General features: G+C 68.4%; 115 protein-coding genes, 1 tRNA gene and 1 pseudogene (1 of these 117 running past the window's edge). 72 read left to right on the top strand and 45 right to left on the bottom strand.

The features are described from left to right. The 6 genes from M8A51_RS18495 to M8A51_RS18470 form a co-directional block, all read left to right on the top strand. Nucleotides 1–591 carry the 3' end of a RelA/SpoT family protein gene (locus tag M8A51_RS18495; RefSeq protein WP_251780000.1) on the top strand. Its footprint begins 1,662 nt before the window's first position, so only the last 591 of its 2,253 coding nucleotides appear in the window; its start codon lies beyond the left edge, outside the window; the stop codon is at nt 589–591. 48 nt (nt 592–639) lie between these two features. Then, nucleotides 640–716, top strand: a tRNA-Val gene (locus M8A51_RS18490). A 306-nt stretch (nt 717–1,022) separates the two neighbouring features. Next, nucleotides 1,023–1,964: a spermidine synthase gene (locus M8A51_RS18485; RefSeq protein WP_251779999.1), complete on the top strand. Its 942-nt coding sequence runs from the start codon at nt 1,023–1,025 to the stop codon at nt 1,962–1,964. Nucleotides 1,965–2,168: 204 nt separating this feature from the next. Further along, a complete protein-coding gene (locus M8A51_RS18480) occupies nt 2,169–2,897 on the top strand; it encodes a winged helix-turn-helix domain-containing protein (RefSeq protein ID WP_251779998.1) in 729 nt (242 codons plus the stop codon). A 353-nt stretch (nt 2,898–3,250) separates the two neighbouring features. Continuing rightward, complete coding sequence (locus M8A51_RS18475; RefSeq protein ID WP_251779997.1) at nt 3,251–4,051, top strand: winged helix-turn-helix transcriptional regulator; 801 nt, start codon at nt 3,251–3,253, stop codon at nt 4,049–4,051. Between the two features lie 396 nt (nt 4,052–4,447). Continuing rightward, nucleotides 4,448–5,482, top strand: a complete 1,035-nt coding sequence (locus M8A51_RS18470) for a hypothetical protein (protein ID WP_251779996.1) — start codon at nt 4,448–4,450, stop codon at nt 5,480–5,482. A 128-nt stretch (nt 5,483–5,610) separates the two neighbouring features. On the opposite strand, the gene M8A51_RS18465 is transcribed toward M8A51_RS18470, so the two are convergent. After that, a complete protein-coding gene (locus M8A51_RS18465; protein ID WP_251779995.1) occupies nt 5,611–6,066 on the bottom strand; it encodes a hypothetical protein in 456 nt (151 codons plus the stop codon). 176 nt (nt 6,067–6,242) lie between these two features. On the opposite strand from M8A51_RS18465, the gene M8A51_RS18460 reads away from it, so the two are divergent. The 9 genes from M8A51_RS18460 (at nt 6,243) to M8A51_RS18420 (ending at nt 16,043) form a co-directional block, all read left to right on the top strand. Next, the gene (locus M8A51_RS18460; protein WP_251779994.1) at nt 6,243–7,505 is read left to right on the top strand and encodes a hypothetical protein; all 1,263 of its coding nucleotides are present in this window, start codon (nt 6,243–6,245) and stop codon (nt 7,503–7,505) included. A gap of 165 nt (nt 7,506–7,670) precedes the next feature. After that, nucleotides 7,671–8,975, top strand: coding sequence for a sensor histidine kinase (locus M8A51_RS18455; protein WP_251779993.1), 1,305 nt, complete (start codon nt 7,671–7,673; stop codon nt 8,973–8,975). After that, nucleotides 8,972–9,610: a response regulator gene (locus M8A51_RS18450; RefSeq protein ID WP_251779992.1), complete on the top strand. Its 639-nt coding sequence runs from the start codon at nt 8,972–8,974 to the stop codon at nt 9,608–9,610. The genes M8A51_RS18455 and M8A51_RS18450 overlap by 4 nt, the downstream gene beginning before the upstream one ends. Before the next feature lie 62 nt (nt 9,611–9,672). Next, nucleotides 9,673–10,419, top strand: a complete 747-nt coding sequence (locus M8A51_RS18445; RefSeq protein ID WP_251779991.1) for a GspH/FimT family pseudopilin — start codon at nt 9,673–9,675, stop codon at nt 10,417–10,419. Next, nucleotides 10,416–10,964 carry a type IV pilus modification protein PilV gene (gene pilV, locus M8A51_RS18440; RefSeq protein WP_251779990.1) on the top strand — a complete coding sequence of 183 codons (549 nt, stop codon included), beginning with the start codon at nt 10,416–10,418 and terminating at the stop codon, nt 10,962–10,964. Before M8A51_RS18445 ends, pilV begins: the two co-directional genes overlap by 4 nt. Before the next feature lies 1 nt (nt 10,965). Then, complete coding sequence (locus M8A51_RS18435) at nt 10,966–11,694, top strand: PilW family protein (protein ID WP_251779989.1); 729 nt, start codon at nt 10,966–10,968, stop codon at nt 11,692–11,694. A gap of 2 nt (nt 11,695–11,696) precedes the next feature. Then, nucleotides 11,697–12,278 carry a pilus assembly PilX family protein gene (locus M8A51_RS18430; protein WP_251779988.1) on the top strand — a complete coding sequence of 194 codons (582 nt, stop codon included), beginning with the start codon at nt 11,697–11,699 and terminating at the stop codon, nt 12,276–12,278. Nucleotides 12,279–12,291: 13 nt separating this feature from the next. After that, nucleotides 12,292–15,597 carry a pilus assembly protein gene (locus M8A51_RS18425; RefSeq protein ID WP_251779987.1) on the top strand — a complete coding sequence of 1,102 codons (3,306 nt, stop codon included), beginning with the start codon at nt 12,292–12,294 and terminating at the stop codon, nt 15,595–15,597. 2 nt (nt 15,598–15,599) lie between these two features. After that, nucleotides 15,600–16,043 (top strand): type IV pilin protein, encoded by a 444-nt coding sequence (locus M8A51_RS18420; protein ID WP_280926094.1) that lies wholly within the window; start codon nt 15,600–15,602, stop codon nt 16,041–16,043. 66 nt (nt 16,044–16,109) lie between these two features. Here M8A51_RS18420 and M8A51_RS18415 read toward each other — a convergent pair whose 3' ends face one another. Next, entirely contained in the window at nt 16,110–16,760 is a 651-nt protein-coding gene (locus M8A51_RS18415) for a hypothetical protein (protein WP_251779986.1), read from the bottom strand. Nucleotides 16,761–16,786: 26 nt separating this feature from the next. Continuing rightward, a complete protein-coding gene (locus tag M8A51_RS18410; protein WP_251779985.1) occupies nt 16,787–16,996 on the bottom strand; it encodes a hypothetical protein in 210 nt (69 codons plus the stop codon). 218 nt (nt 16,997–17,214) lie between these two features. Here M8A51_RS18410 and M8A51_RS18405 point away from each other — a divergent pair, with 218 nt between their 5' ends. Continuing rightward, nucleotides 17,215–17,748, top strand: a complete 534-nt coding sequence (locus M8A51_RS18405; RefSeq protein ID WP_251779984.1) for a class I SAM-dependent methyltransferase — start codon at nt 17,215–17,217, stop codon at nt 17,746–17,748. Nucleotides 17,749–17,755: 7 nt separating this feature from the next. Here the strand turns inward: M8A51_RS18405 and M8A51_RS18400 are convergent, their stop codons facing one another. The 10 genes from M8A51_RS18400 to M8A51_RS18355 all read right to left on the bottom strand — a co-directional run bounded on the left by M8A51_RS18400 (nt 17,756) and on the right by M8A51_RS18355 (nt 27,282). Further along, nucleotides 17,756–18,694 (bottom strand): hypothetical protein, encoded by a 939-nt coding sequence (locus M8A51_RS18400; RefSeq protein ID WP_251779983.1) that lies wholly within the window; start codon nt 18,692–18,694, stop codon nt 17,756–17,758. A gap of 333 nt (nt 18,695–19,027) precedes the next feature. Beyond that, the gene (locus M8A51_RS18395) at nt 19,028–19,642 is read right to left on the bottom strand and encodes a hypothetical protein (protein ID WP_251779982.1); all 615 of its coding nucleotides are present in this window, start codon (nt 19,640–19,642) and stop codon (nt 19,028–19,030) included. Next, nucleotides 19,639–20,214 (bottom strand): hypothetical protein, encoded by a 576-nt coding sequence (locus M8A51_RS18390; protein ID WP_251779981.1) that lies wholly within the window; start codon nt 20,212–20,214, stop codon nt 19,639–19,641. The genes M8A51_RS18395 and M8A51_RS18390 overlap by 4 nt, the downstream gene beginning before the upstream one ends. Before the next feature lie 60 nt (nt 20,215–20,274). After that, on the bottom strand, nt 20,275–21,225 hold the full coding sequence (locus M8A51_RS18385) for a hypothetical protein (protein ID WP_251779980.1): 951 nt from the start codon (nt 21,223–21,225) through the stop codon (nt 20,275–20,277). Between the two features lie 3 nt (nt 21,226–21,228). Continuing rightward, nucleotides 21,229–21,837: a response regulator gene (locus M8A51_RS18380; RefSeq protein WP_251779979.1), complete on the bottom strand. Its 609-nt coding sequence runs from the start codon at nt 21,835–21,837 to the stop codon at nt 21,229–21,231. A gap of 140 nt (nt 21,838–21,977) precedes the next feature. Continuing rightward, on the bottom strand, nt 21,978–22,613 hold the full coding sequence (locus M8A51_RS18375) for a hypothetical protein (protein ID WP_251779978.1): 636 nt from the start codon (nt 22,611–22,613) through the stop codon (nt 21,978–21,980). 68 nt (nt 22,614–22,681) lie between these two features. Then, on the bottom strand, nt 22,682–24,145 hold the full coding sequence (locus M8A51_RS18370; protein WP_251779977.1) for a helix-turn-helix transcriptional regulator: 1,464 nt from the start codon (nt 24,143–24,145) through the stop codon (nt 22,682–22,684). Nucleotides 24,146–24,222: 77 nt separating this feature from the next. Then, complete coding sequence (locus tag M8A51_RS18365) at nt 24,223–24,633, bottom strand: hypothetical protein (protein WP_251779976.1); 411 nt, start codon at nt 24,631–24,633, stop codon at nt 24,223–24,225. A 598-nt stretch (nt 24,634–25,231) separates the two neighbouring features. After that, the gene (locus M8A51_RS18360) at nt 25,232–26,452 is read right to left on the bottom strand and encodes a hypothetical protein (protein ID WP_251779975.1); all 1,221 of its coding nucleotides are present in this window, start codon (nt 26,450–26,452) and stop codon (nt 25,232–25,234) included. Between the two features lie 233 nt (nt 26,453–26,685). Further along, nucleotides 26,686–27,282, bottom strand: a complete 597-nt coding sequence (locus tag M8A51_RS18355) for a hypothetical protein (protein ID WP_251779974.1) — start codon at nt 27,280–27,282, stop codon at nt 26,686–26,688. A gap of 229 nt (nt 27,283–27,511) precedes the next feature. Here M8A51_RS18355 and M8A51_RS18350 point away from each other — a divergent pair, with 229 nt between their 5' ends. From M8A51_RS18350 to M8A51_RS18295, 12 genes and pseudogenes are all read left to right on the top strand, one after another. Continuing rightward, nucleotides 27,512–27,703, top strand: coding sequence for a hypothetical protein (locus M8A51_RS18350; RefSeq protein ID WP_251779973.1), 192 nt, complete (start codon nt 27,512–27,514; stop codon nt 27,701–27,703). Between the two features lie 72 nt (nt 27,704–27,775). Beyond that, a complete protein-coding gene (sctU, locus tag M8A51_RS18345; protein ID WP_251779972.1) occupies nt 27,776–28,891 on the top strand; it encodes a type III secretion system export apparatus subunit SctU in 1,116 nt (371 codons plus the stop codon). After that, the gene (sctV, locus tag M8A51_RS18340; RefSeq protein ID WP_251779971.1) at nt 28,888–30,942 is read left to right on the top strand and encodes a type III secretion system export apparatus subunit SctV; all 2,055 of its coding nucleotides are present in this window, start codon (nt 28,888–28,890) and stop codon (nt 30,940–30,942) included. Before sctU ends, sctV begins: the two co-directional genes overlap by 4 nt. A gap of 23 nt (nt 30,943–30,965) precedes the next feature. Then, the gene (locus M8A51_RS18335) at nt 30,966–31,634 is read left to right on the top strand and encodes a type III secretion HpaP family protein (RefSeq protein ID WP_251779970.1); all 669 of its coding nucleotides are present in this window, start codon (nt 30,966–30,968) and stop codon (nt 31,632–31,634) included. Beyond that, nucleotides 31,631–32,650: a FliM/FliN family flagellar motor switch protein gene (locus M8A51_RS18330; RefSeq protein WP_251779969.1), complete on the top strand. Its 1,020-nt coding sequence runs from the start codon at nt 31,631–31,633 to the stop codon at nt 32,648–32,650. Before M8A51_RS18335 ends, M8A51_RS18330 begins: the two co-directional genes overlap by 4 nt. Continuing rightward, nucleotides 32,628–33,293, top strand: coding sequence for a type III secretion system export apparatus subunit SctR (gene sctR / locus M8A51_RS18325; protein WP_251779968.1), 666 nt, complete (start codon nt 32,628–32,630; stop codon nt 33,291–33,293). Before M8A51_RS18330 ends, sctR begins: the two co-directional genes overlap by 23 nt. Before the next feature lie 13 nt (nt 33,294–33,306). Next, the gene (sctS, locus tag M8A51_RS18320; protein ID WP_251779967.1) at nt 33,307–33,567 is read left to right on the top strand and encodes a type III secretion system export apparatus subunit SctS; all 261 of its coding nucleotides are present in this window, start codon (nt 33,307–33,309) and stop codon (nt 33,565–33,567) included. Further along, nucleotides 33,564–34,415, top strand: a complete 852-nt coding sequence (locus M8A51_RS18315) for a hypothetical protein (protein WP_251779966.1) — start codon at nt 33,564–33,566, stop codon at nt 34,413–34,415. Before sctS ends, M8A51_RS18315 begins: the two co-directional genes overlap by 4 nt. A gap of 1 nt (nt 34,416) precedes the next feature. Beyond that, nucleotides 34,417–34,872 carry a CesT family type III secretion system chaperone gene (locus M8A51_RS18310; RefSeq protein ID WP_251779965.1) on the top strand — a complete coding sequence of 152 codons (456 nt, stop codon included), beginning with the start codon at nt 34,417–34,419 and terminating at the stop codon, nt 34,870–34,872. A gap of 630 nt (nt 34,873–35,502) precedes the next feature. Beyond that, nucleotides 35,503–39,102 (top strand): hypothetical protein, encoded by a 3,600-nt coding sequence (locus tag M8A51_RS18305; RefSeq protein WP_251779964.1) that lies wholly within the window; start codon nt 35,503–35,505, stop codon nt 39,100–39,102. Nucleotides 39,103–39,715: 613 nt separating this feature from the next. Next, a complete protein-coding gene (locus tag M8A51_RS18300) occupies nt 39,716–43,972 on the top strand; it encodes a hypothetical protein (RefSeq protein WP_251779963.1) in 4,257 nt (1,418 codons plus the stop codon). 459 nt (nt 43,973–44,431) lie between these two features. After that, nucleotides 44,432–44,679, top strand: a pseudogene (locus tag M8A51_RS18295) (transposase domain-containing protein); the annotation flags it as partial. Between the two features lie 38 nt (nt 44,680–44,717). Here the strand turns inward: M8A51_RS18295 and M8A51_RS18290 are convergent. Further along, nucleotides 44,718–45,869: a transglycosylase SLT domain-containing protein gene (locus M8A51_RS18290; protein WP_251779962.1), complete on the bottom strand. Its 1,152-nt coding sequence runs from the start codon at nt 45,867–45,869 to the stop codon at nt 44,718–44,720. A 249-nt stretch (nt 45,870–46,118) separates the two neighbouring features. Here M8A51_RS18290 and M8A51_RS18285 point away from each other — a divergent pair, with 249 nt between their 5' ends. Together M8A51_RS18285 and M8A51_RS18280 are read left to right on the top strand one after the other, a co-directional pair. Next, nucleotides 46,119–46,430, top strand: a complete 312-nt coding sequence (locus tag M8A51_RS18285; RefSeq protein ID WP_251779961.1) for a hypothetical protein — start codon at nt 46,119–46,121, stop codon at nt 46,428–46,430. Between the two features lie 45 nt (nt 46,431–46,475). Then, nucleotides 46,476–46,778 carry a hypothetical protein gene (locus tag M8A51_RS18280; protein WP_251779960.1) on the top strand — a complete coding sequence of 101 codons (303 nt, stop codon included), beginning with the start codon at nt 46,476–46,478 and terminating at the stop codon, nt 46,776–46,778. A gap of 97 nt (nt 46,779–46,875) precedes the next feature. Here the strand turns inward: M8A51_RS18280 and M8A51_RS18275 are convergent, their stop codons facing one another. Further along, on the bottom strand, nt 46,876–47,946 hold the full coding sequence (locus M8A51_RS18275) for a hypothetical protein (protein WP_251779959.1): 1,071 nt from the start codon (nt 47,944–47,946) through the stop codon (nt 46,876–46,878). A 242-nt stretch (nt 47,947–48,188) separates the two neighbouring features. Between M8A51_RS18275 and M8A51_RS18270 the strand changes: the two genes are divergently transcribed. The 14 genes from M8A51_RS18270 (at nt 48,189) to M8A51_RS18205 (ending at nt 57,390) form a co-directional block, all read left to right on the top strand. Beyond that, nucleotides 48,189–48,449: a hypothetical protein gene (locus M8A51_RS18270; protein WP_251779958.1), complete on the top strand. Its 261-nt coding sequence runs from the start codon at nt 48,189–48,191 to the stop codon at nt 48,447–48,449. Further along, nucleotides 48,446–50,224: a type III secretion system outer membrane ring subunit SctC gene (gene sctC, locus M8A51_RS18265; protein ID WP_251779957.1), complete on the top strand. Its 1,779-nt coding sequence runs from the start codon at nt 48,446–48,448 to the stop codon at nt 50,222–50,224. Before M8A51_RS18270 ends, sctC begins: the two co-directional genes overlap by 4 nt. Nucleotides 50,225–50,254: 30 nt before the next feature. Beyond that, nucleotides 50,255–51,247 carry an HrpD5 family protein gene (gene hrpD5, locus M8A51_RS18260; RefSeq protein ID WP_251779956.1) on the top strand — a complete coding sequence of 331 codons (993 nt, stop codon included), beginning with the start codon at nt 50,255–50,257 and terminating at the stop codon, nt 51,245–51,247. A gap of 23 nt (nt 51,248–51,270) precedes the next feature. Beyond that, nucleotides 51,271–51,534: a hypothetical protein gene (locus M8A51_RS18255; protein WP_251779955.1), complete on the top strand. Its 264-nt coding sequence runs from the start codon at nt 51,271–51,273 to the stop codon at nt 51,532–51,534. Between the two features lie 12 nt (nt 51,535–51,546). Then, nucleotides 51,547–51,960 carry a hypothetical protein gene (locus tag M8A51_RS18250; protein WP_251779954.1) on the top strand — a complete coding sequence of 138 codons (414 nt, stop codon included), beginning with the start codon at nt 51,547–51,549 and terminating at the stop codon, nt 51,958–51,960. A gap of 105 nt (nt 51,961–52,065) precedes the next feature. Then, nucleotides 52,066–52,296 carry a hypothetical protein gene (locus M8A51_RS18245; protein WP_251779953.1) on the top strand — a complete coding sequence of 77 codons (231 nt, stop codon included), beginning with the start codon at nt 52,066–52,068 and terminating at the stop codon, nt 52,294–52,296. Between the two features lie 104 nt (nt 52,297–52,400). Beyond that, the gene (locus tag M8A51_RS18240) at nt 52,401–52,931 is read left to right on the top strand and encodes a hypothetical protein (RefSeq protein WP_251779952.1); all 531 of its coding nucleotides are present in this window, start codon (nt 52,401–52,403) and stop codon (nt 52,929–52,931) included. Between the two features lie 32 nt (nt 52,932–52,963). Next, a complete protein-coding gene (locus M8A51_RS18235) occupies nt 52,964–53,608 on the top strand; it encodes a hypothetical protein (protein WP_251779951.1) in 645 nt (214 codons plus the stop codon). A gap of 101 nt (nt 53,609–53,709) precedes the next feature. After that, nucleotides 53,710–54,186: an HrpB1 family type III secretion system apparatus protein gene (locus M8A51_RS18230; RefSeq protein WP_251779950.1), complete on the top strand. Its 477-nt coding sequence runs from the start codon at nt 53,710–53,712 to the stop codon at nt 54,184–54,186. 241 nt (nt 54,187–54,427) lie between these two features. Continuing rightward, a complete protein-coding gene (locus M8A51_RS18225) occupies nt 54,428–55,195 on the top strand; it encodes a hypothetical protein (protein ID WP_251779949.1) in 768 nt (255 codons plus the stop codon). A 102-nt stretch (nt 55,196–55,297) separates the two neighbouring features. Continuing rightward, nucleotides 55,298–55,783: an HrpB1 family type III secretion system apparatus protein gene (locus M8A51_RS18220; protein WP_251779948.1), complete on the top strand. Its 486-nt coding sequence runs from the start codon at nt 55,298–55,300 to the stop codon at nt 55,781–55,783. 19 nt (nt 55,784–55,802) lie between these two features. Then, nucleotides 55,803–56,201, top strand: coding sequence for a hypothetical protein (locus M8A51_RS18215; protein ID WP_251779947.1), 399 nt, complete (start codon nt 55,803–55,805; stop codon nt 56,199–56,201). A gap of 249 nt (nt 56,202–56,450) precedes the next feature. Next, nucleotides 56,451–56,894 (top strand): type IV pilin protein, encoded by a 444-nt coding sequence (locus M8A51_RS26380; protein WP_280926093.1) that lies wholly within the window; start codon nt 56,451–56,453, stop codon nt 56,892–56,894. A 91-nt stretch (nt 56,895–56,985) separates the two neighbouring features. Continuing rightward, the gene (locus tag M8A51_RS18205; protein WP_251779946.1) at nt 56,986–57,390 is read left to right on the top strand and encodes a hypothetical protein; all 405 of its coding nucleotides are present in this window, start codon (nt 56,986–56,988) and stop codon (nt 57,388–57,390) included. Nucleotides 57,391–57,435: 45 nt separating this feature from the next. Here M8A51_RS18205 and M8A51_RS18200 read toward each other — a convergent pair whose 3' ends face one another. The 7 genes from M8A51_RS18200 to M8A51_RS18170 form a co-directional block, all read right to left on the bottom strand. Beyond that, nucleotides 57,436–57,789, bottom strand: coding sequence for a hypothetical protein (locus tag M8A51_RS18200; RefSeq protein ID WP_251779945.1), 354 nt, complete (start codon nt 57,787–57,789; stop codon nt 57,436–57,438). 8 nt (nt 57,790–57,797) lie between these two features. Further along, complete coding sequence (locus M8A51_RS18195) at nt 57,798–58,106, bottom strand: hypothetical protein (protein ID WP_251779944.1); 309 nt, start codon at nt 58,104–58,106, stop codon at nt 57,798–57,800. A 73-nt stretch (nt 58,107–58,179) separates the two neighbouring features. Continuing rightward, nucleotides 58,180–59,211: an SET domain-containing protein gene (locus tag M8A51_RS18190; RefSeq protein ID WP_251779943.1), complete on the bottom strand. Its 1,032-nt coding sequence runs from the start codon at nt 59,209–59,211 to the stop codon at nt 58,180–58,182. Nucleotides 59,212–59,217: 6 nt separating this feature from the next. Then, the gene (locus tag M8A51_RS18185; protein ID WP_251779942.1) at nt 59,218–60,267 is read right to left on the bottom strand and encodes an SET domain-containing protein; all 1,050 of its coding nucleotides are present in this window, start codon (nt 60,265–60,267) and stop codon (nt 59,218–59,220) included. A 95-nt stretch (nt 60,268–60,362) separates the two neighbouring features. Further along, nucleotides 60,363–60,827 carry a hypothetical protein gene (locus M8A51_RS18180; protein ID WP_251779941.1) on the bottom strand — a complete coding sequence of 155 codons (465 nt, stop codon included), beginning with the start codon at nt 60,825–60,827 and terminating at the stop codon, nt 60,363–60,365. 135 nt (nt 60,828–60,962) lie between these two features. Beyond that, nucleotides 60,963–64,214 (bottom strand): response regulator, encoded by a 3,252-nt coding sequence (locus M8A51_RS18175; protein WP_251779940.1) that lies wholly within the window; start codon nt 64,212–64,214, stop codon nt 60,963–60,965. 6 nt (nt 64,215–64,220) lie between these two features. Then, nucleotides 64,221–65,606, bottom strand: coding sequence for an ABC transporter substrate-binding protein (locus tag M8A51_RS18170; protein WP_251779939.1), 1,386 nt, complete (start codon nt 65,604–65,606; stop codon nt 64,221–64,223). Here M8A51_RS18170 and M8A51_RS18165 point away from each other — a divergent pair. Together M8A51_RS18165 and M8A51_RS18160 are read left to right on the top strand one after the other, a co-directional pair. After that, a complete protein-coding gene (locus M8A51_RS18165) occupies nt 65,584–65,832 on the top strand; it encodes a hypothetical protein (RefSeq protein WP_251779938.1) in 249 nt (82 codons plus the stop codon). The genes M8A51_RS18170 and M8A51_RS18165 overlap by 23 nt on opposite strands. Before the next feature lie 91 nt (nt 65,833–65,923). After that, complete coding sequence (locus tag M8A51_RS18160; protein WP_251779937.1) at nt 65,924–66,115, top strand: hypothetical protein; 192 nt, start codon at nt 65,924–65,926, stop codon at nt 66,113–66,115. A gap of 6 nt (nt 66,116–66,121) precedes the next feature. Here the strand turns inward: M8A51_RS18160 and M8A51_RS18155 are convergent, their stop codons facing one another. Together M8A51_RS18155 and M8A51_RS18150 are read right to left on the bottom strand one after the other, a co-directional pair. Further along, a complete protein-coding gene (locus tag M8A51_RS18155; protein ID WP_251779936.1) occupies nt 66,122–66,751 on the bottom strand; it encodes a lytic transglycosylase domain-containing protein in 630 nt (209 codons plus the stop codon). Between the two features lie 132 nt (nt 66,752–66,883). Then, nucleotides 66,884–67,315: a hypothetical protein gene (locus M8A51_RS18150; protein WP_251779935.1), complete on the bottom strand. Its 432-nt coding sequence runs from the start codon at nt 67,313–67,315 to the stop codon at nt 66,884–66,886. A 301-nt stretch (nt 67,316–67,616) separates the two neighbouring features. Here M8A51_RS18150 and sctJ point away from each other — a divergent pair, with 301 nt between their 5' ends. Genes sctJ through sctT form a run of 6 tightly spaced genes read left to right on the top strand, consistent with a single transcriptional unit; the run spans nt 67,617 to nt 72,495 of the window. After that, nucleotides 67,617–68,342, top strand: a complete 726-nt coding sequence (gene sctJ / locus M8A51_RS18145) for a type III secretion system inner membrane ring lipoprotein SctJ (RefSeq protein WP_407062252.1) — start codon at nt 67,617–67,619, stop codon at nt 68,340–68,342. Between the two features lie 53 nt (nt 68,343–68,395). Further along, a complete protein-coding gene (locus M8A51_RS18140) occupies nt 68,396–69,007 on the top strand; it encodes a type III secretion protein HrpB4 (protein ID WP_251779934.1) in 612 nt (203 codons plus the stop codon). Then, the gene (sctL, locus tag M8A51_RS18135; protein WP_251779933.1) at nt 68,995–69,822 is read left to right on the top strand and encodes a type III secretion system stator protein SctL; all 828 of its coding nucleotides are present in this window, start codon (nt 68,995–68,997) and stop codon (nt 69,820–69,822) included. Before M8A51_RS18140 ends, sctL begins: the two co-directional genes overlap by 13 nt. Then, nucleotides 69,819–71,138, top strand: coding sequence for a type III secretion system ATPase SctN (gene sctN, locus M8A51_RS18130; RefSeq protein ID WP_259372065.1), 1,320 nt, complete (start codon nt 69,819–69,821; stop codon nt 71,136–71,138). The genes sctL and sctN overlap by 4 nt, the downstream gene beginning before the upstream one ends. 2 nt (nt 71,139–71,140) lie before the next feature. Continuing rightward, a complete protein-coding gene (locus M8A51_RS18125; RefSeq protein WP_251779932.1) occupies nt 71,141–71,668 on the top strand; it encodes a hypothetical protein in 528 nt (175 codons plus the stop codon). Beyond that, nucleotides 71,665–72,495, top strand: a complete 831-nt coding sequence (gene sctT, locus M8A51_RS18120; RefSeq protein WP_251779931.1) for a type III secretion system export apparatus subunit SctT — start codon at nt 71,665–71,667, stop codon at nt 72,493–72,495. The genes M8A51_RS18125 and sctT overlap by 4 nt, the downstream gene beginning before the upstream one ends. Nucleotides 72,496–72,530: 35 nt before the next feature. On the opposite strand, the gene M8A51_RS18115 is transcribed toward sctT, so the two are convergent. Together M8A51_RS18115 and M8A51_RS18110 are read right to left on the bottom strand one after the other, a co-directional pair. Beyond that, nucleotides 72,531–73,046, bottom strand: coding sequence for a hypothetical protein (locus M8A51_RS18115; RefSeq protein ID WP_251779930.1), 516 nt, complete (start codon nt 73,044–73,046; stop codon nt 72,531–72,533). Continuing rightward, complete coding sequence (locus M8A51_RS18110; RefSeq protein ID WP_251779929.1) at nt 73,043–73,828, bottom strand: hypothetical protein; 786 nt, start codon at nt 73,826–73,828, stop codon at nt 73,043–73,045. The genes M8A51_RS18115 and M8A51_RS18110 overlap by 4 nt, the downstream gene beginning before the upstream one ends. A gap of 262 nt (nt 73,829–74,090) precedes the next feature. On the opposite strand from M8A51_RS18110, the gene M8A51_RS18105 reads away from it, so the two are divergent. Next, nucleotides 74,091–76,151, top strand: coding sequence for a hypothetical protein (locus M8A51_RS18105; RefSeq protein WP_251779928.1), 2,061 nt, complete (start codon nt 74,091–74,093; stop codon nt 76,149–76,151). Nucleotides 76,152–76,340: 189 nt separating this feature from the next. Here M8A51_RS18105 and M8A51_RS18100 read toward each other — a convergent pair whose 3' ends face one another. Continuing rightward, nucleotides 76,341–76,862 carry a hypothetical protein gene (locus M8A51_RS18100; RefSeq protein ID WP_251779927.1) on the bottom strand — a complete coding sequence of 174 codons (522 nt, stop codon included), beginning with the start codon at nt 76,860–76,862 and terminating at the stop codon, nt 76,341–76,343. 399 nt (nt 76,863–77,261) lie between these two features. Here M8A51_RS18100 and M8A51_RS18095 point away from each other — a divergent pair, with 399 nt between their 5' ends. Beyond that, entirely contained in the window at nt 77,262–77,666 is a 405-nt protein-coding gene (locus M8A51_RS18095) for a hypothetical protein (RefSeq protein ID WP_251779926.1), read from the top strand. Between the two features lie 74 nt (nt 77,667–77,740). Here M8A51_RS18095 and M8A51_RS18090 read toward each other — a convergent pair whose 3' ends face one another. Beyond that, nucleotides 77,741–77,983, bottom strand: a complete 243-nt coding sequence (locus tag M8A51_RS18090) for a hypothetical protein (protein WP_251779925.1) — start codon at nt 77,981–77,983, stop codon at nt 77,741–77,743. A gap of 219 nt (nt 77,984–78,202) precedes the next feature. Between M8A51_RS18090 and M8A51_RS18085 the strand changes: the two genes are divergently transcribed. Next, on the top strand, nt 78,203–78,709 hold the full coding sequence (locus tag M8A51_RS18085) for a hypothetical protein (RefSeq protein WP_251779924.1): 507 nt from the start codon (nt 78,203–78,205) through the stop codon (nt 78,707–78,709). 231 nt (nt 78,710–78,940) lie between these two features. Then, nucleotides 78,941–80,161, top strand: a complete 1,221-nt coding sequence (locus M8A51_RS18080) for a sensor histidine kinase (protein ID WP_251779923.1) — start codon at nt 78,941–78,943, stop codon at nt 80,159–80,161. Nucleotides 80,162–80,179: 18 nt separating this feature from the next. Here the strand turns inward: M8A51_RS18080 and M8A51_RS18075 are convergent, their stop codons facing one another. Together M8A51_RS18075 and M8A51_RS18070 are read right to left on the bottom strand one after the other, a co-directional pair. Continuing rightward, a complete protein-coding gene (locus M8A51_RS18075; RefSeq protein WP_251779922.1) occupies nt 80,180–80,977 on the bottom strand; it encodes a winged helix-turn-helix transcriptional regulator in 798 nt (265 codons plus the stop codon). 184 nt (nt 80,978–81,161) lie between these two features. Further along, entirely contained in the window at nt 81,162–82,562 is a 1,401-nt protein-coding gene (locus M8A51_RS18070; RefSeq protein ID WP_251779921.1) for a histidine kinase dimerization/phospho-acceptor domain-containing protein, read from the bottom strand. A gap of 151 nt (nt 82,563–82,713) precedes the next feature. Between M8A51_RS18070 and M8A51_RS18065 the strand changes: the two genes are divergently transcribed. Both M8A51_RS18065 and M8A51_RS18060 read left to right on the top strand, forming a co-directional pair. After that, complete coding sequence (locus tag M8A51_RS18065) at nt 82,714–83,382, top strand: response regulator transcription factor (RefSeq protein WP_251779920.1); 669 nt, start codon at nt 82,714–82,716, stop codon at nt 83,380–83,382. Nucleotides 83,383–83,410: 28 nt separating this feature from the next. Beyond that, a complete protein-coding gene (locus M8A51_RS18060; protein ID WP_251779919.1) occupies nt 83,411–84,577 on the top strand; it encodes an endo alpha-1,4 polygalactosaminidase in 1,167 nt (388 codons plus the stop codon). 19 nt (nt 84,578–84,596) lie between these two features. Here M8A51_RS18060 and M8A51_RS18055 read toward each other — a convergent pair whose 3' ends face one another. Further along, a complete protein-coding gene (locus M8A51_RS18055) occupies nt 84,597–85,994 on the bottom strand; it encodes an endo alpha-1,4 polygalactosaminidase (RefSeq protein WP_251779918.1) in 1,398 nt (465 codons plus the stop codon). 253 nt (nt 85,995–86,247) lie between these two features. After that, nucleotides 86,248–87,156: a LysR family transcriptional regulator gene (locus tag M8A51_RS18050; protein WP_251779917.1), complete on the bottom strand. Its 909-nt coding sequence runs from the start codon at nt 87,154–87,156 to the stop codon at nt 86,248–86,250. A gap of 81 nt (nt 87,157–87,237) precedes the next feature. Between M8A51_RS18050 and M8A51_RS18045 the strand changes: the two genes are divergently transcribed. Both M8A51_RS18045 and M8A51_RS18040 read left to right on the top strand, forming a co-directional pair. Next, nucleotides 87,238–87,969, top strand: coding sequence for a sulfite exporter TauE/SafE family protein (locus tag M8A51_RS18045; protein ID WP_251779916.1), 732 nt, complete (start codon nt 87,238–87,240; stop codon nt 87,967–87,969). Beyond that, nucleotides 87,966–88,172 carry a hypothetical protein gene (locus M8A51_RS18040; RefSeq protein ID WP_251779915.1) on the top strand — a complete coding sequence of 69 codons (207 nt, stop codon included), beginning with the start codon at nt 87,966–87,968 and terminating at the stop codon, nt 88,170–88,172. Before M8A51_RS18045 ends, M8A51_RS18040 begins: the two co-directional genes overlap by 4 nt. Before the next feature lie 22 nt (nt 88,173–88,194). Here M8A51_RS18040 and M8A51_RS18035 read toward each other — a convergent pair whose 3' ends face one another. Further along, a complete protein-coding gene (locus M8A51_RS18035) occupies nt 88,195–88,533 on the bottom strand; it encodes a DMT family transporter (RefSeq protein ID WP_407062251.1) in 339 nt (112 codons plus the stop codon). Beyond that, nucleotides 88,530–89,270 (bottom strand): SDR family NAD(P)-dependent oxidoreductase, encoded by a 741-nt coding sequence (locus M8A51_RS18030; RefSeq protein ID WP_251779914.1) that lies wholly within the window; start codon nt 89,268–89,270, stop codon nt 88,530–88,532. The genes M8A51_RS18035 and M8A51_RS18030 overlap by 4 nt, the downstream gene beginning before the upstream one ends. A gap of 98 nt (nt 89,271–89,368) precedes the next feature. Here M8A51_RS18030 and M8A51_RS18025 point away from each other — a divergent pair, with 98 nt between their 5' ends. Further along, the gene (locus M8A51_RS18025) at nt 89,369–90,025 is read left to right on the top strand and encodes a TetR/AcrR family transcriptional regulator (RefSeq protein WP_251779913.1); all 657 of its coding nucleotides are present in this window, start codon (nt 89,369–89,371) and stop codon (nt 90,023–90,025) included. A 24-nt stretch (nt 90,026–90,049) separates the two neighbouring features. Here the strand turns inward: M8A51_RS18025 and M8A51_RS18020 are convergent, their stop codons facing one another. Then, nucleotides 90,050–90,379, bottom strand: a complete 330-nt coding sequence (locus M8A51_RS18020; RefSeq protein WP_251779912.1) for a hypothetical protein — start codon at nt 90,377–90,379, stop codon at nt 90,050–90,052. Nucleotides 90,380–90,469: 90 nt separating this feature from the next. On the opposite strand from M8A51_RS18020, the gene M8A51_RS18015 reads away from it, so the two are divergent. Continuing rightward, nucleotides 90,470–90,943 carry a MerR family transcriptional regulator gene (locus M8A51_RS18015; protein WP_251779911.1) on the top strand — a complete coding sequence of 158 codons (474 nt, stop codon included), beginning with the start codon at nt 90,470–90,472 and terminating at the stop codon, nt 90,941–90,943. A 197-nt stretch (nt 90,944–91,140) separates the two neighbouring features. Here the strand turns inward: M8A51_RS18015 and M8A51_RS18010 are convergent, their stop codons facing one another. The 3 genes from M8A51_RS18010 to M8A51_RS18000 all read right to left on the bottom strand — a co-directional run bounded on the left by M8A51_RS18010 (nt 91,141) and on the right by M8A51_RS18000 (nt 95,193). Further along, the gene (locus M8A51_RS18010) at nt 91,141–93,078 is read right to left on the bottom strand and encodes a glycosyl hydrolase (RefSeq protein WP_251779910.1); all 1,938 of its coding nucleotides are present in this window, start codon (nt 93,076–93,078) and stop codon (nt 91,141–91,143) included. 404 nt (nt 93,079–93,482) lie between these two features. Beyond that, on the bottom strand, nt 93,483–94,682 hold the full coding sequence (locus M8A51_RS18005; protein ID WP_251779909.1) for a cytochrome c biogenesis protein/redoxin: 1,200 nt from the start codon (nt 94,680–94,682) through the stop codon (nt 93,483–93,485). 13 nt (nt 94,683–94,695) lie between these two features. After that, nucleotides 94,696–95,193: a DUF2147 domain-containing protein gene (locus M8A51_RS18000; RefSeq protein WP_251779908.1), complete on the bottom strand. Its 498-nt coding sequence runs from the start codon at nt 95,191–95,193 to the stop codon at nt 94,696–94,698. A gap of 164 nt (nt 95,194–95,357) precedes the next feature. On the opposite strand from M8A51_RS18000, the gene M8A51_RS17995 reads away from it, so the two are divergent. After that, complete coding sequence (locus M8A51_RS17995; protein ID WP_251779907.1) at nt 95,358–96,098, top strand: response regulator; 741 nt, start codon at nt 95,358–95,360, stop codon at nt 96,096–96,098. Next, nucleotides 96,098–97,390: an ATP-binding protein gene (locus M8A51_RS17990; RefSeq protein ID WP_251779906.1), complete on the top strand. Its 1,293-nt coding sequence runs from the start codon at nt 96,098–96,100 to the stop codon at nt 97,388–97,390. Before M8A51_RS17995 ends, M8A51_RS17990 begins: the two co-directional genes overlap by 1 nt. On the opposite strand, the gene M8A51_RS17985 is transcribed toward M8A51_RS17990, so the two are convergent. The 4 genes from M8A51_RS17985 to M8A51_RS17970 all read right to left on the bottom strand — a co-directional run bounded on the left by M8A51_RS17985 (nt 97,384) and on the right by M8A51_RS17970 (nt 100,617). After that, nucleotides 97,384–97,803, bottom strand: a complete 420-nt coding sequence (locus M8A51_RS17985) for a carboxymuconolactone decarboxylase family protein (RefSeq protein ID WP_251780054.1) — start codon at nt 97,801–97,803, stop codon at nt 97,384–97,386. The genes M8A51_RS17990 and M8A51_RS17985 overlap by 7 nt on opposite strands. Before the next feature lie 130 nt (nt 97,804–97,933). Beyond that, nucleotides 97,934–98,812, bottom strand: a complete 879-nt coding sequence (locus M8A51_RS17980) for an RNA polymerase sigma-70 factor (RefSeq protein WP_251779905.1) — start codon at nt 98,810–98,812, stop codon at nt 97,934–97,936. Nucleotides 98,813–98,892: 80 nt separating this feature from the next. Beyond that, nucleotides 98,893–100,050, bottom strand: coding sequence for an acyl-CoA dehydrogenase family protein (locus tag M8A51_RS17975; protein WP_251779904.1), 1,158 nt, complete (start codon nt 100,048–100,050; stop codon nt 98,893–98,895). 21 nt (nt 100,051–100,071) lie between these two features. Next, a complete protein-coding gene (locus tag M8A51_RS17970; RefSeq protein ID WP_368408568.1) occupies nt 100,072–100,617 on the bottom strand; it encodes a Bug family tripartite tricarboxylate transporter substrate binding protein in 546 nt (181 codons plus the stop codon). On the opposite strand from M8A51_RS17970, the gene M8A51_RS17965 reads away from it, so the two are divergent. Continuing rightward, nucleotides 100,606–100,947 (top strand): LysR substrate-binding domain-containing protein, encoded by a 342-nt coding sequence (locus tag M8A51_RS17965; RefSeq protein WP_259372068.1) that lies wholly within the window; start codon nt 100,606–100,608, stop codon nt 100,945–100,947. The two genes, M8A51_RS17970 and M8A51_RS17965, sit on opposite strands and share 12 nt — an antisense overlap. A 62-nt stretch (nt 100,948–101,009) precedes the next feature. Here the strand turns inward: M8A51_RS17965 and M8A51_RS17960 are convergent, their stop codons facing one another. Together M8A51_RS17960 and M8A51_RS17955 are read right to left on the bottom strand one after the other, a co-directional pair. Beyond that, on the bottom strand, nt 101,010–102,341 hold the full coding sequence (locus M8A51_RS17960) for a heavy metal sensor histidine kinase (protein ID WP_251779902.1): 1,332 nt from the start codon (nt 102,339–102,341) through the stop codon (nt 101,010–101,012). Beyond that, on the bottom strand, nt 102,341–103,021 hold the full coding sequence (locus tag M8A51_RS17955) for a heavy metal response regulator transcription factor (RefSeq protein WP_251779901.1): 681 nt from the start codon (nt 103,019–103,021) through the stop codon (nt 102,341–102,343). The genes M8A51_RS17960 and M8A51_RS17955 overlap by 1 nt, the downstream gene beginning before the upstream one ends. A gap of 182 nt (nt 103,022–103,203) precedes the next feature. Between M8A51_RS17955 and M8A51_RS17950 the strand changes: the two genes are divergently transcribed. Genes M8A51_RS17950 through M8A51_RS17940 form a run of 3 tightly spaced genes read left to right on the top strand, consistent with a single transcriptional unit; the run spans nt 103,204 to nt 106,920 of the window. After that, nucleotides 103,204–103,668, top strand: a complete 465-nt coding sequence (locus M8A51_RS17950; RefSeq protein ID WP_251780053.1) for a (2Fe-2S)-binding protein — start codon at nt 103,204–103,206, stop codon at nt 103,666–103,668. Between the two features lie 10 nt (nt 103,669–103,678). Beyond that, a complete protein-coding gene (locus M8A51_RS17945) occupies nt 103,679–105,889 on the top strand; it encodes a xanthine dehydrogenase family protein molybdopterin-binding subunit (protein ID WP_251779900.1) in 2,211 nt (736 codons plus the stop codon). Between the two features lie 23 nt (nt 105,890–105,912). Further along, complete coding sequence (locus tag M8A51_RS17940; protein WP_251780052.1) at nt 105,913–106,920, top strand: XdhC family protein; 1,008 nt, start codon at nt 105,913–105,915, stop codon at nt 106,918–106,920. Between the two features lie 234 nt (nt 106,921–107,154). On the opposite strand, the gene M8A51_RS17935 is transcribed toward M8A51_RS17940, so the two are convergent. Further along, on the bottom strand, nt 107,155–107,436 hold the full coding sequence (locus M8A51_RS17935; protein ID WP_251779899.1) for a hypothetical protein: 282 nt from the start codon (nt 107,434–107,436) through the stop codon (nt 107,155–107,157). 116 nt (nt 107,437–107,552) lie between these two features. Here M8A51_RS17935 and M8A51_RS17930 point away from each other — a divergent pair, with 116 nt between their 5' ends. The 4 genes from M8A51_RS17930 to M8A51_RS17915 all read left to right on the top strand — a co-directional run bounded on the left by M8A51_RS17930 (nt 107,553) and on the right by M8A51_RS17915 (nt 110,918). After that, nucleotides 107,553–108,497, top strand: a complete 945-nt coding sequence (locus tag M8A51_RS17930) for a LysR substrate-binding domain-containing protein (protein ID WP_251779898.1) — start codon at nt 107,553–107,555, stop codon at nt 108,495–108,497. A gap of 97 nt (nt 108,498–108,594) precedes the next feature. Then, entirely contained in the window at nt 108,595–109,986 is a 1,392-nt protein-coding gene (locus M8A51_RS17925; protein ID WP_251779897.1) for a GMC family oxidoreductase N-terminal domain-containing protein, read from the top strand. Nucleotides 109,987–110,229: 243 nt separating this feature from the next. After that, nucleotides 110,230–110,649 carry a type VI secretion system amidase effector protein Tae4 gene (locus tag M8A51_RS17920; protein WP_251779896.1) on the top strand — a complete coding sequence of 140 codons (420 nt, stop codon included), beginning with the start codon at nt 110,230–110,232 and terminating at the stop codon, nt 110,647–110,649. An 8-nt stretch (nt 110,650–110,657) separates the two neighbouring features. Next, nucleotides 110,658–110,918 carry a hypothetical protein gene (locus tag M8A51_RS17915; protein ID WP_251779895.1) on the top strand — a complete coding sequence of 87 codons (261 nt, stop codon included), beginning with the start codon at nt 110,658–110,660 and terminating at the stop codon, nt 110,916–110,918. Nucleotides 110,919–111,059: the final 141 nt, after the last annotated feature.

Genomic DNA, 111,059 nt, shown 5'->3' with positions numbered 1-111,059 from the left:
GCCGACGCACTGTTCGACGTGGTCGGCAAGGACGAGTACTCGCTGCGCAACATCGAGAACGTGCTGCGCCCGAACGAGCCCGCACCGCCGCAGGACGACTTCATCGCGTTGAAGAAGTCGCGCGCCGACGAAGGCGGCTCGAAGGGCGGGGTGCTGGTGGTGGGCATTGAGTCGCTGCTGACCCAACTGGCGCGATGCTGCAAGCCGGCGCCCCCCGACGCGATCGGCGGCTTCGTCACCAAGGGCAAGGGCGTGGCGGTGCACCGTACCGACTGCTCCAACTTCCGCCAGATGGCCGGGCGCCACCCCGAGCGCGTGATCGGCGTGCAATGGGGGCAGCCGCCGGCGGACAAGGCGACGGTGTACCCCGTCGACGTTGCCGTCGAAGCGAACGACCGGCAGGGGCTGTTGCGCGACATTTCCGAGGTCTTCGCGAAGGAGAAGATGAACGTCACCGGCGTGCACACGCAGTCGGTGAGGGAGACCGCCTGGATGACGTTCACGGTGGAGGTGTCCGACTCGGCGCGGCTGGCCCACGTGCTCGGCGTCGTCGCGCAGATTCCCGGGGTGCGGGTGGCGCGCCGCAAGTAGCGAGACTGGCGCAATCGTTCGAACTCATGCTATAGTCGCGTTTTCTTCAGGCGCGTAGCTCAGCTGGTTAGAGCACCACCTTGACATGGTGGGGGTCGTTGGTTCGAGTCCAATCGCGCCTACCAAAATTGCCAGAAGATGCAAGGGCTTGGCAGCGATGCCAGGCCCTTGTTCTTTTGGCGGTGCCGAACGGCGCACCGGCCCCTTCACGCCGAGGGGCACCGCCGCTCGCGCGGTGGCAGCCGAGTTGCTGCCGGCAGCGCGCGCCGGGCCGCTGCTTCGGGCAGGCGGTGCCCGGTTCGGGCACCGAGGAGCGCGGCCCCGCGCGTCTGCCACAGTGCCATGCCATGGAGAAAACCCGGCATTCCATGCGCACCCGCCGGCGGCGATCGCCGCGGCGGCTCCATGCCTCGGCACGGTGGCCATCGGCGATGCCGTGCGGCGCCGCCGACGCTGCCGGCAGGCTGGTGCATGTGGCGCAAGGCGATCACCACACGGTGTATGTCCGCGACGAGGGCGGCTCGCGGTACCTGTCGTTCTCTGCGGTAGAGAAGCGCGTTCAGACCCGGGTCAGCCTGGCACCAGGCGGCGCGCTGCTCGACGATTGGGTGGCGTGCCTGACGGCCGTCGTCGCCGCACATCCTCGCCCGAGGCGCGTGCTGATGCTCGGCGTGGGCGGAGGTGCCCTGCCGATGGCCCTGCGCCGCATCCTGCCCGATGTGCAGATCGATGCGGTCGACCACGACGCGGCCGTGCTGCGTGTCGCCACGGAGTTCTTCGGCCTGGAGCAGGACCACCGGCTCCGGCTGCATGCGCTCGACGCACGCGTGTTCATCGAACAGAGCCGCCGCGACGGCCGGCACTACGACGTGATCGTGCTCGACGTGTTCGACGACGACTACATCCCCCAGCATCTGATGACGGTCGAGTTCCTGCGCGAGATGCGCAGCGCCCTCGCCGCCGGAGGGTGGCTGGTGGCCAACACCTTCGGCCCGGAGCCATTGTGGCGGCGGGAATTCGCCAGCTATGCCAGTGCGTACGGGGATTTCCATGCCATCGTCGTCGGCTGGAATCGCATCCTTGTGGCCGGAGGCGCTGCCGCGGGGTCGGCCGGGGAGTTCGAGCGCGACATGCTGCAACGGGCGACGGCGCTTGCGCCGGTCGGCGCCGGGTGGAGGGTCGGCTGCATCGAAAGCGTCCGTGCCGGCGCATGCGCCGCGGCGCCGATATGCGACGCCGAGATCGATACACCCGCGCTGCAGCGCTTGCGCAAGCAGGCGGTGGCCCGGCCGGCGCCGCCGTGCTGGGGTGCGATGGCCATGACGCTCGTCGAAGCCCGCATGCGGGAGAGTGCGAGCACGGCGCCGGCGTGACGCAGGCGTCGTGCGCGGCGGTTCCGAGCATCGCGTGTCGTCCGCTGATCTCGGCGAGTTCGGTTGGCTGCTCCAAGCTTCGCGCTGAAGGCCCATGAACCGGGTGCCGCACGCGATAACCGACGCGTTCGCGGCCCGCGCGGGTTCCGGCCAGCGGACGGCGCGCCGCCGTTCGATGCGTGTCAGCTTGAGGCAGGAGTAGAGATGAGAATCGTCACCTTGTTCACCGATCGCGCAAGCGAGCTCTGTGTACAGCCGTTGCTGGCCTGCCCGGGCGTCGACCTGGTGGTCCAGCGTGACATCAACGGCGTGCTCGCGTCGGTGCGCAGCGGATGCGTGCACGCGGCTCTGATCGAGGACAACGAGGTTCGCCTCGGCCACTGGCTGGCGGTGCTGAAGAGCCACGGCCTGGCAAGATTCCCGTCCATCATCGTCGGCGCCGGGCGGCCCGGCGACATCACCCGTGCGCTGAGATGCGGCGCGGTGGACTACGCCTGCGTCAACGATGGCGCCGAGAGCATCCTGGCGCGCCTGCGGGCTCGCGTCGAAGCCAGCGAGCAGCCGCAGGATGACGCCAGCGTGCTGCAGGTCGGCGCCTACGTGCTCGATCGTGCGCGCCAGCGCATCACGCACAACGGACGCGAGATCGTGCTCACGGCGCGCGAGTTCGCACTGGCCTGGCTGCTGTTCGAGTACCAAGGCAAGGTGGTGACCCTCGACACGGTCGCTGCGCGTGTCTGGGGGAGGGCGGCAGACATCAGCAGGCGGTCCATACAGCAATACATCTATCGTTTGCGCTGCAAGCTCGGCGAAACGCCGCAGGCCAGTGGCCCGGCCATGTGCGTGCAAGCGGTCTACGGCATCGGGTACCGGCTGTACGTCGGCGAGCCGCAGCGTGAGTCAGCCGGCGGGTGGATGACGCGCTCATCGTAAAGCCGGCCTGAGCGGGCCTACCCCCGCGAATGGAGGGGGTGGGGCGGCTCGACCTGGGGCGGCATGGCCCACGTTGCGCGCGGCCCGGTCGGGATGCCGTCCGCGCTCACTTTGGCCGAAGCCTGCGTCACTTCGACGACTCGCGCCCAGGATGGCGGATGCAGGCTGTGCCGAGCGGGGCGACTTCTTGCATCCAGGTGCAACCTGCATCCCTCGAAAGAGTTAGCCACGGGTTCCCGGATTACGTGATTCGCTGCATCGCTTGCCGCAGTAGTCTTTCTCGACACCGCATGCCGATGCGCGGACATGCACACCACAGGTTGTTGCGCAGCAATACGACAAAGAGGTTGCCGATGAGCTCCGCACCGAACACGACACAGCCCGGACCTTCGCGTGTGGCTGCACTTTTCATCAACCGCTGGACGGAGGCATCGGTGAGCGGCGCGCTCGAGACCGAAGGCATGCGCATGCGCAGGCTGCGCACCGCCGCCGAGCTGGTGAGCGCGCTGCACACCGCCGACTTCGACATCGCCATCATCGAGGACAGCGGCAGCCACCTGGCCGGCTGTCTGGCAGCCCTGCGGTTCCGCGGAACGACCACCGTGCCCATCATCGCGGTGGGCAACGGCTCGGCGGCCGAGATCGCCTCTGCACTGCGCCTGGGCGTGGCCGACTATGCGGTCATCGGCGAGGCCAACAACACGCTGGTCAACCGCATCCGCGCGCGCGTCGAGGTGTGTCGGCAGCCCGAGCAGCGTGCGTCGCAGCATGTCGGTCCCTGCACGCTCGACGCCGAGTCGCGCACGCTGCGCTATCGCGGAGGGGAACTGCAGCTGACATGGCGGGAGTTTGCGCTGGCGTGGGTGCTGTTCGAGAGTCCGGGGCAGGTGGTGCATCTGCACACCATCTCGCGGCAGGTGTGGGGCACCGACATCAGCGTCGCGAAGCGGACCATCGAGCAGCATGTCTGCCGGCTGCGGCGCAAGCTGCTGCTCGCGTGCGAATCTGCCGACCAGATGCTGGTGCTGCACGCCGTCACCAACGTGGGCTACCGCATGGTGGCCGAGGCGCGAACCACCTCGCGACGCTTGCACGTCGCCTTGCCGGCGGTCGGACTCACGGCGGCCCCGGTGGTGTCGGCGGTTGAGCCCTGAGGCGGCACGGTGTGCACGCACGCCGCGCCGGGGCAGGTCCGGGCCCGATGCCGATGAGCGGGTGATGCACGGCACCGTGTGGACGGACTGGGCGCTGCGACGCGTCCGGTGATGCGCTCGTACCTGTGCCTTCCGGTCGGGTGTTCTCTTCGCATGCCACCGCGCGGTTTCGGTTGCGGCGTGGAGAAGCGGGATCGAGGCCATCAACAATGGCCGCAACTCGTTCACCGCAGCACGCACGACGTGCACCCGCAGTTCGGCCCGAAGGAGGCTCGCATGAATTCCGTCTACGCTCCGGGCGGACCTGCGTATGCAGGACCGCTGATGAACGTCACCGGCGCCAACCCGTTGCAGCAACAGGCGCAGCAACTCGCCGGTGCAGCGGTCCAGACCGCGATGGCCGCCGTGATGACCGCCATGGGCGGCCTGATGAAGGCTGCGTTCTCGCAGCCATCGCCTTTCGGCGCTGCCATGCCCCTCGGTGCCGCCTTGCCGTTCTGCGGCAGCATGTCGCCATCCGGTGCAGGGCCGACCCCGGAGCAGACCCTGCAGAACGCAGCCCAGCTGCTGCAGGCGAGCGCCGTGCTGTTGCAGCACCTCGGCGGCAAACCCGGCGCAGCGCGGCCCACCTCCACGGCATTGACTGGCGCGGCTCCCGCGCCGAAACACCCGCCTTCGGGCGTGCCGGGCGCTCCAGACGTTCCGCCGGGGCGCAACGACAAGCCCACGGGCAACCATACGGTCGCCGACTACGTCAATGCAAACAATGGATTGCTGGGCAAGCTGGGCAACCAAGAGGGTGTGAAGGACAAGCTCAAGGAACGCTACGGCGATTGGGACGACCCGAACCGCAGCGAGGCTGAGCGCAAGCAGTCCGCATACAACGCCGCTCGCCACGTCGGCATGTGCAAGAACAAGAAGGCGCATGACGGTTCGGACCGTGGCGACGTCCCGAAGAACGGCAAGATGGAAGGCGCGACCGATAGCGGACAGATCCACCCTGGAACCGAGATGGCCGCTTTGAAAGATTCGCTGAAGGGCAGCGGCGCCGAGCAGGACAAGAACACCCGAGACATCCTCGGCAACCCCAACCTGGCCTACACCAAGAACAAGCACGTGCGCAAAGACGGCACCACCAAGAGCAACGCCAAGATGATTGCAAGCGAGGCAGGCAAGGCGCTGTTCTTCATCCCCGGGCTGAGCAATGTGCTCAAGGGCATCGGGGATTCGGAAGGCGGACTGGGGGGCGCGATCAAGGGCGGCTTCGGCGGCGTCTTCAAGACATGGAAGAACAATGCCGAAGGCGTGGGGAACGCGATCATGACCGGCCAGGTGAACCCGAGCGCGCTGCTGTGCGAGATGTACAAGGCAAACATTGCCGGAAACGAGCAATCGCCGGAATGGGCCAAGACCATGGCGAACGTGCTCTAGAGGCTGTTGCCCGATCGATGGACGCCGCGGCTCCACCCCGGTTGGCCGCCGGCGCGCATGGATCGGATCGACTTGTTGCTCCTGACCCTCTCCACGCGCCGGCGAAGAAGCCGGCCGCGCTCCTTCCTCTATCGAGATCGAACCGCGCGGGCGCCGGACGACGAGAACGCCGTGGGCCGAACGAATCTCGCGGGGATGCCGAGCGTGGGCCGGCCGCTCGCGCCGGTGCGTATTGCCAGGGCGTGTCTCGGCTGCGCTTCAGGAAGCGGTGTTGCGGGCGCCTGCGTGACCGCGCGCAGGTCGCTTTCGTGCACGAGCGCGTGACCGCCATGCGGATCGACGCCGCGCAGCAGGTACCACACGCCAGGGTGATCGCTGCGCAAACCGACGGCCGCGACCTTGCATTCGACGCGCGGACTGCAGGCATCGAGACCGGGGGCGCTGACGCGTTGGTCGACCGCGTAGATGCCGTGCGCCGGCTCGAGACGTACGCCGAAGGGGGTGTCCAACGATGCAGGTGCCGCCGATTGCAGGCGAGCTGCCAGGGTCGCCATGACCTGCAGCGCGTGCTGAGGCTTGTTCATATCCGCTCCTGCGTATGGTCGTGATCCGACGCAGTGTCGGATGGCAGCCGTCGCGGGAGCGGGCTTGGGCGCAACGATCGACACGGACGCGAAGCAGAACGGGCGGCTTCGTTTTTCCGCGGGCGAGCTTCGCAAGCCGACGTGCGATGACGTGCTGCACTTCTAAGGTTGCGCTTGTGGCGTCCGTCGTGTGTCGCAGCCTCGCGATGGCGGCCGCCACCCCCCTCATCGCAACCATCGTCGACACCATGATCAACCCTTCATCACCTGTACAGGCAGCGTCGGAGCATGGTCTTGCCGGCTCGGTCGGCGCGCATCTCCTGTGGTGCGACCTGCTCAGACAGGTCGGTTGGGAAATGGAGGACAACCTCGAGGCCGCCATGAGGACGCTGTCCGATGCGGCACTGCACGGTCGGCTACGGTCCACCGCGATCTCCGAGGTGCGTCGCAGCCTGGAGAAGGCGAGGCAAATCGGCGTCAGGAGCCAGCAGATCGCAAGGATTGCCGAGCGGGGCACCCGCGGGCGCACCGAACGCATGAAGCTCGACGATCTGGTGCAGGAGGTGCTGGATGGGTGTGCCGAGGCCTTGCGCGCGAACCGGCTGTCGGTCGTGCGATTGCTTCCCGCCGTCGAGGTCTCGGCCGACCGCGCGCTGGTGGTCTCGCTGCTACAGGGTCTGATGGCGTGGGCCGTGGACCATGCCGAGCAGCGGCTGGAACTCCACCTCGAGCGTGGTGCGTCCGCAAGCGAGGCGCACCTGGTGTGCGCGTTCCAGCACCGCGCCGAAGGCGCTCGTTGCAGCCGGTTCGGCGGGCCCGCCGCCTGGGGGGCCAACTGGCATCTGCTGCGGCATGCCGCGCATGCACTGGGGTGGGGCATGCGCAGCGGCGATGACGGCGGCATGACGTGGGTGCGGTTCGGTTTCGCGTGTATCGATGTGCGCGAATCGCCGGCGATCGAGGTGGTCGAGCTGCGGGCGGGCAAGACACACGACGGTCGCGATGCCGGCCCGGACAGCCGCGTTCTCGTGGTGGCGACCTGCGTCGCCGCGCGCCGGACGATCTACGAGAGCATCGAGCATCTGGGGGTGCAGGTGGAGTTCTCGGACGCTGCGCTCGAGCAGATCGTGCCGCGTCTGTCCGCCGCACCGGCCGCGGTGATCCTGGAGCGCGACGCCCCCCGGGAACTGGTCGATCACCTGAGGCGCGTCTGTGCCGCGTCCGGCACGGCACTGATACAGATCGCCGCCGAGGAGCATGCAGTGGAGATCGGCGAGCCGGGCGGCAGCCCGATGGCCCGCATCGGCATGCAGGTGCTCGGCTCGGCCTTGCCGATCGCGTTGCTGCTCGCGCTGTCGCCTGCATCGACCCCGGCGGAGGATCACCCGGTTCGTGCGCCGGCACCGCTGCGCAGGGTACCGGCTTGCATGCACATGTAAGCTGCCGGCACCTGGCCGGTACGGCCTTGCGGCGTTGTTGCGCCGCCTACGGCGTTGCGATTACCCTTTCGAGGGATGCATTCGGGGCGTCGATGGGCCATCTTACGCAGCTGGTCCACGCCCTGGCTTCAAGATCGATGCGAGCGCGTGGATGCGGAGCGCGAAATGAACGACAACCTTCACAAGGAGCGCAGACTTCAGGCTCACCGGCTACGGTTGACGCTGCTGTCGGTCGCCAACACCGGCCTCGAGGCAGCGGTGATGCTGCTGTACGTCTGGGCGGGAGAACTGAGCTGGCCCATGTGGGGGGCCTTTGTGGTGGCTTGCGTCGGGCTGCATTCGGTGTTCGCGCTGCTGATCTGGACCGGCTGGAACCTGCGCCTGCGCGATCCCGGCATGCTGATCGCGCAGGTGGGGGCGGGCTGCGCCGCCCAGATCATCTTCCTGGTGCTGGTGCCGCAGCTGGCGATCCTGTTTCTGGTCGGCGTGTGTGTGACCTACATCTTCGCGATGGTCAGCTTCAAGCCGGGGCAGTTCACGTGGGCCTGGCTGCTCGCCGGGTTGTCGATCGGCGTTGCGCTGTATCTCGTTCGCGACGACTTCCGCTATCCGGCGGTGAACGGTCTGACCACCTTTGCATTGTGGCTCTACTTTTTCCTGGCCATCCACCAGCTGACGACCTTCGGTTCGCAGTTCAGCACGCTGCGCATGAAGCTGTCCGAACGCAACCGGGAGCTGTCGGAGTCGCTTGCCAAGCTCGAGGAACTCGCCGGCCAGCAGCGACTGGTCGAGCGCGAGCGCATTTCCCGCGAACTGCACGACACCCTGCTGCAAGGCATCCAGGGCCTGATCCTGCGTTTCCAGTCGGCGGCGATGCGCATCCCCGACGACACGCTGGCACGCAAGATGATGGATGACGCGCTCGATCAGGCGGACCGCATCATGCTGGAGGGGCGCGACCAACTGGCAGGACTGCGAGGCGCGGGCAGTGCACCGGGCAGTCTGGCAGACGTGCTCAGTTCCGCGGGCGAAGAGCTGATGGCCGACTACGGCCCGCAGTTTCGGTTCGAACGGCATGCCGGCCCGCGCGAACTTCAGCCCGTGGTGGCCGAGGAGGCCTACCGGATCGGCCGTGAGGCGCTGCTGAACGCCTTCCAGCACGCCCGTGCCAGCGAGGTGCGTGTCGAACTGACCTACGGCGAGGACGAACTGAGGTTGCTGGTGCGCGACGATGGCAGCGGGGTGGACCCGCAGGTCCTGTCGGACGGCGGCAGGCAGGGACATTGGGGGCTGTTCGGCATGAAGGAGCGTGCGCGGCGTCTCGGCGGCCGGCTGACGGTCCGCGAAGCCGAAGGCTCGGGAACCGAGGTCGAGCTGGTGGTCCCCGCCGCGCTGGCCTACGCCCTCGAGGCGCCGGGGGCCGCCGAGGGTCTGGTGGCCTGGCTGCGCTCGAAAAGGTCCAGCGCATGAGCAGCGTGGTGGAGCCGGCGCCGATCTCCGTGCTGGTGGTGGACGACCACCCCTTGCTGCGCGAGGGTATCGCGGGGGTGATCGCCGACCAGCCGGACATGCGGCTGGTCGGCGAAGCCACCAGCGGCGAGGAGGCGATCGAATGCTTCGAGCGCCTGCGCCCAGCCGTCACCCTGATGGATGTGCGCATGGCCGAGATGAGCGGCATCGACGCGATGATTGCCATCCGCGACCGCTTCCCCGATGCACGGGTCATCATCCTGACGACCTACCGCGGCGATGTGCAGGCGATGCGTGCCATCAAGGCCGGTGCGGCCGGCTATCTGCTGAAGAGCATGCTGCGCAAGGAACTGCTCGAAACCATCCGGACCGTGCATCGCGGGCAGCGTTGCATTCCGCAGGAAATCGCCGCCGATCTTGCGCGGCACTTCGGTGACGACGCGCTGTCGGAACGGGAGGTCGGCGTGTTGCGCCTGGTGGCGGCTGGCAACTCCAACAAGCGCATCGCGGGCCTGCTGGAGATCTCGGAAGAGACGGTCAAGGCCCACATGCGCAGCATCCTGGCGAAGCTCGGCGCGAACGATCGCACCCACGCGGTCACGATTGCGCTCAAGCGAGGCATCATCGAAGTCTGACGCTTGCGGCCGCTCGATGTCGTGAGCCCGCCGTCCGCGCAACGGCACGGCAGCCGCACGCCGTGCGCCTGTTCACCTCGGATCCGCGGCGCTTCCATCGCCACCGGCCCGCCATGCGAAGCGTTGCAACGGGCATGCGAAGCGTGCAGCGCCGCAGGGGCTTCGAGCGCTTGCGACGGCATGCCGGCGCAAGCAACATCACACCCGGTCGAGCAACAGCTCCATGGCAATCACACCGCAAGGAGTTCGTCATGTATCCCCGAGTGTTTCCTTCGCGCAGGGCCGTCCGTGGCCTGACGCTCGTCGAGTTGATGGTCGTGATCGCCGTGGTGACGATACTCGGCACCCTGTCATCGGGTTCCATGCAGGCGCTGATCGATCGAACCCGTCTCGAGAGCTCGACCTTCGACTTCCTCGGTGACTTGCAGTTCGCCCGTTCCGAGGCGATCACGCGCGGACTGCCCGTGTCGATCTGTCCGTCGTCCGACGGCGCCGCGTGCGCGGAGGGTGACGCATGGCACCTGGGCTGGATCGTGTTCGTCGATGCCGAGGGCGACGGCAGCGTGTCGGACCCGGCGCTCGTGCTGCGACGTCGGTTGCCATGGCACGACCGCTATACCCTGGTGTCGGAACACGGCACGGGCATCCTGAGTTTCGGGCGCGACGGCTTCCTGCTGCGCTTGTCGGTCTCCGAGGCGCAGTTGCGGGCGGAGGCCAGCGGCGGCAGCGTGTGGTCGGCGAACTGCATCACCATCAACCGTGCGGGTCGGCATCGCGTCGAGCGGGCCGGCACGGGGAGCTGCGCATGAGGCCCGTATCCACGCCGAGCCGCCGGCATGCCTCGGGCTTCTCGATGATCGAGGTGCTGGTGTCCATGGTCATCGCGGCCGTCGGCCTGCTCGGCTTCGCGAAACTGCAGGCCGCGGCACTGTCGAACACCCAGACCGCTCGCACCCGTTCGCTGGTCGCGATGCAGACGGCCAGCCTGGCCGCAGCGATGAACGTGAACCGCGCGTACTGGGGGGCGCCGACGGCCCCGGCCGAGGTGACCGTTCGCGACGGTGTGGTGTCCGACCCGGCCGGGGTGCTGTCTGCGTCGGTGGACTGCCGGGCCGGAGGCTGCACGCCGGCCGAACTGGCGGCGGACGACCTGCAGAACTGGGCCCGCAGCGGGCACAGCCAGTTCCCCGCGCACGAGGCGACCGTCGCTTGTGCTGCCGGTGCCTCACGTCCGGCGCATTGCGTCATCACGGTCAGCTGGACCGAGAAGACGGTGGCGATCAATCGCAGCACCGCGGCGTCACCCACCGCGATGACGTCGCGGCAGCAGTACACGCTATATGTGGAGCCTTGAGATGCGTCCGTCGAATGCTTGTGCCACGCCGCGCCGCCAGCGCGGGCTCAGCCTGATCGAACTGATGGTCGCCGTGGCGATCGGCCTTTTCATGCTGAGCGGTTTTGCCGCTTCGTTCGTCGGCATGAAGCGGGCCTTCGTCGCGCAGGACCGGCTCGCGGCTCTGCAGGACAACGAGAGACTCGCCCTGAGCCTGCTGGCCGCGACGGTGCAGGCCGCGGGCTACCACCCGGACCCGTTCGAGCAGCCTGCCGCCGAGGCCTTGCCGGCGGCGACGACGGCCTTCGGCCGCTTTGCGCCGGGGCAGGGCCTGGTGGGTGCCGGCGGTTCGGATGCCGCCACGTCGCTCACGACGCGCTACGTGGTGGCGCCTGGACAGGCGCTCGCCGACTGCGCCGGACGGCGCAACGAGGGCGCGGCCGCGGCGCTGGTTGTCAACACCTATACGGTGGGAGCCGATCGCACGCTGCGGTGTTCGGTCGATGACGGCGCGACGAGCATCGTGCTGGTGAGCCAGGTGCAGTCGCTGATCGTGCTCTATGGCGTGGCCGTCGACGATCGCAACGTTGACCGCTACCTGGCTGCCGACGACGTCAGTGCGGCGAGTCTGTGGCCACGGGTCCGCAGCGCTCGCATCACCGTGCGCTTCGTCAACCCGTACGCCGGCGCGCCCGGCGAGCCGCCCACGATCGACTGGGTACAGCACGTCAACCTGATGAACCGGACATGACCATGAGCCGCTCCCTCTCGTTGCCATCACCGCCGCGCCGGCCAGCCGATGCCGGATTCGTGTTGATCAGCGCCATGCTGATGCTACTGGTCGTCAGTGTCCTCGGCGTGGTGATGCTGCGCGGCACCGGGCTGCAGGAACGCATCGCGGCCAACACGCGCGACAAGCTGCGCGCCTTCTCCGTCGCGCAGAGCACCTTGCAATACGGCGAGTGGTGGCTGTCCGACAGCGGCACCGGGGCAGGGGTGCCGTGCAGCGGGGTCAGGCCCATTGCCGACGGCAGCGGCTTGCAGGTGTGCGCCGACCCTCTGGCCGACGCCGCCGCGCTGCCGTGGGCCGCGCGTTTCGAATATGCGCCCCAGGAGTTGTCGATCTCGCCCGATGGCGGGCTGGCCGACGATGGCGGGTGGAACTATCGCGAGGCACCGGCGCTGTACATCCACTACCTCGGCTTCTCCGCTGACGGCAGCGGGCAGCTGTACCGCGTGAGCGCGTCCGCGAGCGGCGGCAAGTCCAGCACGGCCGCGGTGGTCCAGAGCACCTATCAGGTCACTTCAGGTATCAGGGATCTGGGCGGTTTGTGAGGAGGATGAGGCGATGGCCATGCGATACATCATGTGCGCTACCTTGATCGTCGGCGCGAGCCTGCCCGGCGCGGCCCAAGGGCAAGTGGTCATCGATGACCGGCTGACGGGGGCGTCGAGCAGCTACGACTGGCAGGCGCTGAACGGTGCCTGCCTGACGGCCGGCAACAACACCGGCAGCATCCCCGCGTGCGTGGGGCTGCCCTACTACGGCAGCGCAATGCATGTGGGCGGCATTTCGGGGCGCCTGCCCGACCCGCCGGGCTTCGGGGCGCTGCGGCTCACCAACGGCGACGTTGCGCAGAAGGTGCACAACGTGAACACCGGCCAGGGCACCAACGCGATCTTCCAGACCGGTGCGGTGGTCTCGAAGTTCACGTTCCCGACGCACCGCGGCCTGCGCGTCAGCTTCACCAGCGTGACCTATGGCGGCAACAACCTGGACGGGCATGGCGCGGACGGCATGAGCTTCTTTCTCGCCGACGGATCGCGGCCGGTCGACGTGGGCGCGCCGGGCGGGAGCCTGGGATACAGCTGCAAGAACCAGCTGATCGGGTTCGACCGGGCGACGGGCAGCTTCGACGCCATTCCCGGCAATCCGCTCGACATCCCGCAAACCTATGACGGCGTCGACGGCGGGTACCTGGGCATCGGGATCGACGAATACGGCAACTTCGCGAACCCCGCCGACAACACCGATACGGGGCCGGGCTTCAAGCCCGGCCGCATCACCTTGCGGGGCGCAGGCGACACACGCTGGTCGCGCCTGAACAAGGACTTTCCGCACTACTACCCTTCCTCGCTGAGCTTGCTCAAGCAGGCAGAAGCCGTGCGCAACACCTGCGCGACCGGCAGGCTGTGGAACTACGGCACCACGGGCGTGAACACCGACGTGCCGCTGGACTTCAACTATCCGTACCTGGCCTCCAGCGACTTGCCGCCCGGCGTGACGATCGAGAACCAGCAGGCGGTGGACCGCCCCGCGCGCGGCGCTGCGGTGCCGATCACCTATACGCTGGACCTGTCGCAGGACGGCGATCTCGACTTCTCCTACAGCATCGATGGCGGCATCTCACAGCCGGTGCTCGTGGGCCGCCGCATCACCGAGTCCAACGGTCCGCTGCCGTCGTCGTTTCGCTTCGGCTTTTCCGGCAGCACGGGCGGCGGCAGCAATGTGCATGAGATCACCTGCTTCAAGGCTGCGCCCTGGGACCGCGCCAACACGTCGGCGGGCACCGACGTGCAGCCCACCGCGCGCGTGCGGGCGGGGTCGCAGCTGTACCTGGTGCTCAACCACCCGCTGAACTGGTGGGGCCAACTGACCGCACACGACCTGCTCGAGGACCCGGCGACCGACACGCTGTCGATCCGCAGCACCGCCAACTGGGATGCCAACTGCGGTCTCACGGGCGGCGCCTGCCCGGCGGTCGGCACCGGTGCGCCAGCCGTGGCGGCCCAAGCGCCGTCGGCACGCACCATGTTGAGCTGGAACGGCACCAGCGGGGTGCCGCTGCGATGGGACGCGTTGTCGGCGGCGCAGCGCAACGCGCTCAGCGCGGCCGACGGCCGGCCGGCGCCCGAGCGCCTCGACTACCTGCGCGGCCATCGGGAGGCAGAGATCCGGAACGGCGGCCGCTTGCGCACGCGCACCGGGCTGCTGGGCGACATGCTGAACTCCAGCCCCACCTGGGTGGGCGCCCCGTCGGCGCCGTATGACGGCCCCTGGGTCGACGGCATCACCGGCCAGACCGGCGCGGAAGGGCAGTCGTACGCGGCGTATCGCAACAGCCATGCGACTCGCACGCCGGTGGTCTACGTCGGCGCCAACGACGGGCTGTTGCACGGCTTCCGGGCCGGCGGCGTCAATGACGGCAGGGAGTTGCTGGCTTACATGCCGGCCGAGGTGGTCGAGCGCATCCACTCGACGACACCGGCCCTCGATTTCTCCGGCAGCAAGTACGCGCACAACCTGTACGTCGACGCGACACCGGGCGCCGGCGACCTGTACGTGGGCGGTGCCTGGCGCACCTGGCTGGTCGGTGGGCTGGGCCCTGCGCGCAACAACACCGGTGCAGTCGGAGACCGCACCACCGCGGTGTCCGGCGCGGTCTATGCGCTGGACGTGACCGACCCCTCGCGTTTCGCTGAAGACCGCGCCGCGGCGATCGTCAAAGGCGAGTGGAATTCCGCGTCGATCACCTGCGTCAACCATGGCTCGTGCGGCGCGCACCTGGGCGCGGTGGTCGGCACGCCGGCCATCCGGCGCCTGCACGACGGCAGCTGGGCGGCACTGTTCGGCAACGGCATGAACAGCGCCGCAGGTGGTGCCGGCCTGTTCATCATGCGCATCGACCGGGCCACCGGCGCCATCACGTTCCGCTACCTGGCGGCGGGCGTGGGCGGCTCGGGCAACGGCATCGCCAATGTCACGCCGGTCGACCTCGACGGCGACCACATCACCGACTACGTGTATGCGGGCGACCGCCTCGGCAACGTCTGGCGCTTCGATCTGGCCTCGTCCGACCCTGCGCAATGGGCCGCCTCGGCGACGCCTCTGTTCAGTGCACCGGGCCGGCCGGTCACCGGCAAGGTGGTGGTGGCCTCTGTCCCGGGCAGGGGCGCTGGCGCATTGCCGCGCGTGGTGGTTTCTTTCGGCACCGGCGAGAAGCTCGAACAGACCCTGACCGGCGCCGCAACCTACGCCAGCGGCGGCCAGGCCTTGTACGGCGTGTGGGACGCCGACTTCGACGAATGGAACGGCAGGACGCGCACCGGCGCCCGGTATGCCAGCCTGCCGGCGACGGCGACCGTCACGCCGGCACAACTCGTCGCCCAGACGGTCTCGACCCGGCCTTCGCCGCAGGCCGGCGACGTGCGCACGGTGAGCCGCTTCGACGTCTGCTGGAAAGGCAGCAGCGCCTGCTCCGGCAGCAACGAGCACATGGGCTGGACCCTGCCGCTGGGCAGCGACGAGCAGGTGCTCTACAACCCGGTGCTGGCGTACGGCATGTTCCTGGTCAACACCACCGTGCCGGAAACTTCCGATCCGTTCACCTGCTCGCGCCGCGCGCAGGGCGGCTACACCATGGCCGTCTCGGTCGAGAACGGCGGCGCCGCCAGGACGCCGTTCTTTTCCGACGCCGGCGTGCCGGACGTCGCCGGGCTGGCACTGGGGGCCACCGGCAGCCCGGCGGTGGTGACCACGCGGCGCAAGGCCTTCCTGGTGCAGCAGACGTTTGCAGGAGGCGGCCGCGTCACGCGCGTGCAACCCGCACCCTCCGGGCCGGGCGGGCGGCTCAACTGGATCCAGCTGCGCTGACCATGCCACGTGCCGCCATGTCGGGCCGCTGCCGCGGCTTCACCCTGATCGAGCTGATGATCGTGGTGGTGGTGGTCGCCATCCTGTCGGCGCTGGCGTTTCCGAGCTATGTGGAGGCGGTGCGCAAGTCCCGGCGCGCCGAGGCCAAGACCGCGCTGCTCGAACTCGCCGCCCGGCAGGAACGGTACTTCACCACCCACAACGCCTATGCCGAAACGCCACCGTTTCTGGGCTATGCGGGCAGCGAATTTCCTGTGGAGGTGCGCTTCGGCACCACGGCGTACTACCGCCTGCACCTCGAGCTCACGTCGGACGCGAGCGGCTGGCGTGCCGTCGCCGAGCCGACCCCGGCCCAGGACGCGGACGCCTGCGGCAGCTACACCATCGACCACCTGGGCATCCAGGGCGTGACGGGTGGTCGGTTGCCGGTGGACGCCTGCTGGTGAGCGACGGCCGCGGCGGGCGCCGCGGCGAGACACAGGCGCCCCCTCCCGGGTGCAATGCCCTGACTGTCAGCTGCGACCCGTGCCCGTGGCCTTGACCGCCGCGGTGGCGATCTGCAACGCGGGGTGCGCGTTGGCTGCGAACTCGCCGGTCTTCACGGCGAGGTTCAACAGCGCCGAACTGCGGGCGCCCGGTGGCGGCTCGACGGGCGTGCCGTCGGGCGAGACGGAGCGGAAGGCCTGGACGGTGCTGCTGGCCGCCTGAGCCAGCTCCACCGCGGACACGACGGCTCCGGCGATCGGCGCGATGCGGCCGGCTACGAGCTGTGCGGCCGCGCCTGCGTTCTGCAGCGTCGACGCTGCGGTCTTGAAGGCCGAGCCGGCACCCTGCAGCGCTTGCGGCGCGGCTTGCAGCAGCGTTCCTGCCTGTTGCGCCAGGGCGCTGGCCTGCTGCAGTCCGTCGGCCGCGAGGTTCAGTCGTTCGGGGGCCTGCTGGAGCCCCTGCGAGGCGCTCGACAGGAAGTTCTTCAGCGACGCATTGGAGGCGCGCGGCGCTGTCGTCTTGCCGTGCGCCCCGGCGTGCGCGCCGTGCGCCGTGAGGCCGCCCGGCGTGACGGAGGCCGGTGTGGAGCTCGTGGCCGCTCGGTTCGTGTGCTGGGGCGCCGACCCTCCTGACGGCAGGTGCGGCGCTTGCGTGCCGATGCGGGAAGAAGAACTCACGGCCGTGGCTCCCGGTAGATCGTGGGTCAATCCGGCCGCGGCTGCGTCCCGACCGTCGCAGCCGCCGGCCGCGGTGGCGAGTACTGCAGCCCGATCGCGACGCGGCCTGTCCACCAGACGACCCGCGTGCTGCCCGGCAGCTGCACCAGGCCCGTCCGGGACGGGGGAACGAAGGGCGTGGCGGCGCCCGGGAAGCTGCTGCCGGGCGCCGGTGCGGAGGACAGATACTGGGACATGGCGAAGGCCCTGCTGGCTGCAATGCGCAGCGCTTCGCGCTGCAACGGGTCACCTGTGCACGGTTCTCGCGCGGGTGGCCGTTGCATCATCGCGTGCCCGGGCCGCCAGGTGCCGCGCCGCACGCGAAGCTTCGAACGGCAGACGCGAAGCGCACACAGGAAACAAGGCGGCGACACGCGCCCCCGGTGGCATGCTGGAAGCAGGAGCGTTGCCCCACATGCATTTCATCGGAATCACGCTGCTCGCGACGGGATGCGCCGTCATCGCATCGCTCGCGGTGTTCACGCTGCGGCTCGGCATTTCGCCCATGCCGAGTTCGTTCAAGGCCTGTTCGGCGATGCTCGAGGCTGCCGGGCCGGTGGGGCAGGCGGACGTCGTCGACCTTGGGTCCGGCTGGGGCACGCTCGCGATCCGGTATGCGCGCCGCCATCCTGGCTGTCGGGTCGTCGGCTACGAGCTGTCTCCGATACCGTGGGCGGTCTCCGTGCTGCTCAAGCGCTTGCTGCGGCTGGAGCGTCTTTCCTTCCATCGCAAGGACTTCCGGCAGGCCGACCTGCCTGCCGGCGCCGTGTTGCTGTGCTATCTGTACCCCGCCGGCATGCAGGCGGTCGAGGCCAAGCTTCGCAAGGGTGAGTGGCGCCCGGCGCTCGTCGTCAGCAACACGTTCGCGTTGCCGTCGCGGCACCCCGACGCGGTGATACGGCTGGGCGATCTGTACCGCACGCCGATCTACATTTACCGGGGCGTGTGACCAGGCGCTAGACGTGCGGCAGCAACACGTCGAGGTCGCTGTCCGCGGGGTCGTAGACCGTGGTGTCGGCGAGCAGCACGGTCGGCAGCTCGGCGAAGGTCGCCAGGAACTTGCCGAACTCGGTCGTTGCATGTCCGTTGCACGGCCATCGGGCCAGCAACTGGTAGCCGGTCGATGTGCGGCCCACCGCGATGCCGAAGTCGGCCATCAGTTCCGTCGTCAGCTGCAACGCCGACTCGGGGGTGCCGTCGAGCAGCGCGTTGTGCAGCGTGATGATCATCAGCAGCGCGACACCGGTCGGCGGACATTCGAAACGGATTTCGGCCTTGTCCAGCCGCAACTTTCCGGCCGCCGCGATCTGGCAGGTCTGCTGCTCCGACAGACCCATCGCCAGCAGGCTGTCGATCAGGCAGTTGCTGATGCGCGCCTGGCGTTGGCCTTCGTCGTGCGGTCGCTCGGGGTGGCGAGGCAGCATGAACGCCTCGATGTGCGCGTGAGCGATCGGCGCGGCCTCGGTGGCGGCCAGGCTCTCGGCGCATTGCCACAGCTCGTGCATGCGTTGCAGCTGGCGGGCCAGTCCGATCGGGTCGTCGGCCGACGAGAACAGCTGGGAGGTCAGCAACGGTTGTTCGTCGTCGTCGAGGCCGAACGCGAAGCTGCCGTGGCGCATTACGGCGGTATTGGCGCACAACAGTGTGTTGTGCCACAAAGACCGGTCCATGCGGGCCGGCCGTGGCACCGGTGCGCGCGCCTGCCACGGCGCAGCGCGCTCGTGCAGCGGCTGCACCGTGATGCAGCACGGGTCGAGGCGGATGTCCATCGGTCCGGGCAGCATGGTGGTTCCTTCGCACGCCATCATGCAGGCTGCCTCGAAGACCGGTTGCGGGTAGCCCCAGATGCGCCGGTGCGTCACCGGCGATGTGGGGGGCGTGGAGTCAGGTGCCATCGAGAGCCTCGTCTTTCGGTGTGACAGGGCGTGTGCCGCCCCGCGATGCGCAGAAGAAGCGGGCGGGAAGTGGGTGTTTCCGCGCCGCGCGCTGCGAGGGATCTGCCTGGCTGCGCAGTACCGGTGTGCGGGCGAAACGCGGGCGTGTAGCACCGCGTTGCCGGCGTCCGGCGCTTGTTCCACGAACTTGCTTGACCGCACGGTAGCTGACCGCCCGGACCTGGAGAGAGGCGAGGGCGAAGAACCGGAGCGCATGCCGAAGCAGTGTGGGGTCGCACGCTCGAGCGTCGATGCCCGGCCGTCCCAGGTTTCCCCCGCTCCGCTTCAGGACGCTCACACCGGGCAGCTGTACAGCATCAGCTCGACATGAGGCGCCACCTTGTCTTGTGCCGGCCAGAAGGCGCCGATCGAGACCTCGTGATAGCCCAGCACCTCGATCGCCAGGCGCCCCGGGTCCACGCCTCGGTCCATCAGGTGGCTGCGCAGCGCCTGCGCGCGTGGGTAGGGCTTCGGCCCGGGCCGCTGGCGCAGATGGAAAGGCGGGTTCTCGGCCAGCGTGACGCAAACGCCGGGCTCGCGATCCAATGCGTCTGCCAGCACGTCGAGGAACGCGACGGTGGAGCGCGTGGCATGCAGGCTGCGTTGCGCAAAGGCAGCGGCGATCGGCATGCGCATGAACACCCGGTCGTCGGACGTGCGGTCGACCGTGGCGGCTCCTTGTTCGAGCGCCGCCTGCTGCATCTTGCGGGCGACGGCTCGCAGGTCGGCGCTCCAGCGCCGCTCGGGTGCCGGTGTGGCCTGCCTGCCGGCGGGGGGGGCGGCCACGGGCCGCACCTCGATCGGCGTCGGCGGCGCGTCGAGCGCCCGCTGCCGCGCGGTGCCGGCACAACCGGCCAGGCAAAGGGCGGTGAGCGCCAGAGACGGCGCACGCCAGAGGCGGCCCTTCACCGGGGCCTCCCGGGGCCGCGCAGCCCGGCTTGTGCCTGGGCGACCACATGGTGCAGCGTGGGCAGCCGGTCGAGGTCGAGTCCGGGCGGCCGGGATGGCGCCCAGGGCCGAGCGGGCGGTGTGGCCATGCCGCCGTCCTGCTGGCGGCGATGAGCGGCCAGCCACTGCAGCAGCTCGTCGGCGAGCAGCAGGCTCTCTGCCACCGACAGCGTCCGGTACATCGCCGGATACAGCTCGCGGCGCATGAGTTCGACGTACTGCTTCAGGTCGTGCCGCACCCGGCACAGCGAGCGATAAGCGCTCGCCTCCCTGCCGCAGTAGCGCAGCAGCGCCTCGGCGGTACGGCGGCGCAGGCGCTCGTGGGCCTGCAATGCCGACGGCGGTATGCCGATCTCGGCGGCCACCAACGACGGATAGATCACATCCTCCAGCGCCAGCAGGTAGGTGGCGATGCGCCGCAGCAGCGGCTCGCCGGCGGCGTGCCGGCCTGAATCGTCCGGCTGCGCGGCACAGTCGTGGAAGTCGCGCGAAAATCTGCGCGTTTCCCGATCGAGCAGGTCGAAGACGTCCATGCGTGTAAGCCCTCCTGAAACGCTAGGTTCGCAAGCCGTGGTCGGTGCGCAGGCACAGCGTCATGCTTCGGCCCCCCTGGCGCGCGGTGCCGCTGCCCGGGAACGCACCTTGCGGAACAGGATGTGCACCGAAGCGCCGAGTCCGGTGATCGCCAGTGCGAGCCGGTCGAGTTCGTTCCGCGATTCCGCGTCGACCTCGTCGGGTTCCGGCACCCTGCGCTCGGAGGTGATCGCGGCGTTCGACAAGTCGTCGGCATAGCGGCGCATGCGCTCGAGCGGCACCACCACGCGCCGCTTGACGAACAGGGCGAGCAGCAGATGTGCGCCCAGTGCGGCGGCCAGAACGGCCCAGCCGGCCGGCGGCAGGCTTTCGGACAGCACCTGAGCCACCGATGGCACCGGGGCCGACACGCTCACGATGCGCGACGGCGCGGCGGTGCCGTCGAGCGCGCGCGCGTACAGCAGCAGCTCGCCGCGCCGGACGTGATACTCGCGCCGGCCGCCGTCCTTCAGCACACCGAGCGCCTCGACGCCGAAGGCATCGGGGGCGTCGAACTCGGTGAAGCCGCTGGTGCCGAAGATGCGCAGCTGCAGGCGCGAGCGCGACAGTCTGGCGATCTCGGCCAGTTCGTCCTGGATCAGCGCCGGATTCTTGATGTAGTACGCGTCGACGCGCTCCAGCGCGCTGCGGTCCAGGCGGAACGGGTTCACCCGCATGCCGGCCAGGTGCTGGAAGTCCTGCGCATTGCTGGCGTACACGCGCTGCTCGAGGTAGCTGCCGGCGCGCGCCGGGTTCACGCCGCGCAGGTGCACCGCCAGCCCCCCATAGTGCGAGCCCCAGGTACCGACGTGCTGCGCCATGTCGGCGACGGCTCGTGCCTCGCTCAGCGTGCGGTGAGCCGCCAGCGCGTGTGCCGTCGTGAACACGGCGCACAGGCTCGCGGCGGCCGCCAGCAGCGTCAGCACGCCCAGTTGCCACGACAAGGGCCGGTGATCGAACGCGCGCAGCATGGCTTACTCCTCGAGCCCGAAGCAGGCGAGGAAGGACGCGCGGCGCCGGTCGCTGGTGATGTGTTGCGCCAGCTCGCGTGCCAGTTCCTCGGCGGTCGGGAAGGCGCCGTCGTTGGCACGGGACCACGCCTCGATGGCTTCGTCGACCAGCACACAGGCGGCCGGACCGAGCCGGCCGTGCGTCATCAGTGCGGGCGTCAGCTGCAGGCTGAGCATGTGTTCCGGCGCATCTTCGGGCAGGTCGCCGCCGGCATCACCTCGCCGGTCTCGATACAGCCCGGACAGGCGGGCGGCGATCGCGGCGGCCTCGCGCTGGATCACGTCGTCGGCACCATTGGCGCGCGCCCAGAGCTTCTGGGCCGGGTCGGCGCTGTCGGACAGCAGAAAGATCCGCACCTCCTTCGACGCCGATCTCAGCAGGCGCGCGAGGCGCACCCCTGACATGCCGTGACCCAGGTGGCCGAAGTCCGCGAATACCGTGCCATGACGCCGGTCTCGCCAGAGCTTCCACCCCGCGCCCGCACCTCGTGCCACGTCCGCCCAGTCGCCTCCGGGGTAACCGCGGCTGGTGACGAGCAATGGCCGCGAAATCTCCTGCGTCGTTCCTTCCATTGAGTGCTCCATGCGGTGACGTGCATCGGGGCCGCGTGGCGGGCGGCCGCGCGCCTGATGACACGATGTTGGACGCCTCGCTGCTGCGGTCTGCGCCGCGTGCGAAGCGATGTCGGGGATTGCGCAGCCGCCATGGCGTGTCAGTGCCGGCGCTGCGGCGCTTCGTGCGAATGGCGCGTGTCGTCGCCGCGGCCGTGGCCGCCGCGGGGCGCGTGTTCCGTCCGGCTCAGGAACTGCATCGCCAACGCGACCACGGCGACCGCGAGCGCGATGCCGAGCAGCACCGCGCGGCCGTGGTGCCGTCGCTGATGTTGCTCCTGCTCGTGGCGGGGGCGTCCGACGGAAGGGGGCGCGGCAATGCGAGCCCCGACTCGCCGCACCGGGGGGCTCGGCAGCACCGGCTCGGCGGGCTGCATCTGCGCGTACACCAGGCTGCGGACGTGCGGCTCGAAAATGCGCTCTGCGTCTGCGACGGCATGCACCGCCGCGCCGCGCGGGTCGTCGGTCAGCTCCACAAGGCCGCTCTGCGGCGTGTGCTCCTCGGCGATCGCCTGCACCGTCGTCTCGCTGTCGGCGACTTCCACCGGCGCTGCAGCGCCCGGAATGCATACCGTGCGCGTGAGGATGCTGAAGACGCGATCGGTGAGGCTGCGCTCGCGGCCCGGCCGCGACGCGCTGCGCGGCCCTGTGCTGTCGGCTGGGGAAGCGGTCGTCGCGACCGGCGTCCGCGAGGCCGCCGGCGGGACGATGCTGCGGGTGTGCGAGTTCGGCCACATGGCAGGCACGGACAGGTGGTCGCGCAGCCACCGGCGCCGACGGTGTCAGCGCCGGTGGCTGCGCCGCGTCACTGCAGGTCTTCGGGTTCAGTGCCTGGCGTGGCCGGGAAAGGAGCGCCGCCGCGCAGCATGGTGGTCGGCGTTTCCTTGAAGAAGTGCCGGTAGTTCTGCGTCAGCGTGGAGCGGTTCGTCATGCCCCAGCGCTGCGCGACATCGAGCACATTGGGACGGTCCGGGGCTTCGCGCAGCTCCTTGCGGATGCCGTCCATGCGTTTGCGGCGGATCAGCTCGGCGGGGGCCATGCCCAGATGCGAGCGGAACGCCATCTGCAGCGCGCGTTCGGTCACGTCGATATGAGCCGCGACTTCGCGCACCGACAGGTCGCGGTCGTCGAGGTGTTCCACGATGTACTGGTAGGCACGCCGGTAGCGCAACGGCAGCAGCATCTTCATCGAGTCGTTGTGATCGGCCATCTGCTGCTTCTCCAGACAGCGGGAGTAGGGCAACTGCGCCAGCTCCGCCCGCAGGCGGCCCATTGCCTGGTTGACGTGTTCCTTGTACAGACGCAGAGCGTCGGCATGGCGGCCCTGCAATGCATAGATGCGCGAGATGCAGTACTTCAACTCGAGCGAATAGCGGTGGCGGCGCACGCTTTCCTCGTCGTGGGCCAGGCTCTCCAGCACGTCGTGTGCGGACTTGGCCTCGCCGTTGCCGACCAGTGCGAGCGCGGCCTCCACGCGGCATTCGCACTCGTGGCCGGACAGCTTCTGCTGCCGCACGAAATGCAGGTTCTCGACGATGTTCGCGGCCTGCTCGGTCTTGCTGCGGTGAGGTAGCAGCGCAGCCAGGAAGGTCAGGCGCCGCCGCGCGATGACCAGGTCGTCGAACTCGCCGGCCAGCTCGAGCAATTGCGCCCGACTGTACGAAGGCAAGCCCGCGCCGACGCTGATCGGTGCGGCATCGCTGCCTTCGTCGAAGGCACGCAGGCCGCTCAGCACGCTGCTTTCCATGCGCGTCGCCTCGAGCAGGCGCTGCAGGATCATCGGGGTGTGCGCCTGGGCCATCACCTGCGCGTGGCTCAAGGTCCGGTCGGCACGGCGGTACTCACCCAGGCCGCGCAGCGACACGCTCAGCCCCGCGAGCGCCTCGACGCGCAGCGGCACCGGCGCGGTTTCGTCGTCGGCCACCGTGTTGAACGCGTCCGCTGCCCGGCTGAGCCGGTTCAGCGCCAGCTGCATCGCGCCCTGGTCCATCGACGACATCCATCGCACGCAGGCCCGCGACGACATCTCGTAGATGCGCAGTTGCCGGCGGAACAGCTCCTCGGCTTCTTCCTCGCGACCCAATGCAATGAGCGAACGGCCCACGATCTGCCCCAGCAGGGCATGCGAGTCGGCGGCCTGAGGCGAAGGGCGTTTCTCCAGCCGGACCATGGCGAGGCGCACCGCTTGAGTGAGCTGCCCCTGCATCACCATACGGACGGGCTCGTCCTGCAGGCAGGTGCGAATACATGTCAGTGCAAGCATCAACATCTCGACATCCTCTTCGTATGGGTGGTGTGGAATTCCACGGATGCGATTGATGCTAGGAGTGCGGGCCGTGACGATGTTCACACCTGCTCGACGAAATCCTCAACTTTGTTCATATCGACAGTAACGGCCTGTGCGTGGGTGAACGTCCCTGTCGGCCCGAGCGGAATCCTGGTGCGTTGCAGCATGCACAGGCAGCGAGTCCGACGGGCATGGTTCGACGGTGCGGGTCGAGCGCCGGCTTCAGGAGGCTCGGCGATGGGGCGCCTCTGAACTGAAAGCCGTGCGGTCCCGTCACGTGCAAGCACGCAGCCGAAGATGGCGGTGACGTCCTTGGCGATCGACAGACCGATGTCGCGTTGCAGCGCGACGCGGGCTGTCCTGCAGATCTGTCGAGGAAGTTCCCAACGCGCCGTAAGCACGGGGCTGAGTGTTGTGCGACCTGATGCGGCGATGCGGCCGCACGTCAGCTCGCCACCGGCCTCGCCCATTGGAAGTGCGGACGGTCGACACCGCGAGCCGCGAGGGCGTCGATGGGTGACGACACCTGCACAGGCAGCCATGCAAACACCGCGGGTTCGCCGGGCACCGGGGCGTTGATGTTCTTGGTCGCGGGCTGAGTCCTGACGGTGGCGGTTGCCGCGGACCGCGAGTCGTCTGCCTGGGGAGAAGGGGTGGCCGCCGGCAGCATCGGCGCTGACGGTGTGGCACCGGTGGTCGGTACGGACGGCAGCAGCGGCACTTGCAGCTCAGCTCGTGCCGGTGCGCTCCCCGCGCCCGGTTGCAGGCGGGGCGCCGCAGAGCCCGGCGCGAAGGTCGGCGGCCGAACTCGGAGCATGCTGCTCGGGTTCAGCTGCCCGTTGCGGGCCTTCAGTCCGGCGCAAGCGGCGAACTGCTGCTGCACCGAGGCGCTGGCCGACCTTTGCGGAGGGCTGAGCACCGGCGTCTCGCCGGTAATGAGTGACCTGGCACCGCGGGCCAATCCTGAAAAGTTGACGGCCATGCTGTCAGAACGAACGCTCGGAACCGCACCCGAGCAGACAATGGGTCGGTGGCCTGCTCGTGTGCGTTTTCATGCGGAGCAGCAGATCAGCGCTCTTCCGGCGAGGTGGGCGCGTCGTTGCGCGGTGCCGGGGTGGACGACTGCGCCGTCATCTCGACATCGGACGGCTGTTGCCGTGCACGACGGGCGGCATCGTGCGCCGCGATCACCGGCTGGCCCTCGAACCACGGCTTGACGGCTGCCGCGACGCCGGCGCCCAGCACGCCGGCCTGGATGCCTCGGTGCGCAAGGTCTTTGGTCGTTTCGGGCAAGGCCGCGGCGATTGCAGGGCCCGTCACCCCGGCAGCGGCGAGCGGCAAGGTGGACTTTCCCATGAGCAAGGTGCGGTCCGCCACGCCGGCCGCGATGTTGCGCGCCGTGGCTGTCTTGGTCGGGCCTGTGAAGCGGTCCGGAATGTCGAGAGGCGCTCCCACTTTGAAAGGTGCCACGGGGACCATCGGAGCGGGGCCGTTCCCGTCGTGCCGAGCATCGGGCACCTGGACGCGTTCGCGAATCATCTCGATGGCGGCCGTTGCTCCAGTGCCGGCGCCCGCCGTGGCCGAGATCGCGACGGAAATGCCGATGTGAGGCAGCGCACCGGCGGGTTGCATGCCTTGGCCGAAGCCGCGTGCGGCGTTCTCGATACCAAAGATGACCTCACCAGCATGCACGTGTGCGTCACCGCTGATGGCCCCAAGTCGCTTGTGCGCGTCCTGAATCTGGGTTCGCAACGCAGCGACCCCTTCCGCACCGTAGGGCTGCCCGTCCGGGCGCAAGAGGTCCGCGACATGGTCGGGCACCAAAGCTTGCAACTGTTCGGGCACGATCTGACGGCCCGCAAGGGCCGCCGCCCGGGGGGCCACAACGTTGCCTGCCGCTGCTCCTATGCCGCCCCCGATGGTCGCGCCGACCCATTGTGCGATGGCATTGGTCATCATCATGGCAGTCTGTTTTTCGTTCTGCTCGTGATAGCTGACGTTGTCCGGCCCCAAGCCCAGGAGCTGAGGCGAATCGAACGCTGCCCGCACCACGATATCCGCAACGGCGGCGCCGATAGCCCGGCCTGCACCGAACGCGGATGCCGCGCCGACGCCGACGTTTGCCGCCTGAAAAATGATGCCTTTGATGACGTCAGGATTCGACAGCTTCATCGTGTCGGTGCGCGCCACGATGTCGTCGAACGTGCGGATGGCGGCGTCCCGCACCGAAGCCACGCTTTGCACGTCCTGTGGGCGTCGCGTGCCTTGCGCGGCTTGCGTGCTTTGCACATGCGTGATCTCGTCGCCTCCCTGTGGCGTCGTCGGCCTCGACAGCGTGGTCTGAGGCGCACGAGACCCCGAGTTTCGAGCTGCTGATCGCTGCGGCAGGGCGGCGTGTATCTCGTCCGAGTTGTGGGACTGAGACGTCCCGGCTCTTGCAGTTTGCTCGGAGGTGGTCGGAGCCCCAGGCGGGGTGGAAGTACGGGACGAGGTGGGTTGCACGCCAGACATTTGACGATCTCCTAAGTTCTTGAATCGAAGGTGACGCTCGATGCGCCGTTGTGTGCGGCGCACCCGTGCCGCACCGGGGAGATCATTCCGATGTGCGGAAAGCCGGTGCGCTTCCGGACGAAGATCTCGAAGCAGGACCGAAGAGCAGAAATCGCGGTGCTCGGGGCCTGATCCAGCCGGTGGCGAAGCGCGCGTCGATGGCCGTCGCAGCCTGCGAAGGCGTTCTGAAGTTCTTTCGCTTGCCGCCGCATCGCTTCGTCTTGCCGCACACGCGTGCCGAGCACGGATGCGCCAATGCCTTCGTACCTCAAGCCGCGGAGGCCTACCTCTCCATGCGCGGCAAACGAGCTGGGAAAGGAATTCAGCATGCCAGATATATCCAGGCCCGTTGGGCCGAGCAGCCCGGTCGGTGGCAACGTTCCTCCGGGGCAGACGAACGAAGCGCAACGGCCTGCCGGACAAAGCACCCAGCAGACGCCGGCGCACCAGTTGTCCAGTGCACCACGCTCGAACGGGTCGGACCGCATGAGCCAGTTGCGTGCCAAATTGCCGAAGCTGGACACCAGTGGCAAGAACTCGCCTGCCAGCCCGACCGGCGATGCGTTCAAGACGGCACTCAGCTCGCCCACGTCCAGCGTGCCCAGTTCGCCGACCTTGTTGAACTCGACGTTCTCGGCGTCTTCGAAAAATGCGTCGGGGACTCAGACGCCCGACACGCCGATGAGCACCCACAACATGGGCGTACCTGGAGGCCCCGGAGGTCCTGGGGGACCGGGAGGCCCGGGAGGCCCGGGAGGGCCCGGAGGCGGAGATGGCGGGCTGCACCCGGCAAGCAACATGGCGGGAGCCCAGGCCGGTGACGCGACGCAGGTGATGCAGCAGATGTACGCGCAGCAGCACCAGATGATGTTGCAAGAGGTGCAGATGAAGCTGGCCACCTCGGTCGACTCGATGGTCTCCAAGGCAGCCGACGCAGTGGGCAGCCGCATACGGGGTTCCGGCGACGGCATGAAAGAGGCCGCACGGTAATCTGACCTGGATAACGTGGAGTGGGGGCGCACCGGCCTGGCCTGCGCCCCCTGGGCGCGCACAAGGGCTGCCATGTCGGGCGAAAAGACCGAAGAGCCGACCGAGAAGAAGCTCAAGGACGCACGCGAGAAGGGCGAGTCGCCCAAGAGCCCGGACGTCAACGCGGCGCTCGGGCTGTTTGCACTGACGGTGTGTCTCGCACTCGCGTCGAGGTCGTCGGCCGAGCATCTGTTCAAGATGTTCGCGATCGTCTACGAACGCGGCATCCTCGCGCAGACCAACGACGACGTGTTCGCCGTCGTGTTCGACATCGTCAAGGAGGGCGGGCTGGTGGCGCTGCCGTATCTGGCCGTCGCGGTGGCGGTCGGGCTGGTTGCGTCGTTCGCGCAGGTCGGTGTGCAGGTCACCTTCAAGCCGATCACGCCTGACTTCAACAAGGTCAATCCTGCGTCCGGCATCAAGAAGATCTTCTCGGTCCGCTCGCTGGTCGACTTTCTCAAGATGGTGTTCAAGGCGATCGTGCTCGGTGCCGTGGCGACGGCCATCTGCATGAGCCTGTTGCCGCTTCTCGTCGGTGCCAGCCTGCACAGCCCGGAAGGCGTGATCGCGCTCGGCTGGAGCGCGATGCTCAAGCTGTTCGGAGCCGCGATCATCGTGTTCGTCGTCATCGGTCCCGTCGACTTCGCGGTGCAGAAGTGGCTGTTCATCCGCGACCAGCGCATGTCCAAGGACGAGGTCAAGCGCGAGCACAAGGAGATGGAAGGCGACCCGCAGCTGAAGGGGCAGCGCAAGCAGATCGCCCACGAGATGGCCAACGAGGCGCCGCGTGCGTCGGTGCCCGGGGCCTCGGTGGTGGTGGCCAACCCGACGCACTACGCAGTGGCGCTGAAATACGTGCCCGGCCAGACGCCGTTGCCCGTCGTCGTGGCCAAGGGCATCGACGCACAGGCGCTGGAGATTCGCGCCATCGCAGCAGAACATCGCGTCCCGGTCGTCGTCAATCCGCCGCTTGCGCGTCAATTGCACCGCGTGCCGGTCAACGACAGCGTTCCGGAGGCGCTGTTCGAGGCGGTCGCCGCGGTGCTGCGATGGGTTCGCCTGATGGAGCAGCTCACGCGCCACGTTTCGGGCAGCGCCGCGGAATCGGTCCACGGTGCAGCCCAGCCGGACAAGGGAACCAAGCCATGAAGTTCGAGATGCCCGCGGGCCTGAGCAACGACCTGACCATGGCGATGGTGGTGGTGGCCATCGTCGGGCTCATCGTGCTGCCGTTGCCGCTGGCAGTGATGGACACGCTGCTGGCGATCAACCTGACGATCAGCGTTCTGCTGTTGATGATCACGCTGTTCATCCCGAACGCGATCGCGCTGTCGTCGTTTCCTTCGCTGTTGCTGTTCACGACGATGTTCCGGCTGTCGCTCAACATTGCGTCGACCAAGATGATCCTGCTGGAGGCCGAGGCGGGCGAGCTGATCTCGAGCTTCGGCGAGCTGGTGGTGGGCGGCAACCTGGTGGTCGGCATCACGGTGTTCCTGATCATCACCATCGTGCAGTTTCTGGTGATCTCGAAAGGTGCCGAGCGCGTGGCCGAGGTCGGGGCGCGCTTCACGCTCGACGCGATGCCGGGCAAGCAGATGAGCATCGACGCCGACCTGCGAGCCGGCATCATCACCGGCGAGGAGGCCAAGCGCAAGCGCGGGCTGCTGGCGATGGAAAGCCAGATGCACGGCGGCATGGACGGTGCGATGAAGTTCGTCAAGGGCGACACCATCGCAGGCCTGGTGATCACGCTGATCAACATGCTGGCCGGCATCGTGGTCGGCACGATGTACCACGAGATGACGGCCGGCGAGGCGGCGCACCACTTCCTGGTGCTGTCGATCGGCGACGCGATGGTGTCGCAGATCCCGTCGCTGTTCATCTGCGTGGCCGCCGGCGTGCTGATCACGCGCGTGGCCGACGAGCACCAGCTCAAGCCGAAGTCGCTGGGCCAGGAGATCGTCGGCCAGATGACCGGCAGCGACCGGGCGATGTACCTTTCGGCCGCGATGAGCGTCGGCATGGGCGTCATCCCGGGGTTCCCGACGCTGCAGTTCCTGGCGCTGGCGATCGGGCTGTGCGTGGCCGGTCATTTCCTGACGAAGCGCCGGCGCAAGGCCGAGGCGCAGGTGATCTCCAAGCCGATCAAGGCGTTGCAGCGTGAGGGCGCCAAAGGCGAGCCCCCGTCCATCCTGCAGCAGCAGCCTCCGTTCTCGAAGCCGCTGTGCGTTCGCATGTCGCGCGACCTGGCGCTGCTGCTCGAGGCCGAGCGGCTGGACGACGCCATGCAGACCGAGCGTCACCGTCTGCAGGCCAGGCTGGGCCTGCCGTTTCCCGGCGTGACGATGTGGGTGGCCAAGGAGATGCAGGGATTGCAGTTCGAAGTGCTGCTCAACGACGTGCCGCTGAAGCTGGTGTCGGTGCCCGGACGGCTGATGATGCTGTCGGCCGCGAACTCGCCGCTCGCGCCCAAGGCGCAGCGGCACGGTCCCGTGCTCGACCACGACGAATCGCTCTGGGTGAAACCCGACGCCGTGCCCGAGGCCGAACGCGGCAACTGCCTGGACCTGGAGGATGTGATGGCACGCCAGGTGATGCACCTGCTCAGGGCCCACGCCCACATGTTCATGGGTGTGCAGGAAGTGCAGTGGGTGATCGACAAGGCCGTGCAGGACTACCCGGGCTTGGTCGCCGAAGTACAGAAGATCATGCCGACGCAGCGCATCGCCGAGGTGTTGCGACGCCTGCTTGAAGAGCAGGTGCCGATCCGCAACCTGCGCAGCATCTTCGAGAGCCTCATCGTCTGGGGCCCGAAGGAGAAGGACATGCTGCTGCTGACCGAGTACGTGCGCGGCGATCTCGGGCGCTACCTCGCGTACGAGGCCTCGGGCGGGCAGGCCTTCGTGCAGGCCATCCTGCTCGACGCCAGCGTCGAGCAGGCGATCCGCCAGTGCATCAAGCCGACACCGGCCGGCAACTACCTGGCGATGCCGCCCGAGCATGCGGCCGTGATCACCGAGAAGGTGGTTGAACTGGTGGGTGCGCCGCCCATGCCCGGCCTGGCGCTGGTGACCTCGATGGACATCCGCCGCTACGTCAAGAAGATGATCGAAGGGCGGCTGGGATCGCTGAAGGTGTACTCGTTCCAGGAACTGGGCAACCTGGTCGAGCTGCGGCCGGTCGGGCGCGTCGCCGTCTGACCGATGCGCGAGCGGAGCCGGGCATGAGCGACGACGAGGTTCGACGGCCGCGCCGCATCATCCCGGCGCCGCCGCCTCTGCACGGACAGCCTGCTGCGCCTGCCCCGCCGCGGCAGGTCGAGCGCTTCCAGCGCGTGCTTCAGCAAGGCCGTCGCTTCGACGTGAGCCTCGGGCGGGCTGCGCAAGCAAGCACGGCCCCACGCGGTGACACGCCGGTCCCGGCCGACGGCAGAACCGCCGCACAGCGCGGCGCGGGCGTCGCGCCGGGTGCGACGGCTGCCCCGCCCGGCGCGATCCGGCCGCCCCGGATCGTCGAGGCCGCAGCGCCGGCGGAGATGGACAGCGGCATGCCGGCGGGCGCCCCCCCGGCGTCACCGGCAAGCGCAGAGCGGCCGCCGACGTTCGGTGGCGAGACCGGCGACTGGGATGTCGAACTGGTGCGCGTGATCGTCACGCTGTGCGTCAGCACCGACCCCGCCATCGAAGCCTGGTCGGTCGTGGTGCCGCTCGACGAGCGTGTGCTGCCGCAAACCGAGCTGCACCTCACGCTTTCGCGGCACGCCCTGTCGCTTCGCTTCCAGACGCAAGCCACGCAGTCGATGCGGCTACTGTCCAGGCATCGGCCTTCGCTGGCCGCGATGCTGCACCAGGCCCTACCCGGGGATCGAGAGATCGACATCGACCTGACATGACTGCCGCTACCGCGCTCCGACCAGCCGAGACCACGTCGTGGACCCCGATCGCCGTGCGGCTGCCGCAGGTGGCGCGCACCGCAGCGCGAGTCTCCCGGCTGGTCTGTGACGAGCGCTTCCAGCGCTGGTTGTCCGCGGTCACCGAGGATCCCTCGCTGCAGGTCTACGTGGCGCGGTCGCGCGCGCCGCTGCTGCTGCTCGAGATCGAGGCGAGCGAAGGCCGCGTACGGGTGGGGCTCGAGCAGGAAGCATTGACGCCCGCTTTGAGGGCCGCCCTGGCGCTTGCCGACGCCGGCATGGCTTGCCAGGTGGCCACCCTGCTGCTGGCCGAGGTGCTGCAGCGGTTCTCGCCGGCACTCACCGGGGCCCGGGTCGTCGCGTGGGAGCGCAGCGATCGCGCGCATACCGGCTTCGTGCTCGCGGTCGGTGGCCTGCGCGTGGCGCTGTGCGGCGCCGACACCCGAAGCACGGCGCACCTTTCGTCGTTCCTCGCACACGTCGGTGCCGACCTCGGCGAGTGGGCCGGTCTGCGCCTGAGCGGCCGCGTGCGCTTCATGGTGCGGTACTGGCGTGATGGATTCCTGGCGTCGCTGCGCAGCGGCGACGTGGTGCTGCTCGGACGGGCCGTATACGAGCAGACACTGATCATCGGTATCGGCCAGACCCTACAGGTGCACACCCAGATGTCGACCGACACTCCCACGCTACATGTCGCGGACGAGCCCTACATGGCGTCGGACGCGGTGAACCCGCCGGACGCCGCCGGCCAGGGCATCGAGGACTTGCAACTGCCGGTGGTCTTCGAGGTCGACACGGCGCGTGTGAGCCTGGCCGAACTCGCCGCGATGCGGCCCGGCTACATGGTCGAGCTCGACGCGCCGTTGTCGGAGGCGACCATCCGGCTCGTCTGCCAGGGGCAGACCGTGGGACACGGACAACTCGTGGCCATCGGCGAGCAACTGGGTGTACGCATCACCCGCATGGGCCTCGAGCATGGTCAGCATCCCCAGCGTTGACCCGGTTTCGCTGCTGCTGGTCGTGCTCGGGCTGGCGGTGCTGCCGTTCGCCGCGATGGTGGTGACCTCGTACGCCAAGATTGCTGTGGTGCTCGGCCTGCTGCGCAATGCGATGGGCGTGCAGCAGGTGCCGCCCAACATGGTGCTCAACGGCATCGCGCTGATCGTCTCGTGCTACATCATGGCACCCATCCTGATGGACGCGTCGCGCGCGCTCACGGTGGGCAATGCGCCGCAAGGCACCGAGTCCAACGCCCAGCAGGTGCTGGCTGCAGCCGATGCCGCGCGCGAGCCGTTTCGCCGCTTTCTTGCCAAGCACGCGCACGAGCGCGAGAAGCGGTTCTTCCTCAAGTCGGCGGAGCTGATCTGGCCGCCGGAGCATGCCAAGCAACTGAAGGAAGACGACCTGCTGGTGCTGGCACCGGCCTTCCTGTTGACCGAGATGGCCGCGGCCTTCCGCATCGGCTTCCTGCTGTACCTGGCGTTCATCATCGTCGACATCGTGATTGCCAACGTGCTGCTCGCGATGGGGCTGTCGCAGGTGACGCCGACGAACATTGCGATCCCGTTCAAGCTGCTGCTGTTCGTGGTGCTCGACGGCTGGTCGCGGCTGATCCACGGCCTGGTGCTCACCTACAAATGAAGGGACCGCAGCGATGAGCTACGAGAACGTGCTGCAGCTGACGTCCGAGGCCCTGCTGATGTGCGTGGTGCTGTCGCTGCCGGCGGTCCTGGTGTCGGCCCTGGTCGGCCTGCTGGTGTCGTTCTTCCAGGCGATCACGTCGCTGCAGGACTCCAGCATCTCGCAGGGCATCAAGCTGCTGGCCGTCACCGTGGTGGTGTTCATCGCCGCGCCATGGGCCGGCATGACGTTGCTGCGGTTCTCCGAAAACATCCTGGTGGCGATATTCCAATGAGCGTACGCAAGGTTCAGGGCAGCGACAACGCGCTGCGCGGGCAGGAACAGGGGGCCGGGCAGTCCCGCCAGGCCGAGGGCCACCACGGCGGGCACACCTACAAGGTCGGGCAGCAGCGCGGCCAGGCAGCGGCGCGCCAGGGCGCGCGCAAGACGCCGCTGACACGGCGCCGGCCGCCCCGTAAGGGACCGTCGCCGATGCAGCAGGCCGGCATGGAGGAGCAGCAGCAGGAACTGCATGACGGCGGCATGGACGATCAGCAGCGCCCGTTCGATCCGTTCGCGTCGATGCAGAAGGACGCCGGCGGCGGCGACGCCCAAGGCGGCCAGCAACGCAGGTTCGGCCCGTCCGGGCAGCCGCCGCGCAAGATGCAATACAAGCTCGCCGTGGCGGCCGGCGAGGATGGGTTGCCACGCCGCATGATCGAACTCGGCCTGCCCGGTGCGGCCCAGCTGTTCGGTCCCGAATCGGCCTCCCGGCCGGCGCCGCTGGACCTGGTGGGTGCCCTGGGCGCGGTGGTACTCGCAGGTGTCAAGCGAAAGTGCACGGTGCGCGGCGAGCCGTTCGGGCTGTCGCGCCTGGTGCTCAATGCAGCGCTGGCGCAACTGGTGCGGCAGGGCGAGATGGCCGGGACGCTGACGCTGAGCGACGTGAAGAACCTGCTGATCCTGCGCCAGCGAGAAGCCTGGAACGGCTGGTCGCTGCCGGCCGGCGAGGCCGAGGCGGTCGGCGACACGCTGGCCTTGCTGCCGCTGGTGGCACTCAACACCGCCCGGCCCCGCACCCGATCGCAGCGGCAGGCAGCCATGGACCGGCAACGCCTGGTCCTGCGCAGCCGGGGGGTCTGACGTGAGCGTCGATCGCTACCGCGAACTCGTCACGCAGATGTGCGGCGTGGTGAACATCCCCGACGCCGCGGCCGTGCTCGCGCGAGGCGCCGTCGAGATCGACGGCTACGAGGTGCTGCTCACGCACTTCGAGAACGACCCCGAGGCGATGTACCTCAACTTCAACTTCGGTATCGTCACTGCCGGCCGCACCTTGCGCGTGTTCCGCCTGCTGCTGGAAGCCAATCTGCAGATCTATGCGCAGGACCAGGCGCAGATGGGGCTGAACCCGGACACCGGCGGCGTGCTGCTGATCGTGCGAGTCCCGATGACCGACGAGATCGACGGCAACTGGCTGGCCGAGACCTTCAATCACTACATCGAGCACGGCCAGTATTGGCGCGACAGCATCATCACGGCCACCGACGAGATGTTCGAGGGGGTGTGCTCGGGCGAGTACATGTGGCTGCGGGCCTAGGGCCTGTGACCACAACGGAAAGCTGTGCGAGCGAGCTAGCCAGGGCGTAGAGCTGGCGTCCCCGGGGCTGCCAGTCGCGGACATCTTCCTGTCCTTCACAAGACAGAGACACGCGACGGTTGCTTCGGTTTCTTCGCCCCCGCTTCTCGATGTCATGAAAGTGTCATGCACCAAAGGCAGTTGCTTTGGCAGCATTGGTTCATACCGAACCACCTGGACGACACTGCCATGTCGAGAACACAGCGAACCCGATCCCTGTCGCCGACTCCACGCCAGAGCGTCCTGCCGACGGACGAGACGGTTGCCGGTGCGACCGCCGCGTCGGGGTCGAAACGCAGCGCTGGCGTGGACGAAGGCTATCGGCCGGTGTCGCCGCGTGGCGGCGACAAGCCGGCCGGAGGAAACCGCGGGCCTCGTCGCGCGATCTCCAAGGGAGAGCTGGCGCGCCCGCAAGCGCCCGAGTCGTCGCGGGATGTCATCGCCAGCGACGCTCCGGTCCCTCCCTCACCGACAGAAGGAAAAAAGCCCGATGCGCTGGACAGCAGCGGCGACCCGTCCCATGGCGCGCTCAGCGGGCATCGCGCGATCCCAGCGCGAGGAGCGCAGGGGCCGAGTTGGATGCAGCGGGCCGTGGACAGCCTGCCCCAGTTGAGCGTGCAGGTGCCGGGATACCGGGGCGACAGGGACGCGGTGCCGGACGACTACCGCAGCGGCAAGCAGATCCAGCCGCTGGGGACGCGTCGGGCCGTGCAGTACGACCGCCCGACCGTGCTCATGGAGGCGAGCGCTGTCGTCGAGGCCATCAAGCACTCCGTTGCGGGCACTGGATTCGCCGAAGCGCGGATGCGGCCCATGGTGGCGGAAGTCGAGCGGCAGTTCCCCAACCTGTCGAATCACCGGTTCGGCGCGGCGGCCGCGATGGTGGCAGCGACCGCGGTCGCCGCATCGGGTAACGGGACGGATCCCGCGCGCATGGTCGCTGAGTTGCGCGCCGATCTGCAGCACCTCGACTTCGATCTGCTGCGACAGGGCCGCCTGCCCGGCGTCGGGGAAGGCCCGCCCACGCGCACGAGCCGGGCCGTGCAGGTCCTGATGTTGCTGGCGAGGTCCGCGCCGCCGGGCGCCACGTCCTGGCCGGGGGCGGAGATTGCGGCCATGCTGGTGGAGCAGGCGAGGGGCGCACCGGTGCCCGGTACGGATGCTGCCTCGCTGGCGGCCATGGCGGCCGAGCCGGTCAACATCGAATTTCGCCCCGCTGCGGTCAACACGATCCAGGCAGCGCTGGCGCAGCGCCTGAGCGGGGCTGGTGAAGCCGCCCCGCAGCTCTCTCCGGGCGAGCAGCAGATCGCGGCGCTTGCGATCCACGGGGCATGCGGTGGCGATACGCCGTTGGCCTTGCGGGTTGCGGACCGGCTGGTGTCCTACGACCTGGGGGCAGCGATGAACCGAGGATCCGCGGACGCCCTTCAGCGCGACATCCCCGTCGAGGTGGAACGCGCGGTGCAAGCCACCGTGCGCCATATGGTTGCGGCGGGTGGGGCGGCCGTGCTGGCGGCGTGCAAGCTGGTCCACGTGGGCGGCCAAGCGCTGCAGGTGCGCGACGCGCGCACCCTCAGCTTTGCGACGGAAGCTCTGCTGCGCCCCGGGGTTCGTGACGTGAGTGAAGCGATCGAGGAGGCGCAGCGTCTCCATCAGGCGATCCAGACGGCGGCCGCCGGCTCGCCCCAAGGCACGGAACTTCAGGCGGTGGGACAAAGGGATCCCTCCACGGTCGACCTGGAGGCGGGTCTCGGGTCCAGGCCCGGACTGGGCGATGAGTGGCCATCCGACCAGCGGCTGCGCAGCGGCGGCATGAGCGAGGGGGACATCGCCATGCGCCTGCCGGCGCTGGCGCTGCTCGGGATGACGCGCAAGCTGGGGCTGGCGCCACCCGGCCCCGACGGCACGCTGCCCGGCCCGACCCTGGCGCAGAAGGCTGCCATGAGTGCCGTTCGCAACGGCATCGATGCCGCCAAGCTGGATTTCGCCAACGCGCAATCCAGGCAGCTGGCGCAGTGGCTCCAGCGCGGCGCGGGTGCCAACGTCGTGAACCGGCGATTGCTCGGCAACCGGCTGGTCGCCGACCCGGTTCGACCGCTGGTGGAGCACGGTCCGCTGGGCTCGCTGAACAACGTGGCCGTTCCGCAGCTCGGCATGAAGGAGGCGCTGCCACCGTTGACCGACCTGATGAGCTGTCTGGCAGAACATGCTCGAGATGCAGGTTCGGCGTCCGATGCGGATCTGCAGAGGGACTTCGGCAGGCTGGCGTTGCTGCAGCACTGGAGCACGCAGACGCAGGGCATGCTCGGCAAGCAGGTCACGCTGCTTCCCGAGCAATTGCAGCAGATCGGGGACGAGGCCGCCCGCCAGGCCGGCAGGACGGGCGAGGACGCGCGAGCGTTCTCGACGGCGGTGCAAGGCGTGTTCGCGCATGTGTCGCTCGACCAGCGGACGCTGCGCGAGGTCTACGACGACGTGGCCAGACGGGCCCTGCTCCTGCCGGCGAAAGGTCCCGCGGACGAAGAGTTCCTGGCGTCGAGGCTGACCGTGCTCGACGACGCCGTGATCCGTGGCACCGGCGCCCCGGCCGACTACGACTCGCACTTCGCTGCCGACGCTGAAAAGGTGCCGGCCCACGGGCGCGGCGCCATGCAACCCGGCGCAAAAGCGACGCAGGCGCGCGACAAGGATCGAATGGGGGCACTGGCCGACGTGATGCAGCACTTCGGCACCAGTTCCGGATTGAACATGACGTCTTACGGAGGCTGGGGCGTTCCGGACGTGGGCACCGTCGCCTCGACGGCGATGAAGATCGCAGGGGCGCCGTGGTGGACGGGGTGGGCCAGTCCCAACGTGGTGGCTGGCTACCAATACAACAAGAACAGCGAGACGATCGTTCGCATGGGCGTCAACGCGTCCGGCATCGAGTTCAACTACGGTGAGGGCGGCAGCAGGACCGGCACCTGGGTGGCCGGCGGCGGCGCCAGTTTCAAGACCTGGTCGATCGGGGGCCGGGCACAGCGCACCGGCTTCACCGTCGAGGGCGGCTGGGGCGGCACCGACATGGCCTACAAGTCGGTGTTTCTCCGGGTGCCTCGCACGTCGGAGGCCGAAGGCGGCGTGCCCGGTGCCGGCGCCGGCTCTTCCAGCGACAGCCTGCGGACGGCCTATCTGGCGAACGCGATGCGGCGTTTCGGCGAGCTGCTGGCAAGCGGAGAGCCGCAACCCTTGCTCAGCCTGATGGCGGAACACGACGTGCTGTCGGTCGGCGTCGCCAACGGCGATGCCGACTTCAACGACAAGGTCAAGAACGAGTATTCGGTCAAGGCCGGTGTGAGCTTCGGCCTCGGCAGCGTGGGCGGCAAGAACTGGAATCTGCCGTTCACGATGGGGCCTTCCGGGGGCGGCTCCTACATTCCCGAAGGAAACCGGGCCCTGCGCATTCGAACCCACGGCAGCACCGACGCGCTGCGGCGCCAGGATTTCAGCCAATGGAAGAGCCAGGCCGGCGTCGGCGCCAATTTCGGCGGCCGGGGCGTGCCGCTGGTGGCCAGCGGCACGTACGTCCCCCATCGAGGCAACTTCCCCACCAGCCTGACGTTCATGCGGACGGAAATCGACGGCGTGATGCACCAGGGCGGTACGTATTGGTCGTTCGAGACCGAATCGCTGGGCGACATGCGCAAGGCGTTCAGGCAGCAGGCGTGGCTGTACGCGACAGGCATGCTTTCGTTCCGGCCGGATCTGGCTGCGATCCGCCACGCCAAGTTGCAGAACTATGTGGATGCGGCGCCGCGCAGCGAGGCCGAGATCCGAGCCGAGGAAAAGCGCTTGTACGACGCAGACGCACAGCTGCAGATCGAAGTGCTCAAGGGAATGATCGAAGGACGCACCTTCCAGCCGGGGCTTTCCTATCGCGGCACGGGCGAAATCAGTGGTCCGGGCATCGACAGGGCGAACGAGAAACTCGCGGTACTGCAGCTGGCGGAGATGCCGGGCGGCATGCCGCGACTCGCAGCGGCGAAGCAGCAGGAGCTGGCACACCTGCTCGGTTCGCTGGACTCGTACGTGCACAACGACGTCGGTTTCCGCCTCAACACCTACACCAAGTCGGAGGTGGGTTTGCCCGGGACGCTGTACAGCGGGTTGAAGATGGACGCGAGAACCAATGCCGACCGGGCGAAGGTGTGACGGTGCGACGGCGACACTGTGATGCGCGCTGCGGAAAATCGGGTCCGTGGCGCCTTCGCATGTCACTGATGTGGCTTCGTGTCCGTGACAGCTGCAGCCGCGGTGCTTCCGATGATGAACGCCTGAAATTCAGGAGCGCTGCATGGACAAACTCACGAGGATCACCGGGGCATCTCGTTCCAGTCAACAGACGCGGCAGACCGAGCGCACCGATGCTCCGGTTTCGTCGTCGACACCGGCAGGGGAGAACATTCCGCTGACCTCACGCAGGAGCCGGCGAACGGAGCAACCGGAGAGCAGCACCGCTGCCGCCGGCACCACCACGACGGCGAGCGATACGGCGCCGGCGGACGCGGCGGCGACGCCTCAACGATCGGCCATGCGCAGGGGATTGCACAAGGTGCACAAACGCACGGCAGAAATGGGCGAGCAGGCCAAAACGGTCGGCCGCAACGCCGCGGATTCCTTGATCGTCGCAGGGGGGCCGTCGCATTCCGCGATGCGGGTCATTGCGGCCCGGGCGGGCGCGCCGGAAGGTCCCCCGCCGCCGAACACCGGCCTGGTGAGGTTCGAAACCCCGCCCCCGACGACCGTGGATCCGGTGGAGTCTCTGGTGCAATCGGCCCCGCATGACAACCTTGCGCTCCTCAGGCAGGCGCTTGGGCGTGATGTGCTGCCACAACGCCTGCTCGATGCGGAACGGGCGCTGGAGCAGGCCAAGATGGCGATCCAGCAAGCAAGGGACGCCGGCAGGGAGCCGACGCCGCTCCAGCTTGACACGTTGCACAACGCGAGCGTGCGATACGACCAGTTGGCGACCGCCGAGTTCAAGGCCGCGGCCTCGTCGGGAAGACCCGTCACGATGGACATGCGCAAGGCCGCGGCCAACTTCGCCAGTTCGCTGGTCAGCAACTTCATCGGCTTCACCATTCCGACCGCGGTGGCCGCTCACATGCCTGACCCGGTCAAGCCCTACGTGTTCGCAGGCATGGTCGGCTTGATGGGGCCGGCCGGTGCAGAAGCCGGCTCGCGCGCGCTGCGTGCCCTGGACGGCGCCGTCATCGACGTGAACTGGCGCCTGCCGGGCTCGGGATCGGGGACGGTCGGGCCCCAGAAGAAGCTGTGGGGCGACTTCGCATTGACCATGTTGAACGTCGCCATCTATGGCGCGGTCAGCGTGGCGATGAGCCGCTCCGGCTTCATCGGGAACAACCCCTGGGGTGCAGGAGTGCGTGCCGTCGCTTCCGGCGCGAGCTTCAGTGCCGTGAATGCCGCGATCACGTGGGCAGGCAACAAGGACTCGCTGCGCAGAATGGGTGCGCAGCAGGCCGAGGACGTCAGCAAGCTCAAGCACGATCGTGCGGCTCCGTCGCTCAGCATGACCGCGAGCGAGCCGGTGGCCCGCGAGGACCGCACGACCATGCCACGCAAGATGGTCGAGGTGGGCGCGGCCGTGCTGGGTTCGGTACTCGCCGCGACGGCACTCGGCGGCGAGATGATGTGGTCCAGCAACAAGTTCAAGAATGACAGCCATCCCACGCGCCAGCTGGCTGCCGACATCTTCGTCGGTTTCACCGCGTATTTCCTGCTTGCGGCTCTGGCTCGCTCCGCCTTCACGCACTTCTTCAATCACCCCGACCGCAATGCGAAAGATCTCGGCGTCATCGAAAACAAGGTGGCGGTCCAGCACATCCATCGGTCGGGCGTGGAGGCCTACGAGAACCTGCTCGATCACGTCGGCAAGGATTTGCAGGAGGGTCATTGGGGGAGTGACTCGAAGGCAGCGTTCGATGTCACCACACGCGTCCTGAACGGTGAGGCGTTCCGGACCAACGCTCCGGCCGACGAGCACCATCCCGCCAAGCAACTGGCCCGGATGCTGAACGACGTGGCCGTCGACATCTCCGGCGATCTGCAGACCCGGCCTGGTGCCATGCAACAGCGCAATGCCGGCGCATTGCAGGAGGTCGCGGAATACCTGCGCGACGCTGCAGCCTCGCTGCGCGAGGGGGCCGACCGCGTCGCGGACGGCAAGGCGTTCCAGCCGGCGCTGAAAAATGCCGTGAACAGGCTGCGGGATACGCAGTTCCTGCTGATGCAGGGAAACCTGCAGCTCGGCGCGACCGATCGTCCCGCCGACGGTGCTGCCGTACCGGGCCTGGACGCGGTGCAGCAAGCCGCCGCCACGCTGCTGCCGCACTACGCCGCTTTGCGCGGCGTCGATCGGGACGAGCAGGCGTTCAAGGTCGTGAAGAAGCTGCAGGAATCGGGTCTGGGCAGCGACAACGCCAAGAAAGCCATTTCGCAGATCGTCTCGGATTCGCCTCACGACAGGATTTTCCTGGCGGACATTGCCGACCATATCCACCGCACCGGGCAGGATACCGACCTGTTCCTGCACACCGTCGACATGCACGTGCGCACCGCGTTCAAGGGCTCGCCGCCGCCGGAGGTGGCGGCCAAGGTGCTGCTGCTGCACAACGCCGTCAATCATGGACAGAGCACGGACACGCCATCCACACCGGTGGCGGCGAGTGCCGTGCGCCAGCGGCGCCCGTTCGCGGCACAAGGAGAGGAAGCCGCTGCCGAGACGCCGACGCTGCGAGCGCGGGCGCATGAGGTCAGCGATGCCCAGGTCGCGCGAGCAGGCCGGGCGCTACCGCGCATCGATCCGCTGAGCTTGATCGAGCGGCATGAGCACCACCCCGACGAATTGCAGCGCGTGTTCACCCAGGCGTTCAAGCGCTCGGATTTTGGCCCGGCGCAGGTGCTGCGGACGCTCCATGAGCTGCGGCACAACGCGACCTTGCCCGATCGCGCGTTGACCGATGGAAGCCAGGACGTGGAGGCGGGCTCCCATGTCGCCGGGGCAGCGCAGCGCATGCTCGCGGCCTTCGAGAAGGCCATGGGCCCGTCCTTCGTGAAAGCTGTCGAGGCCGAGGCCGGTGCTGGTTTGTGGAACGCGGCGGGGCCGGGCGGCGACATGTTCAGCGCTCTCAGTCGAGACCTCTCGAGCATGGCGAAACCATGGCGGGATTCGGTTGCCCCGACCCTGGTGGCCCGCCTGCCGACCGAGAAGCCCGACCTGCCGCAACGCCCCATCACGGACACGCACTTCCACACCACAGGCTACTCGGGCAATGTCACGGCGATGGAGGAGAACATCAAGTACATGGACGACAACGCCGTCGCCTGCACCATCTTTGCCGGCATACCGTCGCAGATGCATGGCATGACGCCGGAAGCGCTGTACTACAACAACAATCCGCACAAAATCTCGATGTTCTACCGGGATCACGACCGGGCGCTGGCCATCGACTACATGAAGCAGGACGCGGAGGCGCAAAAGCGCGTGGTGTTGTGCATCACCGGCCTGGATGTGAGCAACCCTGCAGTGATCGGCAAGGAGCTCGACCAGCGGCTGCGTGAGTTTCCGCGGGTCTTTCGTGGTGCGGGCGAGGACACGTGGATCAAGGAGATCGTCAGCGATTCTCAGGTGTACAAGCCGACGCTCGAGGGCATGACCGCTTCCATCAAGGAGCATCTGCTGCGCGGGCTCTCGCACCTGCTGCATTGCGACCGCGGGGTGCCGGGCAACAAGGACAAGAACGTCCAGGACGTGATCAAGCTGCTGACCGACGCACCCCGGCTCGCACAGGAATGGGCCGCCACCGACCCGTTGCGGGCCAAGCACGGCCTCGAGAATGCGCCTCCGCCGGCTGGTGACCTGATCTGGGCGCACGGCATGGGCAAGCGGCGCTACGACACGGAAAGCCGCGACCACACGAAGCAGATGATGCGGGATCTGAACGCCTTCAAGGCGACCGAGGACGCGGTACTCGCCAAGCATGGCTCGGTGCCCACCCAGGTGCGCTGGGATGCGTCGTGGGACTTCGTCAGCCACGACATCCTGCAAGGCGCGGCCGACCTGTTCGCGCAGCACGGCGTTTCGAAGCCGATCGAGAAGGGGTTGCGCGACGTGATCAGCGCCTATGAGGCGTTCGCGGTGGTCGGTGGGCGCTCCGACAAGTCTGCCGACCTCGGCAAGCAGAACATGATGTCGCTGTTCCGGGTGGGCGCCAATACGCAGGCCAAGCACTATTTCCAGGCGGTGGCGAATTTCAAGAAGACGGTGGAGCGCGAGTTCCAGGATCCGCGGGTTCGCAACGCGTTCGCCAACATGTGCGAGCATCACGGTGACCAGGGCAACAACTGGTTCCACACGATGTACGCGCATCCGAGCAAATGCCTGTTCGGCTCCGATGCATTGCAGGTGGCGATGAAAACCCACGGTGAGGCGGCCTACGCAATGAACATGAAGGTGATGGAGCCGGCCTTGATCATGTTCGACGAGCTGGCGAAGACGCACAGCGAGCAACTGCCGAACCTCGTGGGTCTTTCGAAGAAGATCACGGTCGACAACTTCAAGGAAGTCTGGTTCAACCCGCAGGCCGAAGTGCGCCGTCACGCGTGGGAGGACATGCTGCAGAAGGAGCAGCCCGCCGAGCACGTCGCACTGCAGGGCGGAGCAGTTCAGCGCGGCCAGCAACCGCATTACCTGCCGATGCCCGGCAGCGATTTCCAGCATGAACTCGACCAGCTGCCGACGGAGCACCTGCCGGGCCGCCAGCAGGTTTCACGTGCCAGCTCCGACGCCGACCTGTACAGCGGGTTTGACGACGCTCGCCGGTCACGCGTGGACGACCTGTCGCGCACGCCGGAGATTTCGCGCACGCCGGAGCGCCGCGTCACCTTCGCCGACCTCGAAGGCGATGGCGGCGGCCCGTCCGATCCGGCTCGAGCGCAACGAGCGCTCGAGCGGCGTCTGATGAGGCCACTGGACGACAAGGATCCGAACACGGGTACCTGAAGAGGTGAGCAGACGGTGCCGCCATGACGCTCCTGCGGAGTGGCGGCAGATCTCACCGGCATGGTGGTCGCGACGCTTCGGGGCGCAGCCGCCGGAACCGGTCGACCTGCTTGCCGTGCCTGTCACTGGCGGCTCCCGTTCTCGCGTCGGCGTGCACCGTCACTCACATTGATTGACCGAAAGAATGCAGAGCGGAGCCGGCACCCCGCCATGGGCGTCCGATGCGTCGACTCGTCGGGAACTTGCGGCAGCGAGTGTCTCCTCGTGGCGATATGACGCCATGGGTCGCAGCCCACAGCGGGGGGGACTCGCCCCGGTGCTCCTGCCCCATGCGAACGGCGCGCTCGCGCACCTCGGATGAGAACCTGTTCGACTTCTTCGTGGCGCTCTCTCTCGGAGAAAAGAGCCTCCTCAAACTCAGGGGCGGTTCACGCGAGCCTCGGACGGCGTTCGCACAAACGCAACAACGATCTGTTCGCCGGCTTCGACGCTGGCGGCGAGCGTGCCGCGGCGATGTACCGCCTCATCGGCCTGCCAACAGGCCGGATCCGCAGGCCGACCTGCGGCACGTGCTCCTGCACATCGGTGGGTATCCGGTCAACCGCATCGACGAGCTGCTTCCCTGGAACTCCACCGAGATGCGTGCTCTGCCGATCACCGAGCAGCAGCTTGGCTGCCTGGCGATCAGCACCGCGTCAACGCGGTGACCGGCGTCCGCTTGCCGGCCGGCGCCCCAGGAACAGCTTCAGACGCCGCCTGATGCTCTCAGCTCCCTCGCACGCGCCTCGACGCTGGCTGCGTACTTGTCGGCCTCGATCACGCGGCCGTAGGAGTCGGTCACACCCGGCTGCCAGTTGTCGCCGCCGTTGTACTTCTGCAGCTTGTTGGTCGTGCTGCCGCCTTTGTCCGCGAGGATGACGCCGGCCATCGCGACCTGATCGCTCTCGCTGCTGTGGTCGTAGGCGTGACCCATCTTCTCCTGGAACTTCGCGGCATAAGCCTGGCGGGTGCTGGGTTCGACCTGCATCAGGCCATCGCCGCTGCTCGGGCTGTTGCCATTCAAGGCTTTGCCGAACTGGCTTTCCTTCTCCATCATCGCGGCCAGCACGTAAGGATCCTGGCCGGTCTTCTTGCCGGCCTCGACGCAGTGCTGCCACTTGTCCTGCGGCATACCGGCCGGGCCTTTGCCCACCTCACCGGTGAATGGCGCATCCCCGGGCCCTTGGGTCGTGGGTTGGTCGGGGCCTGCTGCAGGGGCGCCGCCGGGCGTTCCGCCAGGCGTGCCCCCAGGAGTTCCACCGGGTGTTCCACCAGGCGTGCCCCCAGGGGTGCCGCCGGGCAGGCCGCCCGGGGAGCCGCCTGGTGCGCCTCCTGGTGCGCCTCCGCCGGAGCCCTGGTTGCCGCCCAGAAGGTCGGACACACCGTTGAGCACGTCCGACGCCCCCTTCAGGAAGTCGGCCAGGCCATTCAGCATGTTGGACATGGTGTTCGCCTGCGGTGTGGCTTGGAACGGCGAGCCTTCTTCCTGCCCCGGCTGCTGGCCGGACATCAGCTTCTGCATCAGCTTCATGATCTCCTGCATCATCTGCATGATGGTCTGCGCCATCTGGTCGCCGCTGCTGCCGGCGCCTTGCGCCTGCTGGGCGCCGCCGGGTCCCTGCGCACCCCCCGGTCCGGCGTTGTCCCCTTCGCCGGGTGGCTTCAGCGCTTGCGCGGCAAGCTTGAGCATCTCGCCGAGCAGGTTGAGCATGGTCTGGATCGGGCTTCCCGCGCCCTGGCCTTGCCCCGGGCTGCCGCCCGCGCCGCTCGAGCCTTGCATCATCTGCATCATCGCGGCAAGCATCAGCGCCGACGTGGCGCCGCTGACCCCGCCGACTCCATTCACGGATTCAGCCATCTTTCACTCCTTGTCTTGTCACTGTCGGATCGGTCGGCGCAGCAGCGTCGCCACGCGCGACTCCAGGACCAGTATCGGAACCGGGTCCGGTCCGGCGTCTGTGCGGACGAAGCGGTGAGGGGGCCGACGAAGCCGCGGCCGCTGGCGCGCGAACAGGCAGCTCCTGTCGGTTCGGGCACGCGCCCATCGCTTCGCGGCAATCGAAAGAGCGATCGGGTGTCGCGGCAGCATGCAGCGCGGAGGTGACGTATGAATGCCGAGCCGGAGATGGTTTCGACGATCTGTGAACTGCGGGGCAGCCTCGCTGCGCTGGACGTGGCCTTGATGTCGCTGGTACCGGCGCTGTCGGACGACGCCCTCCACCGTTGGGAGCACCGCTTCGTCAACGCCGTGGAGATGGCGCGCGTGTCGATGCTCAACGGAAGTGTCCCGGATGCGGTGATCGAGGCCTTCGACCAGAACACACAGCGCTGGCAGCGGCTGCTGATGGGCGGTGGCGCCGCGCATCGGCGCGAGCGCAGGCCCGACGGGCTGCTCGCCGATCAGCGCGGGCCGGTCTGAGCGGCAAACGTCGATCCGACAACACCTGACCCACGGAGTCGTCGCATGGAGAACACCCTGAATCCGGAGGCTGCAACGGCTGCCGGCAGCCTCGTGCACGATCGCAGCACGCCGCACGCCTTTCGATGGAGCGTCAGTCGTCCCCTGTCGGTCGACCCGCAGCACTGGCATCAGGTGATGTTGCACGCCTGTTGTCATGCCTGGATCGGCGGGCTGCAGTCCTTCTCGATCGGCCGTGACACCGCCAGCCTTTGCATGCGAGAGGCCGACGGATGGCGCGATGCACAGGGTCGCCCTGCCGAGCTGGCGCAAGCCTTGAGCTGGATCGATGCCGCTCTGAAACGCTGACCGGAGGCCGGCGGCACCCGCCGAGTCGCCAGGCTGGGCACCGGCGGCCTCGGCCGCAGGGCCGTTGCGGACGCCGGTGCGGACACTTGCGGCGCATCTATGACCCGGGCGTGCCGAGCTGGCCCAGGATCGCTTGCGCGGTGCGGGCCTGTTCTACGTCCGCCGGCGCCTCGTCCCCGTCGAGGTGACGCAGCAGCATCTGCACCGCTTCCTCGGCCGTTCGCGCGCGTCTCAGCAGCGGCAACAGCCCGGCCAGTTCGTTGCGCAGCTCGTGCGCCGCGAAGGTACAAGCCGCTTGCGGCGTCTCGGGGTCCAGCTGCTGCAGCAAGGCGAAGTCGAGAAAGCGCTGCCTGCGCGCGCTGCTTTGCGGGGCCCGGCGTCGGCCTGCGTCGTACCGGCGTGCGGCCGCCCGATCCGCGCCGACGTGCAGCGCACCGGCGACCACGCCAGCGGCCTGCGGCAGCGTGAGATGGAACTCCAGCGCGATGCTCCGCGCCGCAGCCGCGCCGATCGGCCCGGTGTGGACGGCGCCCGTCGCCACGCCGTCTGCCAGGGCGCGTGTGGTTTCGGTTCGCTGCCGTGTGGAGCTCGACCCATCCCCGCCGGACTGGTTCAACGAGCCGTCTGCGTCGCCCTTGGCCATGACGTCGGGCAAGGTGCTGCGCGCCGAGAACGACTCGGGCAGTTGCAGCCAGGGATGGCTTCCAGGCATGAACCCGCTGCCGGCATACGTGCCGTCGTCGCCTGCCGTCAGCATCTGCGCACCGCCGGACGCCAGGCGGTCGAGCAGCGCCGGCGCCGCTTGCTGGCGGGTGGCGTCGCCCGCCTGCTGCAGCAGCAGCGCGGCCTGCTGCAGCACCGGATCGAGTTGCACCAGGATGCCGTCATTGCTGCCTTTGCCGCCCGCCTTGGCCGCCGTCGGCAGGGTGGTGGGGTCGGTGGCTGCGGCTCCCGGGTCGGTCTGCGCGGACCCGGCGGCTTTCGACGCCGCTGCCTGCAGGTTGTCGTTGATGTTTTTGCGCAGCTGGTCGAGCGCGTTCCCGGCGCCCGAGCGCTCGGGGCTGCCGTCCATGCGCTCGGCGAGCATCTCGAGCAGGCGCTGGTTCGCCAGACGGGTGGCGTCATGAACGCTTGCGGCGCCTTCGATACGTGACGATGCATCGGTCATGGCCTGTCTCCTGTGTGCATGAGCAGGCCGCTTGCTGCATGCAGGCCTGCGGTGGCCACGGTGGTGCAAGCGACGCGCATGCCGGGCTCGACGACGAAGCCATGCACCGGACGACGAAGGGGCCGCGCAGCGCGGTGCTTCCGAGGGCGGCCGCTTCGTGCCGGCGGGGGGTTCTTCGCTCCGGGCGCATGCATCGCGGCGGCCTGGTCCTACCTTAGCTTCCAGTTCAGCAAGGAGCCCGCATGTCGACCCTTCCGATCACCGCCATCACGCCCGTGTCCCCGGTTACCGCGGGCTCCGGGGTGTCCGCCGTGTCCTCCGCGGCCGCCGCCGAGCGCGCGGCCCCGGGCGCCGCGCCCACCCAGGCGCAGCAGGACAGGTTCGAGGAGCTGCTGCAGCAGACGGTCATGGCCAGTGCCATGCCGATGATGCCGCCGATGATGTCCATGCCGTTCCTCAAGCTGGCGCTGGACAAGGACGACTCCGAGGACGAAGACAAGTGACGGCGTCTCGCATCCAGCGCAGCCGCGCGGCGGCGCTGCGGGCGGTGCGCGTGCTGCTCGCCGCGCTGCTCGCGATGGCAGGAGCGGCTGCTGTTGCGCCGCAGTCCTCGCAGGCGGCCACGGCATCCGCGGCGGCGGCCTCGGGGCCGCCGATCCGTTGGCCGGTGCAGCGCTTCGTCTACAAGGCCGAAAGCAAGCGGCTGTCGGAGGTGCTGATCGATTTCGCCTCCAGCCAGGGCGTCGCCGGCGTGGTGGCAGAGGGAGTCGATGGGGTAGTGCAGGCGAGCTTCGACACCACGCCCAACGAGTTCCTGTCGGCGGTGTCCAAGGCGTACGGCATCATCTGGTATTACGACGGGGCCGCCATCTACTTCTACCCGTCGCGGGCCATCCAGAGTCGCATCTTCCGGCTCAAGGGCTACACCGGCGCGCAGGTGGACAACCTGCTGCGATCGCTGCAGCTGGCCGATCGCCGCTACCCGCTGCGCTACGACCGTGCAGAGAGCACGCTGCTGGTCTACGGGCCGCCTCGGCACGTCGAGCTGGTGAGTGCAGCCATCGAGTCCCTCGACGTGGGTGCCACCGACCGGACGCGCCGCATCACGCGGGTGTTCTCGCTGCGATACGCGTGGGCGGGGGACCGCAAGCTGGGCGACCGTGTCGTTCCCGGCATGGCCTCGGTGCTGCGGGGGCTCTACAAGGGCGAACCGACAGGCACCGAAAGCGACCAGACCACCGACGGTGAGCGCATCGCCGGCAAGGCGTTGGCCATCCAGAAGCAGTACGGGTTGGACAGCATGTCGCCCCAGCTGGGGCACAAGTCGCCGCAGGCGCGCATGGCCGAGTCGCCGGAGCGCTCCATGACCGGGCGTGCGGCGCGCGGCGTGTCCAGCCCGGTCGGCGCCGAAGAGGACGCGCCGTCGTTTCAGGCCGACGACGGCAGCAACGCCGTCATCGTCTATGGCCGAGCCGACCGCATGTCGGAGTACGCCGAGGTGATCCGCCGTCTCGACGTCGAGCCTTCGTTGATCGAGTTCGAAGCGATGATCATCGACGTGCGCAGCGACAGCGTCGACAGCCTGGGCATCAACTGGTCCGCGGGCACGGCGCGCGGCAAGGTGTCCGTGACCAGTCCGGCCGGCGGCACCAGCGACTCCGGCGACGCGATCGCCAGCGCGGCCGGCACTTTCACGATCGGCACGGTCTGGGCCAATGCGGGTCGCGAACTCGCCGCGCGCATCCACGCGCTGGCCGCCGACGGCAAGGCCAAGGTGGTGGCTACTCCGCGCGTGCTGGGTGTCGCGAATCGGCCCGCGGTCATGAAGGAAAAGCGCATCGTGAACGTGCGCGTGGCAGGCAACCTCGAGGCCAACCTCTATCAGGTCGAAGCAGGCACCGAGCTGCAGGTCACGCCGCAGGTCACGTCGCATGGCACCGACAGCCGCCTGAAGCTGTCGCTGTACATCGTCGACGGCAACTTCGAGGAAGCGACGGTCGATCAGGTGCCGATCCTGCGCCGCACCGAGATCGTCACCGAGGCCTACATGAACGAAGGCGAGAGCCTGCTGATCGGCGGCATCGCGGTCGAGTCCGACGGCGAGCGCGTGGCTGGCGTGCCCGGTCTCTCGCGCGTGCCGCTCGTCGGCGCACTGTTCCGCTGGAACGAAAGCAGCAGCGCACGCAGCGAGCGTCTGTTCCTGATCACTCCGCGCCTGCTGCGCGACGTCGAGCTGACCGGCCAGGCGGCCGGGCAGCATCCGCAGGCCGTGCGTTAGCCGGCTTGTGCCTCTATGGATTCGCCAGCCATGAAACAGCTTCGCATTCTGACCGGGCGGCATGCCGGCGCCCGCCTAAGGTTGAGCGGTGACGAGTGCACGCTCGGCAGCGCAGACGATGCAGACGTGCAGATCACGGATTGGAAGCACCGTCCCGTCGTGCTGACGGTGGACGAAAAAAGCAAGGTGGTCCGGATGAGTGTGGCAAACACCAAGGCAACGAGCGGCGGCGGACGCGAGACCGCGCTCGAGCATCTCGTGCCGCGCCGCTTCGACGACATCGTGCTGTGCGTCGGCCCGGACGACGACGCCGCATGGCCCAGCGACGTGGAGCTGCTCGGCCGCCTGCTGAAACCGCCTCGCCGGGCGCGAGGCGCCAAGATGCAGAAGCTGCGCACGACGGCGGTGGCAGGAGGCATCGCTTGTTCGCTGATGCTCGGCGGATTCGGCGTGCTGCTGGCCAATTCCACACAAGAGGCGCAGGCGAGGACGCCGGCCGAGCCGTTGCGGGTCCAGGTGGCCGCCGCACTGGCACGGCAGGGGCTGGTCTCGCTGGCGGTGCGGGAGGTCGACAGCAAGATCGTCGTCGAGGGACTGGTGAAGGGGTCCGCGGACGTCGCGCTCGCTCGCCAGACCCTGCGGCGCTTCGACGGCGGAAAGATCGTCCACCGGTATGCGGCTGCCAGCAGCATTGCCCAATCGATCTCCGACGCGCTGGCGGATCCGGCACTGCACGTGAGCTATCGCGGTGACGGCGTCTTCCTGGTCGAAGGCGGTGTCGTCGACGTGGACCACCTGCGCACCTCGGCCAACCGCATCGCGGGCGACGTCGGCCCATTGGTGCAGCGCATCGACGTGGCGGTCACCGAGCTGCCACCGCCGCAGCGCGTGCATATGAACGCGATGCTCGTCTCCGACGGACTGAAGTACGTTCAGACCAGGGACGGTACCAAACATTTGATCGTTTCCAGCACAGGGACCGGTGACCTCGGTCACGCATCCCTGATTCGTCAACCCCAGTAGAGAGCATTGAACAGGAGAACCTTATGAACGACGCCTTGGAGCATGAAGTCCTGGCGGACATGTCCAAGCTGGAGCAGACGCTGACGGAGGACCTCACGGGGGACCGCGCGCGCGCCATGCTGCAGTACTTCGACCAGGTCGCGCAGGCCAGCGAACAGATGGTGCAGAAGGCCGCCCACGATGCGGAGCGACAACTCGCAGCCCAGCTGCAGGACGGCTTTCGCGCTTCGCAGCGCATCGTCCGCCACGTCTGGGAAACGCTGCACTCGGCTTCGCTGCCGGCTTGAGGAGATGCAGGCATGAACGACAGCAGCACGAATATCGAAGACACCTCCGGCTATCCGGTGGTCTATCGCAACCTGATGACGGTGGGCCTGCTCGGCTCGTGCTACCGGGCCCACGAAGACGCCGAGAAGGTCAGCGTGGCCGTCGAGGCCACGCTGGCGGACCCGGCGCAGTACCGAATGTACCGGGCGCTCGCGCAGGGCATCGGCGGCGACGCCTCCTTCGCGCAGGCCGAGATCGGCAAGCGCCTGGAAGCCGACCCGGAGGACGACAAGGCGAAGGTGGCCCTGGCCGTCTCGCTGATGCTGGCCGGCGACCCGGAATGGAAGAACCTGATCGAGAACGTGCTGGCGACCAGCACGGATCAAGTCGCGCGCGAAGGGGCGACAGGGCTGATCCAGTACCTGTCCAGCCTGAACGTGCAGTAGTTGTTGCGGCGGGAGACCCCGCTGCAACGTGTCCCTTGCGGCGCCGCGAGGCGCTGCGACGGCAGGCGTGTTGCCGGCCGCATCGACGTATGAAAGGAGAGCGAAATGATGGGTGGTATTGGTGGCTCCGGCTGGGCCGGGGTCGGGATGTCGGGCGCTGCCGCTGGCCAGTCGATGGCCATGGGCGAGGCCATGCAGAAGATCCAGAACGCGCAGATGCTGCATGGCATGAAGATGCAGCTCGAGATGTCGATCATGCAGATGGTCAAGGCCATGGTCGAAGCGCTCGCAAAGTGCATCAAGGCCGCTGGCGAAGGCGTCAAGAACCTTGCCTGACCCGGCAGGGCCAGGGCGCGGCGCGGCGCGTTGGTGCCGCCGTGCCTCGGCAGGCGGGCCTCGACCAAGCCTGCGCTGCGCCCGCTACTTGAAGGAGAGATGAAATGGCTGATATCGGAGTGGGTGGGGTCGGCGGCGTCGGCGGGGCCGGCGGCGTGCAGAACCTTTTCGGCAACATGATGCTCGACATGCTCGAGCAGACCTTGTCGAGCGGCGGACAGCAGCCGTCGGGCGAAACGAAGAACGCGCTCGATACGCTGCGTCAGGCGCTCAACGGCAATCAGCAGCAGGCGGCACAGCAGCTCGGCCAGCCCGAAAGCGGGCAGGGCCCGAGCGGGGCCGAAGGCCCCGGCGGAGCCGAGTCCGGCCAGGGCGGCAAGGGCAAGCAGGACGTGATGGGCCTGCTGCAGATGCTCATGCAGCTGATGATGATGATGATGCAGATGATGCAGATGATGCAGCAGGGCGAGCAAGGCGGGCAGGGCGGGCAGGGTCCCGGCGGCTTCAGCCCCACACCGCAAGCCAACGCCGCGGCCGGTCAGCTGCCGGGCGGCAGCCCGCTGAGCCAGCTCGGCGACGGCCTGATCGGCATGGGCGATGGCCTGATGAGTTTTGCACAGGCGATCCCCGCGTGAACGCCCCGGGAACCTCTCGAAAGGATCAAGACGTGCGACCCGAAGCAGCTCGTGGTGATCACCGCTTCCAGGCAGGCAACGCACGTTGTCTCGCCCGCATCGACGACACCGGCAGCGAAGGCCGGACACCGGAGGCAGCGGAACAGCGCAAGGCCAGGGCGAGCGTCAGAGCGGTCATCGAGTCCGCGATGGCCGAGGTGGCCGCAACGCTCGGCCAGGAACCGCAGTCCCTCGTCTGGGACATGGCGACCGACGGCGACCCGCGACCGGCTGGCACCGATGCCGTCGCGGCGGGCCGCGTGGCGGTCATGCTGAATTTGTTGCAGGGGCTGATGCAGATGCTGGCCCCGCTGATGCAGATCTTTTGCGCCGGCACGGCACGCCGACAGGCGGCGGGCGGGCGCCGGATGAAGGGCGGCATCGCGTCGAACGACGCGGCGCTGCCAATGTGGATGCAGGTGCCGGCGCTGCCTCATGAGCAGTACGCGCCGCAGTGGGAGCGGCAAGCCTACGCGCTGACGCAGCTCGGACTGCAGGCGCTGGGGGCAGGCCTGCTGGTACTTGCGCACGAACTGGTCAGCAACACAGCTGCGGGGCCTCCGGCAGGTGCTCGAGCCGCCGGAAGCCACCACGCCTTTCGACGTTCCCCTGCTGCGGCCTCCGGGCCCGACGGCTGATGGCGGCAATGGCCCGCGGAGCCGGGACGAAATTCCCGGCGTGATCGCCTCGGGAGCCGTGTCCGGCTCGCGACGGCACCGAGTTCTATTGGAGACCGATGATGGATTCGAGGCTGGACCGCAAGGAGTTCTTCTCGGGGCTGGTCGATGCATTGAACCTCGCCGTCACGCACGAGAGGCTGGACGACGCGGAGCGGGTGTTGACTTGCCTTCGGGCATTGCGTCCCCGCATGCTGGAACTGGACACCTTCGAAGCCTGGATCGCAATGAAGCGGGGCTACTGGACCGATGCGGTTCGGCTGCTCGGCAACATGGCCGATTCGGACTCGCAAGGCAGCAGCCTGGCGAAGGCCCTGCTGGCGTTCTGCCAGTGCGCGATGGGCGACACGAGGTGGACGGCGATGGCCCGGCAGGTGGTCGATGCCGGTGACACCCATGAAGCGGTCCAGCTCGTGCGACTGCTGCTGCACCCGGAACTCGGTACGGACGAGGCGAGCGCCGTACCGCCGACCGCTGCGGCTGCAGCGGCGAGCGACCCACAGCAGGCGCACCTGGTCTATGCCGCGCTGCGGGCCTGACGCATCGAAGGAGTTTGACGTTGAAGTACACGCATCGCATCGATACGCGGACCACCGACGCCGACGGGAGCGCCCTTTCAGCGGTCTCGAATGCCGGCCGGCCCACGGTCGTAGCGATGTTCCACGACCTTGGTTGGGGAGTGCGCGGAGCTCCCTGCTCCGGCCGGCCTTCGGGCGGCCCGGTGCCCGAACCGCGCATCTTCCCGTTTTTTGGTTCTGAATTTTTTAAGAGGTACGAATCATGGCAAAAGTGACTGGCGGGAACGCACATACCCCTCAAACCACGCCCAGCAAACACGACAACTACGGCCCCAATGGGCAGCGGCCGGACGTGCACGGCAACAAGCCGGGCGGTCCCGACAAACCGGGCGGCAGCAGATTCGACAAGGTCAGCAAGCAGCTCGACATGGCGTCCAACATCATGAGTTGCCTCGGCAGCGCCGCGGAGATGCTGGGTGCGTTGCGCAACCTCGGCGGCGGCGGCGGTGCGCCTGGCATGGGAGCCGGCATGGGCATGCCGGGGATGGGCATGCCAGGCATGGGCATGCCAGGCATGGGCGGCATGGGCGGCGGCTGCGGTCCCAAGGGGCTGATGCAGATGATGAGCGGGTTGATGCAGATGATGGCACCGCTCATGATGATGATGATGATGTCGAAGATGAATGGCGGCATGCCCGGCATGGGGGGCGGCATGCCTGGCATGGGCGGCATGCCCGGCATGGGGGGCATGCCCGGCATGGGTGGCATGCCCGGCATGGGTGGCATGCCCGGCATGGGTGGCATGCCCGGCATGGGCATGCCTGGCATGGGCGGCATGGGCGGTTGCGGTGGCTGCAACAAGATGGCCATGGGCCTGATGCAGCAGATGATGCAGATGATGCAGAAGATGCAAGGCATGCAGATGGCCACGCAGGGGCTGCAAATGCTGCAGATGGGCCTGAACCAGATGCAGGCGCCGATGGGCATGCAGCAGATGAACATGCCCAAGCCGATGATGGCGGGCTTCTGATCCGGCTGCCTGCCTGGCGCTGCTGCAACAGCAGCCTGAACCCGCGGGCGCCATTCTCCGGCGCTCGCGGCTCCCGATACCCCTCATTCTTGGAGAGTCACCATGGATCCCAAACTCGACAGCAAAGAGCTGTTCCGTGCGCTCGTGGACGTGCTGGACTACGGTCTGTACCACGATCAGGTCGAGGACTCGGAGCGGGTCCTCGCCGCGCTGCGCGCCATGCGTCCGCGCATGCTCGAGCTCGACACTTTCGAAGCCGTCATTGCGATGAAACGCAACAACTGGGAGGACGCGATGCGCATGCTGCGCGGCGTGGACACCAACAGCACAGCGCCCAACGTGGCCAAGGCGCTGATCGCCTGCTGCCAGATGGCGAGCGGTGATTCGTCCTGGTCGGAAACCGCCAACCACATCATCCGCTCCGGCGGCAACCCCGACGCGATCCGCCTGATGCAGTTGATGCTGGACCCGGAAGCGGTGCTGAAGGCGTCCCCGCAAGCTGCGGCCGACAAGGCGGAGGACGACGCCGACGCCGTGCCTCCCGCCGCCACGCGTGAGATGCAGGGCGGCAACTTCCTGCGCGCATAGCCCGTGCACGGGAGCTGACATGGAGATCGGCGCGATAGATGCGGTGGACACCGCGTTCAGCCATCGGTTGCTGGACCAGGGAACTCCACCGGCACCGGACCTGCAATCGTTGTCCACTCGATTCGACCGCCTGATGGCCGACGTACCCGAGGCGACGCAGCACAACCTCCCGCACAACAACGATCGCAGCACCGCAGCGACCGAGTTCATCCGGCGGGAAGAAGAGTTGTTCCGGCAGACGGTCAACGACGTGCAGCGCTTTATTGTCGATGCGCCCCACATGAACGCCCGCGAGGTGGTCATGCGGCAGATGGACCTGACGCTCCAAGTGACGCTGGTGCAGTTCCAGTTCAATGCCGGCGTGTATGTGGCGCAGAGCAGCAAGAACGGGCTGCAGACGCTGATGAAGAATCAGTGACGACCGGTGGCGGAACGGGCCCTGCCCGCCGCCCCGGCGTCCTCTCGGCCGATTCGGCCTCCTTTCCTCTTGTTCGAACACCCGGTTGAGGTGCACGCCACGTTGCGCCGGCCGCCCTGGCCGCACGGGCCGGCATGACTGCGTAGGCGCGTTTCGCATGCCCTCGCGCCGCTTCGCATGCGTGCATTCCGGTGGCCCGCCTCGGTGGCGAAATGCATGGCATCACATCGCACATCGAGGAGTTTCGTCATGAACCAGGCAAGCGGATCTTCCCTTCAAGGCAAGTGCACCGGATTCACGCTGATCGAACTGATGACCGTCGTTGCGGTCGTCGCGATACTTGGCACCGTCGCGCTGCCGGCGTATGGCGACTACGTCTCCCGCGCCCGCGCGAGCTCCGGTTTGTCGGCTCTGATGGTCTACCACTTGAAGATGGAGCAGCGCCACATGGACACCTGGCGTTATGGCGCAGACGAATGCGCGGTGCCCGTGCCGCAGGTGGAGAACTTCGAGTTCAGTTGCCGTCTGGACAAGGACGGTCAGCGCTACGTGGCCACGGCCACCGGCGTGGATCGGCTGCGTGGGTATGTCTACACCATCGACCAGGCCGGCAAGCGCAAGACCGTGGAGCACCCGAAGGGGGCGCCCGAGCGGTCCTGCTGGACGCTCAAAGGCGGACAGTGCGACGGTTGATGGACCCGGGCTTCATGCCGATGCCTCGGCGCATTGCCGCGCGGCCCGGCACCATGCAAAGCCCATGCGCAGGCGAGCGGGGGGGCACACCATGGCGACAGCGATAAGAGGCATCGACGGCGCCGGCATGCCGGGCATCACGGCACCCGTGATGCGCGCGGCACCGCTCGAACTGTCCTCAGGCACGGGGGGCGCCGTCTCAGCCATCGAGCAACTGGTGAACAACCTGGTTGCCGCATTGCAATCGGCCGCGGGCGCTCTCAACTCGCTGCCGGCCGCCGGGCGCTGCACACCGCAGAACGCCGACCGTTGTGCGCCGCTGGGCCCGTCCCACGGCGCGGACAGCATGAGAAACGAGCTTCAGGGGATCATGCAGTTGCTGCAGGGTCTGTTGTCGACGATGCTGCAGCTGCTCAACGCACTGAAGGCCGAGCACGGCGCAACCCGGTTGCGCGGCGCTTGCACCGGTGAGGGCTTGCAGCAGGCCGACGGCTGAAGCCGCCGCCGTGACAGCGAGCCTGCGGCGGCTCGGTGCGGCGCGTCATGTCTTGCCCAGCAGCGCGGCCACGCCGTTCGAGGCGACTCCTGCCGCTGACGCCAGCGCCTTCGAGGAATAGCACCCTGCGATCGGCAATCTCCCGGAGATGGCCTGGCCACAGATTTCAGCGGCCACGGTTTCCGGATGCAACACCGCGCTCGCGGTGGCCTGCATGCGGTGGCTGCGCGCGCCGGACAGGCCCGCATGGCGCCGAGGCAGAGGCGGCCCGTCGCCGGCGTGCGTCGAACCGGTGGCGTCGGGGGGCTGCACGCCCGCCGTTGGACCACCTTGCTGCTGAGTCCCCGGCGTGCCCTTGATTGAAGCCGGCTCGATCGGCCTTCCGAACTTGATTGACATCGGACACCTCATACCTTCATGTAAGCGAGCGCCGGCGCGTTCACGGGATGTTGACCGAGCGCTGCGGCCGCCTTCTGCTGCTCTTCCTGCAGCAGATAGACCAGCGGGCTCTCGCCGGGCTGTTCGTCGCGCAATCTCTCGCACGCGGCCATCAACAGCGTGATGGCGTCGAGGCGACAGACACGCCGATCGCCGGTGCCGCCGCGCATCAGTTCTTCGGTCACCTCGTCGACCAGTGCATGAAAGCGGGTGAGCGCGTCGGCGCTCAGCGCCTGGTGGGCCAGCCTTTCGCTCGTTCGCCAGGCGTCCTCGACCATGCGGTCCTCCGGCCCCGCGGGGGCTCGATGTTTTTGCGCCAGGTCCATCTTTCCGTCTCGGGATACGATGAACTCAGGTCCATGCCTTGCCGAGGCGGTAGTTCCACCGCAGCTCGTCGCCTGGCCGGATCTCGGTCACCGCGAAGAAGCCGTAGACAACCAGCGACCAGCCGTACGCCGCCTCGACGAGAAAATCCGCGCACTCGACGTTGTATCCGGTCGGTGGGTGGCCGCAGGGTTCGCCTCGGTCGTCGAACAGGAAGTGCGTGTTCATCAGCGACAGCAGGGTCTCGCCGTTGATGAAGGTTTCGCCGGCACGGTTCGGCGACGCGTTGATCAGGTAGCGGCCGTCCGCGGCCTGCGCCAGAAAACCGTCGGCCTCGTCCAGGATCTGCCCGCCGTACACGCCCACGCAGCTGCCGGGCTCGATCGGTGCGGTGGCGAACACGCCGCGCTGCCCGATCAGTGCCTGTTCCTCGGGGCTGCGCAGATCCTCGGCCGTCAGGGTGCGTGCCTGCAGGCGGCGACGGTACAGCGCAGCGCGGGCCCGCTTGCTCACGCGCGGCGACAGGTAGGGCTCGACGTCGGCATAGGCATAGGTGCGGCGGCTGATCGAGGTCACGCTCGTCGCTCGCGCCGAACGCACGTGCACGGTCGGGTGATCGGCGTCGCGCAAGGGATAGTTGCCGCAGTCCTCGTCGCGATACTCGCGGCGGACGATGCGGTGCCGATGGCGATAGCGCACCTGACGGAGCATCGAGAACACCCGGCCCGAGCCTGACTGCACCAGCTGCAGCCGGTGCAGCGCCAGCGAGATGTCGTCGAGCTCGTGGATCGCCGGGCCGTCGAGCGCGCGGTCGGTGGGGCCGGCGTCGACACCGGCGCCTGCTGACCGGGCGTGCTCGAACACCGCCGGGTCGGCGAGGCTGCACACGCATTCCTTCGCGTGGCGCAGGTGACGCACCAGCGCCTGCCGGCGCTGTTCAGCGTCAAGCAACGCTGCCGCCTGCGCGTAACCGTGCTGCAGGTAGTCGCGCAAGGCCTGCTGCTGCTGGCGCGCGCGCGGCAACGCGAGCACGGCGTCGACGAATTGCTGGGTGCCCATCGCGACTCACCCCCACGTGCCGCCGAGGTTGTAGTTCCAGCGCAGTTCGTCGCCCGGCCGGATCTCCGTCGTCGCGAAGAAGGCGTGCACGATCAGCTTCCAGCCATGCGCCGCCTGGAGGTGAAACTGTGCGGCCTCGAGGTTGTAGCCGGTGGCCGGGTGGCCGCAAGGCTTGCCCTGTTCGTCGACCAGGAACAGCGTGTTGGTCAGCGACATCAGGTTTTCGCCGTTGATGCCCGTCTCGCCGACCCGTTCGGGCGAGGCATTGATCAGGTAGCGGTCGTCGGGCACGAGGAAGATGTCGGCCTCGTCCATGATCTGGCCACCGTATACGCCCAGGCAGGTGCCCGGCTGGATCGCAGCCGTCGCGAACACGCCGCGCTGGCCCACCAGCGGGTGTTCGTGCGGACCCTTCAGGTCACCGGCAGTCAGCGTGCGAGCCTGCAGCCGGCAGCGGTACAGCGCGGCGCGGGCGCGCTTGCTGACGCTCGGCGAGAGATACGGCTCGACGTCGGCGTAGGCGTACGTGCGGCCGCTGGGCGAGACCTTGCTCGTGGGGTCGGCCGAGCGGACGTGCACCTCAGGGTGCTCTGCATCGCGCAACGGGTAGTTGCCGCAGTCCTCGTCGCGGTACTCTCGCCTGACGATGCGGTGCCGGTGCCGATAGCGCACCTGCTTGAGCATCGAGAACACCCGTCCCACGCTCGACTGCACCAGCTGCAGCTGGTGCATCGCCAGCGAGATGTCGTCGAGTTCTCGAACCGCAGGGCCTGATGCCGCGGCGCTGTCGAGGCGCGGGGCAGGGCTGACTTGGCGCACCTTCGCGAGCGTGCCCGGATCGCCCAGGCTGCACACGCACTCCTTCGCATGTTCCAGGTGACGGACCAGCGCGCGGCGCCGCTGGTCGGCGTCCTGCAGCGCCGCGGCGCGCAGGTATCCGTGGTGCAGGTAGTCCTTCAGGGCCTGCTGCTGTTGATCTGCATAGGGCAGTGCGAGCACCGCGCCGACGAACTCCTGGCTGTTCATGGCTGTACACCCCGGTGTAGTGCTGGACATGCGGGCCATCGTGTCACCGTGCCGGCGCCGGCTGCATGCGAGTGCGAAACGAAACGAGGGCAGCCGAAGCGCAACCGCCGCGCCGCGCAAGGCGATCACGCGGCGACGCGCGGCGGGTGCGCAGGCGCCAGCGCAAGAGCCTGGGTGACGAGTCGAGCGGTCGCTTCAGCCACGTCGATCACCTGCACGATGTCGTGCGCCACCCGGAACAGCTGCAGTGCCGTCAGTTGCAGTTTCCCATCGTGCGAGATGCCCAGGTACCACAGCCCTTCGGCGAGCAGTTGCGCCTGCATCGCCAGCAGCCGCACCACCTCGAGCCCGCCGAGGTCGGCGGCCGACAACGGCAGCTGCAGGCAGGGGCGCACGCCTCCGGGGGGTGTGTCGCGGTCGATCATCAGCCTGCAGGCATAGCCCCGGTCCAGGTCGACGCCCTCGCAGCGCAGTTGCTGGGCCTGCAAGTCGGGCAGGCCCAGCAGTTGTGCCACCTCGTTCAGCAGTTGGTCTCCCGCGGGTGCCGGCTGCAGCAGGCGGGCCGTGGGGCGGTGCGGAAGCTGGGTCATCGCGGCCTCTGCATCGTGTGCGTGGCTGTTGAGGTCGTTGCAGGCTAGCGTTGCATTCCCGGGGGGAGCGGTGCCGTAGCGAAGCGCTGCGCGGGTCGACGAAGCGCAGCGGCGGGCGTGAGGTGCCACCAAGCGCTACTCCAACGTCTCCCCAGAATCCGGCAAGCGATCCTCTGTCTGCGCGCCGGCCCACGCGGCGACCGCCTGCACGGTGGGCACGAGGGTGCGCGAGACCTCCTGCAGGCGTCCCTCGACGCCCGGCGCGTCGCCGGACACGCAGGCATGTTCGAGCGCCCTGGCGCTGCGCTGCAGCGCGTGCATGCCCAGCGTGCCGGCAATGGAGGACAGGTCGTGTGCCATGCGCCGGGTCGCGTCTCGGTCTCCGGCAGCCCAGGCGGCGGCGAAGCGTGCGCTGAAGTCGTGTTCGGCCTGCAGGAAGTGCAGCAGCGCCTTGTGCAACAGCCGCTCGCTGCCGTTCAGCCGCGCCAGCGCCGCGGCCAGATCCATGCCCTGCAGCGCCTGCAGGCTCGCGCCTTTGCCATGGCCCGGTGGCGCGGCTGGCGTGGTTGCGGCCTTGCCGGGAACGATCCAGCGCGCCAGCGTGGCGAACATGTCCTCGACGACGATCGGCTTGGCGATGTGATCGTTCATGCCGGCGGCCAGCACGGCCTCGCGGTCGCCGGTCATCGCATTCGCCGTCATCGCGATCACGGGAAGGTTCTGCAACCGCGGCCGCTCGCGCAACAGGCGGGTGGCCTCATAGCCGTCCATCACCGGCATCTGGCAGTCCATCAGCACGGCGTCGAAGCTCTCGCTTTCCAGCGTCAGCAGGGCCTGCTGTCCGTCGGCCGCAACACGCACGACGATCCCGACGCCGCCGAGCAGCTCGGTGGCAAGTTCCTGGTTGAAGGGGTTGTCCTCGACCAGCAGCACGCGGGCGCCGGCCAGGGCGGCGCGAGCGTCGTTGAGCGCGCGGCGCCGGCGGCGCCATGGCTCGCCCGTGGGCGCGACGGGCGCCCGGCCGAGCGCAGATGCGCATGCATCGAGCAGCGCGGAGGCGACCACGGGCTTGGTCAGCAGGGCCGCCACGCTGATGCCGCGGTCGGCCAGGAGCTGCCGCACTTCATCGCGGCCGAAGGCCGTGGCCATCATGACCACCGGTGCGGGATGCCGCAGCGTCGTGCGTTGCGCCAGCCTGTGGGCGCAGGTCACGCCGTCCATGCCGGGCATCTTCCAGTCCAGCACGAGCAGTTGGTAAGGCAGGTCGTCCGTGTCGGCCTGCTCGACGCGGCACAAGGCCTCCTGGCCGTCGCTGGCGACGTCGACCTGCAAGCCCAGGCTGCGGCCGATGGCGGCCAGTACCTCGCGGGCGGTGGCGTTGTCGTCTGCGATGAGAACGCGCAGGCCTTGCACCGGAGCGACGTCGCGCCGCGGCGGCGGCGCGGGGGCCAGCCCGAGCGGCAACTCGAAGAAGAAGCGGCTGCCGCGTCCGGGCGCGCTTTCGACGCGAAAGCTGCCGCCCATCAGTTGCACCAGGTGGCGGCTGATGGTCAAGCCCAGGCCGGTGCCGCCATACCGCCGGCTGGTCGACGCGTCGGCCTGGGTGAACGGCTGGAACAGTCGCTGCTGCAGTTCGTCGCTCATGCCGATGCCGGTGTCGCGCACCTCGAACTGCAGGCGAGCGGACATGTCGGTGCGGTCGAGCACGGTCACGCGCAGCACCACTTCGCCGCGCTCGGTGAACTTGACGGCGTTGTTGCCCAGGTTGAGCAGCACCTGGCCCAGGCGCGACGGATCGCCCACCAGCGCCGTCGGCAGATCGGGCGGCAGGTCCATCACCAGTTCGAGGTTCTTCTCGTCGGCCCTCATGCTCAGTACGTTGACCGCGTTGTCGAGCACGTCCGTCAGGTTGTACGGGATCGACTCGATGTCCAGTTTGCCGGCTTCGATCTTGGAGAAATCGAGGATGTCGTTGATCACGCCCAGCAGCGACTCCGCCGCGATGTGCACCTTCTGCACGTAGTTCTGCTGCTTCGGATCGAGCCCGCTTTGCAAGGCCAGGTGCGACATGCCGAGGATCGCATTCATCGGCGTGCGGATCTCGTGGCTCATGTTGGCGAGGAAGCTGCTCTTGGCCTGGTTCGCCCGTTCGGCGACGGTCTTGGCCTGCCGCGCTTCGCCGTACGCCGCTTCAAGATGGGCGATGGTCTCGGCCAAGCGCGCCGTCATCGTGTTGAAGCTTTCAGCGAGCCGGCCGGTCTCGTCGCTGGATTCGGCCCGCGCGCGCGCCTGCAGGTCGCCGGCCGCGATGCGCGCAGCCACCTCGGTCAGGCGCTGCACCGGCCCCACGATGCGACGGCGCAGCAAGTAGGCGAGCATCAGGCCCGCGCCCAGGGCCACCACGGCGCCGGCCAGGGTCTGCGCACGCAGGCGGACGAGGCTGTCGCGTGCGCGCAGCAGTTCCGCCTGCAACTGGGCCTGCTGCCGGGCCGTCACTTCATGCAGCAGGTCCACCAGGCCCGCGGCCTGCGGGGCCACCTGCGTGCGGTACAGGAACAGGTCTTCGTAGGCGCGCTCGCCCTCGATGAGGGTGCGCACCTCCAGTGCCAGGTTGGTCAGCTGCGCCCGCAGTGCCGCGATCCGGTCGAGGTGCTGCAACTGCCGGCTCGTGAACCATGGCCGCGCCGCGTTGACCGCGTCCCACAGCGCCGCATTGGTCACCAGCTGGGGGCCGTAGGCGAGCCGGAAGTTGTTCTCGCCCGAGGCACCGAAGGCCATCACGTTGGTGGTCAGCGCGTCGAACGAACTCTGCAGTGAAAGCAGCGCGGCCAGCGTTTCCCGGTTGCGCGGAACGTCGGTCCTGGCGCGTTGCAGCGTGATCATCTGTTCGAGTTCCGCCATGACGCGGACCCGCCGGTCCTGCACGTCGATGCTGGACAGGCGCAGCGCGGGGCGGTTGCGCAGGTGATCCTCGTGCAGTGAAAAAAGGTGGGGCGGCAGCCCCTTCCAGCGTTCGTAGTTCGTGGTCAGGGCCCGCACCAGCCGCTGGTCGTCGGTCGACCAGTTGACGGACAGATGCTCCAGCATGGCCAGGGCCTGTTCGAACTCGAGTTTCGCGGCGTCGTAGCGGTGCACGTCGTCCCGGTCCGACAGCACCAGGTAGCCGCGCAAGTGGAGTTGCATGCGCAGCAGCGCTTCATGGGCCTGCGCCGAAGCGAGCACGGCCGGCGCCCGCGCACCCGCGCTGGCGTCGATCTCGCGCGTCGCATCGCGGCTGCCCACGATGGCCAGCGCTCCCACCAGCAGCGTGACGCCGATCAGCACCCCGAAGCTGAGGTTCAGCTTGGCGCCAATGCCCAGCGCGGCCAGGCCGGGAAGGCGGCGCATGGGCTGTCAGAAGCCGAGCGAGGCGCGGTAGGCCGCTCGCTGGCGTTCGCGGCCGAGGCGTATGGTGATCTCTTCGAAGTCGGCCGCGGCGGCCTGGAGCGCGGCGGCCGGGCTGAGTTGCCCGCCGGCGGCTTCGACGAGATGGAGGTCCAGCGCCAGCCAATAGCTGTAGGTGCCCGGGATGCGCAGGTAGGGGACCTGCTGCTTGTCGCTGAACACCTGCTGGAACGCGCCGAGGTAGTCACGCGCATCGTCTTCGTTCCAACCGGCCTGCAGATAGGGCGCCGCGCTGCCTGTGCCTTCGGGCGGCAGGAAGTGAAACCGTCTGCCGGGGTCGACGCCATCGGAGCCGCGCGCAGCATAGACCTTCGATTTCTCGCTCGTGGCCAGCAGTGCCAGCAGGAAGTAGGTGGCCTCGGGCACCTTCGAGTACTTCGAGATGACGCCGGCCCACGACGCACCCGTCGTGTTGCCGACCCGGTTCAGCGAGGACGTCTTGACCCACCGCTGGCGAGCGATGTCGAAGTACTCGTGCGTGCCGGGTACCGGCGCGGCGCCGGTCTTGCCCCGCACGCGGCTGCCGGCCTGCTGAGCCAGCGCGCCAAGATCGCCCCAGCTCAACGCGAAGGCGGCGCGGCCGGCGAGAAACTCGTCCCAGCCCCGCCCGTGGTCCCAGGTCAGCATCTCGCGCGGCCCGAACCGGACCAGCTCGACGAACTGTTCGAGCGCCCGCACGTGCCCCGGGCTCGTGATCAGCGGCTTCATCGTCTGCGGGTCGAACCAGTACAGTTTCGGGTTGCCGGGGCCGATGACGAACGGCCCGGAAAGCGTCATGTAATTGAACATGCCCTGGCTGCCCGGCTTGAGCGCAAGCACGATGCCGTGGTCCGGCGTGCCGTCGCCGTTCAGGTCCCGGCCGTGGAAGTACTCGAGCGCGTCGCGCAACTGCTTCCAGGTTTGCGGCACGGCGAGCGCGTAGCCGTACTTCTGCTTGAAGCTGGCCTGGTGCCGCGGCTCGTTCAACAGATCCCGGCGGAAGTACAGCACCTGGCCGTCGTGGTCGTAGGCCACCATGTACTTTTTGCCGCTGTAGCTCAGCAACCGGCGCGGGCCGGGCAGCACGTCGTCGATGTCCCACCGGGGGAAGCGCGGGTCGTTGTAGAAATCGTCGTAGGGGCGCAGATGGTCGCCCGCCACCATGTCGCCCACCCACCAACCGCCGGCGATCGAGGCGTCGTACTTGCCGGCGCGGTTGGTCAGGTCGGTGATGATGGTGGGATAGTGCTCCACGCCCGGCAGGCGGACGATGTCCAGTTCTGCACCGGTGGCGGCCTCGAACTCTTCCTCGACTTCGAGCAGGGCGACGCTGATGGCGCTCTTGGTTGCGATCACGGTCACCTTCTGGCCCGCAAACGGACACGTGCCGGGCCTGCAGGGTGGCAACACGCGCGGCACGGGCGTTTCGCTGGGAGCCACCACCGTCACGGTGGTGCTCTCGGACCGGGAGGGCGACGAGGGGACCGGGGCGTCAGCCGCCTGGGCCCAGGAAACGCAACCGACGAGCAGGGCCGTCACGCCGTTGGCAATGGTGCTACGCAACATCGTCGCCTCCCAGTAAGAAGGACGTGTACCGAGTATGTTGAGTACTGTGCAGGAGTTGAATACGCATTCACCCGGGGCGCCCGATGCCTGCGGCGGGCGTTCGCCGCGTGCGAACGGATGCGAACGGGCTGCAGTCGCGTTGCTCGGCGGGCGTGCAGGTGGCCGAGACGAGATCGGACCCGGACCCGGACGCGGCAACACGGGTGCGCACGATGATCACCCTGCAGGCCTCGCTGGAATACGCCCCGGCCAGCGGCTCCGGCACGGTGGCACGGTCCGCCGCGCCTGCCGATCATTGACCGGCACTACGGGCCGGACGCAGCCGCTTCCATCAGCGCCATCACCTTGCGAACGTAATCGCGCGTCTCGGCATACGGAGGCACGCGGTGGCCATGCCGCGCGACTGCGCCTTCACCGGCGTTGTACGCGGCCAGCACCAGGTCGATCCGGTCGCCGAAGCGGTCGACCAGGCTGCGCAGGTGCCGCGCGCCCACGTCGATGTTGACGTGCGGGTCCAGCAGCGCCTGCTCCGTGCTCACACCGTACTGGCTGGCGGTCGCGGGCATCAGCTGCATCAGGCCGAGGGCGCCTTTCGGTGAGCGTGCCTGGGGCCGGTAGCGCGATTCGACGTACATCACGGCGACCACCAGCGACGGGTCCAGGCCGTGGCGCCGCGCTGCCTGCACGAGCGATTCGGCGATCGACGGCGGCGGTGCCGGCAGCGACGGCGGCACCGCGATGGCGTCGAGAACCGGCCCCGGCGCCGCTGCGATCTCGGTGATGCCGACGTGCACGGTGACGACGTCCGCGTCACCGGACAAGGGGCGGCCGGTGATCACTGGCAGGCACGCGAAGCCCGCGCGCCGCGACAGCAGCGCCTCGTCGGCCGGCACCCGGCGTTCGCTTCCGTCCCGTTGTCGGCAGAGGTATTCCAAGGGCGGGTCGCCGGCCGCTGCGGATGCCGATGCGCACAGGATCGCCAGCACCCAGCGTCGTCGCAGACCAGCCGGTCGCGTGGCGGCGAGCACCCCCGACGCGGGACGGGGCGACTGCAAGGCGAGCCGCATTCAGTCGTACCAGGGCTGCGGGGCGTCCTTGGCATGCAAGGCATCGCCGAGGTGCGTCAACCGGGCGGCGGCCTCGTCGATCAGCTCGGTGGCCCGGCCCAGGCCTGCCGGGTCGGCGTCCGCCAGGCAAGCGGCATCGAACGGCTCCTCCGGGGCGTTGCGAGGCGCTCCTGCATGGGTGACGACGCGGGGGCGTGCCAGCCACGCCCACAGGGCCGGGTCGCGGAAGGCCAGGCCGTGCGCCATCTTCAGCATGACGACGACGTGCCTCAATGCCTGCGCGTCCACGCCGGCCGATGCGAGATACCGCACCTGCTCGAGTTGCATCGCGAGCCGGTTCAGCAGCAGCTCGGCGTTCAGGCGTTCGCCCGTTGACAGACTCTGCCGGCGCGGCGCGAGGGGAAGGGGTGGAGTGGCGGTCGAGACGGACATGTCGGTTCCCAGGCAGTCTTGTTGTCGATGCCCGCACTGTGCGAACGGCATGCGCTTCGCGTCGCGGCGTGACGAAGCGCCATGCCGGTGCGCGAAGGCCGCGGGCCTTGTTCGTGCGTCGAGGCACTCCTTCGCCTGGGCAGGGCCGTCGATGGCCTGGCATCGATAAGGTCTGCGGGAGTCGATGCCGCTCGGGCCTCGGGATCGTCGCAGTCGTAGTCATGGTCAGGAGATGGGTATGTCGTGGATGGGGCGCCGCCAGGCCGCATGTGCATTCCGGTGGACGTTGCTCGCCTTGTGCTTGCTGATCGCTGCTTGCAAGACGGAGCTCTACACCCGCCGCACCGAAGCCGATGCCAACTCGATGGTGTCCGCGTTGCTGGAAAGCGGGGTGAAGGCGGAGAAGTCGTCGCCGGATGGCGGCAAGACGTGGAACGTCAGCGTCGAAGAGGCGGACGTGGTGCGCGCTTTCGGCGTGCTGCGCGCCAAGGGACTGCCCAAGGAGACCTACGTCAGCCTCGGCGACATGTTCAAGAAGGAGGGCATGATCTCGACGCCCACCGAGGAGCGCGTCCGGTTCATCCACGGCGTGTCTCAGGAGCTGTCCAACACCTTGTCGAAGATCGACGGCGTGGTCGCCGCACAAGTCCACATCGTGCTGCCGAACAACGACCCGATGGCCCCGGTGGTCAAGCCTTCGAGCGCTTCGGTGTTCGTCAAATACCGGCCGGAAAGCGATCTGACCTCGCTGACGCCCGCCATCAAGAACCTGGTGGCCCGCAGCGTCGAGGGGCTGACCTACGAGAACGTCACCGTCACGCTGGTGGCGGGAACGGAAGTCCCGCCGCCTCCACCGCCGAAGCAGGGTTCGGGGCATGCCTGGATCGCCGTTGCGGTGCTGTTGCCGCTGCTGGTTCTCGGTGGCCTGGGCGCGATCGCCATCCTGCGGCCGCAGTGGCTGCCTCGCGCGGTCGCGCAGCGGCTGCCGCTGCGGCGTGTCGCAACGGCTGAATCCGCAGCACCATGACGGCGGCGGTGATGGAGAGGGCGCAGTCGGCGAACCCGATATCGCCGGAGGCGATGGCGTCACTCGCGCTCGGCCTGCAGCGCAAGCTGTTCGACATGCCGCTTCATGCCCATACCTCGTGGGCTCAGGTGATCGACGCGCGGTGGCCGTTCCTCGGCGAGCTGTCCGATCGTCCGGGGGTCGCGGCGTTGCGCGCGGAGCTGCTGGTGGCTCAAGGCGGTGGCCTGCCTGCCGCGACGGACCTTGGCGCGGCGGAAGTGCAACTTGCCCTGCAAGGGCGCGAGCAGGTCGTGCGCAGCCTCGCACGCCTGGCACTGGCCCGGCGGCCGGGCGTGCTGCGGTGCGCTGTCGAGCGCGATGCGAGGCAGGCGCTGCGCTCGGTGTTGGGCGAGCTTTACCCGGCGGTGATGGCGCACAGCGGGCGCGGTCGGCCGGTGCCGTACGAGGTGCTGCGCTGGACCGAGATGCATTGGGCCTGTGTCGGCTATCACGACTGGACGACGCTGCTGCGGCCGCAGGACAGCTTGTGGCGGCGCATGGTGCGCCTGTCGCTACCGCGCGGGCTGCTGGGCATGAGGGCGCGGCGGCGCCTGGCGCCGGCGGACCTGAAGGTCCGCCAGGCGATACAGCTGTTGTCGGACGCGGAGAGGGCATGGCCATGCTGATCTGGCTGCAGACCGCAGCGGGGCCCGTCGGGGTCGAGGAAGGCGTCGTCCGGGCGGAAGAGGTGCAGGCGCTGGTGTCGGTGCAGGAGCTGCAGCGCAGGATGGAGCAGAGCGTCGAGCAAATGCTGTCCGAGACCCGGCGACAGGCTGCCGCGGAGATGGAGGCCGCGCAGGCGCAGGCGCGCGAGATCATCGACGACGCGCGCGAGGAGGCGCAGGGCCTGCGGCAGGCCGCGTACGAAGAAGGCACGCGCCAGGCCGTGAGCGAGTGGCACGAGCGGCATCTGCAAGCCGCGATCGGACACGATCGCGCGGTGCGCGAGATGCACGCCCGCCTCGCCGACGTGGTGACCAGCGCGGTCGAGCGCATCGTGCTGTACGAAGACCGCGGCGCGCTCTACCAGCGCGCGCTGAAGAGCGTGCAATCGCTGACGCGCGGCAACGGTTCGCTGAGACTGCGCGTCGGGATGGACGACTACGCGCAGGCGCGCGACTGCCTCGGTGCGATGGACCACCTGCAAGAGGCCGGCCTGGAACTGGACGTGGTGGCCGATGCAGCGCTTGCGCCCGGCAGTTGCATCTTCGAGTCCGACCTGGGTGTCCTGGACGCGAGCCTGCAGACCCAGCTGGCCGGTTTGCGCGCCGCGATGGAACGTGCCGTGCGCCGTGCGGCCGGTGGCGACGCTGCGGAAGCCCCCGTCGATGGCGCGCCGCCACCGTTCGGGGGCAGTGCACCGCCCGCCGATGAAAGCGGCACGGCGGGGCAACCGGACGAGCCGGAGTCGACCTGCGAGACGCGGGAGTATGCGCCATGACCCTGACCGATCTGGCGCACTGGATGGAGGTCGAGCTGAGCACCAGCTCGATGGTGTGCCGCGCCGGCAAGGTGGTCGAAGTGGTCGGCACGCTGGTGCGGGCCAGCGGTCTGGAAGCCCGCCTCGGCGAGCTGTGCAACTTCGTCGACGCCAAGGGTCAGGTGATCCAGGTGGCAGAGGTGGTCGGCTTCTCCAGGGGGCAGACCATCCTGTCCCCGTTCGGGTCCATCATCGGCGTCAGCGCCGGCCAGACGCAGGTGGTCGGCTGCGGGCGCGTGCTCAGCGTGCCGGTGGGCCCGGAACTGCTGGGCCGGGTGATCGACAGCCTCGGTCAGCCCATCGACGGCAAGGGGCCGATCCTGTGCGCCGAGGACCGGCCGGTGTTCGCGTTGCCGCCGACGCCGATGGAGCGGGAGATGATCGAGCACCCGCTGCCCACCGGCGTGAAGGTGATCGACGGCATGATCACGCTCGGCCAAGGCCAGCGCATGGGCATCTTCGCACCCGCCGGCGTCGGCAAGAGCACCTTGATGGGCATGCTGGCGCGCGGCACGCAATGCGATATCAGCGTCATCGCGCTGATCGGCGAACGCGGCCGCGAAGTGCGCGAGTTCATCGAGATCATCCTTGGCGAAACCGGCATGGCGCGCTCGGTGGTGGTGTGCGCGACGTCCGACCGCTCGTCCATCGAGCGCGCCAAGGCCGCGCATGTGGCCACGGCGGTGGCCGAGTACTACCGGGACCAGGGCCTGAAGGTCCTGCTGATGATGGATTCTCTGACCCGCTTCGCGCGCGCGCAACGCGAGATCGGTCTGGCCGCCGGCGAACCGCCGGCACGGCGCGGTTATCCGCCGTCGGTGTTCGCCGAAATCCCTCGCCTGCTGGAACGCGCCGGCATGGGTGCCACGGGTTCGATCACCGCGCTCTATACCGTGCTGGCCGAAGACGAGAGCAACAGCGACCCCATCGCCGAGGAGGTGCGAGGCATCCTGGACGGCCACATGATCCTGTCGCGCAAGATCGCCGCGCGCAACCAGTACCCTGCCATCGACGTGCTCGGCAGCCTGAGCCGCGTGATGACGCAGATCGTGCCGGCAGAGCACCAGGCCGCCAACGGCAAGCTGCGCCGACTGATGGCCAAGTACGACGAGATGGAGACGCTGATCCAGATGGGCGAATACCGGCCCGGCGCCGACCCGGTGGCCGACGAGGCGGTCGGCAAGATCGACATGATCCGCGATTTCCTCTGCCAGGCGACCGACGACCTGTGGCCTTTCGAGCGCACGCTGCAGTCGCTCCACCAGGTAACGCAGTAGCGATGGCGAATCCATTGCGCGCATTCGACATGCTGCTGCGCATCAAGCGCCGTCGCATCGAGCAGCACGAAGCCGCGGCGGCCGAGAAGGCGCAGCAGGTCAAGGCATGCGAAGAAGCGTGCGCGCAGGCGCTGCAGCAGGAACAGGCGTGCCGGGCGGACGAGCAGGGCTGTCTCGACAAGATCGAGCAGACGATGACGGCGCCGGAAGGCTTCCGCCCCGACCGGCTGATCACGCTGCGCCACGTGCTCGACACACTGGCCGAACACACCCGGCGTGCACAGGCGCAACGTCAGCAGGCCGAGCAGCAGCTGCAGGCCGAGCAACAGGCGCTGCAAGAGATCCGGCACAGCATCCGCAAGGCGGAGCAGCAGTACGAGAAGCTCCAGGAGCGTCGCAAGGAGTTGGCGCAGCGGATCGAGCTGGCCCAGGAGGACGTGCAGGACGAGGACTCGGAAGAGGCCGCGGTGGCGCGACTGATCGGAGCCGCTCGCGACGAGCTGGCGGCACTGGGAGACCGGCTGCCATGAACGAGTTGCTGGACATGTCCTACCTGATGGTGAACTTCGGCGAGGCGGTCAAGAACATGCTGACGTTGATGGCCATGTGCACGATGCGCGTGTTCGCCGCCTTCATGATCATGCCGCCGACCATGTCGCAGGCGATCCAGGCGCCGGTGCGCAACGGCATGGCGCTGATGATCGGCTTCTTCATCGCCTGGGGCCAGCCGGCCCGCATGATGGAGGACATGCAGGCGTTGATGCTGCTCGCGCTGCTGCTCAAGGAGGCGCTGATCGGCGTGTTGCTCGGGTTCGCGATCGCGGTCGTGTTCTGGGTTGCGGAAGGGGCGGGCGCGCTCATCGACAATTGCGCCGGCTTCAACAATGCACAGCAGACCAACCCCCTCAGCGGTGAGCAGAGCACGCCGGTGAGCAACCTGCTGTCGCAGCTGGTGATCGCCGGCTTCTACATGCTCGGCGGCATGGTGGTGTGCGCCGGTCTGCTGTTCGAGAGCTTCCGATGGTGGCCGCTGGCGAAGCTGGCGCCCGACCTGGCCGGCGGGCTCACGCAGTTCATCAGCTTCCAGGTCGAAGGCTACTTCTCGACGGTGGTCAAGATCGCGGCCCCGGTGATGCTGGTGCTTGTGCTGATCGACCTGGCCTTCGGCCTGCTGGCGAAGACGGCCGAGAAGCTGGAGCCCAACAACCTGGCACAACCGATCAAGGGCGTGGTGGCCACCGTGATGCTGGCGCTGCTGGTGAGCCTGTTCTTCGACCAGGCACGCGAGAGCATCTCACTGCTGCCGTTGCAGCAGGAACTGGAGCAGTGGATGCGCGGGGAGCCGCCAACCCGGTGACAGGCGGTCGCCAGGCCGGCCGTGTGGGATGCGCGTCACGACGGGAGCGGCCCGGGCCGGGCAGGCCACCTCGCGCCGCCCGGGCCGGACGCGGCCCTTTCGGATCGCGCCGCGTCGTCGCCGGTCGAGGTGTCGTTCCAGCGCATGTCGACGCGTACCGCGGCACAGCGGTCGACCTGCAGCGGCGCGTGACGCTGATGCCAGGGGATGTCGTACGTGCTCGGCAGACGCATCAGCGACAGCTCGTGCGAACGGGTCGCTGCTGCGTTCTGCTCTTGCATGTCGGGCACAGCGGGGTGGCCCGGCAGCGGCTCGGCGACATGGCCCTTGCGACCTGCCCTGTGGAGCACGCGCAGCGGCTGCCTCGGCGCCTGGCTGGCGTGGGCTCGCGGGGGCGCCGTCGGGTGAGCCGGCAAGGCATGCTGTGCTGCGCCACAGGCGAACGGCGGACGCTGATCGTGCTCGGGCCGCACCATCGTCGTGGGCGACGGTTCCGCACTCGGCGTATCGTTCGGCCTCGGCGACGGGGCCAGGCCAGGAAGCGTCGTCATTGCGACATCGACGCAGGACGGTGCACGATGCCCGTCTTCCGCCGCGGGTGGACCGGGCTTCGCATCGATGCCAGCATCGCCAGCGGGCCCGGCAGCGAGATGCCGTGCAGGGCGGCGACCTTCGCGACGCCGGCGCCGGCGGCCACGGCAGGCCCGGCATGACAACGCACTGCGAGCATTTCGAGCGCAAGGCGCAGGTCCCGCAGCGTCACGCCATGGCATTGACAGGCGTTGCAGACGTTGTCTCCGCGGCGCACGGCTGCTTCGGCATGGCGCATCGCGTCGCGTTCCCTTTGCTCCAGCCCGCGCGTCCCGGTGCGTGCGGCGTCGATGAGCTGCTGCAGGCCGGCGCCGCGGCGCTCCGCGGGCACCTCCTCGGCAGCGCGCAAGAACGCATCGATCGCGGGCTGCCGCTCGTGGTCCGGCAACGCGAGCAGGCGCAGCCCGAGCGCTTGCAGAGGTGCTCCGCGCATTCCGGCGGGCAGGCGCCGGATCGACAGAGATGCTGCCGAGCCGCCCAGCAGAACGCGGACGTGGTCGAGCGTGCTTGCATAGGCCGCCATCGCACACAAGTGCAGTTGTTGGTGCCCGTCGTCGTCCATGGTCTCGCCCGCTCCCGGCACAAGCGGCGCTCCCGGGTCGCGACCCAGGGGCGCGGCACCAGGCCGCATCGGCTGAGAAGAGGCTGCGTCGATCATCAGCGTGCTCCAGGTGTCGAAGTGGACCCGCAGATTGACGCATCGCCCTTCGTGTGCCGTCGCGCGTACGAAACGGCGGTGCATGACGCGAACCTGCGGCCGCAAGCGCCGTGCCGGGTGTCGCGGCATCGTGCCCACGCTTCGCCGATGCCGCTTCGGCTTCGCCGTCCAGCACGCGGCGTCCGGCCGCACGGCACATCCTGGGCGCAGTCGAACGAACGGTGATTTACATGCTGGACAGACCCGTCGGCGCCCGCGGCAGCCGCCATGCAGCATGCCTGCGGCATGCCGCCGCGCTCGTGCGCGGTGTGGACGGCTCTCGGCCCGACCAGGGAGCCGGCACGCAATGACCGTCAACCGCATCTCGCGCTTCGGCGCCGGTCCCGCCGTCTCGGCGAACACCCAGCCCTGGGCTCCGGCACCGCAGAAGTCGGGGCCGATGCCCGCCGGACTGACAGCGCGGCAGCATCAGACGGCACCGGCGGCGCAAGGTCCTCGCCTGGCGAAGCTTCCACCGCATGCTGCCCTGCAGCGCAGCCAACTCGCGCCGGGCTTCCTGCAGGCGCCGACCCTTGCTCATGCCGCTGCGCCTGCGCTGCGCCAGCCAGACATGAAGCTTCCGACGTTCCAGCCGCAGCCCGCGTTCGCACGGCCGATGGCACCGCCGTCGCATCGGCCAGGCGCCAAGCCGCCGATGTTCCAGCTGGTGCCATCGCGCGCGCATGCCAACCCGCCGCCGCCTTACCGACCGGCTGCGTGGCAGCCGGCGTCCCAGAAGCTGTTCGTCTTCCCGCACGGCATCCCGCCGCCACCCCCGTATCGGCCCGGCCCGCAGCCGTCGACGTTCCAGCTGCTGCCCATGTTCCCGCAGGGCATGCTGTCGCTTCCGTATCGGCCGGGGCCGAGGCCCGCGATGTTTCCGCAGAGCGTGCCGCCGCCGCCGTACCGGCCCGGGCTCCAGCCTGCGGGGTTCCGGCCGCCGACCCTGTTCGCGCCGGCCGTGCCGCCGCCGCCGTACCGGCCCGGGCTGCAGCCGGTGAGCCACCAGGCCAACGTGTTTTCCCAAGCAGCACCGCCGGCGCCGTATCGGCCCGGTCTGCCGCCCGCGCATCTGCACGCCGTGCCGCCGCCGCCGTACCGCCCGGGGCCGTCTCCGTTCGCCCATGCGCCCCATGCGAAGCCGCCCTTGCCGTCGCAAGGAGTCACCCAGCCGGTGCGGCCGGCCGCGGCCGCCGTCCCGACCGCCGCGGCCGGCCGACCCGTCGCGGCGACGGCGACGGCGACGGCGACGGCGACCGCGACGTCCAAGCCGGCCGTGCCGCAGGGCAACCTGGCGCACATGGATCTGGCGTCGCGCATCAAGACCACGCACATCAAGGTTCCGCAGATGGAGGCGCAGGTCACTTTCGACGACCCCAAGGGCCTCGCCAAGTACGGCGGCACGAAAGAGAACGTGGTGCTGCAGCGCCTGCAGATGAAGGCTTTCGAAGCACTGAACGCGGCTTCGTTCGAGATCAAGGACGCCGTCGAGGCGTACGACCGCGACCTGGCGAAGCGGCCGCCGGCGTCGCCGGCCGAGCAGGCTCAGCGCCAGCAGGCTTTCGACCAGATGTGCAAGAACATCCTGCAGGCGCAGGAAGCCAAGGTGAACAAGGTGGTGCAGGACGAGTGGGCGTTGCAGAAGCATCGCGACTCGGCGCTGGTGCACAGCAACCTGAGGTTCGGCGCCAAGATGATGTTCAACACGGCCAAACTGGCGGCGAGCGCTTCGACCATCGCCACCGTGGGTGCTTCGCCGGTCGGTGTCGCCAGTGCGGCGTACACCTGCTTCCACACGGTGCAGACGATCAAGTCCTTCATGCAGGACCGTGACGGGGCGCGGAAATCCATCCTCAAGCACGACGCGGCGCTGGCCCAGCAACACCAGGACAAGCTGAGCGGGGCCGCCAAGGGCAAGCGGGTCGGCACGGAACTCATCGCCGCCATGCATCTGCCTTTCACGAAGAAGGCCATCGGGCCGACCGTGGTGAGCCAGGAGAACAAGCTGGAGGAGTTTCTCGCGAAGTCGGCCCGGGTGGACCGCCAGGCGCGCAAGCTCCACCAGGAAACCCAGCAGTTGCTGCAACACATCGAGAAGGCGCAGCGCACGAACCCCGACGACCCGAAGCTGAAGCAGGCCGGCGTCGAGGCGACCCAGATGCTGGACAAGCTCGCCGACCTGATGCAGTCGATCGAGCGGGACAACCAGTTCTACCTCGAGCACAAGGCTCGCTGCCAGGCTTACCGCGGCCAGCACCCGGTGGGGCTGAAGCCGACCACCGACGCGGTGGAGACAGCCGCCTTTGCCGGGCAGATCGGCCGGTTCGCGAACAACCTGCACACCATTGCCGTCAACCTGGGCGCCTGACCGACGGTTGCCGTTTCATTCCATTCCATTCCATGGCGAGCCGCGATGCCGGGCGTGCGGGAACGAGAAACGCCACGTCACCGTGGGCGACGTGGCGTAGGGCGCGAAGGAGCCGCGCGACCGAGGTCCGGGCCTGTCGAGGGCTCCCCGGCGAGAGGCTCGCACAGCCCTCCGTCGTGCCGTCAGGCTTTAGGCCAGCCGCTCGTGCGCCCAGATGTCCGCCTTCCTGGACGGCAGGGGCGCCATGTCGCCGAACGAGATCGTCGGCGCGAAACCGTGCTCGGGCATCCCGGCCAGGCGGCGGGCTGCGCTGTCCGAGGGACGGTAGGTGTTGGGACTCAGCATCGGCCGCGTTTCGGCGAAATGCAGCACGGCATCGACGTAAGGATCGCGCGGCCTCGTGTCGCCATGGAACAGCAAGTCGGTGTCGCGCGCCGCGCTGCGCGGGACGGGAGTCGAAGCCGTCGCCGCCTGCGTCACGGCAGATCGCGCCTGCGCGCTTTCATGGCACATCCGCAGCGTCTTCTGCAGCTCGACGACCTGCCGGCGGCAGTTGGACAGCATCTGCTCGGTGTGCTGCTGTGTGCGGCGGTAACGATCATGCATGCGCGCCAGGTGCTGACGATGGCGGCTGGCCATGAGCTGCCACTGCAGCGCACCGAGCACAAGCCAGCCGATGACGGCTGCCACGACAAACTGAATCGAGATCATGGTGGGCCTCCTTGGTTTTGCGATGGCGACGAGGACAGGGGCGGCTTGGGCCGCTGCCCGGCGAGGACCACTGTCGCAGCCGGCCGGCCCGGTGCGCCGCGTTGAACGAAAGTTTCTGCAGCGGTGCGAAGCCAGGCCGCCTCTGCTCGCCAAGCCCGCCGGCGACCCCCACCGCGGTGCGTGACCACCGGGACAGCCGCGTCGTTCGCGCCGGCGCGATCGCCTTCGCGTGTGCGGTTGTGCGGCCGCGACGAAACTGGGAGGCTGTCGTGCAGAACCTGTTGGAGACAGCGGCGATGACGACTCGCACGGTGCGCGCGGCACGACCCTGCTGCCCAGGGCGCATCCGGGCGCTGCGCGCGTGCTCCACGGAAGGCAGCACCAGATCGGGAGCCCTGCATGATCAAGATCGGCCTTTCCACGCGCCGGCCGGCCTGCACGGCGTGCAACCCGCCCATCGGTGCCCGCATAAGCCTGTGGCTGCGCAACACCATGGCTCGGGCGCGGCAGGGCATTCGGGCCGTGACGCTCCAGGGCCGCTACGGGCACCTGCCGATGTCGATGAGGCTGGACCGGGACGATGTCCGGCACTATGCGAGGCTTGCGCAAGGGCATGGCCTGACGCCGTCGCTGGCCGGGTATCTCGAGTTCCGGATCCTGAGCGCGGACCCGCTGCTGCCTTCGCCGCTCGAAGTGACCGTGGCCGGTTCGGCACAGGCCCTGGCGGGTTCGCGCGCCGACCGGTTCCTGTTCGCCGACCCGGTGCGCGCGGAGCAGGACTTCCTGCGCCTGCTGGAGCCGTGACCGACCTTCGCGCCGCGGTTGTGCCTGAAGCGAAAGCGGGGTGGGGTGCGACGGCGCGCCGCCCGGCGGGCGGTCTAGGACAGGTTCTTGACGCCCTCTCCCGCAGACTTGATCACCTTGCTCAGCGCCTCGCACAGCGATCGGATCAGTGTCATCACGGCCATTTCCAGTTGCAGCTTCATGCTGTCGAGCATCTTCTTGTTCTGCAGTTTCATCATTGCCTCGCCGATGGCCATGGACTGCTGCGCGCTGTGGGCACTCAGGCCGGCGCCCGCCCATCCCGCACCGTTCATGCCACCTGTCCGCCCGATCAGCATGGGTCACTCCTCGTTCGGCGCCGGCCGGGAGGCGGCGCCCGGGTTCATTCCGTATGGACTGTGCACGGCAGCGTAACGAGCGCACCGCAGGCCGGCCTCGCTGCGGCCGAAGCTCTGCACGATCGAACGAACCGACACCGCGCCGGACGGGGCCCCTTGCATGGGGCGGCGAACGCGGGGTAGAACATCATGCAGGCGAAGTTCACCAGCCGCCCTCCGATGGCGCTGCCGTCCACCGAGCCGATGCCCGTCGCCGGCCGACCGGAAGCGGCAGCTCCCATCTCCGCAGCCGCCGCACGTCGTGGCCTGGCTGGCGATGAGCGCCTGGGGCCTGCACCGCCCCTGGCGCGGCAACCGCCGGCGGCGGGTGCTGGCCGGGTGACGCGCCGCTTGCAAAGCCGGCAGCGGCTCGGTCGGCTGCGTCAGCAGCTGGCCCGGATCCACCCAGCCCCGTCCTGCCCGCAGCAGGCGCGCGAGGAAATCCTCGATGCGCTGGCACGCGCGGGGCTGGGAGACTGGACGGTGCCGGAACTGAGCGACGCCTGCGTGAGGCGATGCAGCGAGGGGTCGATCTGCATTCCGCTGCTCTCACACGTGATCGTGCTCAACCCATCGGGCGCTTTTCGTATCATCGACGTGTACGCCGGGCAGCACCTGTACTTCGAAATGCCGGCTCGCACCGGCCGGCCGTTCGTGCTTCCGGCGGATGCGATCCGGCGGGGGTGAGAAGGCGGCGTCGCCCGGGGGCGCAACAGTCTGTCGCCATCGACGCATGAAAGTACATATAAACCGCAGAAAAGTACAGCTGCGGCGAGGGCGCGCCGTCAAAACTTGGCGAAGGTTGCAGGCACGTTGTTGCGCCATCGCCGCCGTGGTACTTCTGGTTCGCGGTGCCCGGACACGGCGTCAGCCGGCGTTCGATTCTGGGAGTGAAGGATGGACGGCGATGCTTCTCTCATGTCCCGCGGGGCCTTCTGGCTCATGCTGCGGCAAGTTGCGGTCTGGGCGGCTTGCGTGGACGGGCTCTACCTGGTGGTGTTCCTGCTGCTGGACATGCCGGTCGCCGCGCTGCTCAACATTCTCAGCGCCAGCATGTATGGGACCGCCTACTGGCTGCTGAGCCGGCGCATCAACCGCCCGGCGGTCGCCCTGATGTGGACCGAGGTGCTGGTCCACGCAGGCAGCTGCACGGTGCTGCTCGGCTGGGACAGCGGCATCCACTACTTCCTGCTGGTGTTCCTGCCCGCTGTGGCCGTCAGCCGTTCCTATACCCTGACGCTCGGCGCGCTCGCTTTCCTTCTGGCGGCCTACGTGGCACTCGATGCGGTGACGCAGGTCGTGCCGGCGTTCTACGTGCTGGACCCGCAGCTGCTGACGGCACTGCGCTGGCTGAACATCACCGTGGTGTTCGTGATGTTCACCTGGATCGCGCGTCACTATGTCTACCGGGTGCAGACGGCCGAAGCCGGCTTGCGCGAAATGGCGACCATGGTCGAACGCGAGCGCATCGCCCGTGAACTGCACGACACCGTGCTGCAGGACGTGCACGCGCTGGTGCTGCGATTCCAGGCGGCGATGCAGAAGGTGCCGCCGCACGAGCCGGCCCGGGCGATCATGGAAACGGCGCTCGAGCATGCCGACCGCGTGCTGGTGGAGGGCCGCGACCGGCTGTCGGGGCTGCGCACGCCTCGCAACGCCGGCAAGAACGTGTGCGAGGCACTGGCCGCCGCGGGCGAGGAGTTCTCGGCCCAGTACGGTGTGTCGTTCAAGCTGCGGCACTGCGGGCGCAAGCAGGAACTTCAGGAGGTGACAGCAGACGAGGTCTACCGCATCGGCCGAGAAGCGCTCCTGAACGCCTTCCAGCATGCCCGCGCGCGCTGCGTCGAGGTGGAGGTGTCGCACGGCGCCGAAAGCTTCTCGCTGCGGGTGCGAGACGACGGCATCGGGATCGATCCGCATCGGTTGAGCAGCGCACATTCCGGCCAGCGCTGGGGATTGGTCGGAATGCGGGAGCGGGCTCGCCGTCTCGGTGCGAGGCTGTCGGTCGGCCCCCGCAACGGAGGCGGCACGCTGGTCGACTTGTGCGTGCCTGCTGCGCGGGCGTACAAGGCCGGTGCGCCGACCGCGCCGGACCTCCCTCCGATGGACGCCGTCCTGTCCATCGAGTGCGAGCGCTGACCGTGCCGGCCGCGGGACTCAGGGTTCTGCCGCAGCCGCCGCCTTGCCCGCGACGCTTGCCACCGCCGGGAGGGCTGGGCCCGTGGGGTGACGCGATCGCGACTCCGTGACCAGGCGGTAGCCCACGTTGGTGACCGCATGCAGCACCAGTGGTTGATCTGAGGATGCGCACGCCTGTGCGAGCTTGTGCCGCAGGCGGCAGACATGCTGTTCGATGGTGCGTTTGGCAACCGTGATGTCCGTGCCCCATACGTGCCGCGAGATCGTGTGCAGGTGCACGACCTGCCCGGCGCTGTCGAACAGCACCCACGCCAGTGCGAACTCCCGCCAGGTCAGCTGCAACTCGCCGCCCGGGTAGTGCAGTGTCCGCGTCTGGGCGTCCAGAGAGCACGCCCCTGCGCGCACGCACATGCGCTGCTCGGATTGCCGGCACACTTCGATGCGTGCCAGCACACGATTGACCAGCGTGTGGTGCGCCTCTGCGGTGATCGCATAGTCGGTGACGCCGAGTCGCAATGCTGCACCGATCTCTTGCGCGGAGCCGTTGCCCACGGCAATGATGGGCACGGTGCTGGTACCGCGGAACCGCAGCATCGCCAGACAACCGGCCAGGACAGTCCCGTGGTCTTCAATGAGCGCGACGTCGAGATCCGCTGTCTGCAGTGCCGCCACCCATTCGGTTGCCGAGCGACACCTGACCGTCTGCATGCCTACGCGCTCGAGCGCGTCGCCGACGGCGCTTTCGGTCCAGCGGGTGATGAACAGCGCAGCCACTCGCATGGGGCCCGCGCGCCCGGGGTTGAATGGCGAAATCATCGGCCGTCCCGTCGCTGGATGACCGCCGGACGCCGGCACCGCGTTGCCTGGCCAGGAAACGCCGACGCTACTCCGGTTCGCTTCATACTGCACTCCTGAGCGCGTGCTGCGCACACGATGCCTGCATTCTGCGAAGGCATCGTTATGCGAACCTGATACGTGCTGCCCGTGTGCCTGGCGTGTGCTACGCCGCGGTGTCGCAGCCGGCAGCGCCAGGCGGCGGATCCTGCGGCGCGGCGAACCGGATGTCGACCTCGAACCACTCCCCGGTGCGGCCCGCCTGAAGTTCCGCCCGCATGGCGTATGCATACAACGCTGCGATGTTCAGCCCGCTGCCGAGGTGCTCCTCGGCGTGCTGCGGGTCCGCACGGCCTTTCGACAGGTTGCGTATCGACAGCCGTGCAGCAGGGGGCGCAGACCATTGCACGGTCACGTCGGAGCCGGGCTGGCCGTGCGCCAGCACGTTGCCGAACAGGTTGTCCAGCAACGCCCGCAGCAGCGCAGGCTGCACTTGCAGACGCGGATTCCGGTCGCCGCCGACCTGCCAGTTCATGCCCTGGTAGCGCGGGTGGGACAGCGCCTCGTCCACGAAAGCATCCAGCGACACCCACTCGAGCGGCTGCGAATCGCGGCCGTGGCGCGCGATCTGGAACAGCACGTCGATCAGGCCCGTCAGCCGCCGCGTGATCTGCTTGGTTTCATGCAACGCGCCCAACCTGCTGTCGGCGTCGCCCGCCTCCAGCGTCGCCAGGTCCGCCAACGCGTGGAGTTCGGCCAGCGGGTTCCGGAGTTCGTGCGCAGTGTCCGCAAGAAACCGTCGTTCCCGGCGGCGCTGGTCCGCAATGCGCATCACGAGGTCGTTGAGACATTGCACGATCGGTTTCATCTCGCGCACGTCGGTGGCGGGGAAGGTGGTGTCGCTGTCGACGTCGCGCCGTGCGACCGCCTGGCTCAGCTCGTGCAGCGGCCGCAGCGCCCGCGGCACCAGCAGCGCCAGCAGTACCGCCGCCAGCAGCGGCACGGCGACGGCGCCTGCCAGGCAGCCGAGCGCCAGTGGCATGAGCGCCTGCGTCAGCTCGGTGCGCGCCCGTCCGACGATCAGGTGCACGTCCCTGTTGCGGATACGCTGACCCGTGCGCTCCAGCATCTCGGCATCCAGCCCCCAGTTCGCCGGCATCTGCTGAAGCACCACGGCGACTTCGCGTCCGTCGGGCAGCGTCGCCTCGAGCCGGCGTGGCTCGGCCGATGCGTGGCCGGGATGATCGAAAAGGTAGCCCAGCGACGACAGCGAGGGCGACTGGTCGAGCAGTGCGTGGTCTGCCGCGTCCCACAGCTGGAAGAACCGGGTGCCCCCCTGCAGGTACTGTGTGAGCACTTCGGGCTCGAAGTTCACATACAGGTCGTCGTTCGGATAGACCTGCGTGACATTCGCAACTGAGCGCAGATCGTCCAGCAACGCCTGCTCGAACGCTGCGTTCACCTGCAGATGCCCGACGGCGTAGAGCGCTCCGAAGGTCACCAGGGACGACAGCAGCAAGGCGCCGGCGATGCTGCGCCCCAGCCACCTCGAGATGCTTCTTTCCATGGGCGTCCCTTCAAGCCGCGCGCAGCTTAACCGATACGCGGGCAACTCGGCGCACCGTCAGGCGCGGGGCGAGCCAGTCAGGCGCGCGTAAGAGCATCTGTGCACCCTGTCGGGTCACGTCGTAGGCTCACCATTGGCGAGGAGTGTGCTGATGAAGCTGTTGTTGGTCGAAGACTCGGCGCTGCTGCGAGCGTCCATGGTGCGAGGGTTGCAGCAGCTGGGCTTTGTCGTCGATCAGGCCGAGGACGGTCCCGGCGGGCTCTGGGCCGCACGCGAAAGCGGCGCCGACGTGCTGATCCTCGACGTCTCTCTCCCGGACTTCAGCGGGGTGGAACTTCTGAGGCGCTTGCGCCGCGAAGGCGTGCAGACGCCAGCCTTGTTCCTGACGTCCATGGCGGATCTCGACGACCGCCTGTGCGGCTTCGATGCCGGCGCCGACGACTACGTGGTCAAGCCGGTCGACCTGCGCGAGCTGGCGGCGCGCGCCACCGCGCTGATGCGGCGCGCCTCGGGCAGCCACGACGCCGTTCTTTCATGTGCGGACATCGAAGTCGACCTGTCCAGGGCGCAGGTCCGGTTGCAGGGCCGGCCGATCGAACTGTGCCGGCGCGAGCGCTTGCTGCTGGAATTGCTGGTCGTGAACCGCGGCCGCGTGGTCAGCCGGCGGCAGATCGAATCGAAGCTCTACAACGACGAGACCGAGCTGTCCAGCAATTCGGTCGAGGCGGCCGTGTCGCGCCTGCGCCGGGTGATCGACGTCGCGGGTCAGCCGTCGCGCATCAAGACGCTGCGCGGAGAAGGCTACCGGCTCGAAGGCTGATGCTGCTTGTGCAGCAGTGAGGTCGTCCATGCGCGCGCACATCTGGTTCGACCGGCGCGGCCGCTACGGCAGGCTGCGGCACTCTGCGGTCTGTGCGGCGGCCACCGTGCTGCTGCTGGCGCTCGCGGCGTGGCTGGGGTGGTTCCCGGTCGCCGGGCCGGATGTCGCGCATCTTGACGGCGCGGTGGCGTACCACCCCCCTCGTGCTGACGGGCATGTCACCGTGTCCCGGGTCGACCGGCCCGCAGGCATCGAGGCGCAACGGGTTCGCAACCTGGAGGCGCGCACCTTGAACGACCCGGGCGGCCCCGGTGCCGAGGCCCACGATGACGTCGAACCCGGCGCCGTGCCGGGCACGGCCGGTGGCCGGCCGGGGAAGGACGGACAGGACGCTGCACGCGCCATCGGGCCGACGGCGTTGCGCAACGAACGGGTGGCGGACGACGAGGAAGGTCCTGCCCGCTGGACGCCGCGGCTGACGGACACGTGGCATGTGCAACTGACGGGCATCGTGCAGATGCACGGCGGGGTGGATGTCTACGTCGTCGACCTCTTCGACGTGCCTCAAGCGACCCTGCAGATGTTGCGTGCCGCTCGCAAGCACGTCGTGTGCATGTTCTCGGCCGGTGTGGCCGAGAGCTGGCGGCCCGACTACGGGCGCTTCCTTCCTGCCGATGTCGGCGCTCCGGTGGCAGAGGGGCCGGGCGAATGGTGGCTCGACACGCGCTCTGCCAACGTGCGCGAAATCATGAAGGCGCGGCTGGACCATGCGGTCGCCCGCGGCTGCGACGCTGTGGGGCTGGATGCGGCGGATGGCTACACCAACAGCCCCGGCCTCGAGCTGAATGCGCTCACGCAACTCGACTTCAACCGCTTCATGGCCTTGCACGCTGCGTCGAAAGGTCTGGCCGTCGGCCTGAAGAACGACGTCGAGCAGCTCATGCAACTGGAACCGCACTTCGACTTCGCCATCAACGAGCAGTGCCACGAGTACGACGAATGCCTCGGCTACGACGCCTTCGTCGCGTCGGACAAACCCGTCTTCAACGTCGAGTACGACGCACGCTATGTGATCGACGCCGCTGCCCGTGCCGGCCTGTGCGCCCGTGCACGCGCCGCGCAACTGCGCACCCTCGTGCTGCCTCATGCGCTTGATGGCAGCTTCAGGTTCAGCTGTGACGCGGCGATGCCTTGACAGGCGGCTGGCGGTTCGTTCAGTGGTCGCAACTGAAACGGTAGCTGCCATCCAGCGCGAGCGGTAGCACCAGGGTGCGCATGTTGAGCCTGCGTGCCGCGGCACACAGGGTGTCTCGCGCACCCCCGGTGTTGTTTCGATACTTGGCGGCGTACTCGGCGTTGAGCACCGGCTTGTTCCTCGACGTGAAGGAGGCGTAGCCGGCGCACTCGTTGTACTGATGGCACTGTTCGTTGACCGCAAAGTCGAAATGAGGCTCCAGTGCCGCCAGCTGGTCCACGTCGTTCTTCAAGCCGATCGCCAGGCCGCGCCGGTGCGCTTCGTCCGCAAGAAAGCGGTTGTAGTCGATCTGGTGCTGCGCGCTGAGCGGAAAGCCGGTGCGGTTGGTGTAGCCGTCCACATTGTCGGGCTCGACGCCGTCGCAGCCTTTCGATTTGGCCAGGTCGAGGCGTGCCGCCATGATGCTGCGCACGTTCGCGGAGCGTATGTCGATCCAGTGCTCGCCCGGCCACTCGTCCATCGCAAGGCCCTTGTCCGCGCTGCTGAACTTCCGGTAGTCGTCGCGCCAGTCCTCGGAGCTGCCGGCCGAGAAGTAGCAGACCACCTTGTGCCCGGCACTTTTCAGCTGCTGCATCGTCGCGGTGCTGACGTTGAACAGGTCGATGTCATAGATCGTGGCGGCCACGTTCGTCTTCAGGTCGCCGCTGAGCTGCCAGTGCCAGCTGGTGGTCGCGGCCGGCTTCCACCAACTGCCCGGCGTGGGTGTCGGCGTGGGGTCCGGCGTCGGTGTCGGCACCGTGACGACAGGAAGCTTGTAGGACTGCCTCGTGTTGCCGGCGGAGCAACTGCCCATCGAGAAGGCCGCGGTGTTCAACGCCCGGGGCGCCGTCAGGCACAGGCCGCTGCGCATGCCCTTGATCATCACCATCGAGCCCGTCGGCAATGTTTCAAGCCCGAACTGCTGCTCGGCGGTGCCGTCGCATTCGCCCAGCTCGACGAAAGCGCCGGCCATGCTGCCGGTGGCCGCGATGCACAGCCCGGTCGAGACGTTCTTGATCAGGTACACGTCGGTGCCGGAGGCGACGGGAACAAACCTGAACTGCTGCCGGTTCGTGGACGAGCAGTTGGCGAGCTTGATGTCCCAGGTGGACGAGACCGCTTCGGTACAGGCACCGAGCGAGTTGGCGATGATGGGTGCGGTGGTGGTGGTCAGCCTCGCGAGCGCCTGCAGGCTGGCGCGGCCTTGCTCGTCGGCGGAAGCGACATCCGCGGACCTCGCGGCGCTCGCGCCGCCGTCTCCCCCGCCGCCGCAGGCGGCAAGCAACACGGTGCTGGCACAGATTGCCGCTGCGGCAGCGGCGGCCGGTTTGCGCCGGGCCAGTGCCGGTGTTCCGAAAGGCATGTGTCGCTCTTGCATGGCTTCGCTCCTCGCCCGCAGCGGGCATGTGGTGTGGATCGCTGGACGGTTTTGCCGGGCCGAGGCCGCGGCCGGCCGGATGACGTGGCGCATGTTGGCATTCGAAGCTGATGTGGAGCTGATGCGGCATCGAGAAGAAGCCGCCCGGTGCGCGTTCGTGGCGCCATGCTGCTGTGGTCGTCGGGCTTCGGGCGCTATGCGGTGCGCCATTTTCCGGTCCTGGCACGCCCGCGTTGACGGCAGACCCGGATAGCTACGGCTCGACCAAGGCGTCGACGAGCGCCTGTATCGCCGGCCGACCCGCGGCCTGCCCGCTCGTGCAGATCATCAGCTTGCGCCTGGCCCAGGCATCCTGGAGCGCAACGATGCGCACCTGAGCGCCGCGCCAGCGCGCTGCGGCGCTGAGCGGCATGACGGCCACGCCGACGCCGCAGGCGACGATCTGCGCGACCGCATCGAAACTGGCGACCCGAACGCGGTGCTGCGGCATGCGCCCGCTGCGGCGTGCCTGCTGCAGCAGGAAGCGGCTCAGGCCGCTGTCAGCGCTGAGTCCTACGAACGGCCGTTCGAGCAAAGCCGCAAAGGGCATCGAGCGCGCCGCTCCCATGGCGGCACCTCGCGGCAGCAGTGCCACCAGCCGGTCGTCGAGCCAGGGCCGTGCGATCAGGCCGCCCGTGTCGACATGGTCCGCGACGATGCCGACGTCGCCCACGCCGCGGCGCAGTGCGTCGAGCACCGCGTCACTCGGCAATTCCTGCAATTCGATGTCGATCTCGGCATGCTGCTCGAGAAAGCGCCCGAGACGCTGCGGCAGGGCTTCCGAGAGCGCCGCCGTGTTCGACATCAGACGCACCGTGCCGCGCAGTCCGCTCGCAAAGCGCGCCATTTCGACATGCAGCGCTTCCAGGCCCGCCAGCACTTCGCCGGCATGCTGCGCCAACGCGCGTCCGGCGCGGGTGGGTGTCGCACCGGTTTTCGACCGCTCGAGCAGCTTCGCGCCGACCAGGTCTTCCAGTGCTTTCAAGCGTGCGCTCGCCGCCGCGAGCGACAGACCGACCGTCTTGGCGGCGGCAGTGATGGTGCCGAGCTCCAGCACTACCGTATACAGGCGGAGGTCGAACGGGTCGACACGGTAGTCGACAGGGCGGCGTGAGGAGGACATCGGCATCCTTCGGGTTGGCCGAAGGATATGCGCGGATCATCGAGATCGACAAGCAGACCGGTCGGCGCAGAAGATGCGCTGATGGACTTCCTCAATGCGTTCGGTATTGCTGTCGTGTTCGCGCTGGCCGGCTGCGTCAAGGGCATCACCGGAATGGGGCTGCCCACGGTGGCGGTCAGCCTGCTCGGCTTGTGGCTTCCGCCGGTACAGGCCGCCGCGCTGCTGATCGTGCCGTCGCTGGCGACCAATCTCGCGCAGTGCCGCGGGCCGCATGCGCGCGTGCTGGTTGCGGCCTTGTGGCCTGCATGGGGCTGTCTGGCGCTGGTCACGTCGCTCGCGCCGGCCGCCGGCGCCGGCGGGGCCGGCCCGGATGCCCGCGCCTTGCTGGGCCTCACGCTGGTGCTGTACGGCGTCTGGGGTTTGTGGCGGCCGAGCCTGCCCGACCTGGCTCGGCACAGGCGGTGGGCCGGGCCTTGCGCCGGCGTGCTCACCGGGCTGGTTGCCGCGTCCACCGCGGTGTTCGTGATGCCTTTGGTGCCCTACCTGCAGGCACTGCGTCTGCAGAAGGACGTGCTGGTGCAGGCGCTGGGCCTGTCGTTCACCGTCGCGACCCTCGCACTGGCGGTGCGAGTGGGTGCCGCTCCCGAGGTGTCGCTCCTGTCGCCCGGAGCGGCGGTGGCGCTTCTTGCCGCATGTGCCGGGCTGGCGTGCGGCAATTGCCTGCGTTCCCGCCTCAGCGGAACGGCGTTCCAGCGCGCACTGTTCGTGACGTTCGCGGCTCTCGGCATTGCCAACCTGATGCGGTTGTCATGAGCCCTGCACGGCAGCTCGAGACCACGGCCGCGCTGCTGGAGCGCGCCTACCGGATGGCGCTGCTGCTGCAGGAAAGGTGCATGCAGGAGCCCGGCGCTGCCGGGGAAGCCGGCTTTGCAGCATCCGCTCTCGCCACGGAGGTGGTTGCGCTGCTCGACGATGCGCGCGTCGCGTTGCTCGCAGAAGCGGCCCCGAGGGCGTGACCTGCGGGCTTGCCTGCCCGCTTCACTGTGGCAGCAGCTTCAAGCCGACCACGCCACCGGCGATCAGGCCCAGGCAGACGAGCCGCGCGGGAGCGGCGCTTTCGCCGAACAGCGCGATGCCGGCCACCGCCACGCAGACGCTGCCGACGCCGACCCAGACGGCGTAGGCGGTGCCTGCCGGCAGGTGCTTCAGCGCGACGGTCAGCATCGTCAGGCTGACGATGGCGACGGTCACGCCCAGCAGGCTCGGCCACAGCACCGTGAAGCCGTGCGAGCGCTTGAGGGCCAGTGCCCACACGGCTTCGAGCGCTCCGGCCGTCAGCAGCAGGGCCCAGGCCAGGCCGTCGGCCTGCAGCCTCACGCGTTGTGCCCCCCGTCGACCGTGATCGACGCGCCGGTGACGAAGCGGCCGCCGTCTCCGGCGAGGAAAGCCACCATCGCGGCCACTTCCTCTGCTTGTCCGAAGCGGCCCAGCGCCAGCAACCCCCGCTGCGCATCGGCATGTTCGCTGTCGGCCGGATTCATGTCGGTGTCTACCGGGCCCGGGTGCACCACATTGGCCGTGATGCCGCGCGGCCCGAGGTCGCGCGCAATGCCCTTGGTGAAGCCGGTCAGCGCCGACTTGCTCATGGCGTAGAGGCTCATGCCGGCTCCCGGAACGCGCTCGGCCAGACAGCTTCCGATCGAGATCACGCGGCCGCCGGCCGGCATGTGCTGCAGCGCCGCCCGCGTGGCCACCACCGGCGCCGCGACGTGCACTGCCAGCAACTGGTCGAGGTCGGCCAGGTCCACCGCGCCGATCTCGCCGGTGAGGAAGATGCCGGCGTTGTGGACCAGCACGTCGATGCGGCCGAACGCTGCCGCGGTTTGCGCCACCGCGGCTTCCAGCGCGCCGCGGTCGGCACTGTCGGCGGCGATCGCGAGGGCACGGCGGCCGTGCGCCTCGATCTGCGCGCTGACTCGCTCGGCGTCCGCTCTTGCGCTGCGATAGGTGAAGGCCACGTCGGCGCCGTCGGCGGCCAGCCGGCACGCGATGGCCGCGCCGATGCCCCGGCTGCCACCGGTGACCAGGGCTGTCTTGTGGGTCAGGTTCGTCATGTAAGCTCCATTTCGATAAGGGTCGATACAGAATAGAGGCCGCGCCCCGTTTCGAGCGGGCGCGATTTTTTCGACCACCCATACAGAAAGGACGCCCCTTGGCACCGAGAGGCAGGCCGCGCAGCTTCGACCGCGACGAGGCGCTGGAGCGCGCGATGCGCGTGTTCTGGGAACGCGGCTACGAAGGCACATCGATCCGCGACCTGCTGGACGCCATGGGCGTGAGCCCGCCGAGCCTGTACGCGGCGTTTCGCTCGAAGGAAAGCCTGTTCCGCGAAGCAGTGGAACGCTACGAACGCGTCGAGGGCGTCGTCACCGCACGTGCGCTCACCGACGAGCCGACCGCACGCGCGGCGATCGAAGTGATGCTGCGCGGCAACGCCGACGCCTACGCCGACCCTGCCAAGCCGAGCGGCTGCATGACGGTGCTGAGCGCGACGGTGGGCATGCCGGTGCATGCGCCGGTGCGCGACTTCCTGCGCGAACTGCGCCTGAGGTCGCAAGATGCCATCCAGCACCGGCTCGAGTGCGGCGTGGCCGAGGGCGACCTGCCGTCAGGTGTCGACACTGCGACGCTGGCGATGTTCTACACCTCGGTGCTGGAGGGCCTGTCGGTCAAGGCGCGCGACGGCGCCAGTCGCGAAGAACTGCACCGTGTGATCGATTGCGCGATGACCGCGTGGGATGCGCTGACGACGGTGCAGCGGCCGGCACAGGTCGGTCGCCGGCCGCGCCCGGTTGAGCGGCCGGCGTAACAGGAAGGCGGCAGGCGCAGGCGATCAGGTCCCTGTCGTCGTGTCGTGCCGAGCGCGTCGGGTCTCTTCGCTGGGTGCGTTTGCGCTCGAACCTGCGAGCTCGCACCGGCATCCGGCAGATGCTCGGGCCGTCGGATCGATGGTGCAGGCCGGGCGGCGACGGCGCATGCGCCATGCCGTCGCGGCGATCGCGGCCAGAGCCGCCGCGCCCAAGGCGGCCCACTGCCATCCGGCCGTCACGCCGAGCACTCCCGACGCCACCACCCCGCCGATCAAGGGCAGTGCGAGGGGAATGGCACAACAGGCGGCGCAGGCGGCACCGACGCCCAGCAGGGCCAGCAAGGGTTTCATCATGGGTCCTCGTCTTCAGGGGTTCAAGGGTGGGCGGCTGCCCGTACACTCGACTGTGAAACCTCAAGTGGCTTGAGATGCAAGGGAAAGTCGATGAAAACCTCGGGCATCGAGGGGCCGGTGACCATCGGCGTGCTGGCCGGGCGCACCGGAGTGAACGTCCCGACGATTCGCTACTACGAAGGGATCGGCCTGATCCCGCCGGCGCAGCGAAGGCCCAGCGGCCATCGGGTCTACGGTCCGGCTGCGCAGCAGTTGCTCACGTTCATCCGCAGTTGCCGGGACTTCGGTTTCTCGATCGAGCAGGTGCGGGCGCTGGTGTCGTTGACCGAAGACGGGGAACGGGACTGCGTCGAGGCGCGTGACATCGCGCAGCGGCATCTCGACGAGGTACGGAACAAGTTGACCGAACTGCATGCACTGGAGCGCAGCCTGGTACGGTTTGTCAGCTCGTGCACCGCGGCGTGTGCCGGGGGGCCGGCGCCGAAATGCACCATCCTGAAGGACCTGGGCAGGGCTGCGGCGGCGACGTCCGCTGAAACCGGCTGTTGCGGCCAGGGGGCGTGAGCTGGAAGACGTCGCGGCTGCAGCCCGGGTGAACTGCGGCTGCAACAGAAGCGGCAGGCAGAGACTCGTCCAGCAGCGCGGTCGGGCAGCAGATCGGCGGCGCCGTTGTCCGCGCAACACGCGCGGCGGCGCGGACGATCCACCGGGCCAAAAAGAAAACCCCGCCCTGCGGGCGGGGTTTTGTCGGCTCGCGCCGTTCAGGGCTTGAGCAGCACCGGCTCCAGGCCCAGCGTGATCTCACGGGACGCCGGCAGTGCCGCCGAGGTGTCCTGCAGGTTCACCATGCTCGACGCCTTCCAACCGGCAGGCAGTTGCACGCGCTGCCCTTCCTGGGTGGACCACAGCACGTAGTGGTACTCGGTGCCGCGGTTCAGCTTGAACATGTACACCTGCTGGTTCACCGCGTAGGCGTCGACCAGGCGGGCGCCGCGCATCCAGCGCACCATGGTCGAGTAGGCCTTGGCCGCTTCGGTCGGCGTGCGGAAGTCGGACTCGACCAGCCGGGCCAGTTTCGAGGTGCTTTCCCAGAAGTAGTAGTTGAAGTTGCTCACGCCCTTGGCCCACATCATCATCAGTGCCCGCGCGGTGGTGGAGCGGATCTGCTCGGGCGACGGCTGGAACGTGCTGCAGGTGTAGATGAGTGAATCGCAACCCGGCGCGCCTTCGGTGTTCCACAGCGGCTTGTTGCCCACGCCATAGTTCGTCATCATCTGCCGCACGTTGCCGATCACCGGGCCGATCTTCTCCGGCGAGGTGTCGAAGTACCAATGGAAGCCGATGATGTCCACGTGTGCGCCGCCGCCTTGGGCCAGGAAGTTGTTCAGGAAGGCCATGCCCTGGCCGGCCGTCACGCCGGGCGAGACCAGCTTGTTGTTCGGGTCGGCGGCCTTCAGTTCTTCCTTGGCGATGCGTGCCATTTCCACCATCTGCGCCATGGTGCCGTTGTAATGCGGCGCGTAGTCAGGCTCGTTCCACAGCTCCCAGTACTGGATCTTGCCGGCGTAGCGCTGTGCCAGCGTGCGGACGTAGTCGCGCCAGTCTTCCATGCGCACCGGTGCACCGGCGGCACCATCCCCGTACAGCCCGTGCGCACCCGGCGTGCTGGACGCCCACTGCGGCGTCTGCCCCAGGGTGTACAGGATCGCGGCGCCAGGGTCGTTGCGCTTGATGTAGGTGACCATCATGTCCAGGCGCTTGCCGCCCGGCTCGGTGCCGGTGAAGGTCCACTCGTTGTTGCGCGGCTCGAGGTCACGCCAGGTCGTGCCGGTGTTCCACATGCGCACCACGTGGTGGCCGAGCTGCGGGTAGTTCTGGTGCCAGCCGAACTTGTTGACGTGCATGCCGAACAGCGTGTCGGGGATCGGCTGCTGGCTGAAGGGCGCCATCTCGTTGTACTGCAGCTCGTCGATCGCGACGTCGTCGATCCACAGGTTGGCGCCCGGGGTCTGCGAAGCGATCCGCAGGGTGCCCTTCACGGTGCCGGGGTAGGCGCCAGTGATCTCGACCTTCTGCCACGAGGTGCCGACCTTGACGGTTTTCACGCCGAACGCGTCCCAGGGCGCTGCATCGCGCCGCATCTGCACCACCACCTCGGCGGGCACGTCGGAGCGGATGTACAAGGTCGAGCGGTAGGTCTTGCCCTTGGAGAAGGCATAGGTATAGGTCAGGTGCACGTCGCCATTGCCCTTGCGCGACATGCGGAATTGTTGCGAGGCTGCGCCCGAACGCACGTACCCGGCACGCGTTTCGCGGCCCACGTAGTAGCCGGGGGTCGGCGTGCCCCAGTAGTTCACTTTCCAGCCGGACGCCGTCGCATTGAAGGCACCGTCCATCGTCGAGGTCACGAGGCGGTTGACTTGCACCGAGCTGCCGCCGCTTTCGGGCAGTGCCAGCACGGTGGTTGCCGACGACACGGCAGCGGCTTGCATCAGCGTCGACGCGTCTTGCGCTTCTGCGTCGGCCAGGCCGGCGAACTCGCCGTCGACGGCGGGCAGGTCGGCCGCTGCGGTCTCGACCGCGACGTCGTCGGCGGCGAGGTCTTCGTCAGTGCCGGTGCCGCCGCCACCGCAGGCCGCCAGCACGGCGGCGAACAGGGCAGTGGTTACGGGCTTCCAGGTGCGAGAGAAAGAAAACATTGCGTGAGTCCTGAGTAGCGTTTTTTTGAGCGCAGTTCTCGACACCTCGGGCCGTAGGGCTTGTCGGTGGATCGAACTGCAAAAAAAGCGGGGGATACGCTCTCAGGCAACGGCATCGAGTGAATCGACGCGACGTAGAACGTGGTGTTCTGCCTGTCCCCGCAAGAGGGGCGGTGACAGACCGTGGTCTGTGCGTTGAGTGCCCCTTGCGATGAACCGAATTCTGCGCAAGCACGGGCCCGAGCAACATCGGCGAGTTTTGGCTCGTGATGTCGGCAGGCGGCCGTCAGGTGTAGGGCATCTTTGGACAGCGGTCCACGCTATGGCGACGATAGGCAAGGGCACCGGCCGGCGCCGGGCGCGGCCGGCCGGGCCTGCGAGGCTGCCGCGCAGGGCCCGCTGCGTCAGCCCGGCCGCCCGTTCTGCCCGGCGTCTCGTGGCGCCAGCAGCTCCCGAATGCGGCGTTCGGTCTCCCGCTCGCCCCCTTCGCCGAAGTGGCGGTAGACGATCCGCCCCTCGCGGTCGATGAGGTAGTGCGCCGGCCAGTAACGGTTGCGATAGGCCGACCAGGTGCGATAGCTGTTGTCCTGGGCGATCGGGTAGGTCAGGCCGTAGCGTCGCACCGCGCCCTGAAGCGCCTCCAACGGGCGTTCGTAGCCGAACTCGGGCGTGTGCACGCCGACGACGACCAGCCCCTGGTTCGCGTACATCCGGTGCCACCGCTCGACATGCGGCACCGTGCGGATGCAGTTCACGCAACCGTGGGTCCAGAAGTCCACCAGCACCACCTTGCCGTGCAGTTGCGCCATCGTCAGCGGTGCGCTGTTGAGCCAATGGTCGATGCCCGCGAATTCCGGAGCCGGCTCTCCGGCGGCCGCCGGCGTGCGGTCGGCTTCGTCCGGTGCGCCGACGTATGGCGCCGCGGCCCATTGCGTGGCCCAGGCGATCGCCTGCACGTCCCAGCGGCCGAGCATCGCCACCCCGACGGCCATCACCATCACGCCGAACACGCGCCGGATCAGTTCCGCATGCCGCAGTACCGGGCGCAGCATCGTCGTCGCGGCTTGCCCGCCATAGGCGATCGCCAGCATCGGCAGCGCGGCGCCGAGCGCATAGGCGGCCAGCAGCGGCGCGGCAGCGGCCGGCGTGTCGGCCGTGGCGACCAGCGCGAGGATGGAGGCGAGCACGGGCCCCGCGCACGGCGTCCACACCGCTCCCAGGCTGGCGCCGAGCACCAGGGCCGCGGCTGCGCCCCGGCCCTGGCCCGGGGGCGCGAGGCGGTGGCCCCAGGCGGCCACCGGCCCCAGCCACAGCGCCACCCGCTCGGTCGCGCGGGGCCACAGCATCAGGGCTCCGGCGGCGACCAGCAGCCCGGCGCCGGCCTGCCGCACGGCATCGTGCGACACCCCGAAGACCTGGGCCGCGGCGCCGAATGCGGACGCAACCAGCACGAACGACAGCACGAAGCCGATGACGATGTACAGCGGTCGCCGTCGGTCGTGCTCGCCGACGGTGGCGCCCAGCAGCAGCGGCAGCATCGGCAGCACGCAGGGGCTGGCCACTGTGGCCGCCCCGGCAGCCGCGGCGAGGGTCCAGTTCAGCATGGAGGGCTCCGTGTCATTGCGCGGCGGGCGGCGGTGCGACGCGCTGCCAGAGCTGCGTGCGGCCGAAGAGCGGCAACCCGACGTAGCCACGCAGCACGAGGTGGCCGGAGGTGCCCAGCGACATCAGGCAGCGGTAGGTCTTGCCGTTTTCCCGGTTGTAGATCTCGCCCCTCCACTCGACCGGCACCGGCGGCCCCCCGTCTTGCACCACGGCCGTCTCGGTGGGCTCGAAGCCGGTCAGCAGCCGCATGCCGAGGGCAGGGCGGGGGTCGGCGGGTTTCATGTCCTCGCCGGGGCGGCTCATCGAGTGGTTGGCGATCACCTTGACGACCGTTCCGCACAGCGCGGCACCGCAAGGGGCGACCTCGACCTCGAAGTTGCCGCTGGCAGTGAGCCAGCTGCCGCGCGGGTCCGGTGCCCCGGGCTGGGCCGAGACGGCGCAGGTGGCCGCGGCCAGCAGGACGGTCAGCGTGAGGGCGGGATGGAGGAGGCGATGGAAGAAGGCAGGCATGGTGAGCTCCAGTGGGACGACGCCTGCATTGCAGCGGGGCCGTGTATCGGCCGTGTGTCCGCTGCGGCGCCGGTGTGCATCGCCGTGTATGCGCCGGCACGCCGGACAAAGTGCGATACAAAGCAGCCGGCGGCCGGCTGCTTCGGCCGCTAAGGTGCCCATCGATGGAAAGACCCGACCACGTATTGCTCGTCGACGACGACCGGCAGTTGCTGGTGCTGCTGCGCGACTACCTGCAAGGCGCGGGCTACCGCGTCAGCACCGCGGCGCATGCGCGCGAGATGCGGCAGGTGCTGGCGCAGGGCGGTGTCGACCTGGTCGTGCTCGACGTGATGTTGCCCGGCGAGGACGGCCTGGCCCTGTGCCGTGACCTGCGCGGCCGTGGCAGCGAGCACCTGCCGGTGTTGATGCTGTCGGCGCGCGGCGAGGAGGCCGACCGGGTGCTGGGGCTGGAAATGGGGGCCGACGACTACCTCGCCAAGCCTTTCGCGACGCGCGAGCTGCTTGCGCGCATCAAGGCCGTGCTGCGTCGCACACGCATGCTGCCGCCCAACCTTCGGCACCGGCCGTCGCCACGAACGCTGTCCTTCGATGGCTGGCAGCTCGACACCACGGCACGCCACCTGCTGGACCCTGCCGGCACGCTGGTGCCGCTGACCGGCGGCGAATACCGCTTGCTGCACGTGTTGCTCGAACAGGCACAGCGCGTGCTCAACCGCGACCAGCTGCTCAACCTCACCCAGGGTCGCGAAGCCGATCCGTTCGACCGCTCGATCGACCTGCTGGTGAGCCGGCTGCGGCAGCGTCTGCGCGACGACGCACGCGAGCCGCGCTACATCAAGACCGTCCGCAACGAGGGCTACGTCTTCTGTGCCGCGGTCGAGGGCGTCGGGGGCGGGCCGTGATGCGCAGCCTGTTCGCGCGCGTCGTCGCGATCCTGCTGGCGGGGCTGGCGGCCGCCTACGGGCTGTCGTACTGGGCGGTGCAGCAGGAAAAGCGGCACCTGGTCGACAGCATGATGTCCGGCTATGTCGCGCGCGACGTGGCCTCGTCGCTGGCCATCCTGGAACGGGTGCCCGCCGATGAGCGCTCCGCATGGCTGCAGCGCCTGGCGCGTCCGAACTACCGATGGGTCCTCGGCGCCCCGGCACCTTCGGGCGCACCGCAGGCCCGTACCGCGCTGACGGCAGACATCGCGTCCACCGTCGGTGCAGATCGCGTGCAGGCCGTCGAAACTCTGCCGGGCGGCGGGTGGGCCATGGCGCTGCGCCTGGCTGACGGCAGCGCGGTCTCCCTGCAACTGCAGCCGCCGGCGCGTGCGGTCACGGCGCGCACGGCCGGCCTGCTGCTGCTTCAACTGCTGATCGTCGGCGCGTGCACCTGGTGGGCCGTGCGCCAGGCCACGCGCCCGCTGGCCCGGCTGGGGCAGGCGGCGCGGTTGCTCGCGCGCGACGCGAACCTGGTGCGGCCGCTGCCGGAAGATGGCCCACGCGAAGTCCGCGAGGCGGCCGCCGCCTTCAACGCGATGCAGCACCGCATCGCCGAACAGATGCGCGAGCGCCTGCACATCCTGGCGGCGGTGTCGCACGACCTGCAGACGCCGATTACACGCATGCGCGTGCGCACCGATCTGCTCGCGGACGCCGCTGCAAGGAGGCGCCTGCAGGCCGACCTGTCTCACATGCAGAGCCTGGTCGAAGAAGGACTGGCCTACGCGCGCACGGCCCACGCGGCCGAAGAGCCGTCGCAGGCGGTCGACCTGCATGCACTGCTCGATACGCTGGTCTGCGACTTCGTCGACGATGGCCACGTGGTGCGCTTCGACGCCGGCAGCGTGGTCACGCTGAACACGCGCCCACTGGCACTGAGGCGCATCGTCTCGAACCTGCTCGACAACGCCGTGAAGCACGCGGGTGCGGCCGAGGTGCGGATGACGATCGAGGCCGCAGCGGTGCACATCACGGTGCTGGACCGAGGCCCCGGCATCCCCGAGGCCCGCCTCGCCGAGATGAAACAACCGTTCCGCCGGCTGGAGGAGTCGCGCAGCCGCGACACCGGCGGCAGCGGCCTCGGGCTGGCGATTGCCGAACGCCTGAGCCACGCGATCGGCGCGGAGCTGCACCTGAAAAACCGGCCCGGCGGCGGCCTCGAAGCGCAGTTGGTGGTTCCGTCGACCGCCGCGGCTGTGCGTCAGTGACCGGCCGCGTAAGGCGTTTCAGGCACCGGCGTCTGAAAGCCCGCGTTGAGCATGTTCCATGTGCGGATGGCACCCACCGCGAAGCTGAGTTCGGCGATCTCGGCGTCGGTGAAGTGGCGCCGCACCTGCTCGAAGTCGGCGTCGCTCGGCGTGCGGTGCGGCACCGCGTTCAGCGCTTCCGCCCAGTTGAGCGCCGCGCGATCACGGTCGCTGAAGAAGCGGTGCGCTTCGCGCCAGCCGGCGACTGCGTTCACATGCCGGGGGTCGACGCCTTCGCGTACCAGCGCGGCCCAGTGCATGTCGATGCAGAAGGCGCAGCCGTTGATCTGCGAGATGCGCAGGTTCACCAGCTCGCGCAGGCGCAGGTCGAGTGCGGACGCGGCCACGTAGGACAGCGTCCCGAGCGCCTTCATGGCTTTGGGTGCGAGGGCCTGGTAGTCGAGACGGGGTTCATGAGAGCTCACGGGTGTTTCCTTTCTTGCTTGCCTGGAAGCGACGTGCTTCAAGTGCAAGACGCCCGTCGCCCGCCCGTTGTGACAGCCCTCAGGCAGAAATTTGTGCGTCGATGCGTGCCAGCTTGTCCGGGTTGCGGATCGCATAGATGGTGACGAGGCGCTCGCCGTCGGTCTCGACCGCCATCGCCGATTCGAGCACGCCGTCCACATAGCGCAGCAACCCCGGCTCGCCGTTGATCGACGCGACCCGGTAGCGCAGCCGTTCGCCCAGCCTGAGGAAATGCGCCCAGAACAGGTTGGTGACCCGGTCGCGCCCTTGGAGGGGGGTTGCGACGGCGGCGGCCTTGCCACCGCCGTCACCGATCGACGCGATTTCTTCCGACAGCAACGCGCGTATCGCATCGCGGCTGCCGCTGTGCGCGGCGCGCACGAATTGTTCCAGCTGCCGGCGGTGCGCCTCGCGCGAGACCTCGAAGCGCGGCCGTTCCCGGCGCACCCGCTCGCCGGCGCGGTGCACCATCTGCCGCACCGCGGGCTCGGTCTTGTCCAGCATCGCGGCGATCTCGTCGTAGTCGTAGTCGAACACCTGCTTCAGCAGAAAGGCCGCGCGTTCCTCGGGGCCCAGTCGCTCCAGCAGGTGCAGGAAGGCCACCGACAGGCTGCTCGCCATCTCCACCAGCGTCTCCGGCGTGCGCTCGTCGACCTCGACGATCGGCTCGGGCAGCCACCAGCCGGTGTAGGCCTCGCGCTCGGCCTTGGCCGCGCGCAGCCGGTCGATGGCCAGCCGTGTGACCACGGTCACCAGCCACGCCTCGGCCGATTGCAGGCCGGTCTTGTCGACCGCGCTCCAGCGCAGCCAGGCGTCCTGCAGCACGTCTTCGGCATCGGCGCGGATGCCGAGCATGCGGTAGGCAATGCCGTGCAGGCGGGGGCGCAAGGCCTCGAAGGGGTCGGGAGCATGTTCCATGGTGCCTAGACGGACGGGCCGGGCCCGTTGTGACAGACATGGAGTGTGCCGCACTTGCCCGAAGGCGGCCGCCGCCGCCGTCAGGCCTGCGTGGCCTCGCGGATCATGTTGCGCGCGATCACCAGTTGCTGGATCTGGCTGGTGCCTTCGTACAGGCGGAACAGCCGCACGTCGAGGTAGAAGCGCTCGATGCCGTGGTCGGCCACGTAGCCCGCGCCGCCGAAAATCTGCACCGCACGGTCGGCCACCCGGCCGCACATCTCGGAGGCGAACAGCTTGCAGCACGAGGCCTCGGTCGAGACGTTCTCGCCGTTGTCGCGCCAGCGTGCAGCGTCGATCACCATGCAGCGCGCGGCATAGGTTTCCACCTTGCTGTCGGCCAGCATGGCCTGCACCAGCTGGAACTCGGCGATCGGCTGGCCGAACTGCCTGCGCTCGATCGCGTAGGCCAATGCGTCCTCCAGCATGCGCTCGGCCACGCCCACGCAAATGGCGGCGATGTGGATGCGGCCTTTCTCCAGCACCTTCATCGCGGTCTTGAAACCCATGCCTTCCTTGCCGCCGATCAAATTGGCAGCCGGTACGCGGCAGTTGTCGAAGATGACGTCGGCCGTGTGGGCGCCACGCTGGCCCATCTTCTTGTCGGGCTTGCCGATCGTGATGCCTGGCGTGCCGTGCTCGACGATGAAGGCCGAAACGCCGCCGGCGCCCTTGTTGTGAGGGTCGGTGCGCGCCATCAGCGTGAAAAGGCCGGCATGCGGCGCATTGGTGATGAAGCGCTTGGTGCCGTTGACGACATAGTGGTCGCCTTCGCGTCGTGCCGTGGTGCGCAGCGAGGCGGCGTCCGAGCCGGCTTCGGGCTCGGTCAGCGCAAAGGAGGCGATCAGATCGCCGCTGGCCAGCATCGGCAGGTACTTGTCCTTCTGCGCCGGGGTGCCGTCGATCAGGATGCCTTGCGAGCCGATGCCCACCGTGGTGCCGAACAGCGAGCGAAAGGCCGGCGACGTGCGGCCCATCTCGAACATCACCAGCGACTCTTCTTCCATCGTCACGCCCGGGCCGCCGTAGGCCTCGGGGACGGTCAGCCCGAACAGGCCCATAACCTTCATGTCGGCCACGATGTCGTCGGGGATCTCGTCGGTCTCGGCGACGAGGTGTTCGGCAGGAACGAGCCGTTCCTTGACGAATCGACGCACGCTGTCGAGCAGCGCATTGAGGGTGTCGGGATCGCGGATCATCGGGGTCTCCGGGTCTTGGGATCAGGAAGGGCGCGCGGCGGCCTGGGCCAGCACGGCTTGCGCACGCAGGATGACGGGGCGGTCGACCATGGCGCCGTCCAGTGCCACCGCCGCACCGTTGGAAGCGATCACGTCGGTCACGGCCGGTGCGTTGCCCTTGTAGGGCACGTGGTTCATCTGCGTGCCGGTCTGCTTGGCGAACAGCTCGCCGCTCAGGTGGTTGGACGCACCCATGCCCGCCGAGCCGTAGAACACCTTGCCCGGGTGGGCCTTGGGGTGCGCGATCAGCTCTTGCAGGTTGCTGATCGGCAGCTCCTTGTGGATGACCAGCGCATTGGCATAGCTGAGCACCGGTGAGACGGCCGTGAGGTCGCGTGCCGGGTCCAGCGTCATCGCCTTGATGACGTGCGGGCTGATGGTGAGCGTGGGGCTGGCGCCGAAGTACAGCGTGTTGCCGTCGGGCGGCGACTTGGCCACCACCTCGGCACCCAGCGAGCCGGCCGCCCGCACGGCCACCGGCTCGCAGCACGTCCGCAGACCCGCTTCGTCGAGACGCTGGACGAGCACCACATCTCGCTGGCCGAAGGCAGTGCGCTCGCCAGCTTGCTGCCGCCGCTGGCGCGCGCCATCGGCCGCAACCTGAGTTTCCGCATCCAGGTCAGCAGCTTCGAGTCCATCTGCCTGCTGGTGGAAGCCGGCGTCGGCATCGGCATCATTCCGCGTTCTTCAGCGCTGCGGCATGCACGCACCATGAAACTTCAGATCGTCTCGCTGACCGACGAGTGGGCCAGGCGCGAGACCAAGGTGGTCAACCGGGCGCGCACGCCGCTGCCCAAGCTGGCGCAGGCGTTGATACGCCATCTGGCGAACTTCAACGTCGAGGAGCGGTTGTTGTAAGACGGCCCGCCGAGGCAGCGCCTCGCCTGGCCACCGAATGCATCGCCTCCTTTCCGCACGTTTCAGGGCTTGGCGGGTTCGCCCACCGCGAAGCCAATGCGGGTACGCCCCCCGCCCGACACAGCGACCGTATGCCCCGAATGCATGCGCGCGATGGCCGCCACAATGGCCAGCCCGAGCCCGTGATGCAGGTGACCGTCCGTGCGCGATTCGTCGGTGCGGAAAAATCGGTCGAACAGCCGCGGGACACTCAGCGCATCGACATCCGGCCCGGCGTTCTCGACCAGGATTTCCGCTCGCCGCCCAACGTCGAGGCCGATGTGCACCGCAATTGCAGAGCCCTTCACGGCGTATCGGGTCGCGTTGCCCAGCAGGTTGGAAACCGCACGCTTGAACAGCGCCTGATCCACTGCGACATTCGCGTCACCTTCGATATCAACGCGCAGTTGCGCTTCGCTCAATGCGGCCTCGTGGAACTCCACGACTTGACGAACCAGATCGGCCAAGCTGGCAGGAGCGCTGCGTCTCGCCGTTGCTCCCCGGTCTGCGCGCGACAGAAAAAGCATGTCGCTCACCAGGGCCGCGAGCCGTTGCAGCTCTTCAAGGTTCGCGGTCAAGGTCTCGCGCAGCGCCTCGGCGGCGCGATCTTCCCGGGACAAGGCCACCTCGGTGTGCCCGATGAGTGCCGCCAGGGGAGTGCGCAGCTCGTGGGCGACGTCGGCATTGAATGCCTCGAGCTGCACATAGGCGGACTCCAGCCGCCGCAGCATGGCATTGAACTGGTCGATCCAGGGTTGTAGTTCCGCGATGGGCTCCGCCAGCGACAGCCGCTGATCCATTCGACCCGGGCAGATCGCTCGGGTCTGGTCGGCGAGTGTGCGCAGTGGCTGCAGGGTGCGGCGCACCCTCCAGGCGCTCGCTATCCCTGCCGATATTCCGCCCAGCATCGTCGCGGCAACCAGGATCAACGCCAGCCGCACGAGCATGCGGGAATCCTCGGTGATATCGAGTGCAAGCACGCCTTGCGCTTCGCCCGCGCTCAGTGACAGCGAAAAACCCATACGCTGGACCTTCGAGCTGCTTTGAAGGACTTCGGGATCCCGATAGAGCAGCTCGCCGTTCGCGGCATGCAGTTCCAGGTAGGTGCCGGCCCGGCGCGGAACGGCAGCCTGCAGGTGCCTGCGCATCTCCGCCAGGCCACCGGCGCGTTCGGCAGAAACTGCTGCGTCTATCGTCGCGGCCAGTTTCGTCGCCAAGTGCGCCCGTTGCTTGTCGGCAAACGACCAATGCGTCGCCGCAAAGATGCCCGCGCACAACATGCCCAATCCGAGCGCCGTCTGCAAGGCGAGTTGCATGGACAGGCGCGTGGCCAGGGAGTAGCCGGCGCTGTTCATCAGGAGCGCTCCTCCAGCACGTAGCCCATTCCCCGCACCGTGTGCAGCAGACGTTGCGGAAAAGGATCGTCGATCTTCGCGCGCAGGCGGCGGACAGCCACCTCGACGAGGTTGGTGTCGGAGTCGAAGTTCATGTCCCACACCTGCTCGGCCAAGGTGGTGCGAGACAGTATCTGGCCACGCCGCCGCAACAGCACCGTCAGGAGCAGGAACTCTTTCGCGGTCAGGTCGAGGCGCCGGCCGTCTCTCCAGGCTTTCCGCCCCAGCAGGTCCAGTTCGAGCCCGGCCAATCTCAGGGTGGTCGGGTGCATCGACGTCGCGCCGGAGCCGCGGCGCATCAGCGCGGAGATTCGGGCCAACAGTTCCGAGAATGCGAATGGCTTGACCAGGTAGTCGTCGGCCCCTTCCTGCAAGCCGCGCACTCGGTCCTCCACCTTGTCGCGGGCGGTGAGCATCAGCACCGGGGTGTTGCTGCGCGCACGCATGGCGCGCAGAACGCCAAAGCCGTCGATGCCCGGCAGCATCACGTCCAGCAGAACGACCGAATAGTCGCCCCCTTCGGCCAGGCGCTTGCCTTCGATTCCGTCGCGCGCCACATCGACCACGTACCCGTTCTCGGTCAGCCCCTTCGCAAGGTAGTCGATCAGCCGACTCTCATCTTCCACCACCAGCAGCCGCATTGCAGGCCTTCCTTCAGGATCGATCCATCATCGCAGCGACAGCCGCCGACTTCATTACGAATTTGTCATGTGGCGGCCCAAAAACCGGAAGCTTGCTGAAATGTAATGTTCCTGTCGTCCTGCAGCGGGTTGGCGTTACTCAAATACGGGTTGCTGCCGATCGGCGACAACAGGAGATGACGATGACGACGCAACTGGAGATCAATGGCCGCCGCGTGCGGGTCGAGGCCGATGCCGAGACGCCTCTTTTGTGGGTGCTGCGAGAAGAACTGGGCATGACGGGCACCAAATACGGTTGCGGTGTGGGCCTTTGCGGCGCCTGTACCGTGCATGTGGGCAATGGTCCCGCACGGTCGTGCATCACGCCTGTCGGGGCGCTGGCCCGTCAGCAGGTCCGCACGATCGAGGGTCTCGAGCAGGACCGTATCGGCCGCGCCTTGCAGGCCGCCTGGGTGGCGAACGACGTGCCGCAATGCGGCTACTGCCAATGCGGTCAACTCATGAGCGCGGCCATGCTGCTGCGCACCACGCCCAGGCCGAGCGACGCCGACATCACCGAGGCGATGGCGGGCAACGTTTGTCGCTGTGGCACCTACGACCGCATCCGGGCGGCCATACACGAGGCCGCGCGCGCGCTGTCTGCCTGAAGGAATCGCCATGTCGACCACTACCACCGCTCGCGCATCCCAGGCCCAACCACCGGCAGACGTCCGCCTGTCGCGTCGCCAGTTCACGCTGGCCGCCGGTGGCGCCGCGCTCACCGTTGCCATTCCGCTGGGCGCTCAAACGCCGCCCCCACCCGCCGCGCCCGCCAGTGGGGCTGCCCCGGCTGTGCGCCCCCCCGTCAACCGCGCGCCGACGTCCTTCATCCGCATTGCCGCAGACGGCACCGTGACCTTCCTGCTGCCCACCTGCGAGATGGGACAAGGCATACACACGGCACAGGCCATGATCCTGGCCGAGGAGCTGGGGGCGGATTGGAGCCGGGTTCGTACAGCCATGCCCGAGCAGGTCACCCCTGACTACCGTTTGCCCATGGGCCAGCAACGGTCGGTCGGCTCGTTCGGGGTCCGCTTTTGGCACGATCCGCTGCGGCGAGCGGCCGCGCAGACACGGGAACTCCTCACCCTGGCAGCGGCGGAGCGACTGTCGGTCCCCCCGGCGGCCCTGACCGCAGAGAACGGCCACATCGTCCATGCACCCACAGGACGGCGCGTGCCCTTCGGCGATCTGGTGCAGGCCGCTGCAGCACTGCCTGTGCCGCAGTCGCCGGTTCTGCTTCCCATCGAACAGCGTCGGCTCACCGGCAAGACCATGCATCGTCTGGACACCCCGGACAAGGTCACCGGCCGAGCCCTCTACGCGGTGGACATGAAAGCGCCCGGGATGTGGCATGGGGCCGTACGCTTGTCCCCGGTGTTCCGCGCCGAGGTCGAATCGATGGACCCGGCCAGCGTGCGAGGGATGCCCGGGGTCGAGGCGGTGGTGCCCGTCCCCGGCGGTGCCGTCGTGGTCGCCCGCAGCTGGTGGCAGGCCAAGCAGGCGGCCGACAAGCTCACGATTCGCTTCAAGGCCACGCCCCATGATCGCGTTGGCACTCCTGAACTCGAGGCGCGCATGCGCGCTGCGCTGGAGGGCGGCATGGTGCCCCCCGCATTGCAGCGCGGCGATCCCGAGGCTGTTTTTCGCGCTGCACATCAGGTGGTGGAAGCCGACTACGCGGTACCGCTGCTCGCCCATGCCTGCATGGAGCCGATCAACTGCATGGCGCAGGCCGGTGCCGATCGGCTGGTCCTTTGGACCGGTACGCAAGGCCAGGACATCTTGTTGCGCGATTGCGGCCGGATCGGGGGCTATCTGCCCGAGCAGGTCTTCTTCCACAACGCCTATCTCGGCGGGGGGTTCGGCCGCAAGACGCATTCCGATGCCGCCGTACAAGCCATGCTGGCCAGCCGCGCGGTGGGTGGCCGACCGGTGAAGGTGCTGTGGTCCCGTGCCGACGACATGCAACAAGGGCAGTACCGGCAGACCATGATGTGCCGCATGCGCGCAGCGCTGGACGCCGACGGTCGCATTCAGGGATTGCGCGTCCGCGTCGCGGGGCCGCAGATGGGGCGGGAATATGGGGTTGCGCTCATCAACGGAGTCGCCGACCCGTTTTCGCTGACGGGAATCATCGACATGCACTACCAGATCCCCAACCTGTTGGTCGAGCATGCAGTGGTGCCTGTGCCGATGGCGCTGTCGCCATGGCGCTCCATTGCCAATTCGTTCACCGGTTTTTTTGTCGAGGCGTTCATCAACGAGTGCGCAGCGGCCGCGGGCAAAGACCCACTGCAGTTCCGCCGCCTGCACCTGCAGGGCAGGGCGCGAATGCTCGCCGTCCTCGACCGTGTGGCTGAAAGTGCGAACTGGGGAAGTCCCGCGCCGGCCGGCGTGGCCCGCGGCCTGGCGGTGGTCGACAGCTACGGCAGCCCTGTTGCCCAGGTGGTGGAGGCGCGTCTGCAGAACGGCCACATACGGGTCGACAAAGTGCACGTGGCCATCGATTGCGGACGCGCCATCAACCCGGGCCAGGTCGAGGCACAGATGAGCGGTGGCGTGGTGGATGCACTGTCCGTGGCGCTTCGCGCCAAGATCACGATCAAGGACGGCCGCACCGAGCAGTCGAGCTATGGTGACTACCAGATCCTCCGCATGGGTGAGGAGCCGCAAGTGATCACCCATATCGTCGACATCGGCTCGCCGCTCGGTGGCGTGGGCGAGCCGGGCGTGCCGCCGCTTGCGCCAGCGCTGGCGGCCGCTGCCTCGGCCTTGTCGGGTCGACACGTCCGCCGGCTGCCGCTTTCTGATTCCGGCCTGGCATGAGCGACGAGAAGTCGGCCGCGGCCATGGAAAATCTTGACGTCCTGGTGCTTCGCACATTGCGCGACTGGCGCCTCGAGCGTCGGCCTGCGCTGCTGGTCACGGTTGTCCGGACGTGGGGGTCTTCACCGCGGCCGGTCGGCTCGGTGATGGCCCTCGCACGACACGGTGCCGTGGTCGGTTCGGTCTCGGGCGGGTGCATCGAAGACGATCTGATGCACCGGTACTGCGATCCTCGCGGTGATCTCCACGCAGAACACGGGGCACCCCGGCGATTGACTTATGGGGTGGGCGCTGACGAGGCGCATCGATTCGGTCTGCCGTGCGGCGGAACGATCGAGTTGCTGGTCGAGTTCGATCCGGGTGCATCGGGGCTGTCCGAACTCGTCCGGCGCCTGGAGTCCGGTCGGCTCGTGCAGCGCCGTGTGCAGCTGCGCGACGGCGCAGCGTCCCTGCATGACACGCCGGTCGTCCAAGCGCTGCACGAGGACGGCACGGTCCTGACGGCAGTGTTCGGACCTGAGTACCGCATGTTCCTCATCGGAGGCGGGCACCTCTCGGGTTGCCTTGCCACGATGGCATCGTTCAGCGGCTTCGCGGTGACCGTATGCGACCCGCGGACCGTACACCAAAGCGGCTTGCCGCCGCAGGCCCGCCTGGTCGCGGCCATGCCGGACGACGCCTTGTCGGACTTCCGGCCCGATCGGCGCACCTGCGTCGTGGCGCTCACGCACGATCCGAAGCTGGACGACCTGGCGCTACTGGCCGCACTGGAAAGCGAGGCCTTCTATGTCGGCGCCATCGGCAGTCGCAGGAACTCGCTGGCGCGGCGCGAACGCCTGGCCACGCACTTCCAGGTTCCCGAGGCGCAGCTGGCCCGCCTGCGCGGGCCGGTGGGCCTGTCCATCGGGAGCAAAACGCCGGCTGAAATCGCGATCAGCATCATGGCCGACGTGGTTGCCGCGCGGAACGGCGTGACCCTGCCCAAGTCGATGGCTATCGGTCTGGCAAGAAATGGAGCTTCCTGCACCTGAAGAGGCAGGTCACCCAGGAAGCTCTGAACACGCTGACTCCGAACTTGCGTTCAGGTCTGCGCGACGTCGGAAAAAAGCGACGTCCCGCGGCCTTCGCCCTGTCGCAGCGCTGGGGAGAAGGCGCAACGAGCCAGGGCGCAGTCCCATTCCGAGCGGCACGTCCGGCGCTGCAATGGCGAAACTGCAAGCACGGAGGGGTCGTCTCAATGGCATGGTCGCTCTGCTCTGCACGTCTCAGCGGCCGGGCCCCAGGCTGCCGACGTCCAACTTGCCGATTTGCCAGCGCTCGCGGCTTTCCCGTTGCGCCTGAACCTGTGCACGCCACTGCGGCGGCGCGCCGATGTCGTCGAGCACCCGCGCGTCGTGCCATGCCAGCTGTTGAATGGCTGCGGCATTGCTGCGACCGGCCCGCCAGGCGCGGCCCCAGGCACGCCAGCGCGACCACCATTTTGCCCACGGTGCCCTGGGCGCAAGGGCGTGCGTGAAGGGCGGCAAGACGGCCCAGGGCGTCTTCATGATTGTTCACCTTGGCTAAGTTGTTCACGGTCAGAATAGAGCGGTGGAGCAAGAAGAACCATCAACGGATTTGCCGGCGTATATTTAGTAAAACTTAATGGTGAAGCGACGCTGCCATGCGACTGCCCCCGATGAATGCCGTGCGAGCTTTCGACGCCGTGGCCCGTTGGGGGTCGGTGCGTGCCGCCGCCGAAGAGCTGTCGGTGACGCCTGCGGCCGTGAGCCAGCAGTTGCGCGTGCTGGAGGCGCACCTCGGCGTGGCGCTGACGCAGCGCGAAGGCCGCGGCCTGGTACTGACCGACGTCGGCAAGGACTGGCACGACGACATCTCGCGTCACCTGCAGGCGATTGCGCTGGCGGCCGAGCGGCTGCGCCCCGGGCGGCACATCGTGCAGATCACGGTGGCGCAATCGTTCGCGGTGCGCTGGCTGGTGCCGCGCCTGCCGGCCTTCATGCGCCTGCACCCCGACATCGAGGTTCGTGTCGATGCCAACAACGCGGTGGCCGATCTCACCCGCGGACCGTTCGACCTGGCACTGCGAATGGGCTCGGGCCGCTACCGGGCCACCGAGGCCACGCTGCTGTTCTCGGGCGACCTGTACGCGCTGGCGAATGCCGAGTACATCCGCTCGCTGCTCGACAAGCGTGGCCGGCCCGATTGGCACCGTGCGCAGCTGCTGCACGAGATCGGCAACGCCCGGTGGCCCGACTGGTTCGCCGCCTTGGGGCTGCGCGACGTCGACGTGTCGCGCGGCCAGTTCTTCAGCCACACGATGATGACGCTGCAGGCGGCCCTCGAAGGCCAGGGCGTGGCGCTGGCACCGCTGGCCTATGCGGAGCGCGAGCTGATCGACGGGCGCCTGCTGCGCGTGCTACCGTGCCACATCGACGCCAACGAGGCTGTCCACCTGCTATGGCCGGCCGCGGGGACGCGCCGCATGCCTGCGGCCGCCACCGTATTGCGGGACTGGCTGATGGAGCAGGCCCGGCTGAGCCGGGCGCAGCTGCAGCCGTTCGAGGGCCCGCGGGCAGGGCGCATGGCGGATACCGCCGGGTCGTGACGCCGATCGCCATGGCCTGTGCGAGCGCGGCGTACGATCGTGACGGCCACCCGCAAACAGTGCAGCCGGGCGTCGCAAGCCCCGGCGGGGAGAACACATGAAAGTAGCCGCCGGCCTCGAGAACACGACGACGCAGGACCGCCTTGATCGAGGCACCACTGCCACCGCCGGCCGATCGGGATACGACCTCATCGTCGTCGGCACCGGCCCGGGTGGCGCCACCGTGGCGCGCGACATGGCCCTGCGTGGCAGGAAGGTGCTGATCCTCGAATGGGGAGCGGGCGGGCCAGTGCGCGGCACGGTGGGGCAAGCGCTCACCGAGCTGATGGTGCCGGGCAAGTGCCTGCTGTTCACCCCACAGGGGTTGGGCCTGGTGCGCGGCGTCGCCACCGGTGGCAGCTCGCTCTTCTACTACGCCTGCGCATGGCCGGTGCCGCTGGCCCTGTTTCGTCGCCACGGCGTGGACTTGAGCGTTGATGCCGCCGCTGCACGCGCCGAGCTGCCCATCGCACCGCTGGCCGACGCGATGATGACGCCCATGGCGCGGCGCCTGCTGAACAGCGCGCGCGATGTCGGCCTGCCCTGGGCCAAGCTCGACAAGAACATGTACCAGGAACGCTGGACGCCCGAGCACCGCTTCGGCTACTACGGCGACGTGAACGGCGTGAAGTGGAGTGCACGCATGTTCGTCGACGAAGCCGTCGCGCACGGCGCCGTGCTGCTCAGCCGCGCCCGCGTCACCCGCGTGCTGAGCGAGAGCGGCGTCGCCACCGCGGTCGAGTTCGTGCAGGACGGCCAGACCCGGCGCGCTTCGGCCGAGCGCATCGTGCTGGCGGCCGGTGGCATCGGCTCGCCGCTGATCCTGCGTGCCAGCGGTCTGCGCGAGGCCGGCCATGACTTCTTCTTTGACCCGCTGATCACCGTGTGCGGCACGATGAAGGACGTGCGGCTGCAGCACAACGAGATCCCCATGTCCGCCGGCGTGCACCTGGAGGGCGACGGCATCATGCTGACCGATCTGCCGTTCCCGCCGCTGATGCACACCCTGTTCACCGCGCAGATGGGGCGCGTGCACAAGCTTTTCGCACATCGCAGCACCGCGCGCATCATGGTCAAGTGGAAGGACGCACTGGGCGGCCGGCTGACCGACCGCGGCGGCGTGTGCAAGACGCTGACGGCGGCCGACAAGCGCATGGCGCAGCACGGTTTCGAGATCGCGCAGCGCGTGCTGAAGGCGGCCGGCGCCACCGCCATCTACCGCACCGCCCACCTGGCGGCGCACCCCGGCGGGACCGCCAAGATCGGGCACCTGGTCGATACGAATCTGAAAAGCCCCATCGACCGGCTCTTCGTCTGCGACTGCTCGGTCATCCCCGAGGCCTGGGGCCTGCCGCCCAGCCTGACGCTGGTGACGCTGGGCAAGCGATTGGCCCGGCACCTGGCGGCGGAGCCGACCCCTGTTGAGCTGCCGGCAGTGGCGGCGGCTTGAATGGCAGATGTCGGCGAGCCGAGCGCCGCGGCCACCTTCGAAGGGTTCAGGGGATGCGGGAGCACCCGAAAGACCTGCGGAATCTGTCAGCCCTCAACTGAAGGGGGATGGCGACGCCCGTAGCCCCTCTCTCGGCTGTTGTTCCCTAAAGTCAACGGCGTCATGGACAGAAGGGAGAAAACAGCATGCCAACGTTTGCGCAGCTACGGTCGAACCATCGCGAACATCAAAGGTGATGGGCCCTTGCTCGACCGAGCCGTCTACCAAAATCAGTGCGCTATCAATCTCTCGGCAGCGTTGCTGCGTTCGGGCGTCGACATGTCTCGGTATTCCGGGGTATGGTCGTGGGAGAAGGACAAACCGAAGTACGCGATCCGGGCTGAAGAGTTGGCGCGGTGGTTGGCCAGCGGTGCTGCCCATCTTCCCGTTCGCATGACCCAGTTCACCGGCAAGAAGGTGTCCGAGGCTTTCGACAAGAGCGAAGACAAGACAGGAATCATCTTCCTGAAGGACTACTACGGCCCCGGCTTGTCCGGCGATCACATCGACTTGTTCAACGGTTCGCGCATGACCGAAAGAACGTCCTGGCTCCGCATCCAATGGGGCGTTTCGTGGGAGGGCGTGTGGAGCGACTTCAAGAAGTCCAAGGAGATTTGGTTCTAGCAACCCTCATGAAAGCATTGCTCGCCACACTCGCTGGCGCCGTCCTCGTCGGGGCGGCCGCCTATGGCCTGCTCTCGGTGTTCGCGTCCTGGTACGGGTCGAGATTCATCCAGTCGGATGCGGACATCAATGCCGTCTACCTGCCAATGCTCATCGTCCAGGTTCTTCTGGTCCTGGTCGGTGGGTATGTGGGGTTCCGATGGAGCCGCAAGCAAGCGAGGCGGAAGCAGGATGACGCCAAAAGCCATCGAGGCGAAGGGGCGATCTGAGCTCGGCTTTCGACCGAGGCCGTGTGGAAACCCCCGTTGAAGATGCCGCCAGCGGCATATCCCGACGCGACCGGCATCACTCTGCTGAGCACGACAAGCGAGCGCGGCTGAAAAAGGGCTATCGCCCTATGCCCTCATCGC

Source organism: Caldimonas mangrovi (assembly GCF_023721835.1).
Taxonomy (GTDB): Bacteria; Pseudomonadota; Gammaproteobacteria; order Burkholderiales; family Burkholderiaceae_C; genus Caldimonas; species Caldimonas mangrovi.
Note: the sequence above shows the minus strand (reverse complement) of the source record. Positions and strands in the feature narration are given on the sequence as shown.

Coding starts and splice junctions, on each gene's coding strand:
- M8A51_RS18390 (WP_251779981.1), bottom strand. CDS start 20,214: ATGGACGTCTTCGACCTGCTCGATCGGGAAACGCGCAGATTTTCGCGC.
- M8A51_RS18090 (WP_251779925.1), bottom strand. CDS start 77,983: ATGCTGATCGGGCGGACAGGTGGCATGAACGGTGCGGGATGGGCGGGC.
- M8A51_RS18285 (WP_251779961.1), top strand. CDS start 46,119: ATGAATGCCGAGCCGGAGATGGTTTCGACGATCTGTGAACTGCGGGGC.
- M8A51_RS18425 (WP_251779987.1), top strand. CDS start 12,292: ATGGCCATGCGATACATCATGTGCGCTACCTTGATCGTCGGCGCGAGC.
- M8A51_RS18015 (WP_251779911.1), top strand. CDS start 90,470: ATGAAAACCTCGGGCATCGAGGGGCCGGTGACCATCGGCGTGCTGGCC.
- M8A51_RS18195 (WP_251779944.1), bottom strand. CDS start 58,106: ATGGTCGAGGACGCCTGGCGAACGAGCGAAAGGCTGGCCCACCAGGCG.
- M8A51_RS17935 (WP_251779899.1), bottom strand. CDS start 107,436: ATGAAGACGCCCTGGGCCGTCTTGCCGCCCTTCACGCACGCCCTTGCG.
- M8A51_RS18290 (WP_251779962.1), bottom strand. CDS start 45,869: ATGGCTGAATCCGTGAATGGAGTCGGCGGGGTCAGCGGCGCCACGTCG.
- M8A51_RS18420 (WP_280926094.1), top strand. CDS start 15,600: ATGCCACGTGCCGCCATGTCGGGCCGCTGCCGCGGCTTCACCCTGATC.
- sctU (WP_251779972.1), top strand. CDS start 27,776: ATGTCGGGCGAAAAGACCGAAGAGCCGACCGAGAAGAAGCTCAAGGAC.
- M8A51_RS17940 (WP_251780052.1), top strand. CDS start 105,913: ATGGAAAATCTTGACGTCCTGGTGCTTCGCACATTGCGCGACTGGCGC.
- M8A51_RS18070 (WP_251779921.1), bottom strand. CDS start 82,562: ATGGAAAGAAGCATCTCGAGGTGGCTGGGGCGCAGCATCGCCGGCGCC.
- M8A51_RS18240 (WP_251779952.1), top strand. CDS start 52,401: ATGGCTGATATCGGAGTGGGTGGGGTCGGCGGCGTCGGCGGGGCCGGC.
- M8A51_RS17955 (WP_251779901.1), bottom strand. CDS start 103,021: ATGCGGCTGCTGGTGGTGGAAGATGAGAGTCGGCTGATCGACTACCTT.
- M8A51_RS17960 (WP_251779902.1), bottom strand. CDS start 102,341: ATGAACAGCGCCGGCTACTCCCTGGCCACGCGCCTGTCCATGCAACTC.
- M8A51_RS18410 (WP_251779985.1), bottom strand. CDS start 16,996: ATGTCCCAGTATCTGTCCTCCGCACCGGCGCCCGGCAGCAGCTTCCCG.
- M8A51_RS18380 (WP_251779979.1), bottom strand. CDS start 21,837: ATGGAAGGAACGACGCAGGAGATTTCGCGGCCATTGCTCGTCACCAGC.
- M8A51_RS18485 (WP_251779999.1), top strand. CDS start 1,023: ATGCCGTGCGGCGCCGCCGACGCTGCCGGCAGGCTGGTGCATGTGGCG.
- M8A51_RS18110 (WP_251779929.1), bottom strand. CDS start 73,828: ATGCACCGCCGTTTCGTACGCGCGACGGCACACGAAGGGCGATGCGTC.
- M8A51_RS18085 (WP_251779924.1), top strand. CDS start 78,203: ATGGCGCTGCCGTCCACCGAGCCGATGCCCGTCGCCGGCCGACCGGAA.
- M8A51_RS18080 (WP_251779923.1), top strand. CDS start 78,941: ATGTCCCGCGGGGCCTTCTGGCTCATGCTGCGGCAAGTTGCGGTCTGG.
- M8A51_RS18275 (WP_251779959.1), bottom strand. CDS start 47,946: ATGACCGATGCATCGTCACGTATCGAAGGCGCCGCAAGCGTTCATGAC.
- M8A51_RS18465 (WP_251779995.1), bottom strand. CDS start 6,066: ATGAACAAGCCTCAGCACGCGCTGCAGGTCATGGCGACCCTGGCAGCT.
- M8A51_RS18225 (WP_251779949.1), top strand. CDS start 54,428: ATGGCAAAAGTGACTGGCGGGAACGCACATACCCCTCAAACCACGCCC.
- M8A51_RS18370 (WP_251779977.1), bottom strand. CDS start 24,145: ATGTTGATGCTTGCACTGACATGTATTCGCACCTGCCTGCAGGACGAG.
- M8A51_RS18335 (WP_251779970.1), top strand. CDS start 30,966: ATGAGCGACGACGAGGTTCGACGGCCGCGCCGCATCATCCCGGCGCCG.
- M8A51_RS18250 (WP_251779954.1), top strand. CDS start 51,547: ATGAACGACAGCAGCACGAATATCGAAGACACCTCCGGCTATCCGGTG.
- M8A51_RS18405 (WP_251779984.1), top strand. CDS start 17,215: ATGCATTTCATCGGAATCACGCTGCTCGCGACGGGATGCGCCGTCATC.
- M8A51_RS17990 (WP_251779906.1), top strand. CDS start 96,098: ATGCGCAGCCTGTTCGCGCGCGTCGTCGCGATCCTGCTGGCGGGGCTG.
- M8A51_RS18140 (WP_251779934.1), top strand. CDS start 68,396: ATGGCGTCACTCGCGCTCGGCCTGCAGCGCAAGCTGTTCGACATGCCG.
- M8A51_RS18165 (WP_251779938.1), top strand. CDS start 65,584: ATGGCGCTCTTGGTTGCGATCACGGTCACCTTCTGGCCCGCAAACGGA.
- M8A51_RS18480 (WP_251779998.1), top strand. CDS start 2,169: ATGAGAATCGTCACCTTGTTCACCGATCGCGCAAGCGAGCTCTGTGTA.
- M8A51_RS18020 (WP_251779912.1), bottom strand. CDS start 90,379: ATGATGAAACCCTTGCTGGCCCTGCTGGGCGTCGGTGCCGCCTGCGCC.
- sctS (WP_251779967.1), top strand. CDS start 33,307: ATGAGCTACGAGAACGTGCTGCAGCTGACGTCCGAGGCCCTGCTGATG.
- M8A51_RS18000 (WP_251779908.1), bottom strand. CDS start 95,193: ATGCCTGCCTTCTTCCATCGCCTCCTCCATCCCGCCCTCACGCTGACC.
- M8A51_RS17925 (WP_251779897.1), top strand. CDS start 108,595: ATGAAAGTAGCCGCCGGCCTCGAGAACACGACGACGCAGGACCGCCTT.
- M8A51_RS17930 (WP_251779898.1), top strand. CDS start 107,553: ATGCGACTGCCCCCGATGAATGCCGTGCGAGCTTTCGACGCCGTGGCC.
- M8A51_RS17915 (WP_251779895.1), top strand. CDS start 110,658: ATGAAAGCATTGCTCGCCACACTCGCTGGCGCCGTCCTCGTCGGGGCG.
- M8A51_RS18215 (WP_251779947.1), top strand. CDS start 55,803: ATGGAGATCGGCGCGATAGATGCGGTGGACACCGCGTTCAGCCATCGG.
- M8A51_RS18065 (WP_251779920.1), top strand. CDS start 82,714: ATGAAGCTGTTGTTGGTCGAAGACTCGGCGCTGCTGCGAGCGTCCATG.
- M8A51_RS18475 (WP_251779997.1), top strand. CDS start 3,251: ATGAGCTCCGCACCGAACACGACACAGCCCGGACCTTCGCGTGTGGCT.
- M8A51_RS18185 (WP_251779942.1), bottom strand. CDS start 60,267: ATGTCCAGCACTACACCGGGGTGTACAGCCATGAACAGCCAGGAGTTC.
- M8A51_RS18220 (WP_251779948.1), top strand. CDS start 55,298: ATGGATCCCAAACTCGACAGCAAAGAGCTGTTCCGTGCGCTCGTGGAC.
- M8A51_RS17980 (WP_251779905.1), bottom strand. CDS start 98,812: ATGGAACATGCTCCCGACCCCTTCGAGGCCTTGCGCCCCCGCCTGCAC.
- M8A51_RS18455 (WP_251779993.1), top strand. CDS start 7,671: ATGAACGACAACCTTCACAAGGAGCGCAGACTTCAGGCTCACCGGCTA.
- pilV (WP_251779990.1), top strand. CDS start 10,416: ATGAGGCCCGTATCCACGCCGAGCCGCCGGCATGCCTCGGGCTTCTCG.
- M8A51_RS18005 (WP_251779909.1), bottom strand. CDS start 94,682: ATGCTGAACTGGACCCTCGCCGCGGCTGCCGGGGCGGCCACAGTGGCC.
- M8A51_RS18450 (WP_251779992.1), top strand. CDS start 8,972: ATGAGCAGCGTGGTGGAGCCGGCGCCGATCTCCGTGCTGGTGGTGGAC.
- M8A51_RS18125 (WP_251779932.1), top strand. CDS start 71,141: ATGGCGAATCCATTGCGCGCATTCGACATGCTGCTGCGCATCAAGCGC.
- M8A51_RS18365 (WP_251779976.1), bottom strand. CDS start 24,633: ATGGGCGAGGCCGGTGGCGAGCTGACGTGCGGCCGCATCGCCGCATCA.
- M8A51_RS18375 (WP_251779978.1), bottom strand. CDS start 22,613: ATGTGGCCGAACTCGCACACCCGCAGCATCGTCCCGCCGGCGGCCTCG.
- M8A51_RS18205 (WP_251779946.1), top strand. CDS start 56,986: ATGGCGACAGCGATAAGAGGCATCGACGGCGCCGGCATGCCGGGCATC.
- M8A51_RS18030 (WP_251779914.1), bottom strand. CDS start 89,270: ATGACGAACCTGACCCACAAGACAGCCCTGGTCACCGGTGGCAGCCGG.
- M8A51_RS18040 (WP_251779915.1), top strand. CDS start 87,966: ATGAGCCCTGCACGGCAGCTCGAGACCACGGCCGCGCTGCTGGAGCGC.
- M8A51_RS18470 (WP_251779996.1), top strand. CDS start 4,448: ATGGCCGCCGTGATGACCGCCATGGGCGGCCTGATGAAGGCTGCGTTC.
- M8A51_RS18045 (WP_251779916.1), top strand. CDS start 87,238: ATGGACTTCCTCAATGCGTTCGGTATTGCTGTCGTGTTCGCGCTGGCC.
- M8A51_RS18200 (WP_251779945.1), bottom strand. CDS start 57,789: ATGTCAATCAAGTTCGGAAGGCCGATCGAGCCGGCTTCAATCAAGGGC.
- sctT (WP_251779931.1), top strand. CDS start 71,665: ATGAACGAGTTGCTGGACATGTCCTACCTGATGGTGAACTTCGGCGAG.
- M8A51_RS17950 (WP_251780053.1), top strand. CDS start 103,204: ATGACGACGCAACTGGAGATCAATGGCCGCCGCGTGCGGGTCGAGGCC.
- M8A51_RS18115 (WP_251779930.1), bottom strand. CDS start 73,046: ATGACGACGCTTCCTGGCCTGGCCCCGTCGCCGAGGCCGAACGATACG.
- M8A51_RS18430 (WP_251779988.1), top strand. CDS start 11,697: ATGAGCCGCTCCCTCTCGTTGCCATCACCGCCGCGCCGGCCAGCCGAT.
- M8A51_RS18180 (WP_251779941.1), bottom strand. CDS start 60,827: ATGACCCAGCTTCCGCACCGCCCCACGGCCCGCCTGCTGCAGCCGGCA.
- hrpD5 (WP_251779956.1), top strand. CDS start 50,255: ATGAAACAGCTTCGCATTCTGACCGGGCGGCATGCCGGCGCCCGCCTA.
- M8A51_RS18100 (WP_251779927.1), bottom strand. CDS start 76,862: ATGATCTCGATTCAGTTTGTCGTGGCAGCCGTCATCGGCTGGCTTGTG.
- M8A51_RS18150 (WP_251779935.1), bottom strand. CDS start 67,315: ATGTCCGTCTCGACCGCCACTCCACCCCTTCCCCTCGCGCCGCGCCGG.
- M8A51_RS26380 (WP_280926093.1), top strand. CDS start 56,451: ATGAACCAGGCAAGCGGATCTTCCCTTCAAGGCAAGTGCACCGGATTC.
- M8A51_RS18350 (WP_251779973.1), top strand. CDS start 27,512: ATGGCGGGAGCCCAGGCCGGTGACGCGACGCAGGTGATGCAGCAGATG.
- M8A51_RS18095 (WP_251779926.1), top strand. CDS start 77,262: ATGATCAAGATCGGCCTTTCCACGCGCCGGCCGGCCTGCACGGCGTGC.
- M8A51_RS18245 (WP_251779953.1), top strand. CDS start 52,066: ATGATGGGTGGTATTGGTGGCTCCGGCTGGGCCGGGGTCGGGATGTCG.
- M8A51_RS18190 (WP_251779943.1), bottom strand. CDS start 59,211: ATGGGCACCCAGCAATTCGTCGACGCCGTGCTCGCGTTGCCGCGCGCG.
- M8A51_RS18060 (WP_251779919.1), top strand. CDS start 83,411: ATGCGCGCGCACATCTGGTTCGACCGGCGCGGCCGCTACGGCAGGCTG.
- M8A51_RS18280 (WP_251779960.1), top strand. CDS start 46,476: ATGGAGAACACCCTGAATCCGGAGGCTGCAACGGCTGCCGGCAGCCTC.
- sctL (WP_251779933.1), top strand. CDS start 68,995: ATGGCCATGCTGATCTGGCTGCAGACCGCAGCGGGGCCCGTCGGGGTC.
- M8A51_RS18400 (WP_251779983.1), bottom strand. CDS start 18,694: ATGGCACCTGACTCCACGCCCCCCACATCGCCGGTGACGCACCGGCGC.
- M8A51_RS18435 (WP_251779989.1), top strand. CDS start 10,966: ATGCGTCCGTCGAATGCTTGTGCCACGCCGCGCCGCCAGCGCGGGCTC.
- M8A51_RS18010 (WP_251779910.1), bottom strand. CDS start 93,078: ATGTTTTCTTTCTCTCGCACCTGGAAGCCCGTAACCACTGCCCTGTTC.
- M8A51_RS18105 (WP_251779928.1), top strand. CDS start 74,091: ATGACCGTCAACCGCATCTCGCGCTTCGGCGCCGGTCCCGCCGTCTCG.
- M8A51_RS18330 (WP_251779969.1), top strand. CDS start 31,631: ATGACTGCCGCTACCGCGCTCCGACCAGCCGAGACCACGTCGTGGACC.
- M8A51_RS18385 (WP_251779980.1), bottom strand. CDS start 21,225: ATGCTGCGCGCGTTCGATCACCGGCCCTTGTCGTGGCAACTGGGCGTG.
- sctN (WP_259372065.1), top strand. CDS start 69,819: ATGACCCTGACCGATCTGGCGCACTGGATGGAGGTCGAGCTGAGCACC.
- M8A51_RS18175 (WP_251779940.1), bottom strand. CDS start 64,214: ATGCGCCGCCTTCCCGGCCTGGCCGCGCTGGGCATTGGCGCCAAGCTG.
- M8A51_RS18075 (WP_251779922.1), bottom strand. CDS start 80,977: ATGATTTCGCCATTCAACCCCGGGCGCGCGGGCCCCATGCGAGTGGCT.
- M8A51_RS17945 (WP_251779900.1), top strand. CDS start 103,679: ATGTCGACCACTACCACCGCTCGCGCATCCCAGGCCCAACCACCGGCA.
- M8A51_RS18255 (WP_251779955.1), top strand. CDS start 51,271: ATGAACGACGCCTTGGAGCATGAAGTCCTGGCGGACATGTCCAAGCTG.
- M8A51_RS18315 (WP_251779966.1), top strand. CDS start 33,564: ATGAGCGTACGCAAGGTTCAGGGCAGCGACAACGCGCTGCGCGGGCAG.
- M8A51_RS18050 (WP_251779917.1), bottom strand. CDS start 87,156: ATGTCCTCCTCACGCCGCCCTGTCGACTACCGTGTCGACCCGTTCGAC.
- M8A51_RS17995 (WP_251779907.1), top strand. CDS start 95,358: ATGGAAAGACCCGACCACGTATTGCTCGTCGACGACGACCGGCAGTTG.
- M8A51_RS18055 (WP_251779918.1), bottom strand. CDS start 85,994: ATGCAAGAGCGACACATGCCTTTCGGAACACCGGCACTGGCCCGGCGC.
- M8A51_RS18270 (WP_251779958.1), top strand. CDS start 48,189: ATGTCGACCCTTCCGATCACCGCCATCACGCCCGTGTCCCCGGTTACC.
- sctV (WP_251779971.1), top strand. CDS start 28,888: ATGAAGTTCGAGATGCCCGCGGGCCTGAGCAACGACCTGACCATGGCG.
- M8A51_RS17975 (WP_251779904.1), bottom strand. CDS start 100,050: ATGATCCGCGATCCCGACACCCTCAATGCGCTGCTCGACAGCGTGCGT.
- sctR (WP_251779968.1), top strand. CDS start 32,628: ATGGTCAGCATCCCCAGCGTTGACCCGGTTTCGCTGCTGCTGGTCGTG.
- M8A51_RS18230 (WP_251779950.1), top strand. CDS start 53,710: ATGGATTCGAGGCTGGACCGCAAGGAGTTCTTCTCGGGGCTGGTCGAT.
- M8A51_RS17985 (WP_251780054.1), bottom strand. CDS start 97,803: ATGAAGGCGCTCGGGACGCTGTCCTACGTGGCCGCGTCCGCACTCGAC.